We start from the raw sequence: 112,209 nt of genomic DNA on the forward strand, positions 1-112,209 counted from the left end.
GCTCGATTTCATCGCGCTGGCGCCCCAACTCGGACCGGATCGAGCCGAAAAGCTCAGGATCACGATCCGAAAGAGACTGGGTGAAAAAACCATTTGTGCGGTGGGGGGCGTTCACGTGGAAACCTCCTGAAAAGGCCTCCCGACGGGATCACCGGCGGGAGGAGGTGAGGGAAAAGGTCAGATTACGCGGTCCCGGGGCGGGCGGCCGGCAAAGAAGTCACTGAGATTGTCGAGAACCCGGAACCCCATGGCTTCACGCGCTTCGCGGGTGGCGCTGCCAAGGTGCGGCAGCATCACCAGATTGTCGCACTGCAGAAGGTCCGGGCTGATACGTGGTTCGCCGTCGAACACATCCAGCGCAGCACCGCCGATCATGTCGAACATCAGGGCCTGAATAAGCGCCCATTCGTCAATCACCTCGCCGCGCGCGGTGTTGATCAGGAAGGCGTTCTGTTTCATCAGGCTCAGCCTGCGCGAGTTGATCAGGTGGCGGTTCGCCGCGCCGCCAGGGCAGTGCAGTGAGACGAAATCGCATTGCGGCAGCAGTTCGTCCACCGTGTCCACCTGAACGGCGTTGCATTGGCCCAGAACGTCCGGCGATACCTGGCTGCGGTTCTGCACGATGATCTTCATGCCGAAGCCGTGATGGGCGCGGCGGGCCATTTCCTGACCGATGCGGCCAAAACCGATAATGCCCAGTGTCTTGCCACTGACCTTGGTGCCAACCAGATGGGTAGGGCGCCAGCCGGACCAACCTCCGGCGCGCAGTTCCCGTTCGCCTTCACCCGCACGACGGGCCACCATCAGCAGCAAGGTCATGGCCAGATCGGCGGTGCATTCGGACAGCACGTCGGGTGTGTTGGTGACAGTCATACCCAGATCGCGGGCTGCAGGTTCGCAGATGTGACTGTAGCCGACACCATAATTGGCCAAGATCCTGGTCTGCGCGGCAGGCACATCCAGCGCCTCGGCGCTGAGTGTGTCGGTCACGGTCGGCAACACCGCGTCATACCGTTTCAGCGCATCGCGTATTTCGGCCGGTGACATGGGTTTGTCGCCGGTGTTCAGCACGGTGTCATAGCTTTCGGCCAGTTGCGCCTCGACCGCGGCAGGCCAGCGGCGTGTTACAAGGACTGAAGGTTTAACCATCACGCGGCCTTTCCCATGACGCGGGCGATCGTTTCGCCGATGACTGCGGGGTTTTCTGCCACGGTCACGCCTGCGGCAGAAAGGATTTCAACCTTTTCCGAGGCACTTTCGCCAAAGGCCGAAATGATCGCACCTGCATGGCCCATGGTCCGGCCCTTGGGGGCTGTCAGACCCGCGACATAAGCCACCACGGGCTTGGTGATGTGGTCACGGATATACTCCGCCGCTTCGGCCTCTTGCGGGCCGCCGATCTCTCCGATCATGGCAATGACCTCGGTGTCTTCGTCCTGTTCGAACCGTTCAAGGATGTCACGGAAGGACGAACCGTTGATCGGGTCGCCACCGATGCCGACGCTGGTAGACACACCGATTCCGCGTTCTTTGAGCTGCGCTGCAGCCTCGTAGCCCAGCGTGCCCGAGCGCCCGATGATTCCCACGTTGCCCGGCAGGTAGATATGGCCGGGCATGATACCCAGCAGCGCCTTGCCCGGGCTGATTGTTCCGGCGCAGTTCGGCCCGGTCAGCACCATGCGCTTGTCGCGCGGGTAGCGGTACATGTAGCGTTTGACCCGGATCATGTCCTGCGCGGGGATGCCGTCTGTGATGCAGACGCAATAGCGGATGCCGGCATCCGCCGCTTCCATGATCGAATCCGCTGCAAACGGTGGCGGAACGAAGACAAGGCTGGCATCGGCACCTGTGGCCTCGACGGCCTGTTTGACGGTGTCAAAAACTGGCACACCTTCGACGGTTTCGCCACCTTTGCCGGGGACCACGCCGCCGACAACATTGGTGCCGTATTCCAACATGTCCTTGGTGTGAAAACGCGCCATGCGTCCGGTGATACCCTGAACGATAACGCGGCTGTCGCGGTCGAGAAGAATGCTCATTACACAGCCCTCATCTTGGTGTTTTGGGACAGGTCGTTGCGCCATGCGCCAACGGCGCGTTCGGCGGCTTCCATCAGGGTGGTTGCACGGATGATCGGCAAACCGGATTTGGCCAGAATCTTCTGACCCTCTTCGACATTCGTACCGGCCAGACGCACGATGACAGGAATGTCGATGTCCAGTTCGCGCAATGCCTGCACGACACCTTCTGCAACCCAGTCACAGCGGTTGATTCCAGCAAAGATGTTGACCAGAACCGCCTGAACATTGCTGTCCGACAAAACCAGGCGGAAGGCCTTGGCGACCCGCTCGGGTGAAGCACCGCCGCCGATATCGAGGAAGTTCGCAGGCTCCCCACCGGCCAGCTTAATGGTGTCCATCGTGGCCATGGCCAGACCGGCACCGTTCACGATGCAGCCGATATTGCCTTCGAGGCCGACATAGGACAGGCCACGATCAGCCGCGCGGCTTTCACGGGGGTCTTCCTGGCTTTTGTCGCGCAGTTCAGCAATCTGCGGGTGACGGAACAGGGCGTTGTCGTCAAAGCTCATCTTGGCGTCCAGCGCCAGAACGCGATCATCGCCGGTTATGACCAGAGGGTTGATCTCGACCATGGTTGCGTCCAACTCACTGAATGCGGCATAGCAGCCCTGCAGGGTGCGGACCATTTGCTGCACCAGTCGCGGCTCAAGCCCCAGTTCGAAGGCGATCTCGCGCGCCTGGAATTCCTGCAACCCCACAGCCGGTTCCACGATCGAGCGTACGATGCTGTCCGGGCGTTCGGCCGAGATCTCCTCAATCTCCATTCCGCCTTCGGACGACGCGACGATCATCACCCGTTGGCTGGAGCGATCAAGTACGAAACCCAGGTAAATCTCGCGGTCGATGGGCACGGCGGCTTCTACATACACGCGGTAGACACCTTTGCCTTCCGGGCCGGTCTGATGCGTAACCAGCTTGCGCCCGAACAGGTTGTCACAGGCCTCGTAGATCTCGCTTTCAGTGTTGCACAGCTTGACGCCGCCAGCCTTGCCGCGCCCGCCTGCATGCACCTGCGCCTTGACGATCCATTTGTCGCCGCCAAGCTCGCGAGCGCGGTAGGCGGCTTGCTCGGGGCTGTAGGCCAATGCACCCGGCGGGACATCGACCCCAAACTTCGAAAGAACCTCTTTGGCCTGGTATTCATGAATATCCATCTGCATTCCTCCCGTTCATGCAGTGCGATTACGCGGCAATCGATGTGCCGTAACGGCTTTCCAGCAGCGCCTCGATTTCTTCGAAATCGACGGTGCCTCCCAACTCATGCAGAGCTTCGGCGAACAGGCGCACGATGCGGCTGACGGCCTGATGGTTCAGCTGGTTCAGAATGCCGATGCGAACCTGCACCGGCGCGCTGAGAGTGGGCCAAATGCCAAACCCGCGCGCCCGGCAATTCTGAACAAGTTCCATTTCACGACCTGCCAGCTCTGTCGGCAGATTGAGCACGACAAGGCTGGGCATGTCCGAGGTCACTTCGCAGCCAAGCGCGGTCACAGCGTCGCGCAGAACGCATTCGTGTATGCGATATGACGCGGATCGCTTGGCCAGCCCCTCCTGAAGGGTCAGGCGCAGCGACTCGTGAAATGCGGCAACGGCGTAGCCCGAATGCGTGCGGTGATAGGTTCCCTTTTCGACATCCTGCCCGTCGACGATGCCCCAGTGGCGGGCTTCAAAAATCGGGTTGTGGACATACGTATATGCACCTGTCGCCTTCAGCGAATTGATATACGAGTCGGTGAAGCTGACCGGCGCGTAGGTCAGTGGCAGGCAGCACAAGCCTTTCTGCGGACAGGATGCCCAGCCTGCGATCCCGGGAAAATCATCAATCCGGAAATCCTCGACGCCCAAGGAAGAAACCGCGTCGATCAGGCCCATGGCCCCATGACGTTCGCAGGCATCCGAGAAACCGCGCAGATCGTTGATGCGCCCCGATCCGGTTTCCCAATGCGCCATGAAGGCCCATTTCGGTTTATGGCGCGCCAAGGCCTTTTCAACCATTTCACCCGTAACCGGTTGCCCATGAGGCACTTCGATCACGACAACGCTTGCCGCCTGCGGGTCCAGCGGGCTGGCGGCGTGTTCCTGCGGTGTCGCGGCCTTGATCCGCAGGGTCAGCGAGTCGATGCCCGAAAACGTACCGTTCGAAAAGGCGACAACCTTGTCGCCTGGCATCACGGCCGAGAACATGGTGTCCAGCGCGCTCCAACCGGTGCCGGCGACGGCGAAGGTATAGGCGTTGTCGGTACCCCAGATTTCGCGCAGCATGTATTTGCATTCGACCATTCCGCGCAAAACATCGCCTTGCATGTGGTCTGCAACGCCTGCGCTGGAAAACGCCTGCAGAACGCGGGCGTCCGTATTGCCGGGGCCGGGTCCGGCCGCCAGGGTCTCGGGGATTTCCAGCGGGGGATAAACCTGGAACGTCATTTGTGATCCTCCTCAGCTACGGGATGATTGGCAGAGCCCGTGTGTCGCGTTGGCGATCAGCAAAACTGAAACTTGCCCGAACGCGCAACGTAACTTAATACTGCTTTTGGGCATCTAATTGGGTGGGAAAAAACCTACCCATTAGTGTAAGAATACAAAGGTGTACTGAGATAGAACCTACCATAATGGGTAGATTTTGAGAATTTTGGGCGGAAAATCAAATGACTGAAAAACCCCGATACCCGATTGACGTCATGCTGGCCGACAACAATCCGCTCGTCCTGTCTGCGATGTCGGAGATTTTTGAACGTGATCCGCGATTCTCTCTGGTGGCCACGTCCGCCACAGCCGAGGGGTTTCTGGGCGCAGTGATGCGGGTGCCTGTGCAGGTCTGCGTCGTGGCGTGGAACCTGCCGATTTTGGGTGCGGCGAAACTGATCGAGGTGCTGCGTGAACAGCAAAACGCACCCCGTTTCGTTGTATATGGTGACGAGGCCGGCGACGTTCCCAGGTTGGCCATGCAGGCCGGGGCCGCAGGGTTTGCCCCACGGTCAGGTGAAGTGGAGGGTTTGCTTGAAACCTGCGCTGACGTTGCCGCCGGCAAGATGGTGTTTCCCTTCATCGATGTCCGGAAAATGCATCAGGATCCGATTCATGGCCTGTCGCGCAAAGAACGCGCGATCCTGGAGGCGTTGGCCAAGGGACTGTCAAATCGCGACCTGTCGAAAGAGCTGAAAATATCGACGAATACGGTCAAGTTTCATCTGTCCAATATTTATGAAAAACTGTCCGTCAAAAACCGTGCTCAGGCGATCGCATATTACTATTCTTCGAAGTCAGCGCCGGAATGACTGAGGCTCGTTTTGCAGCTGATCGTATGGCGTTCGCCGGACAATCCGGCGACAAAACACAGCCATTGCTGTGATGGAGTTCAGGGACCATCTGAACTTTGCAGGTTCCGCAGGAATTGCGCAGGGCGCCCAAGGGGGCGCCCCGTACAAAATTTCAGCATCGCATATTGGCGCCGTTGGGATCGTAAAGCGGGCCGCCAAGCACTTCGGCATCGTAGAACTCGCCGAGGATTTCAACCTGAAGGACCGTTCCGGGCGCTGCGTGCTCGGACGCGACATAGCCCATCGCCATGGATTTACCCATCCGGTGCGCATATCCGCCTGAGCTGACGTAACCTACCGCCGCGCCATCCTTCAGGATTGCTTCGTCGCTGGAGACATCGATCCCTTCGACGTCGATTGTCATGGTCACAAGCTTTTGTTTCACACCCTCGGCACGGAAAGCTTCGGTCGCCTGCTTGCCGACGAAATCTTTCTTCCAGTTGATGAAGACATCCATTCCGCTTTCCACTGCATTGAAATCCGGCCGGAACTCCGTGGTCCAGACACCCCAGCCTTTTTCAAGCCGCATCGACATGAGCGCACGTGCGCCATACCAGCGATAGCCCAGATCAGCCCCGGCACCCTCGATCGTTTCGGCAAGCCGCAACAGGTATTGGGGGCGGCAGTAGATTTCAAAACCCAGCTCGCCCGAAAAACTGATACGGTTCAAAATGACCGGAACCCCGCCCACGAAGGTTTGTCGCAGATCGCGGAATTTCATGGCGTCAGCGCTGACATCGGTGCGGGTGATACGCGACAACAGCTCTCGTGACTTGGGACCGGACAGCGCTATCCCGTGCCAGTCGTCTGAAACATTGGCGTAAGTGACATCATCCGGCAGATCCTTTTCGAACCAGCGGCGGTGCGCTTCCTGCATCGCGCCCGACCCAAACAGCATAAAGTGATCCTCGGCTAGGCAGGCAACGGTCAGGTCACCGTACAGCTTTCCTTTTGGGGTAAGCATCGGCGTCAGGGTCAGGCGGCCGGGTTTAGGAACATAGCCCGCCACAATGCGGTCCAGATAAGCGCGCGCGCCTTTGCCTTTGAACTCGTGCTTGGCGAAGTTGGCAATCTCGATGCCGCCAACGGCATTCTGCACGGCGTCCACCTCGCGTTTGACATAATCGAACGAGCGGTTGCGCTCGAAAGTCGGATCCTCGTGGGCGTCCTCGGGACCGTCCGCAAACCACTGGGCGTTTTCAAGTCCAAAGCCCTGATCCATCAAGGCACCCTTCGCGACCAGACGATCGTAAAGCGCGGTGGTTTTCTGCATCCGGCCCTTGGGAAGGGTCTCGTTGGGGAAGGTCATGACAAAGCGGCGTTCGTAGTTTTCAGCCGATTTGACGGTTCCCCAGTCCGGCGTCGCAAACTCGCCAAACCGCGCGACGTCCATGGCCCAGACATCGATCGAGGGTTCTCCGTCGATCATCCATTCCGCCATGGTCAGACCAACGCCGCCGCCCTGACAGAACCCCGCCATGACACCCACCGCGACCCAATAGTTCTTCATCCCCGGAACCGGGCCGATCATCGGGTTGCCGTCCGGGCCGAAAGTGAATGGCCCGTTAATCATGTCCTTGATGCCAGCCTCGCCGATTGCCGGTATCCGTTCGAACGACATTTCGAGTCGTTCGGCGATGCGGTCGAGATCGGGCTGCAGCAACTCGTGGCCGAAATCCCACGGGGTCCCGTCGACTTTCCATGGGGTCGACTTCGGCTCATAGGTGCCCAGCAACATGCCCTGCCGTTCCTGCCGGAAATAGATGTTGGCCTCATAATCGATACCCGCGGGCAGGCGACCGGCTTCGCCCATGCTTTCCATGCGCTCGGCGATCATCGGGATCTTGTCGGTGATCAGGTAGTGATGCTCCATCGGTTGTACCGGAAGGTGAATGCCGGACATCTGGCCGACTTCGCGGGCCCAGAGACCACCGCAATTGACCACCTGTTCCGCATTGATCGTGCCTTTCGGTGTCGTCAGATCCCAGCTTCCGTCCGGGCGCTGGCTCATCGCGGTCACACCGCAATGGGTAAAGTACTGCGCGCCGTGTACACGGGCCGATTTGGCAAATGCATAGGTCGCGCCCGAAGGGTCAAGATCACCGTCCTGATCGTCCCAAAGGGCTGCGTGGTAATGCTTGGGGTCGATCAGTGGATGACGCTCGGCCAGTTCCCTTGGACTTATGAATTCCTGATTGAGCCCCATGTACCGCGCCTTTGAGCGTTCGCGTTTGAGGTAATCGTACCATTCCTTGGTCGATGCCGCGTAGAAGCCCCCAGTGATATGCATGCCAACCGAGTGGCCCGATGTCGCTTCGATTTCTTTGTACAGATCAATCGTATAGCTTTGCAGGCGGCTTATGTTGGGGTCCGAACTGATCGTGTGTATCTGCCCGGCCGCGTGCCAGCTGGACCCGGATGTCAGTTCATCGCGTTCCAGCAGTACGACATCCTTCCACCCGAACTTGGCAAGGTGAAAAAGGATCGAACATCCGACGACGCCGCCGCCAATGACGACAACCTTGGCGTGGGAAGGAAGCGGTTTGCCTGTGGCTGTATCGTCTTTTTGAATTTCGGGCATTGAAGGTGTCCTTGGTTAAGCTTCTAGCGTTTCAAGAAAGGCCGGGTTGGGCCCGCAATGTTTATTGCGTTGCCCACGCGATCATTGCGGTTCCGATCACGACGTTGGCAGGGGGCGTCGCGTTGGCTGTTTTCCTAGTACCAGGCATCGGGCAATTCCTCTTTGCGTCTGGCGACAAATGCCTCCAGTTCGTCGCGCAGCGCGGCGTCGATCGGAGGTTCCTCATATTCTTTCAGCATCTGCTTCCAGCGACTGTGGGCGCGCTGGCGCATGTCTTCCGAACCGTTTTCTTCCCAGCTTTCGACATTCTCGCTGTCACTGAGCCTGGGTTCGTAGAATGCTGTCTGGTAGTGGCGCATCGTATGGCCGCATCCCAGAAAGTGCCCGCCTGGGGCGACTTCGTCGTATGCGTCCCGGGCCAATGCGTCGTCTGAAGTGTCCAGCCCCTGGCACAAGACTTTCTGATAGGATCCAAGACGGTCCGCATCCATGATCAGCTTCTCGAAACCGGTGCACAATCCGCCTTCCAGCCAGCCTGCCGAGTGCAGGACAAAATTTGCCCCTGCCAGCATAGTGGAATGCATGGAATCCGCGCTTTCGTATGCCGCCTGAGCGTCCTCGATCTTCGATGCTGTCAGGGACCCGCCGCACCGCAACGGCAACCCGGCGCGGCGTGCCAGTTGACCAATTGCGTAGTTCGACATGACAGGTTCGGGCATTCCAAAAGTGGGTGCGCCCGATTTCAACGACATCGACGACAGGAAGTTGCCCAGCACGAAAGGCGCGCCCGGGCGGATTAGCTGAATATACGCACAGACCATCATCGCTTCGGCCATGGCCTGTGCCACGGACGCCGCGGTTGAGACCGGCCCCATTGCCCCCGAAAGGATAAAGGGCACCACGACCATGCCTTGCCCGCGGGTTGAATACACCCGTGCCGCTTCGGTCACCACACGGTCCACCAAAAGTGGAGAGTTCGTGTTCACGTTCCCCATGATGACGCAGTTATCGGCCATTACGTCGGCACCGAACACGATTTCGGCCATGTCGACGCTGTCCTGCGCGCGGCTCATTTCCGTAATCGCGCCCAGATGCGGTTTGTCGCTGAGGGTCATGTGCGCGAACAGCATGTCGAGATGTCGTTTGCTGACCGGAACGTCACAAGGCTCACAGGTGACGAAGCCGCCGTGATGCAGGTTCGGGTGCAGATAAGTTAGTCGCACGAGATCCCGGAAGGCGGCCATATCGCCATATCGGCGCCCACCTTCGAGATCGCGTACAAAAGGGGCGCCGTAAATCGGCGCGAAGACCTGATGCTTGTCGCCAATAATGACTGATCGGTCCGGGTTTCGGGCCCGTTGTGTGAACTCGGCCGGAGCCTGAGAGCACAGATTGCGAATCCAATCGGCCGGCGCGCGCACGATGTCGCCGTCGACCTTTGCACCTTCGCGCTTCCAAAGCGCAAGCGCCTCGGGGTCGTCGCGAAAGGCGATGCCCACGTCTTGCAGGATCCAGTCGACCAGTTCCTCAAGCCGAACGATCTGATCCTCATCAAGCACATCGAAATGCGGGATGATGCGGCGAATATAGGGTGAGGGCGGTGCGCCAGTCTGCGCATTTCCCCTTGTTCTTGAACTGCGTGCCCGGCGCGCCATGAATGCCCTCTCTGAATCTGTCTATCCTGAAATTATCGCCTGGGTGGGTCTTTGTGACGTTTGAAAATTTCGATGAATTAGATAAACACAGCTTATGCAAAAGCTTTGGTCACATCTGTCCTCACCGCGCCACCTCGTCTTTTTCGAGGCTGCAGCAAGGACTGGATCGTTCACACGTGCGGCGCAGGAATTGAACGTTCAACAACCAGCGGTCAGTATGGCGATCAAGCAACTTGAAAGCTCGCTTGGTGTTCTTCTGTTCCAGCGTAGTCACCGTAAGATCAGCCTGACAAATGCTGGAAGCAAGCTGTTCGCCGACGTGACACGTGCGTTTGAACAGCTTGCGCAGTCCGCCGAAACCATCCGGCAGTTTGCCAGCAATGATCACGTGACACTCAGCGCGTCTTCGGCATTCAACAACTATTGGCTTCTGCCGCGCATCGGGTCCTTTCAGCGCATCCATCCGGATATCGACCTGCGCCTGCAATCCAGCGATCGAGAGCCTAATCTGAATGTTGAAACGATCAGCCTCGCCATTCGACTTGGGGCCGGAGACTGGCCGGACTGTGAATCCGCGCTGATCGCCGAGGAAGTGATCTATCCAGTCGCGTCGCCCCGGGTGATGGCGGCAGCGGTAAATCTCCGAAATGTGCCGGGGCTTCTCAGCCAGCGCTTGATCCATCTTGAGGAACCAATTCGCGAACGCCCCTCGTGGCGGCAGTGGTTCTGGGAGTTCGGAGTGACGGAAATACCGCCGCGCAGTGGTCTGCGCCTGAATGACTATGCACTGGTGCTTCAAGCCGCCATTGCGGGCGAGGGGTTCGCCTTTGGGTGGGACCACCTTGTCGCGCCTTTGGTTCAGCAGGGCCTGCTTGCCGCGCGGCCAGAGTGGACCTGGAAAACAGGGAAGGGGATCTACCTGGTCTGGTCCAAGTCCCGGGAACTGACACCCAAGGCCGAAATCGTGCGGGATTGGATATTGTCTGTGAAGCAAGGTGCCTGACGAGAGGGTCGCTGGCGGCCATCGAGAGTTTTTTCGTTTCTTGCGACGGGCCAAGTAGTGGCCGCCGTCTGAACCCTATCGCAACTGTTCCTGATCTGCGCGGCCTCAGGTGAATTGGGGTTGCCGCCCCTTCCCAAACGGCGGCAAGGTGACACAAAGCGCCTGAACAGGAGCAACGAACAACATGTCAGGTCAGTCCGGCAACGACGCCGTTTTTTTGAACGGCAGCCTGATGCGGCACGTGACGCGCATGTCCTTGACCACCAGCATTGGTCTGATGGCAATTTTCGCGGTCGACTTTGTGGACATGATATTCATCTCGATGCTGGGCAATGACGCTCTGGCTGCGGCGGTCGGCTATGCGGGGACATTGTTGTTCTTTACCAACGCCATCAATATCGGGCTGTCGATCTCCGCCGGGGCGCTCGTTGCACGTGAACTGGGCGCGGGCAGGCCAGAGCAGGCGCGCCACTATGCATCCAGCGTCGCGGTTCTGGGGCTGATTGGTGGTATCCTGATTTCGGCTTTGGTTCTGATGAACCTGACCTTTCTACTGTCGCTTCTGGGCGCCGAGGGCGAGGTGCTGCGTCTATCGGTCCGCTATGTTTCGATCATTCTGCCAACAATGTGCGTCATGTCCATTGCCATGACGGCGATGGCTGTATTGCGCGCGCATGGTGATGCGCGACGTTCGATGATGGCAACGATCTACGGCGGTTTGGTGAATGCCGTCCTTGATCCCGTGCTGATCTTCGCAGTGGGGCTTGGACTGGATGGCGCCGCAATTGCGTCGGTATTGGCAAGGCTTTGTATGCTGGCAGCCGCGATACTGCCCGCGTTGCGCGTGCACCGGGGCTTTATGCGGCCATCGCTGTCACAGGTTGCGCACGATCTGCGCCCTGTGCGAACCATCGCAATTCCAGCGGTTCTGACCAATGTCGCCACGCCGATTGGAAATGCCATCGTGGTTCGGGAAATTGCCCAATATGGAACCGACGCGGTGGCGGGGATGGCCGTGATCGGCCGCCTGATGCCGGTGGCGTTTTCTGTGGTGTTTGCTTTGTCAGGCTCAATCGGTCCGATCATCGGGCAGAACTTCGGGGCCGAACGATATGATCGTGTGCGGGGCGCCTTTTGGGCCGGTATCCGGTTTACCGGGGTATACGTCGTGGCAATGGCGGCTATCCTGTTTCTTCTGCGTGCACCAATCGCGGATTTGTTTGCAGCGCAAGGCGAAACACGGACGCTGATCTACCTGTTTTGCGGACCGCTGGCGCTGGCTTCGTTTTTTAACGGAGTGATTTTTGTCGCAAACGCCAGTTTCAACAATCTTGGGCACCCGGTTTATTCGACCTGGATCAACTGGGGGCGACATACCGTTGGAACTTGGGTCTTTGTCGTTATCGGATCCAAGCTGGCGGGCGCTTCTGGCGTGTTGCTGGGACAGGCCTTTGGTGGGGTAATCTTTGCCCTGGTGGGATGGTTTCTGGTCGAGCGCGTCGTCGCAGGGCTGGCCCATCCGCAGAAGATCGACCCGTTTACAGGACAAAACCGTATCCACTCGCTGTTCGGGCGTCGCGGCTGGTGATCTGAGGGATCAGTTACCCTGGTTACGGGCCTCCAGCCGTTCCAGATTGACAACCGTCGACAACATCAGCCGATCATGGCTCCAGTCATGTGTCTGCCGAAGCGAGGCTGATCCAAGCGCAAGCAAGGTTGCAAAAGTCAGTGTCAGACCCAAAAACAGAACCGGCAGCGGAGCCGTGGCCACCTGCGTATCGGTCAGCGCGATCACCCGCTGCTGCAATACCCGCTTGGCCTTTCCACCGGAAACCAGTGCTACATTCAGAACCTTCGGGTTCCGCATCGCGACTGTGCGGGCGCAATAATCCAGCAGGCAGGACGTATAGTCGCGCGCGTCGATCCCTTTGCGGGCAACAACCGACTGATCACAGGCCAGTTCCCGTAACCGGTCGAACTGATATTTCAGAAGCTGATAGGCCGGGTTCCAGAAAAGAACGGGGCGCAACAGTTCGAACCCAAGTTCCCATTCCACGTCGCCTGCGCGGATGTGCTGAAACTCATGGGCCAGAGCAAACCGCATTTCACGCGGCGTATTCAGCAAGTGACTGGGTAAAACCACGTGACGGCGGCGCAGACCGCGCACCGCGAAGGGCACCGTGATGCGGTCCGACAGGCGAATGTCCACTTTGCGAGAGCGGCGCCACAGAAAACTTGTCCCGATCGTGTTGCGAATGGAAATCGCATCACGCACAGCGCGGACAAGATACAGCGCCGAGATCATCGCCAGAGCTATCAGGACAATAATCAAAGCCAGAGACTCACCCGAAACGATATGATCGATCCAGCGTTCGCGGGTGTTGAGCAATGCCTCGAACTGGACCGCTGGCATCGCGATTTCGCCGCGCAGATAAGCGGCAACCGCAATGTCACCCAGCGCCACTGCGCGACCGGGCCATGCCAGCCCCGCCAATGCCGAAGCGCCAAGCGCCAGCAGAGGACTGAGTACCACGCAAACGCACAGCGTTTTGAGCGCGCGCAACTGCGCGACAAAGCTGTTTCGCATCGGAGTCTTCGCCAACGTCGCGCGGGCCAGCAGCCAGATAAGGGCGGACAGGCCAAGCACGATGTTCAATTCGAGATATGTATCGAGAACCGGTTTAACCGCTGTCATTTTGCAGTCTCCTCTCTACCAGTGCCCGAATTTCCTCCAGATCGGCTTCGCTCAGCCCCGCGTCATCGACCAGACGCGCCACCAGCGTGGCGGGTGTGTCGTCGAACAATGTGCGGGACAGGTTCTGAAGCGAACGCGCCTGATACCTGTCTTTTTCCAGAAGCGGTCTATAGATCAGCGTTTTTCCGTCCTTGCGGCTTTCGACGAAACCTTTCTCGTCGAGAATGCGCAGGATGGTCGCGCCGGACGTATAGGCCAGATTGCGTTCTGGTGGCAGACAATCAAGCACGTCACGGACCGAGCCCTGACCCAGCGCCCAGAGTTCGTTCATGAACTCGAGTTCTACTTCGGTCAGGAGGTTTGTTGTTTTTTTCTTTCGCATCGGTCTTTCGTGTCGCATTTTTTAGTATGCCTGACAGACAAGCATCCTTTCGCTGTTTCGCAAAGCTTAAACTTTCCAGAAGACGAAAATGCCCCATCCGATGGACAGGAAAAGTGGTGTCCAGACGGGCTGACCCACCAGGCCCAGCCAGGCAAGGAAGATATAGGCCGAGCCCAGCAGGGTAATAAACAGCCTGTCGCCCAGCGTGGTGGTCAGCCCCAGCACGCCGCGCCGTTCGATGCCGTCGCGGAATTTGAACCCTTCCAGCAGGCCAATCAGTGCAATGGCCGAGAAGATGCCGACGAATACGGCCAGCGTGGCTGGGGTCCAGGCCATCCAGAAGTCGGGCCATAAGGGGTCAGTCCACGAGAACCCTTTTTCATCTTGCTGGCCGACATTGCCCCAACCGGCCTTCGCCTGTGCAAGGGCCGACGACGGCAGGAAGGGAAGGGTGAGAAGGAGTTTACGCATATCGAACCTCACACACGTCCCATCGCGAAACCGCGGGCGATGTAGTTGCGGACAAACCAGATGACGATGGCACCGGGGATGATTGTAAGCGTCCCGGCTGCCGCCAGCAGGCCCAGTTCATACCCGGCACTTGAGGCGGTGCGCGTCATCACGGCGGCGATGGGTTTGGCCTCGACCGCAGTCAGGGTCTTGGCCAGCAGCATTTCAACCCATGAGAACATGAAGCAGAAGAACGCAGCAACGCCCACGCCTGCCTTGATGTTGGGCAGAAAGATCGTGACGAAAAAGCGCGGGAAGGAATAGCCGTCGACATAGGCGGTCTCATCCAGCTCTTTCGGGATGCCGCGCATGAACCCTTCCAGAATCCACACGGCCAGCGGCACGTTGAACAGCGTATGCGCCAGCGCCACGGCCAGGTGCGTATCGAACAGACCGATCGAGGAGTAGAGCTGGAAGAACGGCAGCGCAAAGACCGCAGCCGGTGCCATCCGGTTGGTCAGCAGCCAGAAAAACAACTGTTTGTCGCCCAGAAAACGATAGCGCGAAAAAGCATAAGCGGCTGGCAGGGCAACGCAGACAGAAAGTACTGTGTTCAGAGTCACATAAGTGATCGAGTTGATGTAGCCCCAGTACCATGTCGGATCGGTGAAGATGGTGATGTAGTTCTCCAGCGTAAAGGTCTGGGGAAACAGGGAAAAGCCCGACAGGATCTCGTTCGTGGTCTTGAAGGACATCGCCACCAGCCAGTAGATCGGCAGCATCAGGAACGCGATATAGAGGATCGGGATGATAGACCGCTTCTTCATTGCGCGTCATCCTTTGTCATCAGAGTGTAGAAGACCCAAGAGACCAACAGCGTGATGGCGAAATAGATCAGGCTCATCGCAGCCGCAGGGCCAAGGTCGAACTGTCCAAGCGCGATCTTCACGAGGTCGATCGACAGCAGGGTGGTTGAGTTGCCGGGGCCGCCGCCGGTCAGAACGAAGGGCTCGGTATAGATGTTGAAACTGTCCATGAAGCGCAGCAGCACGGCTATGGTCAGGACGGTTTTCATCTTGGGCAGCTGGATATAACGGAACACAGACCAGGGGCTGGCGCCGTCGATCTTCGCAGCTTGATAGTAGGCGTCCGGGATCGACACCAAACCCGCGTAGCACAGTAGAACCACCAGCGAGGTCCAGTGCCAGACATCCATGACGATGACAGTGATCCAAGCCGATAGCGGCTGTTGCGTCATGTCATAGTTGATGCCCAGAACGTCATTCAGAAAATACCCCAGCAGACCGATCTTTGGCAGGGTGAAGATGTTCCACATCGACCCGACCACATTCCACGGGATAAGCATGGGCAGGGCCATCAGCACCAGACAGACCGGCACCCAGAACCCCTTGCGCGGCATTGAAAGGGCCACGATGATGCCCAGCGGAACCTCGATCAGCAGGATCAGCGCGGTGAACAGGAATTGCCGCCCCAGTGCGGCCTGAAACCGGTCGGACCGCAGGATTTGTTCAAACCAACCAAGGCCTTCCCAGAAGAACTGGTTGTTGCCGAATGTTTCCTGCACCGAGTAGTTGACCACCGTCATCATTGGCACCAGCGCGTTGAACGCGACCAGAGCCAGCACGGGCAGGACAAAGAACCAAGCCTTTTGATTTTCCGTTCTCATTGCGCCCGCTCCTGAGTTGCGATCCAGCCGTCGCGATAGACGCGGGATTGCTCGGGTTTGAATTGCAGGAAAACATGTGACCCGGGTTCGGGCACACTGTGTTCGGTCACGGCCTTGAGGGCAGTATTGCCGACCATCGCGCTGATCACATAGTGACGGCCGATGTCGGCGACTTTGGTCACGTGCGCGGGAATTCCGGTGTCGCCAAATCCAACATACTCGGGCCGGATACCCAGATCAGTGCGGCCCCCTTCACCATGAGTTGGGCCTTCCAGCATAACCTCATGGCCTTCAAAGATAGCTCGGTCGTCTTTCGCCTCGCAGGGCAGGACATTCATGCCGGGTGAGCCAATGAAGTGGCCGACAAACGTGTGCTGAGGGCGTTCGAACAGTTCCACCGGAGTTCCGATCTGAACCACTTCGCCTTCCTGCATAACCACCACCTCGTCCGCGAAAGTCAGTGCCTCGGTCTGGTCGTGGGTCACGTAGATCATCGTCGCTTTGACCCGCTGGTGCAGTTCTTTCAGTTTCGACCGCAGCTTCCATTTCAGATGCGGGTCGATCACGGTCAAGGGTTCATCGAACATCACCGCGTTCACGTCGTCGCGCACCAACCCGCGGCCCATCGAGATCTTCTGCTTGTTGTCCGGGCTTAGCCCCGAGGCGCGGGTGCCCAGCATGTCCGTGACGTCCAGCATCTCGGCAATTTCATCGACACGGCGCTTGATCGTCGCGGCATCGACGCCCCGGTTCTTCAGCGGAAAGGCCAGGTTCTCGCCCACGGTCATAGTGTCGTAGATCACCGGGAACTGGAACACCTGCGCGATGTTGCGCTGGTCAGGGGGTAGGGCGGTTACGTCACGATCGTCAAACAGGATCTGTCCTTCGGACGGCGTCAAAAGACCCGAGATAATGTTCAGCAACGTGGACTTGCCGCACCCAGACGGTCCTAGCAGCGCATAGGCACCGCCATCGCGCCAAGTCACGTCGATTTCCTTCAGTGCATAGTCTTCCGGGCCTTTCGGCGCGGGCATATAGCTGTGTCGAAGGTTTGAAAGTTTGATCTGTGCCATGTCAGGCTACCCTTTTGCCGTCTTGGCCGAAGTACCGGCAATGGGCCGGGTTCATGTAGAAACTGTGATCCTCGCCCACCCGATAAGGGTGCACACCGGCGGCCAGCGAAACCCAAGCGTCGTTCCCATGTTGGAAATGCGCGCTGGAATCCGAGCCCGACAGCTCTGTCACGATCACGCGCCCGGTCAGTTCCACATCCGCGTCTGTGGTGCGGAACGGGGTCACACGGTGCGGGCGCACGGCGACCATGTAATCTCCGTCGGCCATGTCAGTGACCGGCCAGCCGCCGCCGCCCGCCAGATGTGCCTGGGCATCGGAAACCGTAATGCGCGCCACATTGATCGGCGGGTCCGAGAAGACACGCGCCGCCGCGATGTTTTCCGGGTTGCGATAGATGTCGGCGGTCGGCCCAAACTGGGTCACGCGACCGTCTTCCATCAGGGCGGTGTAGCCGCCCAGCAGCAACGCCTCTTCGGGTTCCGAGGTGGCATAGACCACGACCGCGCCACGCCCTGCAAACAGGTCGGGCAGTTGCTCGCGCAGTTCTTCGCGCAACTTGTAATCAAGGTTGGCCAGCGGTTCGTCGAGGAAGACGGCGCGGCTTTCTTTCGCAATGGCACGCGCCAGTGCGGTCCGTTGTTGTTGTCCACCCGACAACTCATGTGGGCGGCGATGTAGCATCGGGCGCAGTTGCAGCAGGTCGGCCGCTTCTTCGACACGGCCTTCGATTTCGCTTTTCGCCATACCCGCCACGCGCAGCGGCGAGGCGATGTTGTCGAAAACGGTCATATGCGGATAGTTCACGAAGAACTGGTGCACCAGGCTGATCTGACGCTTCTGCGTGTTCAGTCGCGTGACATCCTGCCCATCCATCAGGACCTTGCCCGAGGCGATCGGGTCCAGCCCGGCCATCATCTTGATCAGAGAGGTCTTGCCCGAGCCGGTTGCACCCAACAATACATTGAAGTGGCCTGTATGAAGGGTCAGGTTTGTGGATTTGATATGGATGACGTTGCCGACCCGTTTGGTGGCATCTTGAAGTTCGATCATCTGGGAAACTCGCGGGGTATTTTAGGGTAGGCCGGGCTTAAGCCCGGCCTACGACGTTGCTGTTACTGGGACTGCCAGCGCTTGACCAGTTCGTCATAGTTGACGGTCTGGCCCTGTGGCTTTTCGTTCTCCAGCTTGGCCTTGGGCGAACCCGCTTTTTCCAGCCAGAAGGACGCATCCTGAGGCTCGTTCAGGCGCGGGCCGCAGCCACCGTAGACACCGGCGCTTTCATCCGCGGCCTGCATACGAGCCATGGTGATGTCCATCTCTTCGGCCAGACGGTCCATCGCCTCTTGCGGGGTAAAGGCGCCCGAGTTCACGTCACCGATTTGCTGCCACCAGATCTGGGCCAGCTTCGGATAATCCGGAACGTTGATGCCGGTCGGCGACCATGCCACACGGTCAGGCGAGCGGTAGAACTCGACCAGACCACCCAGCTTGGGTGCGCGCTCGGTGAAGGACTCGTGGTTAACCGAGCTGTCGCGGATGAAAGTCAGACCCACATGGGACTTCTTCACATCGACGGTCTTGGACGTCACGAACTGGGCATAGAGCCACGCTGCCTGAGCACGATCCTCGGGGGTCGACTTCAGGAAAGTCCAGGAACCCACGTCCTGATACCCAACCTTCTGGCCGTCTTCCCAGTAGGGGCCGTGCGGGCTGGGCGCCATCCGCCACAGCGGCGTGCCTTCGTCATCCACGGTGTTGTTGCCTTCGGACTTCGGCTTCACCATGTCGGCGGTGAAGGCGGTGTACCAGAAGATCTGCTGGGCCACGTTGCCCTGGCTCAGCGCCGGCAGCGACTGGTAGAAGTCATAGGACGCCGCACCCGGAGGCGCATAGTTGCGCAGCCATTCGTCCCATTTGCGGATCGCGTAGACCGCAGCCGGACCGTTGGCAGCACCACCGCGCGACACCGAAGCGCCAACTGGGTTACAGGTGCCCGCTTCCATGCGGATGCCCCATTCGTCGACCGGAATACCGTTAGGCTCACCGACGTCACCTGCGCCCGCCATCGACAGCCAGGCGTCTGTCATACGCCAGCCCAAGTCAGGCGCGCGTTTGCCGTAGTCCATGTGGCCGTAGATCGCGACGCCATCGACTTCCTTCACGTCGTTGGTGAAAAACTCGGCGATGTCTTCGTAGGCCGACCAGTTGACCGGAACACCCAGATCATAGCCGTACTTTTCCTTGAACGCGGCCTTGTTGGCTTCATCGTCAAACCAGTCTTTGCGGAACCAATAAAGGTTCGCGAACTGCTGGTCGGGCAGCTGATACAGCTTACCATCCGGACCGGTGGTGAACTGAATGCCCATGAAGTCATCCAGATCGAGCGTCGGCGAGGTTGTCGCCGCCCAATCGCCGCCCATCATGTCGGTCAGCGGATAGGCCAGTTGCAGGCGGGAATGGGTGCCGATCAGGTCACTGTCGTTGACGTAGCCGTCATAGAGGTTCCGGCCGGTCTGCATCTGAGTCTGAACGGCCTGAACCACTTCGCCTTCACCAAGGATCTGGTGATTGACCTTGATGCCGGTGATCTCTTCGAACGCCTTGGTTAGAACCTCGGATTCATACGAGTGAGTGGGGATGCCTTCAGACAGGACGTTGATTTCCATGCCCGCGTAAGGCTGTGCAGCTTCGATGAACCACTGCATTTCAGCCATCTGTTCGTCTTTCGACAGGGTCGATGGCTGGAATTCGTCGTCGATCCAGCGTTGTGCTGCGGCTTCGTCGGCCCAAGCAGGACCGTGCCCCGCAATGACGGCAGCCGCCGCCACTGCGGAAAGTAGATGTCTCCGCATCTGTCTCCTCCCAAAAATTTATGGTTCTCCGGTGGGAACCGGATGTCAGATACCATCAGCGATTTTTCGCGCGCCTGTCAAACTAATTTTTTAGTAAATGAAAACGCCGATGCGTAACTCTTTGTTTTTATTATATTGAAAGAGGAATTCGGAAGAGACCACGGCAAGGATTGCTGACTTCGCCGGAATCGGGAAAGAGCACTCAAAGTCCGGAGAACAACTGACCTAACCTCAAGTGAACCAGCGACCAGGCGCCAGATATTTGGTTCTGAAACTTTGATTAAGGAAAGTGCAAATGGCAGCCCGTAGGGGAATCGAACCCCTCTTTCCAGGTTGAAAACCTGGCGTCCTAACCGATAGACGAACGGGCCACTTGGTCCAGTCAAGCACAAGTGGCAGCCCGTAGGGGAATCGAACCCCTCTTTCCAGGTTGAAAACCTGGCGTCCTAACCGATAGACGAACGGGCCACGCTGGCTTGTGGAGGGCCTTTTACGGTTTACCTCCCACCCCCGCAAGCCGAAAAACGCAGGGATGTGAAACTTTTTTGGCGGTGCTTTCAGGGTCAGGAAACAGCCTTCAATTTACCTCGGCAGCATCCTCAAGCCGAAGCTGAACGTTTTGACGTCCGCCCCATGTGTTGACCTCAAGTCGGCCCGCGAAATGAAAGCGGGCTCCTCCGTGATTCAACAGCTTCTCGCCCATGGGGCCGTCGAACGCACCAAATGCAATGGCGTCCAGACCGCCGTTCAGCCCATCGGACAATGAAAGCTTGAGGTGCGTCTCGCCGACGCGTTTGGCAAACCGCACCTGAAGCTCAGGCAGGGCATAACGCGGGGCAGGGGCGCTGGCGCCGAACGGGCCGGCCTTTTCGATCTGTTCGATCAGCTCGACCGAGGCCGCGCCGGGCATCAACGCACCGTCCAGCTTCAGATCCGCCGGGCCGCCCTGACCGGCCCCCTGTTTGGCCAGCAATTCACTCAGCCGTTCCATCGCCGCGTCCAGTTTATCGCGCATGACCGTCAGACCCGCCGCCATCTTGTGGCCACCGCCCTTGACCAGCAGACCCTCGGCGGCAAGCTTCTGGATCGAAGCACCCAGATCGATGCCCGATATGGATCGACCAGACCCCTTGCCCTCATCCCCGTCAAAGCCGATGACAACGGCCGGGCGGTTCGCCATTTCCTTAAGGCGAGAGGCAACGATGCCCACGACGCCGGGATGCCAGCCTTCACCCGCTGCCCAGACCAGGGGCGCATCCAGACCGCGTTGTTCCGCCTGATCAAGTGCGGCGGCGCGCACCGCGTTTTCAATATCACGCCTTTCGGTGTTCAACTCATCCAACCGTTGCGACAAGGCCTCGGCCTCTGCTGTCGATTCCGTGCTCAGCAGGCGGGCACCCAGATCGGCCTGACCAATGCGACCACCGGCGTTGACACGAGGCCCCAGCAGAAAACCAAGATGATAGGAATTGGGCGCCGCGTCCATGCGGGACACATCCGACAGTGCAACAAGCCCGGGGCGTTGACGTCTGGCCATGACCTTGAGTCCCTGACGAACAAGTGCCCGGTTGGCACCGATCAAAGGTGCTACATCCGCAACCGTCGCCAGGGCGACCAGATCCAGCATCGACATCAGGTCCGGACCTTTGATACCGGCGTCGCGCAATTGCCGCCCGGCCTCGACCAGCATCAGGAAAACGACACCCGCCGCGCAAAGATACCCCAGATCGCCACTTTCATCCTGCCGGTTCGGGTTCACGATCGCGGCGCAGTCGGGCAGGGTCTCTCCGCCAAGGTGGTGGTCCAGAACGATCACATCCGCGCCGTTGGCTGCCGCGATGGGCTCATGGCTCAGCGTTCCGCAATCGACACAAATGATCAGGTCGTGTTCAGCAGCCAGCGTCTGCATGGCAGGAACATTTGGCCCATAACCTTCGTCGATGCGGTCCGGGACATAAAGCGTGGCGCTGATCCCCATCTGTCGCAGCCAGACCAGCAACAATGCGGCCGAACTTCCTCCGTCCACATCGTAATCCGCGAACACGGCGATCCGTTGCCGCGCCCTGACGGCCTGTAGGAACCGCGTTGCTGCCTTCTCCATATCCAGCATCGAACGCGGGTCCGGCAGCAGTTCTTTCAGCTTGGGCTCAAGAAATCCTGCGGCTTCCATCGCTGGCACGCCGCGCCGTGCCAGCACCTGACAGACAGCGCGGGGCAACCCGGCCTGCTGCACCAGCATTTCTGTTGCCCGCTCGATGTCCGGCGTAGGTCCGATCCAGCGGCGTCCGGTCAATGACTGCTCGACCCCAAGAAAGCTCATCCCATGCCCCTTATGCGCCAAGGCCGGACCCTCGCGGATCCGGCCTCTTCATCTTTTTACAAATACTCCCGCCGGAGGCAGCGGCGCAAGCCGCTATGCGTCGCTATGTGGCCACATCGGTGTGCGATAGGACATACGCCGCATCGAACCGGTTTTCGACCGCATCAGCAAAGTGGTCGTTTCAACCCAGCCCGGCTCGCGTTTGATACGCGGCAGCAGCGAGCCGCCGGTTACGCCGGTCGCAGCAAAAATCACGTCCGCCGTCACCATTTCGTCCCGCGCATAGACGCGATCCAAATCGGTAATACCTGCCTTGGCGGCGCGGCCGCGCTCGTCATCGTTGCGGAACAGCAGGCGGCCAAAGATCTGCCCGCCCATGCATTTCAGCGCAGCTGCTGCCAGAACGCCCTCGGGTGCGCCGCCCTGGCCCATATACATATCGATGCCGGTTTCTTCGCTTTCTGCGCAGTGCATGACACCGGCCACATCACCGTCAGTGATCAGCCGGATCGAGGCTCCGGTGTCACGAACCTCGGCAATCATGGCCTCATGACGCGGGCGCTCCAGAATGCAGACGGTGATGTCCGCCGGATCACAGCCTTTGGCCTTTGCCAGCGCTTCGACGCGTTCCCGCGGGCTCATGTCCAGATTGACGACGCCTTCCGGGAACCCTGGGCCAATGGCCAGCTTATCCATGTATACGTCCGGGGCATGAAGCATCGACCCGCGCGGGCCCATTGCGATCACGGTCAGCGCGTTGGGCATGTCCTTGGCGGTCAGGGTCGTGCCCTCAAGCGGGTCCAGCGCAATGTCGACGCCGGGGCCGTTTCCGGTACCGACCTCTTCGCCGATAAAAAGCATCGGCGCTTCGTCACGCTCACCTTCGCCGATCACGACGACACCTGCGATGTCCAACAGATTCAACTGCTCACGCATTGCGTTGACGGCGGCCTGATCGGCGGCTTTCTCGTCGCCCCGTCCGACAAGCGAGGCGGATGCAAGCGCGGCCTGTTCAGCCACACGGGCAAGGCCCAAAGAAAGCATTCGGTCGTTGAAATCGGTCTTGGCAGCGTTCATGTGTCGGTATCCTTGGGTCAATAAAGGCGTTCTGTCCGGCATAGCCTGCGTCTGGCACAGGCCGCAAGGGTCAAACCTCTTCGATGCGCAGCGCGACAGGTTCCCCCGAAACCACATCAGTGGACCTGAACCCCTCCAGCGCCACATCAAGTGTCGCGCGCGTGGTTTTATGAGTTACAATCAGGACGGGTGCCGTGTTTTCCGAATGGGCATACTGGCGCATCCGGTCGATGGAAACTCCGGCGTCACCCAGAATGGCCGCAACTTTCGCCAGCGCACCGGGTTTGTCCAACAGGGCAAGGCGAAGGTAATAGGGCGCGGGCAATCCGGTTCGCGCAGGCGTAGCCTCTTGCAGCGTCGAGGCCGGTCGGCCGAATGTCGGAATATGCAATCCACGGGCCAGATCACAAACGTCACCCATGACAGCGCTGGCAGTTGGGCCTTCACCGGCACCGGGACCGCGCAATACGACCTGCTCGATCGAGTCTCCCTCGATCACCACCATATTGGTGCCGCCTTCCAGTTGCCCCAGAGGTGAGCCGCTTGGCACCAGGCAGGGCTGCATGCGCTGTTCCAGCCCGCGCCGGGTACGCTGTGCCACGCCCAGCAGCTTGATCCGGTATCCCATGTCGTCCGCCTGATGAATGTCATCCAGGCTGATATGCTGAATACCCTCGATCTCGATCCCGTCGAAATTCGGCTTGGTTCCAAAGGCAATCGAGGACAGAAGCGCCAGTTTATGGGCCGCGTCAATGCCACCCACATCCAGGTTCGGGTCAGCTTCCAGATACCCAAGTTGGGCGCATTCTTCGAACAGCGCATTGTATCCCAATTCCTGGGACTGCATCCGGGTCAGAATGTAATTGCAGGTTCCGTTCATCACGCCCATGACACGGGTGATGTCGTTCCCGGCAAGCCCTTCGGTCAGGGACTTGATCACAGGAATGCCACCCGCGACCGCCGCCTCGAACCGGATGACACGGCCTGAGGCTTCGGCCTGTTCCGCCAGCTTCTGACCATGGACAGCCAGCAGCGCCTTGTTGGCGGTTACCACGTCTTTACCGGTCTCCAGCGCCGCCTCGACCGAGGCCAGAGCCGGGCCGTTTTCGCCCCCCATAAGCTCGACATAAACGTCAATGTCGTCTCTGCGGGCCAGCGCGACAGGATCGCTTTCCCAGACGTAGTCGGACAGGTTGACACCGCGATCCTTGCCGGAATCCCGGGCGGAAACGGCCACGATTTCAATTGGTCTGCCGGTCCGGGCTTGCAACAGATCCGCATGTTTGCGGACGATCCGGATCACACCCACGCCGACGGTCCCCAAGCCAGCAATTCCCAGCCGCAGCGCCTGTGTCATTCGGTGGATTCCTTTCCGCTCGTATTCGCCAGTCTGGATTTTTCATCCGTCAGGCGCTGCCTTAGCGGGTTCATGGGGTCGGTGCAATGCGTCAGAGGACAGCGCGGCCAATGAAATCCGGCAATCAGTCGATTTCTGCGTTCTGTAGTGCCTGCGCTTTATTCGCCAGCGCTTCGGCACGCGCATTCAGGTCCTCTTCGACCTCGGCCGCTTCGCTTACAGGATCAACCGGTGGGCCCAACGCTTCGCTCAGCGGGATCAAGCGGGGAAACGTGGACTTGCGCACGGTTGGCGACTCGCTGCCTTCCAGTTCAGGAATGTCCGCGCAGGCGGCGCAGACAAGCATCAAAAACAGCAGGGGCAGGGGTTTCATGACAAGCCGGTTGTTGTTGCAGTCGCCATTGTGATGCACCTTTTGCCCGTTCGGTTCAAGCGGGGTTCTATTTGAACAAACGTTCAGATACTGTCTGCCTATGGCTCGTACCCAAGGTTCACACTCTGACATAACCGGCCCGCGGATCCGCAAGGCAGCGTTGGCTCTGTTCGCCCGACATGGGTATGCGGCGGTTTCAATGCGCCAGATCGCGTCCGAGGTCGGCGTACAGGCTGGTGCCTTGTATAACTACACCCCAGACAAGCAAAGCCTGCTATTCCGTTTGATGCGCGACCATATGCAGGAGCTTCTGTCGGCGTATGAGGCACAGGACAACTCCGATGATCCACGCGATGCCTTGCGCCGCTTTGTCGGATTTCACATTCGCTTTCACCTGGAACGCCCGGACGAAGTGTTCATAGCCTATATGGAGTTGCGAAACCTGACGCCCGAGAATTTCACGGAAATCGAAGATCTGCGCCGCAGGTACGAGGATTCACTGGAAGGTATTCTGCGTGACGGTCATGTCGCCGGCCTGTTCAAAGTACCCGACACCAGGATCGCAAGCTTTGCTGTGATCGCAATGCTGAATGGTGTGATGACCTGGTATCGGGCAGGCGGGAGGTTGTCACTGGATCAAGTCGAGCAGATCTATTGGGACATGGTCTGTCGCGCCGTTGCGACGTGATCTGCCCGCCCGTCCTTAGTGTGCTGGCCGGATGAAGGTTCCGTTTCGAAGCTCTTCAAAGGCTTGTTTCAGCTCGGCCCGGGTGTTCATGACGATTGGCCCATGCCAGGCGACCGGTTCGTTGATCGGCGCACCGGAGATCAGCAGGAACCGAACTCCTTGCGGCCCCGCCTGAACCGTAATTTCGTCGCCAGACCCAAAGCGGACCAGCGTCCGGTTGCCTGACATGTCGCGAATGTTGACCTCTTGCCCCGCCACCTCTTTCTCGAGCAGAACGCCGGTGGGTTGTGACGCGTCGGCAAACGCGGCCTGACCATCGAAAACATAAGCGAAGGCCCGGCGATAAGTGTCTATGGGAAAAGTTTTTTTGACGCCTGCCGGGATGCGGATATCCAGGTATTGCGGATCAGCCGCAATGCCGTCGACAGGGCCGGTTTTCCCCCAGAACGTGCCCACGATCACACGAACCGTGGTGCCGTCGTCATCCGTGATCTCGGGGATTTCCCGGCTTTGAACGTCCTGATACCGGGGTGCAGTCATCTTCTGGTCAGAGGGCAGGTTTCCCCACAACTGAAACCCATGCATCTGACCACTGGCGTTTCCATGTGGCATTTCCTGATGCAATATCCCCGAACCTGCTGTCATCCATTGCACGTCACCGGCGCCAAGCGTTCCGGTGTTGCCCAGTGAATCCGAGTGTTCAACGGTCCCGGACAGAACATAAGTAATGGTCTCAATTCCACGATGCGGATGCCACGGGAACCCTGCTTCATAGTCTTGCGGGTTCTCATTCCTGAAATCGTCGAAAAGAAGAAATGGGTCGAGTTCGGACGGGTCCTGAAACCCGAAGGCACGATGCAAATGCACACCGGCGCCTTCCCGTGTTGGAACGGATTGTCTGGTTTCCAAAGTAGGCCTGAGGGACATTTTTGCCTCCTGATTTACATGACAATCATGTAATGTGTGCGCCTGCGCGGTCAATTGGCAAAAACGCGCGCGGATTGTGCAACGCCGCGCAGGTCGGGACCCCCTGTCCATTATTTCACAAAGCGGGTAAGGGAAGTTGACGCAAACAAAGAGGGCCCCATGCAGGACGAAGTGCTGGCAACAGTTCAGGCATCATCACCCAGACGATGGGCAGGTGTAGGAATGCTGGGCACAGTGGGCGCGATGGTACTTTACGTCGCTCTGGCGGCTCCGCCTGCTTTGGGATGGCAGGTTTTCCTTTTCGTGATCGCGGGCGGGGCGTTCTGGCTGGCACATCGCATGTGGCATGCGACAACAGACCGTATCGAACTGACTCGAGCTGAGTTGCGCACCGGAGCGGGGCAGGTCATTGCCAATGTCGAAGATATTGAAACTGTTGATCGCGGCGTGTTTGCCTTCAAACCATCAAACGGGTTTCTTGTTCGCACGACCGGCAAGGGAAAAAACACCTGGGCGCCCGGCCTTTGGTGGCGATTGGGTCATCGTGTGGGGGTCGGCGGCATGACTGCCGCCGCCGAGACCAAGTTCATGTCCGAAATGTTGTCCGCACTTCTGGCTGAAATGGATTGACCTAGACCGAGGCCGCAATTTCGTTGGTAAAACGCGGGCGAGTAAAGACAAAGTTTTCGAAAGTAACTCCGGTTGCGAATTTAAATCCCGTGTAAAAAATCGGAACGTATTCATTTGACGTTTCAACCAGAATCAAAGTGTCTTGGTTGGGCATCGGCGGAAGCTGGGACCGAATTTCGTGAATGCTGTCATCTGTCCACTTGACGTCATAGCCGCGAGTCGACGACCACCGCACATAGTGGCGATCATCTTCTTCATCGAAAACAATCAGCGAAACACGCAAATTCATTTGCGAATTATTGTTGACCATCTTCTCCATCAATTCGTGCAGAGAATCTATGTAAACATCTGTAATAGTTTGAGTTTCACGAGAGATAAGATCGCTTACGGTAAATGCGGCCTTCAGATTTGACGCGCTTTGACGGAAGCCTTCGAACGCGACGAAGGTCATCGATACCGTCCAGAACAGTAGTGGAAAGACCATGATGGCCTCTACGGTAATAATACCACGTTCATCCCGCCGAAACGATTTCAGACACTTTGCCATTTTTGTCATGATCGACGTCATCTTACAAAGGTTCCTGTACGAAGGCTGTCGTAGCCGTTAGCGCATATTGACCGGTTTCATCCACGAGGGTTTTGCCGATTGTCGAGGTCGGAAACACCGGATCAATCCGCGCGCATGCCCGCAGGATCATCAATTCATTGGATTGACCATTGGTGAAGTTCAGAACAGGATCTACCTGTTCGGAGTTGTCCGTGCAGTCAGGTGTATCGGACAGCACGACCCCGGTGAAGGCACTCTGACGGATCATCTCTAGCCGAAGGTTGGAGGAGCAGTTTTTGATGAACTGAGCCCGTGAACAAATGGTGTCTTTTAGTTCGTCGTGCTGCGGATTATTCCCTGTTCCAAGTCGAATGTCGCGAACGGTCTGGTCAACAGCACGTTCCAACATACCCTGCTGTGTCGTCAATAATGTCAGTTCTGCGCCTGCTAGGATGAAAAACATGAACGCCGGAAAGATAATAGCGAATTCAATCGTGGCGTTTCCATCTTCAGACCCAAATAACCGGTGCATCAGCGGCAAAATACTCTGAGTCATTGTGTCAACCTCAGTTTGCGGATCGATGATGCGATCGAAGAAAAGGCGTCTTCAAGCGACAGTCCGCTCACGTCGTAGACATGGCTGTGCGAGCTAGCGCAGTCCCGAAGAACCCGATAGCCACTTCTTGGTGCTTCGAAGGCGATACCATATACGATAATGCCCTCGTCTTTTGCTGCGTCACAGATGTGTTTGGTGTGCTGGTTCTTGGCAGCGGTTTCTACTTTGGAGAACGCTGCAGAGTACCACTCAGCCCAGGCACTGGACTGCCAGTAGTAGTTGTAATTGGCGTTCCAAGCCAAAGACACACGGTTGAACAGTTGCGGGTATGTCAGGCGGAAAGCCGTACCCACCTCTTCGTTGTCGGCAGTTTCGGGCTCAGGGTTGCCGAACGGATGGTCTGCCCACTGGTCTTGCTGAGGCCAGAAAAAGTTCGGCTGTCCCTGCGAGTGATAAACGGTGTATTCTTCTGCTTCGGGGTTGTACCATACGTCCGACATACCTTCCCTCAGTGACGGATTCAGCATGTACTGATCGGTGTTCTTTCCATCGGTCATAACGATCACAATTTTCAGAACGTCCGAGTCATAGTTTGTCGGACGATTCGCAAACTTGGAAGGGACTATTGTCTTCGGCGCATATGCCGCATCCGTTTCAAGGGACAGATCGGAGACAATACCGCTCATGCCGGGATCAAGAAGCGCAACGCCCCATTTCATTCCAACATCAATCGACGTGTTTCCGCCGGGTGAAAGAAGTGCGATCTGGTCAAGCAATTTGCCCAGGTCATCCGTGACAGGTGTGATCGCGCTGCCGGCGCGGACAGGGCAAACAGGCAGAGTGATCGAACCCTCAGAATAAGTGAACGGGTCAAAATGCGCTGTCCGTTCCAGCCTGTCACCCCGCAGGAGATCGGAATCACTGTATTGCTCAGGGATAAAATTCACGCAGTGCGAATAGCTATGCTCCTGCGTGACATTCGTGAATTGGTCCAGCAGGGAGGCGCCCGCATTAACTTGCGTCGCATAGGGTATAAGCGAGATCGATATCTGGCTTTCACCTGGTTTGTCGAGCATCAGTTTAACGAAATCAGATGCTGCTTCTTTCAGAACATCGATTTTGCTGATCCCCGGGGTGGCCGAATTTTCGGACATTGAACCCGAAATATCGAGAACCAGCGAAATTTCAACGGCTCCGATTGATTCTTCAGCGGCGCTGGCTGCGGTCGCGGTCAAAGTTTTGATACCTGACAGGGCCATGAAATTTGTCGGTATCACTGCTTCGGCCGTCGCATAAACTCTTCGCGTACCAAAACTGTCTTGTACGTCGACGGTCTTGAGATTTTCCAAAAGCCCTGCCTTGTCGAGATAGGACTCAACAACGGTCTTCGGGCTTTCTTTCTGATCCAAATCGGCTGCGGCGAGAACGGCGCGGTCCAGAGTGGCCTGTAGTTTGGCTCTGTCGCGTTCATGGTTCATTAAATCGACGCCGACACCCGCTGCGGCCAACATTCCCAAAAAAACAAACAGCACAAAATATGAAAATGTGCCGTCTTCATTTTCGACGAACTGCCGCAACGTGGAAGATTTGCGTTTCTGCAAAATGCTACCGGCAATAAGCGAGAACTTTTTCATTTTGATGCCTCCGCTTCGCACATAACGTGTGCGACATAGGAAAATAAAATTGGGTTAAAGCTAGCTTTGAAACATGGCGTCAATTGGGCAAAAAAGGCCTGGTTTTGACCTTTTCGCCACTCAAGTGAGGATAATATGGGTATGCTAAAGGGTCTGTTTGTGTTTTGGCGACAATCTCCTGCAACTCGGCCAAACCAATCGACTCGGTAACAGTTGCGCATACGCCTTGAGGGCATTCTTATTAAAAAAGTGCAGTTGGGCGTTGCGGCTTTCCATGAAGGGTGCGACAAAAAGTCGTGACATATGTCAGTTTCCGGTACGGAGGAGTTTATGACCGGCATTATTGAACCCAGCTTTCGTAAAAGTGTTGACCTGATGTTCAACAGGGCCGCGTCCCTGATGGATCTGCCGCCGGGACTTGAAGAGAAGATCCGGGTGTGCAACGCCACATATACCGTCCGTTTCGGTGTGCGCCTGCGCGGTGATATCCATACATTTACCGGATACAGGTCGGTCCATTCCGAACACATGGAGCCGGTCAAAGGCGGTATTCGCTATGCCATGGAAGTCAATCAGGACGAGGTCGAGGCGCTGGCTGCCTTGATGACGTACAAGTGCGCGCTGGTAGAGACGCCGTTCGGGGGCTCCAAAGGCGGCTTGTGTATTGACCCGCGTCAGTATGAAGAACACGAATTGGAACAGATCACCCGACGGTTTGCTTATGAACTGGCAAAACGCGACCTGATCAACCCATCACAGAACGTGCCCGCCCCGGACATGGGGACCGGCGAGCGTGAGATGGCCTGGATGGCCGACCAATACGCGCGCATGAATACGACGGATATCAATGCGCGTGCTTGTGTGACGGGCAAGCCTCTCAACGCGGGTGGTATCGCGGGGCGCGTCGAGGCAACCGGTCGCGGAATTCAGTATGCGCTGCGTGAATTCTTCCGGCACCCGGACGACATCGAGAAGGCCGGCCTGTCCGGAAGTCTGGATGGCAAGCGCGTGATCGTTCAGGGGCTTGGAAACGTGGGCTATCACGCCGCAAAGTTCCTGAGCGAGGAAGATGGCGCGCGTGTTATCGGGATCATTGAGCGGGACGGTGCCCTGCACAATCCCGATGGCATCGACGTTGAATCGGTGCGGAACTGGATCGTGAAACATGGCGGCGTCAGCGGCTATCCGGATGCGGCACATACCGCAGAGGGCGCTGCCGTCCTTGAAGCCGAATGTGACATTCTGATCCCGGCGGCCTTGGAAGGTGTCATCAACCTTTCCAACGCAGAACGGATCAAGGCGCCGTTGATTATCGAGGCCGCGAATGGTCCGGTGACTGCCGGTGCGGACGATATCCTTCGGAAAAAGGGCGTCGTTATCATTCCGGACATGTATGCCAACGCGGGCGGTGTGACCGTTTCGTATTTCGAATGGGTCAAGAACCTGAGCCATATCCGGTTTGGACGGATGCAGCGCCGTCAGGAGGAAGCCCGCCACGAACTGATTGTCAGCGAACTTGAGCGGCTGGACAGATATCTGGGCGATGCGTGGTCAATGTCCCCGAACTTCAAGTCCAAGTACCTCAGGGGCGCGGACGAACTGGAACTGGTCCGCTCGGGTCTGGATGACACGATGCGTATCGCCTATCAGTCGATGCGCGAGGTCTGGCACAGCCGCGATGATGTCGAAGACCTGCGGACTGCGGCGTATATCGTCGCCATCGACAGAGTTTCCAAAAGCTATCGGGCCAAGGGACTTTGATGCATTGATGCGATCCGGGCGCAAGGTAACCCGGGTCGCCTCCGATCAATTCAACGAATTCGGGAAATCGGTTGTGGCGGGCGCTTTGGCGCACAGGTAAGTTGCCGCGAGTGAAACGAATCCCGGGGGACTTCCAATGTTGCGTATCGCCATCGCCGCCATTCTTTTGGCAACGCCTTTGGCCGCGGCTGAGACCAAAGAACAAAGCTGCAAGTATCAGGCCGACGTGGTGGCCGCTATTCAGAACGCCCGCCTGGACCGCGTCAAGGAACGCGATGTTGCGAAGGCGGTCGCTGACAGCGGCCCGACCTGGCCAGAAAACTACAATGCCGCGATTCCGTTGATCACCCCTTGGGTGTATGAGCAAAAGATGCGCGACGTTCGCAAAAAGGATCTGGGCGCGGCCTGGCTGGAGCTATGTCTTCAGCAATAATCCACAGCTGGCTATATTCCTTGTGGATAAGCGCGCCATCCTCTTGGCGCGCGTTTTCATTTCTGGCAGGTTCGACACATGTCATTGCCCCCCGGTTTCCTGGATGAATTGCGCACCCGGCTAAGCCTGTCTCAGGTCGTCGGCCGCAAGGTCATGTGGGATCAGCGCAAGTCCAATCAGGGCAAGGGTGACATGTGGGCACCATGCCCGTTCCATCACGAAAAGACGGCGTCGTTCCATGTCGACGACCAGAAGGGGTTTTACTACTGCTTCGGATGCCACGCCAAGGGCGACGCGATCAGCTTCGTGAAAGAGACCGAGAATGTCTCGTTCATCGAAGCAGTCGAGATTCTGGCGCGTGAGGCGGGTATGCCCATGCCGCAACGCGACCCGAAAGCACAGGAAAAACAGGATCGCTGCGCGCAACTGGCTGATGTGATGGAGCAGGCCGCCCAGTTCTTTCGCCTGCAACTCAAGACCGGGGCAGGCGGGGGCGCGCGGGATTATCTGGCGCATCGCGGATTAGACGAACAGGCGTTGGACCGGTGGGAAATCGGCTTTGCCCCGGATGGCTGGCAAGCGCTGTGGGATCATCTGCGGGGCAAGAACGTGGCCGAGGACTTGATCCTCGGGGCCGGGCTGGCCAAACCCTCGAACAAGGGCAAGAAGCCCTATGACACATTCCGCAACCGGATCATGTACCCGATCCGTGATCCGCGCGGGCGCTGCATTGCGTTTGGTGGCCGCGCCATGGACCCCAATGACAACGCGAAGTACCTGAACTCGCCCGAGACGGAGTTGTTCGACAAAGGCCGAAGCCTTTACAATCAAGGCCCCGCACGACAGGCGGCCGGGAAGGGGCAGCCCCTGATCGTGGCCGAAGGCTACATGGATGTGATCGCGCTGGCCGAGGCTGGATTTGAGGCGGCGGTTGCGCCGCTGGGAACCGCGATTACCGAACACCAGCTACAACTGCTGTGGCGCATCTCGGATGAACCGATCATTGCGCTGGATGGCGACACGGCCGGCCTGCGGGCGGCGATGCGGGCCGTCGATCTGGCTTTGCCGCTTCTGGAAGCCGGAAAATCCCTGCGCTTTGCACTGGTGCCCGAAGGCAAAGACCCCGACGATCTTTTGCGCGCCGAAGGGCCTGCGGCTGTGCAGGCCGTGTTGGAAGGTGCCATGCCCATGGTCAAGCTACTGTGGCAGCGTGAGACCGAGGGAATAGTTTTCGACAGCCCGGAGCGTAGAGCGGCTTTGGAGCGTGCTCTGAAGGACAAGACGGCGTTGATCCGAGATGCATCAATACGCTCTCATTATGAACGGGAAGTCAAAGACCTGTGCTGGCAGCTTTTCCGTCCGCAACGCCAACCGCAAAACCGCCAATGGCAGTCGGGCGGCAAATGGAAGCCACAAAAACAGCCTGCTTCGCCGGGCGCGCGCGCCTCGTTTCTGGCCTCGTCCGAGAATGCAGATATCCAGATGCGCGAAGCGGTCATTCTGGCCATCGCCATTCTGAACCCCAAGGTTGTCGTGCAGTTCGAACACCAGTTGGAGGAGATGGACTGCCACGATCCAGACCACTCGGCGCTGCGCGAGGTCATCCTGCGCCACGCAATTGATGACCCGGACAATCTGAAAGATCACATAGTGGGAACTTTGGGGGCCGAACCCCTTGAAAACCTTCTGGCCCTTCGCCATGTCGCAGTCATCCCCTGCGTGCACAAACCGGGCGACGTGGAAAAGGCCGAGATGACGCTGGCCGAGGAACTCGCAAAAATCAAAGCGCTCCGGGGGTTGGATGCTGAGATTGCCGAAGCTGCGGAGGAACTGTCCGAACTGGCAGATGAGGCGCTGACCTATCGGCTGGCGCAAGCCGCCGAAGAGCGCAACCGTACAAGCCGCAGCCAGAATGAGGACAGGGCCGTTTTTGACATCGCCGACAACGGCGCGCGGATCAACCGCGACGAGAAAGACGCGTTCGAGGCCATCATGTCCGGCATCAAATTCGAACGGAAACGCCGCTAAAGTGATGTTTTCGTAAGGCACTGGAAAAGAAAAACGGGTAAACGGGTGGCCGAATCACTTCTACGCGCTAATGATTCGGTTCAAACGAATCACCCATCCCTGCAGGAGCATTGAATGGCCGCCAAAGACACGTCCGAAGATCGCAAATCAGACGAGCAGGAACAGGAAATCTCGCTGGACATGAGCCAGGCCCAGGTCAAGAAGATGATCGCCGAGGCCCGCGAGAAGGGCTACATCACCTACGACCAGCTCAATCAGGTTCTGCCGCCTGATCAGGTCAGTTCGGAACAGATCGAAGACGTTATGTCGATGCTGTCCGAGATGGGCATCAACATCATCGAAGATGAAGAGGCCGAAGAAGAAGAGAACAAAGGCTCGACCGAACTGACCACAACGGAAAGCAACCGTGAGGTTGCGTTGTCGGGTGCCGCCACCGAGAAACTGGATCGCACCGACGACCCCGTGCGCATGTATCTGCGCGAGATGGGCAGCGTCGAGCTGCTGAGCCGGGAAGGTGAGATTGCAATCGCCAAGCGGATCGAAGCCGGCCGCAACACGATGATCGCCGGTCTGTGTGAAAGCCCGTTGACCTTCCAGGCCATCACGATCTGGCATGACGAACTTTTGTCCGAAGACATTCTGCTGCGCGACGTTATCGATCTGGAAACCACGTTCGGCAACCAGATGGACGAGGACGGCGATGTCGAGGAGCCGGTGGTGGACACTTCAGCGGTTCAGGCTGCCAAACCCGCCAAAGACACCGGGCCCGAGCTGGACGCGGATGGCAACCCAATCGCCACCGACGACGACGACGATGAAGACGAACAGGCCAACATGTCGCTGGCCGCGATGGAGACAGCGCTTAAAGAGCAGGTTCTGACCACGCTCGAGCGGATTTCGTCTGATTTCGCGATGCTATCCGAAATGCAGGACAGCCGTATTTCGGCAACGTTGAATGAAGATGGATCTTTCACCGCCAAGGATGAGGAGACCTATCAGAAACTGCGGGCCGAGATCGTAGAGCTTGTGAATGGCCTGCACCTGCACAATAACCGGATCGATGCGCTGATCGACCAGCTTTACGGCATCAACCGCCGCGTCATGTCGCTGGACAGTTCGATGGTGAAGCTGGCGGATCAGGCGCGTATCAACCGCCGTGAGTTTATTGATGAGTATCGTGGTCGCGAACTGGATCCGAACTGGCTGGCCGAGATGGCCGAAAAACCGGGCCGCGGCTGGCAGATGTTCATCGAACGCTCGACCGACAAGGTCGAGGAACTGCGCAACGATATGGCTCAGGTCGGGCAATATGTCGGTCTGGACATCAGCGAATTCCGCCGCATCGTTCAGCAGGTTCAAAAGGGCGAGAAAGAGGCACGTCAGGCCAAGAAAGAAATGGTCGAGGCCAACCTGCGCTTGGTGATCTCGATTGCCAAGAAGTACACGAACCGTGGCCTGCAATTCCTTGATCTTATTCAGGAAGGGAATATCGGCCTGATGAAGGCGGTCGACAAGTTCGAATACCGTCGCGGCTACAAGTTCTCGACCTATGCGACCTGGTGGATCCGTCAGGCGATCACGCGCTCGATCGCGGATCAGGCCCGCACCATCCGTATTCCGGTCCACATGATCGAAACGATCAACAAACTGGTTCGGACCGGTCGTCAGATGCTGCACGAAATCGGACGCGAGCCGACGCCGGAAGAATTGGCCGAAAAGCTGCAGATGCCGCTGGAAAAGGTTCGCAAGGTGATGAAGATCGCCAAGGAACCGATCAGCCTCGAGACGCCGATCGGCGACGAGGAAGACAGCCAGTTGGGCGATTTCATCGAGGACAAGAATGCCGTGTTGCCGCTGGACAGCGCCATTCAGGAAAACCTCAAGGAAACAACTACCCGGGTTCTGGCTTCGCTTACCCCGCGTGAGGAACGCGTTCTGCGGATGCGCTTTGGCATCGGTATGAACACAGACCACACGCTGGAGGAGGTTGGCCAGCAGTTCAGCGTGACGCGCGAACGGATCCGACAGATCGAGGCGAAAGCGCTGCGCAAACTGAAGCATCCCAGCCGGTCAAGAAAACTGCGGTCCTTCCTGGATCAGTAGCTACAAAGGCGCCCTGATCGAGGCGCCTTTTTCTTTTCCCGGACCGTTCACATCTTGTTGTCCTGTCTGAAAGTCAAATTGGCGAGAACTCACAAGAAGAGGGACAGCGGGATTTCTATATCCGTCTGGTCCACTCATGGGACGGGCCGGGGCGAGATGGTCTCATCGATGACCCCCGGCTACGCTCAAACGCGGTTCAGCGGGCGATCGACGCGGCCGCGAAATGTGGTCGGAGGCTGGCCGGTCCATCGTTTGAACGCCGTCGAAAACGCGGCCTGATCGGCATACCCCAGAGAATAAGAAATCTCGGACAAGATCATCCCGTTTCGCAGAAAGGTCTGCGCAAGATCACATCGCAGGTCTTCAACGATGTTGCGATAGCTGGTCCCTTCGTCAGCCAGCCTGCGGGCCAGTGTGCGAGGGCTAAGACCCAAATCGGCAGCTGCCTGATCTGCCTGGATAATGTTTCCGGGCAGGGATCGGGTGATCAGCCCTTCGACCCTTGCGCGTGTTTTTTGCCTTGGCGATTGCCGGTCGGCCAGCAAACGCTCGGCATAATCAAGCAGATGGGCGCGCAGCGTAGGGTCGTAAGTTGGAATTGGAAGATCAAGCGAGGACAGCGACAGGACGATGCACATCCGTTCGGCGCCGAAAACTACTGGAAACCCTCCTATTTTCTCATATTCCGACGCGCGTTGACCGATTTCGTGCTGAAAGCGCATCTCGACGGGGTGAAAATCTGACTGGGTCAGGGCGCGCAGTCGGGCTATGGCCGCAAATAGCAGGAACTCGGTGCGTCTGTGATAGCGGGAATAACTGGCGTCCTTCCAGTCGATTTCAAACACTGCCGAGTCGTCTGAAAGGCGCAGATTGAAAATCAGCGCAGGATCAATCATCCAGTGAAAGTAACACGTGTTCTCAATGGCTTGGCGCAAATTCCTGGAGTATTTACTGATATAGGCCGTAAGAGTGGATGACTCATCGAATCGGATGCCTGCCCGGGCGGCAAAAGTAATGTCATTGACCGCATCGCAGGCATATCGGACAAACTGGGCTTCTTTTTTGGCATGGTAAGTGGTTGCCGGCGGGGAAATTCCAGCCCGATTGAGCCCGCTTTGCCGCAGGACGTGATCCGTAAGCGCAGTTTGTCCGGTTTCTTCGTCCAGCGTCTTTGCCAATCGCTGAATGCGGCAAATATCAACTTCCATGGCTCAGCGTAATCCGTTCTCAAATCTGAAGTTGATCTTAATGCCAAAGATCCGGCGCGCACCAACTTTTGTGGCGGAAGCCGAGTTCTGAGGGGCGGCTTTCGGTGCGATTGGCAAATTCACACAAGGATTTGACTGGTGTGCACATGACCGGGTTTTGACAATTCTTATGTACATATTGCTGTCGGGTCCGCGCCTTTTGGGGAAGAGGCCAGAGCCCAGAGAGCCGGACTACCACCCCGGTTCAAAGGGTTCCCCGACACGCTGCACCCACAAGATCGTTTTCTTTTTATTGAGTTTTTTGGCTTGGCCGGAATATGCTTGGGCAGGTCCGGGGGCACCGGTTCACAGATTTTGGCTGCGCATCTGAATAGATCGTGAGGACCACTGTTCCGCCGATGCTGGCATACTAGCCTATGCGGCAGTCAGAAACAGGAAAGGTCGAAAATGATGAAACGGGTCATGACTTCAATGGTTCTTGCCACTGTGGCGATTTCCGCTCCGATGACAGCGGGGGCCGCGCCCAACGGGTTTCAGACGGTTGCCGTCAACAATTCGGTTTTTGAGGTGATCCCAAGAGCACGCCAGGATGTAGACGGTTATTGGTGCGCTGCGGCCGATTTCGCGCGTCGGACGCTCGGGGCCGGTTGGCAGCAACGGGTGTATGTTGTCCGGGGTTATGGCCCAAGCGAGGCGACAGGTCGCCGAACGGCTGTTCAGTTTTCCCTGACACCACCGAAAAACGCACCTCAGCAAAGCAGTGTGTCACTTGGCTTTCAGGTTGGTGAAAGCATGTCGGTACAGGGCGCAAATGGACGGTGCAACCGCCGGCAGTTCATAAACTAGGTAATGGTAACCAGAGCTTTGCAGATCGAATTCACCATCTCAACACGCGGCGCCGGTCTCTATGAATTTACAGGCGACGTTTGTCGATGGATGAGTTCGGTTGCGGGCGACGGCTTGCTTACGTTGTTCGTCAGGCATACATCCTGCTCTCTACTTATTCAGGAAAACGCGGATCCCGAGGTTCAGACTGATCTGCATGAGTTCTTTGAACGGCTCGTGCCTCCGTCAGATCATCCTTCGATGGCGTATTTGAGGCACACTTACGAAGGCCCTGACGACATGCCCGCACATATCAAAGCGGCCCTTATGCCGGTTTCACTTTCCATACCTGTTGCGGCGGGGCGGCCCGTGCTTGGGACGTGGCAGGGGATCTATCTGTTCGAACACCGCACTGCACCGCATGTACGTCGGGTCGCTGCACATTTTGCATGACCCCTTTATATTGCGGTGAAAAATTCCGACTACCCAAATCCTAGCGGCTGCCCTATAGTTGTGGATAAGTAAGCCGCAGCGCTTACAAAAAGAGGCGGAACAAGGGACGAGGAGACGGCGGATGCGCTGCCCGTTTTGCGGAAATATCGATACTCAGGTCAAGGATTCACGCCCGGCAGAGGATCACGTCGCGATCCGCAGGCGGCGGTTCTGTCCGGCCTGTGGCGGACGCTTTACCACCTATGAACGGGTGCAGTTGCGCGATCTTGTGGTGATCAAGACCAACGGCAAGCGAGAGGATTTTGACCGGGATAAACTGGAGCGTTCGATCCGGATCTCGATGCAGAAACGCCCCATCGATCCGGACCGGATCGATCAGATGATCTCGGGTATCGTGCGGCGCCTGGAAAGCATGGGCGACACGGATATCCCGTCCAACAAAATCGGTGAAATCGTCATGGAAGCGCTGGCCCGGATTGATACGGTGGCGTATGTTCGCTTTGCGAGCGTTTACAAGAATTTCCAGGCGGCCGATGATTTCGAGGAGTTTGTCCACGAACTGCGCCCGCCGCAGCCTTCGACGGACGAGTGAGCGAAACAGATAAGCGATATATGGCGCTGGCTTTATCCTTGGGTCAGCGCGGGCAAGGCACGTGTTGGCCCAACCCTTCCGTAGGGTGTGTCATCGTGCGTGATGGCCGGATCGTCGGTCGCGGGTGGACGCAGCCGGGCGGGCGCCCTCATGCCGAGACCGAAGCCCTGAAACAGGCCGGAGATGCCGCGCAGGGCGCAACGGCCTATGTTTCGCTGGAACCTTGTGCCCATCATGGCAAAACACCCCCTTGCGCGCAGGCCCTGATTGATGCCGATGTGGCGCGGGTCGTTTCAGCCATCGAAGACAGCGACCCGCGTGTAGCCGGGCAGGGCCTGGCCATGCTGCGTGAGGCCGGTATCAAAGTGACTACCGGTGTGCTGGATGAACAGGCTGCCAAGGCCCATGCGGGTTTTTTTCTGAAGACCGAACAGGGTCGCCCATTTGTAACTTTGAAACTGGCCAGCAGTTTTGACGGGCGGATTGCAACGTCCAGCGGTCACAGTCAGTGGATTACCGGACCCGAAGCTCGACGTCTGGTCCACGCCATGCGGGCGCAGCACGACGCGGTACTGATCGGCGCAGGCACTGCGCGTGCGGATGACCCATCCCTGACAGTGCGTGATCTGGGCATTGCGTCACAGCCGGTTCGGGTTGTTGTTTCGCGCCATCTGGACTTGCCGCTGATGGGGCAGTTTGCGCGCACGGCCTCTGACGTTCCTGTCTGGATATGTCACGGCCCGCATCCGGACCCGGATCGTGCCGATGCCTGGCAGGGCATGCGCGCGCGCCTGATCCCGTGTGCATTGCAGGAACACCACATTGATCCGGCGGATCTGTTGCAGCAGCTTGGACATGCCGGCCTGACACGTATCTTTTGCGAAGGCGGTTCCGCTCTGGCCGCGTCGTTACTGGCGGCGGATCTGGTCGATGAACTGGTCGGGTTCAGTGCCGGGCTGACCATCGGTGCGGAAGGCCTGTCCGCGATTGGGGCGCTGGGTCTTGATAAACTGAACGAAGCGCCTCGGTTCGACCTGATCGAAACACGCGCTGTTGGCGGCGATATTTTGCATCGCTGGTCGCGGGCCTTGCGCTAGCGCCCGCGCCACAGGTGAGCATGGGTTGCGAATGCACCCTGAAGCTTTGACAGCAGACGATTCAATGACCCGTGTGGAGCATCATACCCCTCGGCCAGTCGTTGCAGTACTACCTCAACCGGGCAGGGCAGGCCCGTTACCGGGTCCAGATAGCGGGGGTAGTCGATAAGGACCGCATGAACCAGGCCCGACAGACTGGGTCGCGCGCCTCGCCGGGCGGGAACTGTGCCCAGATCCTGCGTCAAACCCCATCCAGCATAGAATGGCGCGCCGAGCGTTGTCACCGGGACACCACGCAAAAGGGCCTCGAACCCCATGAGTGACGTCATGGTCCAGACCTCATGCACCTGTGGCAACAGAATGCCCGGGTTTGTGTGTGGAACAATGATATCTGCCAGCCCCTTGGCTTCGATTGCGCCTTCCCGAAGACCCGCCTCGACATCTGGATGAGGTTTGTAAATCAGGATCGCGTCCGGGTTTGCTTCACGCGCAGCCCTTAGCAGGTCCAAATTCGAGCGCACGGTTCCACAACCCAGCAGGATGGAGGCGTCGTCCTCGACCTGACCCGGGATCAGGATGCGGTGCCCGCTCGGCAAATCGGTCGGGTGGGTGCCGGTATTGTATTTGCTCAGACTGTTCGAGATGATTTGGGTAACCAGCCGCTCGGCCCGTAGCGCCTGATCGGGTCGCAGGTTTTCCCGGGCCGTGATCAGGTTTTCCAGTTGGCTGGCGCGCGTCGGGTCATAGTAAATTCCCAGATCGTCCGTCACCAGCGACAGCGGAGGCACAAGATTGGCGCCCAGCCCCCGTGATCGCAAAAACCCGTCTTCAACCCTGGTAACGCCGTCCAGATCCCGCGCCTGATTGGCCCACACCATATGAGGCCGTTGCGAAGCGCCAGGAGGATCGCCAGTGAAACGGATTTTGTGTTGTCGGCCGAACATGCGCTGCAGGTGCGGTCGTTTCCACAGCCGCATGCCCGATGCGGTCCAGCCCGCATGATCCTGCCGCCAGGCGCGAGACTGCGCCTCGAGCGTGTTTAACAGGGTCTCAAGCTCGCACAACTGGTCGCGGTACGGATCGTACCATGTTGGATAAAGCAGCATCGCAGCGGCGAACAATTGCGCGCGGGTCAGGTTTCTCTGGCGTCTTGAAAGAGGTGCTTCATCCTGAGTGAGCCCCCATCCGGCGTAGAAGGGCTGCCCGAACACCCGGGGCTTGTGGCCGGCGAGAATGGCTTCGAACCCCAATTGTGAAGACAGCGTGTAGACCCCAATCGCGCCTTCCAGCAGGGTCCATGGGCTGACCGGATCATTGAAAAACCGCACCCTGTCAGACAGGTCCTGATCGGTAAAGTGGCCGGGCCGGTGCCCTGATTGCGTTTCCGGATGTGTCTTTATCAGGATTTCGGCGCCCGGGTTTTCCTCTTGCGCGATGACCAGCATTTCGCGGAAGCGGGCCATGTCCCCCTTGCTGGCAGTGACGGCGGCGTCGCCCATGGTCTGGTCGACAACCAGAACATAGCCGGGATCCGGGGCTTGGATGTTTGGATCAAAGGCTGAATACTTGCTCAGGTGCAGTTCCTGTATTCGCGCCATCGCGCCGCGCGCACGGTCCAGCAGGGCCGTGTCGTCCAGCGGATGTTTGGCCAGCAGGGTTTCCAGATTCGACGGTTGATCAGGGTCGAAGTGCACACCTGACCGGTCCAGCAGCAAACCCAGCGGCGGTTCGCCTGAGCGCCCCGGGTGCAAGGACCGAAGAAAGGCATCCTCGACCCGCAATACCGGTGTCTGGTGCTTCGACGCGATCTTCAGCCCGCGATGCGCGGTTGGGCTGTTGCCCCAGACACCAACCAGATTACCGGGCTTCGGCAGGCCCAGACGATTATCAAACCCGGCCAGAGACAGTATCCGCCTGATGCGCCGTGATGTGAGAAACCCGCCGTTGTAGACAAACAGCCGGGTGCGTTCAGCCCCGGCTGCGGTGTTCTCTTGCGGCAACATACATCAGTAGCCGGTCAGTGTTGCGACATTGGCGATCGGGGTCAGACCACCCGCAATCAACGAAATAGACTTACTCCATTGCGCATAGGGCGCTTCGGTCACGTAAATCGTGTCATCGTCGCGGATCACGAAGTCCCGCGCAATGAACAGGCCATTCGGAGCCGTCAGGTTAAGCAGATAGATCAACCTTTGATCCCCTTGCAGATCTGCCCGGCCCATCACATTGCGCGCCACATCCTGACGTTCTTTGCGAAGAACGAAGATGCCGGTCGGGTCTGACGACAGCGACTGAAGACCGCCAACTTGCGCCAGGGCTTCCAGCGCGGACAGGTCCTGACTGTCAAATGCAACGCGGGATTGTCCTCCGGTTGCGCCCAGCGCGACATAGGAGCGGCTGTCTTCTTCAACCAGAATGCGGTCGCCACCGCGCAGGGCGACGTCCAGCTTGGGGTTGCGGAACAGATCATCGTACCAGATGGTCCCGCGCTGATCGCCACGGATCAACGTGACCAGCGCAATGTCGGACGAGACGGTGACGCCTCCGGCCTGCGCCAGCATCCCGGATAATGAGCGGGTCGGGCGCTGGATCGCGTAGATCCCCGGTGCGCCAATGGTTCCGGTCAGGGACACGGTCGAGCCGTCACCGGCAGCACGACGAACTTCGACCTGCGGATCCGGGGTCTGGTCCTGCAGTTTGCTGGTGATCAGGGAGCGCAGCTCTTCCGGTGTGTTGCCGACAGCCCGCAAACGACCGGCGTAGGGAACAAAGATGAAGCCTTCGCTGTCGACCTGAACTTCGTCGAGTGTCGTGGCCGGGCCCGTCTCGCTGGCCAACAAGCCGTCATCCACGTTTTCCCAGATTGTCAGCCCCAGAACATCGCCGGGGCGAACGGTGTCTGCGGTCAGGTTCGGGGCAGTGCTGAAGGCGGCCGAGAAGCCGTATTGGGGCACGGCAGATGTTGCCTTGGCAACGCGGTCATCCACTTCCACGACAAATGCATTCCCGCCATTCTGCACAGAACCTGCAAGGATTTCAGATTTGTTCGGGCCGGATTTGGGAAGCTGGCACGCAACCAGAAAGCCGCAAGCCGCCACGAGAGTTACCCCCCGTATCCACCGGATTGGAAAGCGCTTCACTGCCGATATACCTCAATTATCTTTCTTTCTGAGCAGGCTACCCGCAATGTGGTGTGACTTCCAGAAACAACCGTCCAGATTCACTGAACGATTCTCAACTGTGGCGTCAGCGCCGCTTTGCCTGACAGAACTGTTTGATAAGGATCTTGCGGCCGCAACATCATGTCGACAGCCCGTCGCAACAATTGCCGCCGCCCCCGGCGTGAATAGAACCCGCCGGGCACCTGGCTGGTTTCCAGAAGAAACCGGCGATAGATCCGATAGGCGCCGCTGTCAGGGGCGACCGGGTTCGCGAAGAAAGCTGTCAGGGCCTGCCCGGACACGAATTCGGGTTTGTTATAGACGGACTTGCCGAAAATTCGCAGGGGAATGCCGCGCCATAATACCTGCTGGCCGGCGGTCGAATTTATCGTGACCGCAGAATTCGCGTCATCCAGAAGCCCGGCAAGCTTGCCACCAGGAACATAGTAGACGCGATCGTCAATCCCGTACCGGGCCGACAGTTCACGCACGCGTCGTCGCAATGGTTCGCGATGATTTTCCAGCGGATGTTCCTTGATCACCAGCCGATGATGCCTTGGCGCGCCCTTTGCGAAACCTTCGAGAATTTGATCCAGAAAATCGCTCATGCAGGAATACCCGGAATGCGCCTGTACCGAGCTGTCATGACCCAGTTGCAGCAGCACCATGTGATAGGGGTGACCGCCCAGCCGAACGCGGGTCGTTGCCCAGATCCGCTGTAGCCGGTGAAATGGCATCAGGGACAAACGTTTGAAGTACAACCGAAATTCCTTCGATACCGGCAGGTCCCGATGAGGTCTGAAATTGCGATAGCGGCGGTTCAGGAACAGTACAAACCAGTGATACAGGGCACCGTAAAAGATATGTTGCCTCATATCGCCCCAATGGGACGGTGGTGGTGATTGCGTGTCCGACTGGGCCAGGGCCTGCTGCATCTGGTCAACGTTCAGGTCCATCAGCCGGGAATTTCCGTTCGAGCCCGTGCGTTCATATGTGACCCACCAGGGGCGCAGATAGCCTTCTTCGAACACGTGGACGGTGATGCCCCTTTTCCTTGCGATTTCGACCGCCTGAGCATGGATCGGACGCGTGTCGCCATACAGCACAATGTCTGTGACATCCCGGTCGTTGATCAGCCCGGTCAGGGTTTCCGGCCACTGCTCTGGCTTGTCCAGGAACGGAATGTAGGTTGTGCGATCGAACCAGAACGCGTGGTCGCCGGCATTGAAGCCGACACGCCAGACCTGGGCGCCGGATGCGCGCAACATGCGCCCAAGGGCGTTGAAAAACGGGCCATGAGGTCCCTGCAGAAACAGGAACACACGGCGATCCGGGGCATGGGGCAGGTGGGTCATCGGGACTGCTGTATTCGTATTAATTGTCAAAACTATGCCCGTTTGGCGATTTCCCGGCAAGCCGGGGCTTGCCCGGGAAGCCGCTTGGGCTTACCTCGGCTGTGGAAGCGAGACACAGGTTAGGAACTGAGGGTTAACAGAATGTTCACAGGGATCGTCACCGATGTTGGCACTGTCACCGAATTGGAACAGCAAGGCGATCTGCGGGCCCGGATCAGCACCGGCTATGATACTGCGAGCATCGATCTTGGCGCCTCGATTGCCAGCGACGGGGTCTGCCTGACCGTTATCGCGCTGGGCGACGACTGGTACGATGTCCAGATCAGTGCTGAAACCGTGTCAAAAACCAACCTCGACGCCTGGCAAGTTGGCAAGCGTGTCAACCTTGAACGCGCCTTGAAGGTCGGAGACGAACTGGGCGGGCATATCGTCTCGGGCCACGTGGACGGGGTCGCTGAGGTGGTTGGCATTGAAGACGAGGGCGACAGCACCCGTGTCACACTGCGCGCACCCGAGCATTTGGCCAAGTTCATTGCGCCCAAGGGATCGGTTGCTCTGAACGGCACCTCGCTGACTGTCAACGCGGTGGAAGGTTGCGACTTTGGGATCAACTTCATCCCGCACACCAAGGAGGTCACGACCTGGGGTGATGTTCAAATGGGCGACCGCGTCAATCTTGAGATCGACACGTTGGCCAGATATGTTGCGCGGCTGGCGGAAATGTCCTGAACTTTAAGGCCGAACAACGCCGCGTTCTGGTCCGCTGACTCCGCATGTGGTCTGGCCTTTGGGCGAATGGTGGTCTATCCAGCCGCTCATACGTGCTCTTGCGAAAGGCTGCCCCATGAGCTTTGAAACCCCCGGTCCGGTCGAGGCCCAGTTGCGTGACGCGATAAGTCCGATCGAAGAAATCATCGATGAGGCGCGCAAAGGCCGGATGTATATCCTGGTCGACCACGAAGATCGCGAGAACGAGGGCGATCTGGTCATCGCCGCCGAATTCGCGGATGCCGAGGCAATCAATTTCATGGCCACCCACGGGCGCGGCCTGATCTGCCTGCCGATGACCGCCGAACGGGTCGACGCGCTGGGCCTGCCGATGATGGCGGTGAACAACTCGTCCCGGCATGAAACCGCCTTCACCGTGTCGATCGAGGCGCGTGAAGGTGTATCAACCGGTATTTCCGCAGCTGACCGCGCACTAACTGTGTCGACCGCAATCAATGAGCAGAAGACGATGGCGCAAATCGCCACCCCAGGTCACATCTTCCCGCTGCGGGCCAAGCGGGGCGGGGTGCTGGTGCGTGCCGGTCATACCGAGGCCGCCGTGGACATTTCGCGTCTGGCGGGGCTGAACCCCTCGGGCGTGATCTGCGAGATCATGAAACAGGACGGCACCATGGCGCGCCTGCCCGATCTGGTCGCATTTTCCAAAGAGCACAACATGAAGATCGGCACGATCAGCGATCTGATCGCGTACCGGTCACGCAATGACAACCTGGTGGTCGAAACCTCACGCGAAATGGTGATGTCGGAATATGGCGGCGAGTGGGAGATGCGCCTGTTCACGGACCAGACCCACGGTATTGAACATGTGGTCATGACCAAGGGCGACATTACCACGCCCGAGCCTGTCCTGACCCGAACCCACGCCCTGCACGAAGCGCCGGACATCCTGGGCCTAGGTCCGAAATCGTCGCGGGAACTGCCCCGCGCGATGGAAAAAATCGCCGAGGAAGGGCGTGGGGTCGTGTGCCTGTTCCGCCAGCCGCGCAACTCGCTGTATGCGGCCGAGGACGAAGGCCCGCGCACCATCAAGCAAACCGGTCTGGGCGCTCAGATTCTGTCCAAAATGGGCGTTCAGCAACTGGTGTTGCTGACGGACTCGCCGGAAACCGTTTATCTGGGGCTCGATGCGTTTGGCCTGTCCATCGTCGGCACCCGCTCCATACTCAAGGATGACTGATCGTGGCTGAACAAGACAAACATGGCGTTCTGCCGACGCCGACATTCGATGAACCGGTGAAACTGCTGATCGTGGCCGCACCTTTCTATCGCGCGATTGCCGACAACCTGATCGCCGGAGCCAAGGCCGAGATCAAAGCGGCAGGTGGCACTTGCGAGGTTGTCGAGGTGCCCGGTGCGCTGGAAGTCCCAACCGCCATCGCAATGGCCGACCGTCAGTGCAACTTTGACGGCTATGTCGCGCTGGGCTGCGTTATCCGCGGTGAGACCACGCATTACGAAACGGTATGCAACGATTCCAGCCGGGCCATTCAGCTCATGGGCTTGCAGGGCCTGTGCATCGGTAACGGTATCCTGACTGTCGAGAATGACGATCAGGCAGAAGTCCGCGCAAACCCTGAAAAGATGAATAAAGGTGGCGGAGCGGCCGCTGCGGCCTTGCATCTGATCGCGCTCAGCCGTAAGTGGGGCTCTTCCAAAAAGGGCGTCGGCTTCAAGCCTCCGTCCGAGTCCATCCTTGTGGCGGGCGACAGCAACGGACCCACGACAGCATGACCCAGACAGACGCGCCGAAACCGGCCAACCAGAAACGCCTGATGAAATCCGCAGCCCGGCTTTATGCCGTGCAGGCGTTGTTCCAGATGGAGCAGTCGGGACAAACGACCGAACAGGTTGTTAATGAGTTTCTGGATCACCGGTTTGGCGCAGTTTACGAGGGCGAAGAAATGCTGGATGGCGACATCAGCGTTTTTCGAAAGCTCGTGGATGATGCCGTGAACTATCAGGCGCCGATCGACCAGATGACCGATCGCGCATTGGTCGCGAAATGGCCCATCGCGCGCATCGACCCAACTTTGCGTGCAACCTTCCGTGCTGCAGGTGCCGAACTGACCCAAAGCGATACGCCGCCCAAAGTGGTCATCACCGAATTCGTCGATGTCGCACGGGCCTTTTTCCCGGAAGGCAAGGAGCCGAAATTCGTCAACGCCGTTCTGGATCACATGGCGCGCGAGGCCAGGCCCGAGGCGTTCTGACGCCTTTACCGGCGACCGACAAGCGCTAGACTGAATGTCAGAGCGCAAGGAGGCCCGCCATGCCCAAACTGATACGGTTGTACATCACTCAGGTTGCCTGGGGATTTGTCATCTCGGCTGCTTTCGTTGCGGTGCTTTTGGTTTTCAACGTCGCCAATCTGCGCAGTCTGATCACCGGGTCGGAACTTGGCCTGATTGCGTTGCTGATGATCTGGTTCATGAATGGAATCGTTTTTGCCGGGGTGCAATTTGCCTATGCCGTCATGAGCATGGCGGAAAAGCCGCAGGGGCCACGCCGGGGAACCCCGGTTGTCCACAAATTTGAACCCGCCTTGGTGAAGCAGGAAACTGGCGCAGAGCGCTGATTTTTTAGCGGAAAATGTGGCGGGACCACCAGTCAACCGTGCGGTGTGATTCCCGAGGACCTGTATGTACAGGTGGGCGCCGGGTAATCAGGCCAGGACCTGAACAGAGCCAGCCCCCTCGGAATTGCTTAAGGCCACCAGAATGCTACCAGTCACAAGAAGGGCAGAACCCGCCACGCGCCTAAGTAGGGGTTGCAGCGGGTTTGCACAAGGGGTCAGGCATCAACAGTTTCGTGCAATGCGGTGCGCATCTTGCCGAAATGTTCATCCCAACCGTTATCCAGCGCCAAGATCAGGCCAAAGGCCTCGGCGCCCTGTGGCAGGCCTTCGTGCAGCAGGCCAAGCTTCGTGCCCCCGGCAACGGGTTCCAGGGTCCATTTTACTATACTGACGGCTTCTCCCATCGGCTTCACGGTGAACGTGTATTCAAGGTATTCGAAAGGGCGTGCCTTTTTGACTTCACCCCAGATCAGCAGATCGCCGCTGGTGGTTCCAAACATCTCCAGCTTGCCCCCCTCGGTCAGGGGGTGTTTGGGTTTGTGAAACCACTCTGCCAAGCGGTCAGGGTCGGTCAGATAGGCCCAAACCGTTTCAGGTTCGGCACGCAGGAAGATTGTCTTTTGCAAAATAGCATTGGTCATTTCTTTTTCCTTTCAATAGCTTCCTTCAGATTGTTCAGGCGCTCATCCCAGAACTGATCAAAATAGCTGAACCAGTCCAGAACGGGTGCCATGCCTTGGGGTTCCAGGCGGTTGATGCGCTCTCGCCCGCGCGCCTCGACCGTAATCAGACCGCCATCGGACAGAACGGTCAGGTGTTTCTTGACGGCAGCTCGGGTCATGTCGAACCGGTCCGTCAACTGGCCTATCGTCAGATCCTCCGATGCCAGCATTCTTACAATGTCCCTGCGGGTGGGGTCGGCCAGCGCCCGGAATGCAAATTGTGTTTGTGTGTTCATTGGTCACCTCAATGAGATACCTTTTGGTATTACGTTTTTATGATACTGAATGGTATCATGTCAACATGTTTGAGGGGCTTGATATTTGTTCATGAATTGTTCACATATTTTGAATGACACTGGAAATGCAGCCCGGCCAGAAACTGGCCCGCGGGGTTTCACGCCACCTTCTGACCCACGGGTATGTTTCAATTGAAGAATTTGTTCCCGCGCGTGGATTGCGGGTGGACGTGATGGGGCTTGGCCCCAAGGGCGAGCTTTGGGTTGTGGAATGCAAATCCAGTTGGGTGGACTATCAGTCAGATTCCAAGTGGCACGGCTACCTGGAGTGGTGCGACCGGTTCTTTTGGGCCGTCGATACCGAATTCCCGACCGAGATGCTGCCGCCGGAAACCGGCCTGATCATTGCCGATGCCTATGATGCAGAAATCGTCCGAATGGCGCCAGAGGACAAGGTTGCCCCGGCGCGGAGAAAAAAGATGATCCAGAAATTTGCCATGGACAGCGCCCGCAGGCTGCACGCTTTTCGCGACCCCAGGCTGTAAAGGCTCAGCCCTGAACCGCGCGGGCAGCCTGTGCTGCGGCCAGAATTTCTTCCGCGATTTCTTCAGCTTCTTCCGGGTCAAAATCCATCGGAATCTCGACGCCATCGGCCTCGATGAACAGGCGGACCATGCCGTGATCGGTCGGACCGATCTGCAGGTTAGCCTGAATGTCGCGTTCGGTATTGATGCCCATAAGTGCCTCCGGGACTGAGCATTCGTGCTAGCGCGCAAAGGGTTGAGAATCAAGTCGCCTTTGCGGTCAGATGGCTTATGGAAGATGCGCTTATCAGACCGTTTCGTTCCGACGATGCATCGTGGCTGGTTGACCAGCACGACCGTCTCTACACGCGCGACGAAGGCTTTGACCACACATTTGCGCCGCTTGTTGCCAGTATTCTGGACGCATTTACCGCATCGCATGATCCGGCCAGGGAACGCGGCTGGATTGTTGAACAGGCGGGCGAAAGGCTGGGCAGTATTTTCTGCGTCTCGCTGGACCGCGACACGGCAAAGCTGCGGCTGTTTCTGCTTGTGCCGCAAGCAAGAGGGAAGGGGCTGGGCAAATGGCTACTGGACACCTGTATGAGCTTTGCGCGCACTGCCGGTTACACGGAAATGGTCTTATGGACGCATGAAAGCCACAAGGCCGCGTGCGCGCTCTACAAGGCGAACGGTTGGCAGTTGACGGGCAGCAAACCGGTGCACTCATTCGGCCTCGATCTGGTTGAACAAAGCTGGAGAATTCAGCTTTAATCCTCTTGCAATCCCGCTGCGCGTTCGGTACATCGCCCCTCACGAGTGCCGCCTTAGCTCAGTTGGTTAGAGCGCTGGATTGTGGATCCAGAGGTCCCCTGTTCAAGCCAGGGAGGCGGTACCACTTCTCCCTATCATCTTAGGTACGGATTTTCGCAACCTAACCCGCATTGGGCTAGGGCAAAAAGACGTTCGGGCCTGGTTGTCCAGACCCGGTCATTGATTCAAAAGCGTTTGTTAACGCGCCAGATTCAGGCGAAGCCGCATTTTGGACCGTTTGGCCTGCGGCAGGTGCCGGTTCAGGTGCTTGTTCACCCTGCCGAACCCCCAGACGATCACCAGTGTTAGCAGGATGAAATAGAAGGCCAGAATCGGATAGGGAACAAACGGGTTGAACGTTTTGTCCGCAAAATAGCTGGCGTAGTACAACGCGTCTCCGCGTTGTTGCCAGGCCGGAAAGGCCGAGAAAAACACCAGCGTGGTTGCGTGAAACAAAAAGATCGCCTCGTTTGTGTAGGCAGGCCATGCTAGGCGCAGCATCGTAGGCCAGACAACGCGGCGGAAACGGGACCACCCGGTCAGACCGTAGGCGTCGGCCGCCTCGATATCGCCCTTTGGGATCGAGCGCAGGGCGCCATAGAAGATTTCGCCCGTATAGGCGGCCGTGTTCAGGAACAGAACGATCAGCGCCCCAAGCCATGCCGAGGTCAAGGCGTCGAACATGGGGTAGGATTTCTTCAGCGACAGGAAGAAGAAATAGGCAAAGAAGAACTGGATGAACAGCGGCGATCCCCGGAAGATGAAGATGAACCATTCAGACGGTTTGCGCAGCCATTTGTTGGCGGACGACTTGCCGACGGCCAGTGCGGTGGCCAGAAAGAACCCGGTCGCCAGCGCCATCAGGCCGAAATAGACATTCCAGATCATCCCCGATCCGATCAGGGTGAACTGTTCGCACAAGGTAAAATCGTTGCGCGGCAGCAGGCGCTCGCCGAGGCCGATGGAGCGCAGGGCATAGTCCTGGATTGTTTGCAGGCAGCTCATGCGGTGGTCTCCTTGCGCAGCAATTCTCCGCCGGATGTCGCCTGACCGTGCGACAGTCGCCGCATCAGACGTTCAAGCCCGATTTCGGATACTCGGGTCATGCCCAGATAGAAAAGCAGGAGGAACAGGAAATACCACATGCGCCAGTCACCATGCGGGTATTGGGTGAATTTCGACGTCTTGGTGCCACCCAGTTCGCGCGCCCAGTAGACGATATCCTCAATCCCCAGCAGGAACAGCAGGGGTGTGGCCTTGATCAGCACCATCCAAAGGTTCGACAAGCCGGGCAGGGCATAGACCCACATTTGCGGAACAAGGACGCGCCAGAAGGTCTGACGGCGGGTCATGCCATAGGCCTCGGCGGTCTCAAGCTGGGCGTGCGGCACGGCGCGCATCCCCCCAAACAGAACGTTGGCGGCGAATGCACCGAATACGATCGAGAATGTGATGATGGCCAGAAAGAACCCATAGGTTTCATGCACCCATTCCGGCGAAGTGCCCAACGGCAGCTTGGCGGCCTGACAGACGATGAAATCATTGCCCTGTCGAATCGGATCGGTCCAGTCGGGGCAGAGGACCTTGTGGCGGGTCCATTCGAACGCCTGATCCAGTGCAATCACGAAGAACAGGAAAAACGCGATGTCGGGTACGCCTCGAACGATGGCGATATACCCCTTGCCCAGCCAGCTGAGCGGTGGGAAATGTGACCGGGCGGCCATGGCTCCTGCGAAACCAAAGCTCAGCGCGACAGGGGCGGTGACAGCCAGAAGGGCCAGTACCTTGACGAACGAAAGATAAAACGACCAATGCACGCCATTGGTCAGATAGCAGGAAAACCAGCGGAAAGTGCCGAGCGTGTCGGGGTCGGTACAGTAGGAGAACATAAGGCGTCTTTCGAACGTCGGATCCGGCGCGGGGCCAAGACAGGTTCGGCGCCAAGAGGCGCCGAACCATCAGACAGAGTTTTTAGTTGGTAACGACTGAGCCGTCAGCGTTGTATGTCGGAACGCCTTCGCCGAACCACTTGATGATCAACTCGTTCAGGCTGCCATCCGCCTTCATCGAAGTAATGGCTTCGTCGAACTTGCCGCGCAGCTCGCCGTCGGATTCACGGATACCCAGACCGATGCCGCCGCCAAGCGGAACATCGTCGCCGACAAATACCAGTTCACCGCTGGATTCTTCGACGATCGGCACCAGGAAGTCCTTGTCTGCAAATACCGCATCAGCCTCGCCGTTGCGAACCGCAGCGATGGTTTCTTCAGGGGTTGCAAACTCGACGAGGGTTGCGCCGGACTCGGCCACGTGGCCGGCCTGGATCGTTGCGGTTTGCGCCGCGACGATGCCGCTGCTTACGTCAACACCTTCGGATGCCCCGACATAAGCCGATGCCGCCGGAGGGAAGTAGTTCTGGGTGAAGTCGATAACCTCATCACGCTCATCAGTGATCGACATGCCCGCGATGATGGTGTCGTAGTTGCCCGAAACCAGGTTCGGAATGATCGAATCCCAGTCGTTTTTGACCCATTCGCATTCCAGACCGGCGCGCTTGCACAGCTCGTCGCCGACTTCGCGCTCGAACCCGTCGATCTCGCCGGAGTCATTGATGAAGTTATACGGAGGGTAGGCGCCCTCGGTCCCCATACGGACGGTGTCGGCCATTGCCATGCCAGCGGTCAGCGCCAGTGCTGCAGTGGTCAGAATCAGGTTTTTCATTGGTTACTCCCCATTAGTGATTCTGTGGATCAGTTAAGCCGCCTTGGTGGCGGAGAGAAAGCCCCGAAGCCGTTCGGATTCCGGGGTGGTAAAGATATCTTCGGGCAGGCCTTCTTCTTCGATAAGGCCCTGATGAAGAAAGACAACGTGGCTGGAGATGTCAGCAGCCATCTTCATGTCGTGGGTTACGATGATCATGGTGCGGCCCTCGGCGGCCAGATCCTTGATCACCTTGATGACTTCCTGCTCCAACTCAGGGTCCAGTGCCGAAGTGGGTTCGTCAAACAGCAGCGCCTCGGGTTCCATGCACAGTCCGCGCGCGATAGCTGCGCGCTGTTGCTGACCGCCCGACAGTTGCGCCGGATAGACGTCACATTTGTCGCCGATACCCACTTTTTCCAGGTATTTGCGCGCGCTGTCTTCAACCTCGGCCTTGTCGCGGCCCAGAACGGTTACGGGTGCTTCCATCACGTTTTGCAGAATGGTCATGTGGGACCAAAGGTTGAACTGCTGGAATACCATCGACAGGTTGGTCCGGATGCGCAGGACCTGTTTGGGGTCTGCAGGCCGGCGATGATGGCTGTCACCACTCCAGCGAACCGGCTCACCCTTGAACAGGATTTCGCCCTCCTGACTGTCTTCCAGAAGGTTGCAGCACCGCAGCAGGGTCGACTTTCCGGAACCGGAGGATCCGATGAGCGAAACAACATCCCCGCGCCTGGCTGTAATATCCACCCCCTTCAGCACCTCCAGATGCCCGAAGCTTTTGTGAAGGTTCTTGATCTCGATAACGGGAGTGGAATCTGTCACGGGTCGTCCAGTTGTTGTGAGTGTTAGTGCGGTAATAGGGCGCAAAATGTTGGGCAATGCAATGCGCAAATAACATGTTCCCATCGGGAAACGACCAAATTGAACAATTCAGCTGTTCAATTTGTTCAGTCGTGCGACCCGAACGCTTGCGGGGCCGGGGGCGTGGAAACCTCCAGGTAGCGCTCGGCCGGGATGTCGATCAAACCGTTGATGTGCAGTGCCTGGCGGTCGGCATCCGACAAACGGTTAATGGCCCTTCTGACGGCCCCGGCGATGCGGCCGGCGTCTTGCCCAAGGGCGGTTATGTAGGGCAGCGTCGGTGTCGGTTCCGTTCTTGCGACTTCGCGCAGTTGCGACCCCAGTTCTGTGTGTTCCCTGAGCAGCGTCCAGGTCAGCAGGTCGAGAGAGGCATAGTCGGCCCGACCGTCCGCGACCGCGTTTGCGGAGCGCGCGTGGCCGCCGGTTTCAAGCAACTTAACCGGGCACAGGCCCAAAGCGGATAGATGAGTAACAGGTGCGGACCACCCAGATTGGGACAACGCCTCGTTATAGGCGAAGATGCCGGTCGCCAATTCGGACAAGGGGCGTGTGTCATCGGTGCGGGCCACAAACACGGAGCAGTAATAGCCTGTTGGGCAGTCGGGCAGGCCATAATCGGGCGTGCCGACCAGTTGCACTTTTCCGTGCAGGCTTGTGCGGTAGGGCATTCCGCAGGTTTGCGACAAAACCAGATCGGGGTCTTGCCAGACCTCCCAGAAATCCTGGTCTCGGGTCAGGTGCGTCGGGCCGAACCCAAGTTCCGCACGAATCAAGCTCCAGAACCGGTCATTGGCCGCGTGAAGCGCGGGCATGTCGTACATGCCCAGCATCGCCGTCACGATTTGGCAGCCTTTTGTCTGGCTAGCGCGGAGTCCACGTCGCTGACACCCAGAAGACTGACCACAAGTCGCAGAAGCGAATCCTCTTCTCCCGAGCGCTGCCCATCGGCAAGAGCCACGGACCACATTGCCTGAACGACGGCCAGCCGGTCGTCATAGGCGACGGCTTCCTTGATGGCGCGGGTAAAGCGCACGGTGTCGGGTGCCTCGCTTTCAAGGTCTTCCGCGCGGGCACGAAGACCGGCGGCCTCGAAAGGGGACAGGCCGTAGCGTTCCGCCGAAATCCGGTCGATCCGCGCCATTTCAGAGTCTGCATAGTCATTGTCGGACCGCGCGATACGAACCATCAAGGCGGTCAGCGCCAATCGGGCATCGTCTTCGGCAAGCGGGTCGGGCTGAGGCTGGGAAAGCCGTGACAGAAAATCCTTGAACATGAGAGAGATATAGATCCGGTTTATTCAGCTTCCAAGCGTGACAGCACCCGTTCGCGGGCAATCTGGCTGTCCTTGAAGCTAAGGCCCATGGCAATCCGGGCCTCTTCCACGATTTTCATTTCACCTTCGTCAGAGTTGCCATCGGCCAGCACGATCTCCCACAAGGCATCCAAAGCCGCCAACCGTTCTTTCAGGTCTGTTGTTTCGCGGATCAGCTTGCCGAATGTGTCGGTGTCGGGGGCTGCGGCATGCAGCTTTTCGCAAGTTGCCCGCACTTTTGCAGCCTCGATCGCGTTGTGCTGGTAGAGGCGGGCCAATATCCTGTCGATCAGGCTGATTTCTTCAAGCTTATAATCCCGATCCGCCTGTGCCACACGAACCATCAGGGCCCCAAGAGCCAGTTCGGCATCCGGGTCGGGCAGGGTCGTCTGCTGGGGTGGGCGAAAGGCCTGAAAAAGCTTTTTTAGCATGAGCGCAGCTTATCCCATATTTTGTAGGTCGCCAAGCGTGGACTACCCGTCATAGCCCTGAACAATCACCAGATCGCTGGTCGCGACCGGGTCACGCAAAGCCTTGGCACGTTGATAGGCGTCGCTATCATAACAGGCCAGCGCGTCCTCATAACTTGGAAATTCAATCACGACCGTACGCGACCGCGAGGTGCCTTCCTTGATTTCGTATTCACCACCGCGGACCATGAACTTTGCCCCATAGGCGTGAAAAGGTTCGGCGTTTGCCGCAATGTAGTTTTTGTAGGTTTCAATGTCGTCCACATCGACGTGAGCGATCCAGTATCCTTTGGTCATAACTTGCCCTCTGATTCACGCTAAACGTGGCCTGATTGTGTGGCACATGGCAATCCCGCAAATGACGAAAACCACCCTTCGGAGTATATTTGCCGGATTTGCCCGATTTGCGGAAATCGTGTATGCATAATGATGCATTAGACAAAGCAATTTTCGCCTCACGTATTCAGCGGAGCGTTGCTACGATTAAGTCTCTTTTTGAGAAACTGGCGCGGGCCGGACACGCTTTGATGTTGTGAGATGCGGTATTACAGGAGGTCAGAAATGGTTAAGCCCAAGAAAGTTGTCGACATACCGAAAAAGATCAACAAAGGGCTAAGCTCTGCCAAGCGGTCCACAATGTTGGCTATCCTTGGCATGCCGCGGCCTGTGCTGGACAACAAGTGCCGAGGGATTGCAGGAAACGACAAGCTCAAATCGCTGATGGTCACAGACGACGTGGGGCCGTTCAAAGCGACCGGCCTGAAACCCGCTATTGCTTCGCTGCGCGGCGTTATGGCGGATGTGAAAGATGCTCATCCAGAAGTGTTCAAAACCCTCGGAAGTTCGGGGATGCTGTGTGTCCGAAAAATCAAAAACAGCAACAATCCGTCCAATCATTCATGGGGTTGCGCAATCGACATCAATATCGAAGGTGCATTGGATGGTATCGGTGTCAAAGGGGGAACCGCTGGTAAGGACGGCAAGACACTGGCGGGCCTTGCCGCGATGGCACCGTTTTTCAACGCGGCTGGCTGGTTCTGGGGCGTGGGTTTCAGCAGTTTCGAAGATGGAATGCACTTCGAGATTGCGGACGAGACCATACGCAAGTGGCACAAGGACGGAGTTTTGGGAGAGGCGATTTCAAACCGGACCGTCCCCAACGCAAACCTTTCCATTGGCGATATCGGGGCCGAAGTTCAGGAACTGCAAAAGCGGCTGGCTGAGTTGGGTTACGACATTATTGCGGATGGTGAATTCGGCCAGATCACGCATGCAATTGTGATTGATTTCCAGGCAGAAAACGGTCTGGAACCGGACGGGATCGTCGGGCCCAAGACTCGCAAAGCACTGAAGCTCTGAATGGTGCAGTAGCCGGGCGCTGTTCAGCGCCCGGTCAGTCTGTTGTGTCAGACCAGGCGCGACGTTTCCTTGGCCGCGCGCACGAAATCGCGGAACAGCGGATGCGGGTCAAACGGCTTAGATTTGAGTTCTGGGTGGTATTGCACCCCGATGAACCACGGGTGATCCGACCATTCGACAATTTCCGGAAGACGGCCGTCAGGTGACATGCCCGAGAAGTTCAGGCCCGCCTTTTCAAGCTTGTCCCGGTACTTGATGTCCACTTCATAGCGGTGACGGTGGCGTTCCTCGATATTGGTGTTGCCGTAGACCTCGGCCACTTTCGATCCTTCGGCCAGCACTGCGTTGTATGCGCCCAGACGCATGGTGCCGCCTTTGTCGTCACCGACTTTGCGTTCGATCTTGTGGTTGCCCTGCACCCACTCTTTCAGATGGTAAACCACGGGTTCAAAACGTTTCTTCCCGGCCTCGTGGTCGAACTCCTCAGAGCCCGCCTCGGTGATGCCGGCGGCGTTCCGCGCCGCTTCGATGACGGCCATCTGCATGCCCAGACAAATACCCAGATAGGGCACCTTGTGCTCGCGGGCATATTGCGCGGCCTTGATCTTGCCTTCTGTCCCGCGCTCTCCAAATCCGCCGGGGACAAGGATGGCATGGTAGCCTTCCAGATAGGGCGCGGCATCCTCGGTGTCGAAGATTTCCGCATCAACCCATTCAATCTTCACCTTCACCCGGTTCGCCATTCCGCCATGGGTTAATGCTTCGGCGATGGACTTATAGGCATCTTCCAACTGAGTGTACTTGCCGACGATGGCAACCTTCACTTCGCCTTCGGCGTTGTGGATGCGATCGCTGACATCTTCCCATTTCGCGAGATCCGGTTTGGGGGCCGGGCTGATCTGGAACGCATCCAAAACGGCCTGATCCAGCCCTTCATGGTGATAGGCCAATGGCGCGTCGTAGATCGTGGACAGGTCTTGCGCCGCGATCACGCTGTCCGGGCGCACGTTGCAGAACAGGGCCAGCTTCTCGCGCTCTTTTTGGGGGATCGGACCTTCGGAGCGGCAGACCAGAATGTCGGGGGCCAGCCCGATGGAACGCAGTTCCTTCACCGAGTGCTGGGTTGGCTTTGTTTTCAGCTCACCTGAGGCCTTTATATAGGGCAGCAGCGTCAGGTGCATAAAAATGCACTGGCCGCGTGGTTTGTCCTGGCTAAACTGGCGGATGGCTTCGAAAAAGGGCAGGCCTTCGATATCACCAACGGTACCACCGATCTCGCACAGCATGAAATCGACCTCATCCTCGCCGATGGCGATGAAATCCTTGATTTCGTTGGTAACGTGCGGGATCACCTGAATGGTCTTGCCAAGGTAGTCGCCACGGCGCTCTCTCTCGAGCACGTTGGAATAAATTCGCCCCGAACTGACCGAGTCGGTTTTTCGGGCGGCAACACCGGTGAAACGCTCATAGTGACCAAGATCCAGATCGGTTTCGGCCCCGTCATCGGTGACGAAAACTTCGCCATGTTCAAACGGTGACATCGTACCGGGATCGACGTTCAGATAGGGATCCAGCTTGCGCAGACGCACCGAATATCCCCGGGCCTGCAACAGCGCGCCCAAGGCCGCCGAAGCCAGTCCTTTGCCCAAGGACGAAACCACACCACCAGTGATGAAAATAAATCGCGCCATGTTTTTTCGGCTGCTCCCGTGAGACGTCAAAATCAGCTGCCCGGCGGTTCCGAAAAACCGCTGCATCACGGGACTTCACGTATAAAGGATTCGCGCCAATAGCGCAAGAGAACCGCAAGATGCTGTTGCAGTTCTCTTTCAGGTTTCTAGGTCTAGTGAATCAGTCGGCTTGCGGAATCAGCGGCGCGTTGTCGCCCTGCGCCGGTGGCAGAAGATCATCCGCCGACGGAACCGGTGGTGTGCTGTCTTCTGTTGCGGCCGGTGCCGGAACGCCAAGACGATCGATCACCGAACTGCCCGAGGATTTCTGAGCCGCCAGAATGGTCAGCGTGATCGAGGTTACGATAAAGCACGCCGCCAGGATCCATGTCAGTTTGCCCAGCGCCGTTGCAGCCGCACGACCGGTCATGGCGCCACCGCCACCCCCGCCCATGCCAAGGCCGCCGCCTTCGGACCGCTGCATCAGGACGACGGCGATCAGGCCCAGAGCCAAAAGAAGATGGATGATGAGAACGACGTTTTCCATGGTGGTCCTGTACAGCGTGGCGTGTATCGCGTGGTATCTATGCAAGTTTGATGCTGGGGGCAAGGGAGGAGTTGGCATCAAGAACCCTGATGCCTCAGATCACGTCAAAGGGACTGGACAGCATGGCTTTTCCTCGCGCAGGCTGCGGCCATGCCACATGATGATCACGATCACCCGCACGCCCTTTTGCCGCCTGAACCCGCGCTTCGCGTTAAGGCACTTGAGACGATTCTGACACGCAAGGGTTTGATTGATCCAGCCGCGCTGGATGAGATCATAGATACGTATCAGAACAGGATCGGCCCTCAGAATGGTGCCCGCGTTGTCGCCAAGGCCTGGAGCGATCCGGCTTTCAAGGCCGCGTTGCTGGAAGATGCCACGCCGGTTGTGGCCGAACTGGGATACTACGGACGGCAGGGTGAACATATGGTGGTGGTGGAAAACACGCCCGATCAGCACAATATGGTCGTCTGTACATTGTGCAGCTGTTACCCTTGGCCGCTGCTTGGAATACCGCCGGGCTGGTACAAGTCGGATGCCTACCGGGCGCGTGCAGTGCGAGAACCTCGCAAGGTACTGGCAGATTTTGGCGTGACGCTGCCCGAAAACACATCGGTCCGGGTTTGGGATTCCACGGCCGAGGTTCGATACCTTGTACTGCCGATGCGTCCGCAGGGAACGGAGGGGTTAGGCGAAGACGAACTCGCCACGCTTGTCACGCGGGACAGTATGATCGGGACCGGATTGCCGAAGGTGCCGGCATGACTCGCGTGCACGACATGGGTGGACGTTTCGGTGACGGACCGGTTCGACCCGAGCCCGAGGACGGCCCTGTATTTCCCGAAGACTGGCACGCCCGGGCGCTGGCGCTGACACTGGCAGCCGGATCACTGGGACAGTGGAACATCGATATTTCCCGCCACGCACGGGAACGCCTGTCGCCCAAGGATTACTCCCGGTTCTCGTACTATGAAAAGTGGATCTCCGCACTTGCCGATTTGTTGGTGGAACGCGGCGTCCTGACGCCGGATGACCTGAAGGGGAACCCGTCTGAAAGCCCACATCCGTTGGCAGGCAAGGCCATGAAGGCCGAAGCAGTGGCCCGTGTACTATCCAGTGGTGGTCCCGCCGATCGTCCGTCGGATATTCCGGCCAGGTTCGTGGCAGGCCAGGACGTCGTTACCTCGCATCTGGCGGCCAACCGTCTTGTGGACGGCGGTCACACGCGTCTGCCCATCTATGCCGCCGGTGCAAAGGGGCGCATTCTGAGACTGCACGGAACGCATGTTTTTCCCGATTCAAACGCACACGGTCTGGGAGAAGCCCCTGAACCGCTTTACGCAGTGGTCTTCCCCGCATCTGAGCTCTGGGCCAACCCGGAACACCCGAGGGATGAGGTGGTTTTGGACGTCTGGCAGAGCCATCTGGAGCCCGCATGAGCACCTGTCTGACACATTCGGCACCTCAGCCCGTTTTTGAACAGCCATGGCACGCACAGGTCTTTGCGATAACCATGGCGCTGAACGAAGCCGGTCGGTTCGGTTGGCCAGATTGGGTCGCCAGGTTTTCGGCGACCTTAAGAAAACATGGGCTGAGCAAAGAGTTGGATGGCGGAGATGATTATTTTCACGCCTGGCTCGAAACGCTGGAGGCGCTGTTGGCAGAGCATGGTGATGCTGCCCCGGATGAGCTCTTGTTTTTGCGAGACGCTTGGGAAGACGCCTATCTGACGACGCCTCATGGTGAGCCCGTTTGCCTCAGGTAAGAGTGAGGGGGCGCTGCCCCCGCCGCCCTATGGGCGACTCCCCCGGGATATTTTTGAGCCAGATGAATGAAGGATCCCCAGTTCATCTGGCCCCAAATATCCCGGAGCGCGAGGCAGAGCCTCGCCTAAAACCGGTTCAGCGTGTCAGGGCGTCAAGAATACGGGCCCATGAGCGGATGCCTTTGTGAAAGCTTTTCACGTCGTATTTTTCATTCGGTGAGTGAATAGCATCATCGTCATTGGCATACCCGACCAGCATCGAATCCAATCCCAGAACCGTATTGAAATAGCCGACCACGGGAATTGATCCGCCCATGCCGGTGAAGACCGCTTCGCGATCCCATTCATCCGAAAGCGCGCCGCGCGCCGCTTCGAATTCAGGGCGGTCAAGGTTCATGACCGAAGCAGGGGATCCTTCCAGATCGTTGTCCCAGATAACTTTGGCATCGGGTGACAGGCGGTCTTCGACATGTTTGCGGATTTTGTTGCGCAACGCGTCAGGGTCCATGTCGCCCACCAGACGGCAGGTGATTTTGCAATGTGCCTCGGACGGGATAACGGTTTTCGATCCCGCACCGTTGTAGCCCCCCCACAACCCGTTCACCTCAAGCGTGGGGCGCGCCCATTGCTGTTCCAGCGTGGAATAACCCTTTTCACCGTGCGGCTGTGTGTACCCGACCGAGTTCAGGTACTCGGCTTCGTCAAATCCGCAGCCCTCCCACTGGCGTAACTGTTCGGCGGGAACTTTGTGGACGCCCTCATAGAAACCATCAACCGCAACGCGTCCGGTTTCATCGTCATAGAAAGAGGCGACGATTTTTGACAACTCCCGCAAAGGATTCAGGCCCGGGCCGCCATAGTGGCCCGAGTGCAGATCGATGCGGGGGCCGACGACGGTGAATTCATCTTTCAGCATTCCGCGCAGCTGCGATGCAATCGAGGGCACACCGCGCGATACCATGGAAGTGTCGCAAACCAGGGCCAGGTCAGCCTGCAATTCCTTTTTGTTGGCCTCAAGGAACGGCACCAGCGATGGCGATCCAGACTCCTCTTCACCCTCGAAAAAGAATGTTATGCGGCAGGGCAGTTTCCCGTGAACCGCTTTCCAGGCGCGGCAAGCTTCGACAAAGGTCATCAACTGGCCCTTGTCGTCCGAAGAGCCGCGCCCGCGAATGACCTGACCATGTTCGGTGTCTTCCAGCGCCGGGTCGAAGGGATCGCGGTTCCAGAGGTTCAGCGGGTCGACCGGCTGCACATCATAGTGACCATAGAAAAGAACATGCGGGGCGTCATTGTCGTCACCAACATGACCGACAACCATGGGGTGACCAGGTGTCACGCGTTTTTCGGCGTCGATACCGATACTTTGCAGGTCGGATACCAGCCAGTCTGCCGCCTGATCGACCTTTTCCTTGAAGGCCGGGTCTGTCGAGATCGAGGGGATGCGAAGAAACTCCATCAGACGGTCGATAGAAGTGGTCAGATCGTCGTCGATCCTGCTCAGAACAGCGTCAAGCGACATTGCTTTCTCCTGAATGGTTGTGAATTTGCGCGGAGCCTACCAGTGCTGGCCGCGCCGTCCAGTGTGTATCGACGGGAATTTGGTCTATACTGATGAAATCGAAGCGCCAAACACGGCGGCCTGCGTCGTTTCCTCGCGTCTGATGGCCGTAACTTTACTTGTCTGCTGTTGTGATAGGGGATAGTTGATGCAAATCAAAGTGGCCCGCCCCGCAACACGGATAGGCAGACGGGGTAGGGAACCTAGCCGCTATGGCCTGAAAAGGTGCCAGTTGATAAAGTAAGTTACCCGGTTGTGGACGACCAGATCGGGGTGCAAGGAGAGACCGGTGGATTATACAGCTCAGCTCGATTCAGCGATTGCCAGGCTACATGAAGAAGGGCGCTACCGGACCTTTATCGACATCGAGCGTCGTAAGGGCCATTTTCCACATGCTGTACGCACTTGCCCGGATGGCTCGCAGCAAAACATCACTGTTTGGTGCGGCAACGATTATCTGGGGATGGGTCAGCACCCGGTTGTTCTGGACGCCATGCACGAGGCGGTGGATGCCGCCGGAGCAGGCTCGGGCGGAACGCGCAACATTTCAGGCACGACGGTCTACCACAAACGGCTGGAAGCTGAACTGGCTGACCTGCACGGCAAGGAAGCTGCGCTGCTGTTTACCAGTGCTTATATCGCCAACGATGCGACGCTCAGCACGCTGCCGAAACTGTTCCCCGGTCTGATCATCTATTCCGATGCGCTGAACCATGCCTCGATGATCGAAGGCGTGCGCCGCAACGGCGGGGCCAAGCGGATCTTCCGTCACAACGACGTCGCACATCTGCGTGAGCTGCTGGAGGCTGACGACCCGGCCGCGCCCAAGCTGATTGCGTTCGAATCCGTTTATTCAATGGACGGCGATTTTGGCCCCATCGAAGAAATCTGCGATCTGGCCGATGAATTCGGCGCGCTGACCTACATCGACGAAGTGCATGCGGTTGGCATGTACGGCCCGCGCGGCGGTGGCGTGACCGAGCGTGATCGCCTGGCGCATCGCATCGACATTATCAATGGAACGCTCGCCAAGGCTTATGGTGTGATGGGTGGATATATCACCGCCAGTGCAAAAATGTGCGATGCCGTGCGTTCTTATGCGCCGGGCTTCATCTTCACCACCTCTCTGCCGCCTGCGGTTGCAGCCGGGGCGGCGGCTTCGGTCGCTTATCTCAAGCGGGCGCCCGAACTGCGCGAGCAGCATCAGACGCAGGCAAGCATCCTCAAGCTGCGGCTTAAGGGGCTTGGTCTGCCATTGATCGATCACGGCAGTCACATTGTTCCGGTGATTGTCGGAAATCCGGTACACACGAAAAAGCTGAGCGATATGCTGTTGGACGATTACGGCATTTATGTGCAGCCAATCAATTTCCCAACTGTCCCCCGTGGAACCGAGCGTCTTCGGTTTACCCCTTCTCCAGTCCATGGTCCGAACGAAATGGACCGCCTTGTACACGCTATGGACGAACTTTGGTCACATTGTGCGCTAAATCGCGCCGAACTTGCGGGTTAATCTAACACCAAAGTGTGCAACGTGTTTGACGCGTGTTAAGCTAACGGCAACAAAAGCATCGGACGAATCGTTTTGGGGATGATTCGCCGTTAGCGTGAAACACACGCGAAGGCAGAATGGGGCAGCAGGAATGATTGGGCGCAGATCTCAGCGCGATTCCGAACAGGATACCGACGTCAGACCGAAGGGTTTTGACGATTACGAGGTTCGGCTGGGTGATGTGATGCGTGGCGAACGCGCCACAATGGGCAAGTCGCTTCTGGATGTTCAGCGCGAGTTGCGGATCAAAGCCAACTACATCGCCGCGATAGAAAACGCCGACCCTGACGCCTTCGACACGCCCGGCTTTATCGCCGGGTATGTGCGTTCTTACGCGCGTTATCTGGGTATGAACCCGGATGATACCTTCGCCGCGTTCTGCCAGGAAAGCGGGTTCGAGGTTGCGCACGGCATGTCGGCCGAAGCTTCGGTCATCCGCAAGGGTACAGGCAATCTGCCATCCCGGGGACCGATGGGCCGTGACCCGTTTATTTCTCCGAACACACCGTATCTGCCCGGCAGGGAATCGTTCGTAAGTCAGATCGAGCCGCGCGCCATAGGATCTTCACTGGTTCTTATGGCTGTCATCTGCGGCATTGGATATGGCGGCTGGTCGGTTCTGAATAGGATTCAGCAGGTTCAGGTCAGCCCGGTCGAACAGGCACCGGTGGTTCTGTCCGACCTTGATCCCTTGGATGCCGCGCGTTCGAAAGAAGATGTTCAGGAAGTGGCGGCACTGGAGACACCCAGCGCCGAGGCACTGGACCGCCTTTATCGCCCGCAGGCTTTGGACGTTCCGGTTCTGGTCGCGCGTGACGCACCGATTTCGACCCTTGATCCGCGGGAAGTGGGCGCCTTCCGGCCGCCGGAGCTGCCCGAAATTCAGCTGGCCGAAGTTCACACTGTCGAACGCCCCTCGCTGCCGCAGGTGGTCGAACAGATCGACACTACCCTCAAGATCGTAGCTGTAAACCCATCCTGGATGCGGATCACGGCTGCGGATGGCAGCATTCTGTTCGAAGGGACGCTGGGCACGGTCGAAAAAGGCAGTACATTCGAAGTGCCGCTGACCGAAGAACCGCCTCAATTGCGGGCAGGGGCATCGGGCGCGGTTTACTTCTCGATGAACGGTGAACACTTTGGTCCTGTTGGGGCACCCGGTACAGTCACCAAGGGTGTCGTGCTGTCGAAAGACGCGGTGGCCGAGCGGTTCCAGGTTGCCGACCTTGAGGCAGAACAAAACAGTGCGCTCAAGCAACTGGTCGCCGAGTTGCAGACGCAGGCGGCAGAAACTCCGTCCGAGTGATCTTGCCATTGCGATAGCGCCGTTGCCGGACTATCTAAAGTCGCAACTCTGGCTGTTCTGGACCCGTCCTCATGTCGCTCAATCACGTTCGTCCGTGGCGTAACATCTACCGCCGCAAATCCCGTCAGATCATGGTCGGAGATGTCGCCGTAGGTGGTGATGCACCCATCGCGGTTCAGACGATGACGAACACCCTGACAACGGATGTGGCGGCCACTGTGGCACAGGTGCAAGCCGCAGCCGAGGCCGGCGCGGACATCGTGCGGGTGTCGGTCCCGGATGAGGCGTCTTCGAAAGCGCTGAAAGAGATCGTGCGCGAAAGCCCGGTACCGATTGTGGCCGATATCCACTTTCATTACCGCCGCGGCATCGAAGCCGCCGAAGCCGGCGCTGCCTGCCTGCGGATCAACCCCGGCAATATCGGCGACGAGAAACGGGTGAAAGAGGTTATCAAGGCAGCCCGCGACCACAATTGTTCGATCCGGATCGGCGTGAACGCAGGTAGCCTGGAAAAGCACCTGCTTGAAAAATACGGCGAGCCGTGCCCCGAGGCGATGGTCGAAAGCGGGCTGGAGCATATCCGCATCCTGCAGGACAATGATTTCCACGATTTCAAGATCAGCGTAAAGGCCAGCGACGTGTTCCTGTCCGCAGCGGCCTATCAAGGCATTGCCGAAGCAACGGATGCCCCGATCCATCTGGGGATCACCGAAGCTGGCGGACTTGTCTCGGGTACAATCAAATCCGCAATCGGTCTGGGCAACTTGCTGTGGATGGGCATTGGTGACACGATCCGCGTCAGCCTGTCCGCCGACCCAGTCGAAGAGGTGAAGGTCGGATACGAAATCCTGAAATCGCTGGGCCTGCGCCATCGTGGGGTGAACATCATCTCATGCCCCTCCTGCGCGCGCCAGGGGTTCGACGTGATCAAGACAGTCGAAGCGCTGGAACAGCGTCTTGAACATATCAAGACCCCGATGAGCCTTTCCATCATCGGCTGTGTCGTGAACGGCCCCGGAGAGGCGCTAATGACAGATGTCGGCTTTACCGGCGGCGGGGCAGGCTCGGGCATGGTCTATCTGGCCGGCAAGGCCAGCCACAAGATGTCGAACGATCAGATGATCGACCATATTGTTGAACAGGTCGAGAAGAAGGCGGCTGAGTTGGATGCCGCACAGGAGGCCGCCGAGTAAACCAGAGGTCAGCGATGTATGAAAAGGCAATTGAACAAGGCGGAGTCGCCGTTGTCACAGGGGCGGCCAGCGGTGTAGGGCGCGTTGCGGCACTTAGGTTTGCGCAAAGCGGGCTTAGCGTCATTCTGGCGGATTTGCCGGGGGACAAGCTGAACGAGGCCGTGGCCGAGGTCAGTGCCAGCGCTGCTGAAGGTGCGCAGGTCTTTGGTGTTGCCACCGATGTCTCCAAACAGGAAGACATCGACGCACTGGCCGAAAAGGCCTTTGCAACCGGTCCGGTTGCAGTTCTCATGAACAATGCCGGGGTCGGTCTGCCGACCAAAGCGTGGTCGGAGATGGAGAACTGGCTGAAACTGCTGGAAATCAACTTTCTGGGCGTGTTGCGCGGCGTTCAGGCCTTTCTGCCCCGCATGATCGAGGCGGACCGGCCGGCAGTCGTGATCAATACCGGATCAAAGCAGGGTATCACGACTCCGCCCGGCAATCCCGGCTACAATGTGAGCAAGGCCGCCGTGAAAGTGCTGAGCGAGCAATTGGCGTATGAGTTGCGCGAGGCGCGCGCGCCGATATCGGTGCATCTGTTCGTTCCGGGCTTTACCTACACCGGGATGATCGCCGCCTTTCTGCCTGAAAAGCCTGCCGGGGCCTGGACAAGCGAGCAAACGGTAGATCATTTCATCCATCGTATGGCGGACGGGGATTTCTACATCATTTGCCCGGACAATGACGTGGACCAAACCCGCGACGCGCGCCGGATCGCCTGGAATGTCGAGGATATCACCCAGAACCGTCCGCCCTTGTCCCGATGGCACCCCGACTTCGCCCAAGGCTTTGCAAACTTCGAAAACACCGGGAAAAAGTAAATAAGGCCGCGCGGAGCCATCCCTTTGCGATTGATGATGCAGCGTCGGGCCGAACGCATTGTAGGCGCGACGCCATGTCGAAAAAGCAGCGCCCGAAGATATCTTCGGCCGCTGTCTGCGACGGATGTCAGCTATACGTAAAAGGCCGCCATTCAGTTTTTGGGTGGTTCGTAGGGGTCCGGCGCTCCTGGGGGGATCAGAGGAAATTCCTCGAATGTAGCAAGGTGTTCCTGTAGCTGTGGCAACGCCTTTTCGACTGCCCAAGTGTGCGGGAAGAGCACGCTTTCGCGTTCATGCGGATCATTCAGAAGGTTGTAGACCCTTGGTGTGTCGAAGGACTCTGTCGCTCCAAAAGCCGTAGTGTTCTCTTTGAACAGAACTTTCCAGTCCTTCCATTTTACACCGAATATCTGTTCGCCCATGTAAACGATCACGCCTTCTCGGTTCGATCTCGACTGGACGCCCAGAAAGAACTCGGACTGGTCGATGCCATCAAATGCCCGGTCCTCTGGCACTTTGCCGCCTGCGAATGCCGCCAGTGTTGGATAAAGGTCCATCGAGTGGACAACGTCATTGCTTTCTGAACCAGCGGGAATCTTCCCCGGCCACTTGATTGCGAAGGGCACGCGCATGCTTCCTTCGAGGCTGGTGAACAGAGTGCCCCGCCAAGGCCCCGCAGTACCATGTACCGCAGGAACCGGCGAAACATTGGCGTTTCCAATCGGAAGAGCTTCAGGGCCGTTGTCAGCAGTAAATATCACCACGGTGTCGTCGGAAACACCTGCCGCCTCGATCGCATCAACGATGCGCCCTATATAGGTATCTGTTTGAAGTAGAATGTCGGCCCAGACACCGTTTCCAGTGGTCCCTTCAAATTCTTCGGACACGATGTTTGGATAATGGGTCTGCGTGTAAGCAAGATAGATGAAGAAGGGTGCATCTTCCGCACTCTTGGCTTTGATGAAATCGATGGCCTTGATTGTCAGGTCGCCATCTATCTCGCCGCGATAGTCCAAGTCATAGTCCCGTGCAACGGTCGCCGGTTTGCCCGCAATTCCCTGCATGACAACAGGCTCTTCCATGTTGGCTTCGGCAAAGCCCGCAAGCGAACGCCAGACCGTGACGTCCGTGGTTTCAACACCATAAAACTCGTCGAAGCCTTGGCTCGTCGGAAAGCGGCCTTCGGTCCAGCCTAGGTGCCACTTGCCGTACATGGCCGTGTTATACCCTGCTTCCTTAAGCATCTCGGCCATTGTGATTTCCCACTGGGTCAGACCGTAAACGCCACCTCCTAGTGGGACTGTATGGTTGCCACTCCGAATGCCGTAACGACCGGTCATAGTCGCTGCACGGGAAGGAGTGCACTGACTTTCCACGTTGAAGTTCGTAAGCCTTAAGCCCTCAGCGGCCAGAGCGTCCATTTCCGGAGTGGCGGTGCCACGAATTATCCCGCCGCCGTTGAACCCTGGCTCACCCCATCCAAAGTTATCGAGAAATATAAAGACAATATTGGGCTTGTCCTGAGCCGAGACGACAGTGCCCATTAGAAGAGATAGCAACAGTAGAAATGTTCGCGAAAACCGCTTCATGACGACGCTCCAAACAAATATCATTCGTTCGAGACTGGCGAAAAAGGGTGCCTGCGGTCAAGAATGACCGTCAGTTTCGGGCTCGAAGCGGCAATTGCGCTTCGAGCCCTCAAGGTTCTTACATGCACCATTTACCGCAAAGGTCTGGCGCGCGAAGCGGCCTAAACTTCAAGGAACATCAAAGGGTGATCCCGGAATCGTTACCCTTGTTCGGCCCGAACACCGTCCGCTATCTGTTGCATCTGGTCGGCAGGCAGGTAGCCGCGCAGAAGTTCAGTACCCAGCACGAACGATGGGGTGCCGGAAATCCGCATGCGTTGCGCCAGTTCTCGGGTTTGGGCGATCTCTTTGGAAACCGCGTCACTGTCCATGGCGGCGATGATGTCGTCGGTTTCAAGACCCAGACCATCCGAGAGACGACGTAGGGTGACTTCGTTGGGTTCGCCTGTGAATTCAAGCAGCGCATCGTGCACCTGCTTGTAGGCATCTGCACCTGCTACATGTTTGGTCGCCACGGCAAAGCGCGAAGATATCATCGAAGCTTCGCCAAGGATTGGGAACTCCTTGATGATCAGCCGGATGTTCCCGTCTTCCGCCAGCAGAGCATCCACTTCAGGGACCGCACGGCGGCAATATCCGCAGCGATAGTCCATGAACTCGACCAGAGTGATGTCGCCATCGGGGTTTCCGCCCACCCAGCTATAGCCGTCATTGAACAGGTCATCGGCATTCGCTGCGACCAGTTCCTGGTCAGCCACGGCCTCGGCGGCGGCGTTGCGCTGCTCCAGAATGTTGATCGCCTCGAGGATCACCTCGGGGTTTTGCAGCAGGTATTCGCGAACCTGTGTACCGAACTCGGCCTTTTCGGCGTCGCTCATGTCGTTCAGGTCCAGCGCCTGCACCGGTCCGGTGATCAGGGAAAGCCCGACAAGGGCCATGGCTGCATGTCTGAGGATCATCTGCGTTTCCTTTTCTTTTCTACCTGTTCCGAGGCTATCAGCACATCCTGCGCCCTTTGCCACCCCGGAGACCCTTCGGGCAATTGCCTTATGGCCCGTTTTGCGTGGATGCCTGCATCGGCCATGCGACCTTGCAGGGCGTATCGTTCCGCTGTCACAACCGCGGCCATTCCGTTGTTGCCGACCTGAGAATAGGCAACCCCCAGATCCTGCATCAGCCGACCGTTTCGATAATCGCGCGCGCGGGCTTTTTCAAGCGCTTGCAGGGCGTTCTCGGTTTGCCCTTGCGCCAGCAGCGCACGCCCGTACCCGGCGAGGATAAGCGAGTCGTTCGGGGCCATTTCAACAGCACGGCCGTAGGCGGCAACAGCCTGATCCATCTGCCTGTTTTCCAGCAATATCTGCCCCTTGAGTTCGTAGTAGTACGGATCGTCCGGGCGAATGGCCAGTGCCCCGTCAATCGCCGCGCGGGCGGCCGCAAGATCTCGGTTCTGGTGGTGCGCTGCTGCCTGGCGCATCAGGCGAATATCCTCCGCGCTTTCCTCGCGCGCGCGTCGCATTGTCCAGGCAGGCGTTCGCAGAAACGCAGACAGCTTGCCCTTGACCCGGGCAAACCAGTAGTCGGCATTGGCGTTGTGGGTCGAGTTGTCTCCGAACTCGTCAAGAAACGCCTCGGCCGCGCGCAGGCGTTCCCGGCTGGTGGGGTGCGACCGTGTATAGGGATCCTGATTTGCCTCGCTCAGCAGTTCCTGGCCTGCAAACTTGCGATGCAGGGCCACCATGCCTTTTGGTGAAATGCCCGCCCATCGCAGATAACCTGCCGCACTGCGATCTGCCGATGCCTCTTCGGCGCGTGTATGCCCCAGAAAGCTGCGCAGGGCTGATCCGGATGTCCCGGCAGCGATGCCGCCGGCTGCTTCGCCACCGCCCGCCGCGGCGACAATCAGCGCCAAAGCGGTTCCCAGAGAAGCATTGCGCTTTGCGGCGCGCAGGTTTTCCACACGTCTGGCCAGATGGCCATTTGCGATATGTGCGGCCTCATGCGCGATGACAGCCTGCAGCATCTCGGGGCTGTCGACAGTCAGGATCAGCCCGTAGTTCACGTAGATGGCGTTGTAATCGATGACGAAGGCGTTGAACGTCTTGTCGTGGACGACCAGAATCCGCACCCTGTTCGTGTTCAGTCCAGCAGCCCGCAGCACCGGAAAAGCCAGTTCCCGCAATCCGTGTTCGATGTCAGGATCGCGGATCAGGCCCTGCGACTTGGCAGGAACAGCGCCCGTTAACCATGTCACCGCGATCAGTAACATGGCCGGGATTGACGCCAGCCTGGATACGCGTTCAAAAGCCATGGCCGCAACATGGGAGATGGCCATGAGAAACTCAACCCGATCCGGGGTCGATCCCTTCATCGTGATGGATGTGATGGAAGCCGCGCGCCGCGCCGAAGAAGCAGGACGCCATATCATCCACATGGAAGTCGGGCAGCCTGGGACCGGTGCCCCCAAAGGCGCAGTCGAGGCTTTGGCGTCGGCCATGGGTCAGTCGCCGCTGGGCTATACCGTTTCGCTGGGCCTGCCGGCGCTGCGGCAACGGATCGCACAAATGTATGGCGAGTGGTACAATGTCGATCTGAACCCGGACCGGGTGGTGATTACGCCCGGATCTTCCGGTGGGTTTCTGCTGGCGTTCACCGCGCTTTTCGACAGCGGCGATCGTGTCGGTATCGGCGCGCCAGGCTATCCTTCTTACCGGCAGATCCTCAGGGCGCTTGGGCTGGTTCCGGTCGATCTGCCGACCGCGCCGGAAAACCGCCTGCAACCCGTCCCGGCGGATTTCGCGGGGCTTGATCTGCAAGGTTTGATGGTGGCGTCCCCGGCAAACCCGACCGGTACCATGCTGGATCGACCGGCTATGGCCGCGCTGATTGATGCGGCCCGTGGACAGAACGCGTCATTCATCAGCGACGAAATCTACCACGGCCTGGAATACGAGGCCAAAGCCGTCACCGCGCTGGAACTGACGGACGAATGCTACGTCATCAACTCGTTCTCCAAGTATTTCTCGATGACCGGCTGGCGCGTCGGATGGATGGTGGTGCCCGAGGACCAGGTGCGCGTGGTCGAGCGGATTGCTCAGAACATGTTCATCTGCGCCCCACACGCCAGCCAGGTCGCGGCGCTGGCCGCGATGGATTGCGAGGACGAACTGCAAGCCAATCTGGACGTCTACCGGCAAAACCGAGCCCTCATGCTGGATGGGCTGCCCAAAGCCGGATTTACCAATATCGCACCGCCGGACGGCGCTTTCTACGTTTATGCCGATGTATCGGACCTGACGCAGGACAGCCGCGCCTTTGCGGCTGAGATTTTGGAACAGGCCGGTGTGGCGGTGACGCCAGGGCTGGATTTCGATCCCGAACGCGGCCACAAGACCCTTCGATTTTCCTATGCCCGCTCGACGGCGGACATACAGGAAGGGTTGCAGCGGCTGCGCAGCTTCATGGCTGCACGAGGGGCCATCCCGCAGGCAGTGTAACCCGTTCACAAACCGGCGCTGGTACAGTAGGGTCTGCGCAACACGATCTCGGGAAAACTTGAGGCCATGAGCAGACTTTTCTATGCCTTCGCGCTGATCTGGGCGCTGACGGGCGCTGTCGCAGCGCAGGATTTCAGCGCCCTTGCGCGCGTGCAGCCGGACCAAAGCCGTATCACGGATGTCGGCCGAACCGGCGTGAAGGTGGATATCGGGCTGAGCCAGGGCGTGCCTTACCGCGTTTTCACTTTGCGGGATCCGTATCGCATGGTGCTTGACTTCCGCGAGGTCGACTGGACAGGTCTGATCAGCAGTGAATTCCTGCAATCCGAACGGATCAGTGGGGTGCAGTTCGGCACTTACGTCCCCGGCTGGTCCCGTCTGGTTCTGGAACTTGGTGCGCCGATGGGTGTCGATACGGCGCAGTTGAAGCTGGATCAGATAACAGGCACTGCGGTGTTGTCCCTTATGCTCAAGGGGGTCGAGTTCGACTTGTTCAATGCCAGCGCCGGTGCTCCTCAGGTTCCCGGTTGGGATTTGCCTGAAGCGACCGCCCCACTTCCGGCGGCGCCGCGTGATCCCGACGGACCCATTCGCGTCATGCTGGACCCTGGGCATGGCGGCATCGACCCGGGGGCCGAGGTTGGCGGCACCGATGAAAAAACCCTGATGCTGACCTTTGCGCGCGAACTGAAAGAGCTATTGCTGCGTTCAGGCGGGTATGAAGTGGTTTTGACCCGCGTCGAGGACCAGTTTGTTTCGCTGGAGCGGCGAATTGCGCTGGCGCATCGGGCCGGTGCCGATGCGTTCATCTCGCTGCACGCGGATTCCCTGTCGGACGGGCAGGCGCATGGTGCGGCCGTGTATACCCTGTCAACTGACGCATCGGATGTTGCCAGCCAGAAACTTGCGGAACGTCACGACCGGGGCGACCTGCTCTCGGGGGTGGATCTGAACGGGGCCGACGATCAGGTGGCGGACGTTTTGCTGGACATGGCCCGTCAGGAAACCAGACCGCGCACCAACGCATTGGCGCGGGCTTTGGCCAATGGCATGGCGCAGCAAGGTGGTCCGATGAACCGGCGGCCCGTCCGTACGGCCTCTTTCTCGGTTCTCAAGGCGGCGGACATTCCCTCGGTGCTGGTCGAACTGGGTTTTCTTTCCAGCCCCAGAGACCTGAAAAACCTGCAAAATTCCGAATGGCGCGCGCAAATGGCGCGTGGGATTTACAACGGTCTGGAAAACTGGCGACAGCAGGATGTGATCAGACGCTCATTGATTGGCCAGTGACCCCGCGTCGCAAACAGGCTAGAATACGCCATGGTGTTTTGACCTGGCGTGGGGCCGACACTATATAGGCCGCACCGCGAGTAAAAGGCAGTACAGTGATCCGGTTCATTCTTTCGTTTTTCGGGGCGATCTTCAGCCTCGTGACCCTGGGTATCTTCATGGCGGCACTGGTCATCGGTGCGGTCTTCTGGATGTATGGGCGCGACCTGCCCAGTCATGAATCGCTGGCCCAGTACAAGCCGCCCACGATCAGCAGGATTTATTCCGGCAAAGGGCAGCTGATCGACGAATTCGCCCAGGAGCGCCGCCTGTTCACGCCGTCCGAGGAAATCCCGGATCTGGTGAAGCAGGCCTTTATTTCGGCGGAAGATAAGAATTTCTACACCCATCAGGGCTATGACCCGCGCGGGATAATTGCTGCGGGTGTCGAAGCGGTGAAATCCAAAGGTGAAAACGTGCGCGGCGCGTCCACCATCACGCAACAGGTCATGAAGAACTTTCTGTTGTCCGGCGACCGGCAGGCCGAACGCAAGATCAAGGAAATCATCCTTGCGACCCGGTTGGAAGACACTCTGGACAAGGAACAGATCCTCGAACTTTACATGAACGAGATCTTTTTGGGCCAGAACTCTTACGGTGTGACGGCAGCAGCACAGACGTATTTCAACAAGACGCTGCAGGAACTGGCCCCGCATGAGGCCGCCATGTTGGCCGCCATGCCGAAGGCGCCGTCAAACTACCATCCGGTTTTGCAAAAGGAACGCTTGCTGGCGCGTCGCGACTACGTGCTGCGGGAAATGAACCAGAACGGCTACATTGATCGGGCCACCTATGAGGCCGAGGTCAACATGCCTTTGCGCTCGGTACAGAACGGTGACTTTGAAAGCTTCCGCACCGCATTGCCGCCCCGTGACTATTTCACCGACGAAATCCGCCGCCAGCTGAGCGAAGATTTCGGCGAGGGTGAATTCTTTACCGGCGGCTTCACGGTGCGTGCGTCGGTGGACGAGGAAATGCAGGTCGAAGCTGCCAAGGCCCTGCGCACGGCCCTGCAGAAATACGACCGCTCGCGCGGGAAATGGCGCGGTACGGGTGAGGTGATCCCGGAAGAAAAACTGGCCGAGGAAGCCCAGTGGCGCGAGGCGCTGGCCATCATGGAAATTCCGCGCGATGTCGAATTGCCGACCCAATGGTATCCGGCTGTCGTGATGAATGTGGCCGATCAATCGCTGACCGTGGGTATCGAAAACGGTCCGGCAGACGGAACCATTCCACGCGAAGACATCAAATGGATGCAGGGCAGTTTCAAGGACAACTTCAAGCGCGGCGATGTCATTCTGGTGATGGCCGGGGAAGAAGGGCAGTGGTCTGCCCGCCAAGTGCCTGAGGTGCAGGGTGGCTTCGTCGCGATGGATGTGAACTCGGGCCGTGTTCTGGCGATGCAGGGGGGGTTCTCGTATCAGGATTCGGTGTTTAACCGTGCCACGCAAGCTCAGCGTCAGCCGGGTTCCAGCTTTAAGCCTTTCGTCTATGCCGCCGCGCTGGACAGTGGTTACAGTCCAGCCACCATCGTTGTGGACGCCCCGATCGAGGTGAACACGCCGCAGGGTCTCTGGCGGCCCAAGAACTCGTCGAACAAATTCTACGGGCCGACACCGCTGCGCACCGGGATCGAGCAATCGCGGAACCTCATGACCATCCGTCTGGCCCAGGAGGTGACGATGCCGGTGGTTGCGGGATATGCCGAACGGTTTGGTGTTTATGACCGAATGGGCGCGTTCCTTGCGAACTCGCTGGGATCGGAAGAAACGACGCTGTACAAGATGGTCGCCGCCTATGCGATGTTCGCCAACGGCGGCGAGCGGGTCGAACCCACTCTGGTCGACCGTATCCAGGACCGGTTCGGAAAGACGATCTACCGGCATGATGACCGGCAGTGTCTGGACTGCAACTCGACCTGGCTGGAACCGGATGAGTCGCCGCAGATCGTGACCGATCGCGAACAGGTTATGGATGCCATCACCGCCTATCAGTTGACGTCTATGATGAAAGGCGTGGTTGATCGCGGCACCGCGTCGCGTGTTGTCAACCTGCCGGTGCCGACTGCCGGCAAGACCGGCACCACCAACGAATCCAAAGACGCCTGGTTTATCGGCTTCACTTCGAACATCGTGGCCGGCTGCTATATTGGCTACGACCGGCCGCGTCCGATGGGCAGTGGCGCCTATGGCGGTACGATGTGTGGGCCGGTCTTCCAAAGTTTCATGGAAAAGGCGGTCGAGAAATATGGCGGCGGTCCGTTCGAAGTTCCGCCAGGCGGGCACTTCATCAAGATTGACCGTTTCAGCGGGGCGCGCCTGCCAGAGGATTCGGTCGGGGAATATGTGGTTGCCGAGTATTTCCGCGACGGTGTCGATGGCTTCATAGACCGGATTTTCGATGGCGGCTTTGCCATGGGATCCGATTTGCCACTGTTCGAAGAAGTAAGCGGATCGGGTCGGCAGGTGACAACTTCCACCGGAAGCACGGTTACGGTCGGACCCAACGCGAGCCAGGGCGATCTGCAGGGGGGCGGACTGTACTAGTCCGCAACTTGCAGGAATAGGTCTAACAGATCGGATTCGCTGTCATCGGTAATCTGTCCACAAGACAGCCAGCAGATCGATAGCGCACATTTGGCGGCAGTCCATTTGGCAAGCCGTTTGCATGGTACCCCCAATGCGTCCGAATAGAGCGACAGGCAGCGGCAAATAAGCGAAGGCTCGCGTACAAGTTCCGGCATGCCTTTTGGATGTCGCAAAGCGTTTGCCAGTTCGAAAGCGGCATCCCCCAGATATCCCTTGGCATCTATTACCCGAGGACCGGCATCCGATAGTAGCACGTTGTCGGTATGCAGATCGCCGTGAAGCGGGTCGTGCGTGTGCTGACTGCTTAACAGATCTTGGGCCAGCCCCGTGTCCGCAAGCAACGCGACGCGTGTCAGGCCCCAACTGTCAAAAACTCGCCCGACGCATCCTTCATTCGCATCTCACTTGTCTTGTGGTGGCTCTCGCCTCTTGCTATCACGCAGGCCTGATTGAGCAAGTTGGGACAAAACCATGCGCGCCGAAACCCAGAATATTGTGGCGGAAATAGAAAAGTCGCTGGAGCTGCTGGCGAAGCGCATGGATTACGAAACGGCGCCGCACCGGCTTGAGGAATTCAACGCACGCGTCGAAGACCCGAACCTGTGGGACAACCCGGAGAACGCTCAGAAGCTGATGCGCGAGCGCCAGATGCTGGTCGATGCCATCGAAACCTACGAGTCGATCAAGACCGACCTGAGTGACAATGTCGAACTGATCGAACTGGGCGAAATGGAAGAGGACGAAGAGGTCGTTGCCGACGCCGAGGACGCTATCAGGAAACTGAAGGCCAAGGCCGCCAAGAAAGAGCTTGAGGCCCTGCTGGATGGCGAGGCAGACGGCAATGACACGTTCCTTGAGATCAACTCAGGCGCGGGGGGCACCGAAAGTTGTGACTGGGCCTCGATGCTGGCGCGGATGTATGTGCGCTGGGCCGAGAAAAAGGGCTATACGGTCGAATTGCAGTCCGAGACCGCGGGTGAAGAGGCGGGGATCAAGTCTGCCGCTTACAAGATATCTGGCCACAACGCCTATGGCTGGCTGAAATCGGAAAGCGGGGTGCACCGGCTAGTGCGCATCTCGCCCTATGACTCGGCGGCCAAGCGGCACACGTCGTTCAGCTCGGTCTGGGTCTATCCGGTGGTTGACGACAATATCGAGATCGAGGTGAACCCGTCGGACATCCGCATCGATACTTACCGCTCTTCGGGTGCCGGTGGTCAGCACGTGAACACCACGGACTCGGCGGTTCGGATCACGCACATCCCCACGGGCATCGTAGTGACCTCGTCCGAGAAGTCGCAGCATCAGAACCGTGACATCGCCATGAAGGCGCTGAAATCGCGCCTGTACCAGCAGGAACTGGACCGTCGCAACGCCGATATCAACGCGGCGCACGAAGCCAAGGGCGATGCCGGGTGGGGCAATCAGATCCGGTCTTACGTGTTGCAGCCTTATCAGATGGTCAAGGACTTGCGGACCAATCACGAAACCTCGGACACCAAAGGGGTTCTGGATGGTGATCTGGATGGGTTTATGGCAGCAACGCTGGCCCAGAACGTTGCCGGTAAAAGCCGGTCCGAAGCGCAGGGCGACAGCTGATCACAAGGGGGCTCTGCCCGTCGCGGTGGGCCGCGACTCCCCCGGGATACTTTTGGCCAGATGAAGCGGATCCTCCGGGGTGCCTGGGGGTCCCGAAAAGATACATGTAAACAGTGGGTTTAATTGGCAGGTTGCCCCGGCTAGGCTGGTGGCGACCACGTTGTATCTGAGCTGATGAACTCCCATGGATCTGAGCCAAACTTCCGCCGTTGCATTGCTGTCTGCGCTGTCCTCGGGGCAATTGACGGCTGCTGAGTTGATGCGCGAAACCTTGCATCGGATTGCCAGCGTTAATGGAGAGGTCAACGCCATCGTCGCCCTGCGTGATGAGGATGAGTTGATGTCCGAGGCCGAGGCGCTGGATACCGGTCCCTGGCGCGGCCCGCTGCATGGACTGCCCATGGCGGTCAAGGATCTGGTCAATGTGGCCGGGATTGTGTCGTCGCATGGATCGCCAATTTACCGAAACAACGTGCCCGAGCGGGACGATCTGATCGCAGAAAGATTGCGGGCCGCCGGTGCCATTCTGATCGGCAAAACAAATACACCCGAGTTCGGGCTGGGATCGCATACGTTCAATCCGGTGTATGGCGCCACGCGCAACCCGTACGACCCCGCCCGAACCTGCGGCGGTTCGTCCGGTGGCGCGGCGGTGGCGTTGGCCACGGGTATGGTGGCCTTGGCGGATGGCTCGGACATGATGGGCAGCCTTCGTAACCCGGCGGCTTGGAACAATGTATACGGGTTCCGGCCAAGCTGGGGCCGGGTTCCGAGTGAACCGATCGGAGACGGTTTTCTGCATCAGCTTTCGACATTGGGCCCCATGGCCCGCAGCCCGCAAGATTTGGGTATTTTGCTGGACGTCATGGCAGGTCCGGATGCACGTCAGCCAATGTCTGTTGATGGCGGCGCTGTGTCACCTGTGCAGCCGGCTGATCTCACGGGTTTGCGTGTTGGCTGGCTGGGTGACTGGGGCGGTGCCTTTCCGTTCGAAACCGGAATCGTCGATCTGTGCCGGTCTGCGCTGACCGTGTTTTCGGATTTGGGGGCCGACGTCGAAGAAACAAAACCGCCTTTTGACGCAAGCCAGATCTGGGACAGCTGGATTACACTGCGATCCTGGAGCGTTGCGGCTGGTCTTTTGGAACTGTCCGAGCATCGGGACGTGCTGAAGAATACCGCACAATGGGAGCTGGATCGGGGACTGGCGCTGAGTGCGATGGACGTGCATCACGCCAGCGTTCTGCGATCCGAGTGGTATCGATGTGCCGCCCGTTTGTTTGAGACGTATGATGCGCTGGTGCTGCCAACGGCCCAAGTGTGGCCTTTTGCCGTCGAAACTGCGTATCCGACCGAAATAGTCGGGCAGGCGATGGACACCTATCACCGCTGGATGCAGGTCGTCACACCGGTCAGCCTGATCGGGTTGCCCTGCCTGTCGGTTCCTGTGGGTTTTGGAGAGAACGGTCTGCCAATGGGAATGCAGATTTTCGGGCCGCGCGGCGCGGATGCAAAGCTTTTGTCCATCGGGGCAAGCTATCACGATGCAACCGGCTGGCCCCAAAAACGACCGGCCCTGCAATAGGGTCGCTGGGGAGGAGAGACAGACATGGAAAAACCCTTTGGTGTTCCGGTAATGCAGCAGGCCGATACGGCGATGCTGCGGCAGGCTATTCATCAGGCATGGGCCGATTATCGTCGGGCGCCGGTGTTCGGGATTCTGTTCGCGGGATTCTACGTGTTGGCCGGGTGGGCAATGGCATGGGTCACCCTGAAAACTGGAACCACCTACTGGCTTGTTCTGGCCGCGATCGGTTTCCCGCTGCTTGGGCCATTTGCGGCGGTTGGACTGTACGAAGTATCCCATCGGCTTGAGCAGGGAGAACCGCTGGATTTCGGGTCGATTTTTGGCGTGGTGCTGCAGCAGGGCCGCCGTCAGTTGCCCTCAATCTGTGCGATCATCGTGGTGATGTTTCTGTTCTGGTTCTTTCTGGGGCACATGATTTTCGCTTTGTTCATGGGGCTTTCCACCATGACGAATGTCTCTTCCTCGATTGAGGTGTTTTTGACTGCGAACGGACTGGCGATGCTGGCCATCGGCTCAATCATTGGCGCAATATTCGCGACCGTGCTGTATATGATCACCGTGCTTTCGATTCCGATGCTGCTGGATCGCGAACTGGATTTCGTAACCGCCATGATCGCCAGCTTCAGCTATGTTCGTGACAATTTCCCGGTCATGGTCGGATGGGGCATGTTTATTGCGGTTCTGACCTTTGTGGCGATGTTGCCTTGGTTTCTTGGACTGTTTCTTGTGTTGCCGTTACTGGGGCACGCCAGTTGGCATCTGTACCGGCTGATCACGCAGGAACAGAATGCTGTTTCAGAGTAAGGCAGGTGGGGGCTTGATGCGAAGACAGGATCAAAGCCAGGCGCGCGCGGCCCTTGCCGCGCCGAAGACAGCGGACCGATCCGATCCCAGATGCCGCAACATGATCCGCTGTGTCCCGCTGGGGTCCGTGGATGTGTCCGACAACCTGATTGCCACGCCCCGCAGTTGACCGGCCTGATCTCCGTAATGATGAGAGATCAGGAACATCCGGCTGTTTTGCGCGTCGCGCTGCGACATCAGGATGTAGATCTGACGACCAGCGCAGGCGGCAATGCCCTGAACCTCACGCTCTTTGGGCGGGGCCTCGGGCATGGTGGGACGAGGCTCGTAGCTGCGCACAAGCGTACATTGCGGCAGTCTGCGGGCGTAGAACAACCGATGCCGCAGCGCGGTGTGGCTGTCCAGCGCCGTTTCCGTCGCATAGTAGAATCCGGCAGGAAACAGGGTCTCGGGCAAGGTATTCGGGCCAGAACCCAGGAACTCGGTCAGGGCCGAGGCAGCCGGGTGGCGGAAAGGCTGGGCGATCTCGTCCAGTGGTTTCAGCAGGATACGGGCGTCGACTTTGAAAAAGCGGCAAATGCGGTCCAGTACGTCGGGCCTGGGAAAGCTCTCGCCGCCAAGATATCTGTTGTACTGCGTCCGGTTGATACCAAGCTGGCGGCAAAGCTCTGAGACTGAAGGGTACTGGTGAGACAGCAATCTCAGATTTGCGCCGAACATTCTGCGCAATTCAGCAGGGCTGCGGAAGTCATTCGTCATTCTCGTCCCGGAACTCACATATTCTTTTTGGAAACAAGGACACGTGCGGCTCATATGGCGCGCTGCCTCTGAAATCGTGACTAAACACCTGACGGACGTGTGGTCACGTCTCGTTGCGTGTAGAGGCTAACGCCCAAAGGAATAAACGCAATAGGCTAAATCGCCAATTGAGTGGTCTTATTCTTGATTTCCGAGGCGTATGACAATTGCACCGCACCCGCACCGACGTGCGCGTCTCAGTCAATCCAGTGCTAACCAAGGCCGGCTGGCCCGCCCCGGAGGCAATGATCTTGAGTCCGGAGCGGAGTTTTCAGGTCAGTCGCCGCGCAGCAGGGCGGCAACGCCAGTACGGGCGATCTCCAAAAGGCCCAGAGGACGCATCAGATCGGCGAAGGCGTCGATCTTGTCCGGGGCGCCGGTGATCTCGAATATGAAGGAATTCAGCGTGCTGTCGACCACGTTGGCACGGAAGATGTCCGCCAGACGCAGCGCTTCGACCCGCTTGTCGCCTTCGCCCACAACCTTGATGATCGCCAGTTCACGCTCGACCGAGGGACCTTCGACGGTCAGGTCATGCACGTCATGGACGGTAACGATCCGGCCAAGCTGCGCCTTGATCTGCTCGATCACCTGCGGCGTGCCGGTGGTGACGATGGTGATACGGCTGAGATGGCCGGTATGATCCACCTCGGCCACTGTCAGGCTTTCGATGTTGTAACCGCGGCCCGAGAACAGTCCGATCACGCGGGCCAGAACACCCGGTTCGTTCTCGACCAGAACGGCGATCGTATGCTGTTCCTGCACGTCCGAGAAAGTCGGGCGTAGGTTATAGGCCGAATGGCGGTTCGCGCCTTTTTTGATATGTAGGGCAGACATTTATGTCCCTTTCGTCATCACATAGTGCCGGGCACAAGAGGCGCCCGACAAAATTTGTCGATTTTTGTCAGACCAGAACCGAGCCTTTGGAGTCGATGACGCCCTGCGTTTCGGCCTCGCCCAGCAGCATCTCATTGTGCGCCTTGCCCGACGGGATCATGGGGAAGCAGTTCTCGTGCTTTTCAACCAGACAGTCGAAGATTACCGGCCCGTCATAGTTGATCATCTCCATGATCGCATCATCCAGATCGGCCGGGTCAGTGCACAGGATGCCCTTGGCTCCGAACGCTTCGGCGAGTTTGACGAAATCGGGCAGCGCTTCGGACCACGAATGGGAATAGCGTTCGCCATGCAGCAATTCCTGCCACTGACGCACCATGCCAAGACGTTCGTTGTTCAGGATGAACTGTTTCACCGGCAGACGATACTGCGCTGCGGTGCCCATTTCCTGCATGTTCATCAACCACGAGGCCTCTCCGGCAACGTTGATGACCAACGCGTCAGGATGTGCCATCTGTACGCCGATCGAGGCCGGGAAACCGTAGCCCATCGTACCCAGACCGCCAGACGTCATCCAGCGGTTCGGATCCTCGAACCCAAGATACTGCGCAGCCCACATCTGATGCTGGCCCACTTCGGTTGTGATGTAACGGTCGTGGTCCTTCGTCAGTTCTTCCAGCCGTTGCAGCGCATATTGCGGCTTGATGGTCTTTTCGCTGTTGGTATAGGCGAGGCAGTTGACCTTGCGCCACTCATCGACCTGAGCCTGCCATTTCTTGACCGCAGCCGCGTTTGTTTTGCGCCCGCGGGCTTTCCAGACTTTCAGAATATCCTCGAGAACATGGGCGACGTCGCCAACAATCGGTATGTCCACACGGATCACCTTGTTGATCGACGAAGGATCAATGTCGATATGGGCTTTCTTCGACTTCGGCGAGAACGCATCGATCCGACCAGTGATACGGTCGTCGAACCGCGCGCCGATATTGATCATCAGATCGCAATCGTGCATCGCCAGATTGGCTTCATAAAGTCCATGCATGCCCAGCATACCCAGCCAGTTCTTACCTGACGCCGGATAAGCACCCAGCCCCATCAGGGTCGAGGTGATCGGAAAGCCCGTCGCGTCTACCAGTTCGCGCAGCAATTGGCTGGCGGCAGGGCCCGAGTTAATCACGCCGCCGCCGGTATAGAACACGGGCTTTTTCGCGGTTTCCATTGCCGCGACAAGTTCGGTGATCTCTTCCAGATCACCTTTCAGCACCGGTTGGTAATGCGAAGTCGAGGGCTTGGGCGGGCTGTATTCGCCCGAGGCGAACTGCACATCCTTCGGGATGTCGATCAGCACCGGACCGGGGCGGCCCGACTTGGCGACGTGAAAGGCCTCGTGCATGGTCGCGGCTAGAGAATCCGTATCCTTGACCAGCCAGTTGTGCTTGGTGCAGGGGCGGGTGATGCCAACGGTGTCGGCCTCCTGAAAGGCGTCCGAGCCGATCATGAATGTGGGAACCTGACCGGTCAGAACGACGATCGGGATCGAATCCAGCAATGCGTCCGTCAGGCCGGTCACCGCGTTGGTGGCACCGGGGCCGGACGTCACCAGCGCAACGCCGGGTTTCCCGGTCGAGCGGGCATAGCCTTCGGCTGCATGAACCGCGCCCTGTTCGTGACGTACCAGGATGTGGCGAATGTCGTTTTGCAGAAAGATCTCATCATAGATCGGTAGCACGGCGCCGCCGGGGTATCCGAATACTGTGTCCACGCCCTGATCCTTGAGGGCCTGAACCACCATCTTTGCGCCGGTCATCTCACGTGTCATCTGCTTTGCTCCGTTCGCGACATGTGTCTTGCGTTTGACAAAAAAAAGCCCCCGAGAGTGTCGGAGGCGCATGGGTTCGATTATGGTTTACCGTTACCGGCCCATGCGCGTGGTTCCTACGATTACGACTAGCGTTTTCATCGCCAGAGGCTCCTTCTTTGCGTGGGGGGACATTATGAGCGGCGGGAAGGGGCGTCAACAGGCAATTGTGCCAATTTTCTATCTCAGGGCGCGGTTTTTGCGACATTTTGTTGCGCAGATTGCCGCATGCCCGGAATTTCCGTGAAATTGGGCCGGTTGGGGTCAATCCTTGCCATGTCAGCAGTGGTCTAATTGCGTCAGCCCCATGTCTGAAATTGACATGAGAGGTGCAATTGTCTGGGTCACGCTGAACCCAGGTCAACAGTTTCAGGAGGCGAACCATGCTACAGGATTTGGTGGATCTGGGACGGTATCCGATCGACCGGCCGGACTCGCGCGCCTATGATCAGATGATCGCCGATCTGCGGCGGGATCTGGACAGGGACGGATGCGCGGTTTTGCCCGGGTTTGTGCATCAGGCGGGGCTGGACCTGCTGGTGCGCGAAGCCGATGCGGTCGCCCCCCAGGCTCATCGCTCGTTCAACCGGACAAACGCCTATTTCACCAAGGACGATCCCCGGTTCGGGATCGGCCATCCGATACGACGTTTCTATGACCGATCAAACGCGTTTGTTCCGGCGGACAATTTCCCGGATTCCGGCCCCTTGCGCCGGATTTACGAATATGAAGGCTTCATGCCGTTCGTGCGGGATGCGCTTGACGAGTCCGAGGACCGGTTTTTCCGTTACGACGATCCCCTGGCGGACGTGATTATCAACGTGGTCGAGGAGGGGCAGGGCTTTCCTTGGCACTTCGATACCAACAATTTCACCGTTACGCTTGCCATCCAGAACGGTGAAACCGGCGGAACATTTGAATATGTGCCCAATTTGCGCACGGCAGAAGACGAGAATTTCAGCCAAGTGGCCTCGATACTGGATGGGAACCGGGCGCAGGTACGTGAACTGGAACTTCAGCCGGGGGATCTGCAGATATTCAAGGGGCGGTATGCGCTGCATCGGGTTGCTCCGGTCAAGGGCCCGCGCAACCGCTACGTCGGGATATTCTCGTTTGTCGAGACGGCAGGAATGTGCGGCGGGGTCGAAAGGACCCGGCAACTTTACGGTCGCGTATTACCACATCACTATGAACGAGAAGGGAATCGGCGAGATCAGTTGCTGGATTGACCCCACATCGGGATGTGAGAACCCGTGATCTATCGGCCGAAGGGAGCCTCATGCCGCGTATTTTGCAACTGACACCGTTTGTTTTGTGTTCTTCGTTAGATGCCCAGATCCGCTTCTACACTGAACGGCTTGGGTTTACCTGCAACTTCAGGCAGGACAATTATGCCTTCCTGCGGCACGGAGCCGTTGCGATCCGCCTTTTGCAATGCCCGCCACGCGATGATGGCCGCCCATTGGGCGATGATCAGTCCTTTTACATCGATGTCGAAGGCATCGACGATCTGTTCGAAAGCCTGCGTGCGGGATTGGTTGACTTGCCAGCGGGCCGCGTGCGCCCACCGTTTGATCAACCCTATGAGCAGCGCGAATTCCACGTGGCAGATGAAGACGGGACGCTGGTTTTCTTTGGTGAGGACATCAGAGAGAGACCGCAGGGATAAACCCTCCCGCCCATCGTAAATACGCCTTTGGCGTATCTCCTCTGGTTGGGCCGGGCAGCGCTGCGCGCTGCAAGCGCGTATCAAAACCCGGGGCTTGTCCCCTGCAACATGCCATGTTCCAGCGCATAACGGGTCAGACCGGCAGTTGATGAGATGCCGAGTTTGCGCTTGATGTTCTTGCGGTGCGTTTCGACGGTGCGCACGGAAATATCCAGCGCATGCGCGACGTCCTTGTTCGATTTACCTTGCGCAAGCTCCAGCAGGATCGTCTGTTCCCGCCCGGTCAGCGCTTCGCGTGCGTTGTCGCCTTTTGGTTTCAGCGACCCGCTGGCCCCGGTGCACAGATATTGTTCGCCTTTCATCACCGCGTCGATGGCATGTTTTATCTCATCGGTCGGGACGTCTTTCAGGATGTATCCCTTCGCGCCATGGCTCAGAGCGGTCGAAATGTACTCGGGGCTGTCATGCATGGACAGGATCAGGATACGAATGTCGGGCAGGCGTTCCAGAATGATTTCTGTGGCGCTGAGCCCGCCCATGCCCGGCATGTTGAGATCCATCAGAACAACGTCCGGGTTCAACCTCGCCGCCTGATCCACTGCGTCCTGCCCGCTGCCGAGGGTTCCGACGACTTCGATCCCGTCATAGCTTTCGAGGATGGACTGGATGCCTTCGGCGACCATGGGATGGTCATCAACGATAAGGACTCGGATTGTTTGCTCGGTCATGTCCCGGCCTTTCGGTTCGGTGTCGCGTCGTCCTGAGGGGACAAGAGGTGGCTGAGGGGCAGGTCGACGTCTATTACGGTTCCGCTTTGCGCGCCGCGTGATGACAGAATGCGCAGCGATCCGTCAAGCTGTTCGATACGCTCCTGCATGTTGCGCAATCCAATCCCGGCGCTGGACTGGTCCGGCCCGGTGCGCAAGCCGCAGCCATTGTCGGTGATGCGCATGGTCGCACCCTTCTTGTGCCCGCGCAGGTCGATTGTAACACGGGTCGCCCCGGAATGACGTTCGATGTTGGTCAGTGCCTCCTGTGCGATACGGTAGAGCGCGATCTTGCTGTCCTGATCCAGTCGATTCCGGAAAACGACTGTGGTGAATTCGGTTTCAATCCCGGTGCGCTCGGCAAAATCGTCGGTCAGCGCTTTGAGGGCAGGGCCAAGGCCCAGATCGTCCAGTACTCCGGGACGCAGGTCCCGGCTGATGCGGCGGACTTCGGTGATGGCAGAGCCCAGGTTGTCGATCCCCTTGTCGAGCGGGTCCCGGGCACCGTCATCATCACCGCGCAGCAGACGTCGGCGCGCGTTGTCCAGCGCGTATCGCACCCCGACCAGAATCTGGCTGATCCCGTCATGCAACTCGCGCGCCACGCGGCCCCGTTCTTCCTCTTGCGCGTCGAAAACGCGTTGGGTCAGCTCTTTCAGCTTGGCGTCCGCCAGCCGCCGCTCGCGGAAATTTAGCAACATGCCCGATGCGAACACGATCAGTACCGCCGCCAGAACAATACCGCCGATATACATGAATGTGCGCCGCACCCTCGCTTCGACCTCGGCCCTTGCGTTGGCGACCGTGGCGACGATGTCATCGATAAAAACGCCGGTGCCGACAACCCAGCGCCAGTCCTGCAATCCGACCACATAGGCTATCATCTGCGCCTCTTCCCCGGTCGAGGGTTTTTGCCACATGAAACTGTGCCAGCCTGCGCCCTGACGGGCCATGCGGATGAACTCATCCACGACAGGGGTGCCGTCACTGTCGGTCAGGCCAACCCAGTTGCGGTTGATGAACTCGGTCTGGCGCGGACTGACCAGATTGTTGCCGTCATAGTCATAAACAAAGAAGAACCCGTCCTTGCCATAGATCATGGCTGCCAGGATTTGCGTCACAAGACTTTTGGCCGTGTCATCATCAGGCTCGGCGCGACCATAGATGTAGGCAAATCCGTTGCGGGCCTGTGTGACGTAGTTGCGCAGTTCTTCCTTTTTGGCCTCGATCAGGCGCCGCTCAAGCGCCTGTATCTCGCTTTCGGCAGTTGCGCGCGATTCATAAGCAACGACCAAAGCAATCGCGGCCACTGCCAAAACCAAAGGTATTGCCGCAACAAGCGACAGCTTTTGCGCATAGGTGAGTGAGACCAGATGTCGAAGCCCTGCCATGTTCGAATCGATACGCAAGCCCGGCCGGAAAAGCAAAAGGATTGCGGGGACGGAAAAACGATTTGGCGGAAATTCAGCGGAACGGGCCTGAAAACACAGTATTTGCATCTGGCGAGATGAAAAAAACCTGATCGTCTACGTAGTACTTGGTATTCACATTCCCGCGACGACATTTAGGCTGACGCGCACCGAAAACGACTGACCCGGCTGTCGCCGGGTTTTTGAATATGTAGGGGAGGAACACTCATATGGATCGTCGTTCATTTCTGAAAACATCTGCTCTGGGCGGCTCGGCAGCTGCAGCCACCACGCTGGCGGCACCGGCTTACGCGCAGGGCAAGCGCACGCTGACCATGGTGACTTCGTGGGGTCGTGGTCTGGCTGGTGTTTTCGACAGCGCCCAGCGTTGCGCCGACAGCATCACGGCCATGTCGGATGGCAATCTGACCGTTGACATCAAAGCTGCAGGCGAACTGGTTGGCGCGTTCGAGGTGTTTGACGCGGTATCGTCAGGTCAGGCCGACATGTACCACGCCGCTGACTACTATTTCGTTGGTCAGCACCCGGGTTATGCCTTCTTTACCGCTGTTCCGTTCGGCATGACCGCGCAGGAAATGGTGAACTGGTACTACCAGGATGGCGGCATGGAGCTGCATGACGAACTGGGTCAGATCTTTGGTCTGAAGTCGTTCCTGGCCGGTAACACCGGTGCACAGGCGGGCGGCTGGTTCTCGAAAGAGATCAACAGCCCCGAAGATTTCAACGGTCTGAAGTTCCGCATGCCGGGTCTGGGCGGTAAAGCACTGGGTAAACTGGGCGCTTCGGTTCAGAACATTCCGGGTTCGGAAGTGTATCAGGCGCTGTCCTCGGGCGCGATTGACGGAACCGAGTGGATCGGTCCGTGGGCCGACGAAAAGGCCGGTTTCCAGGAAATCACCAAGGTTTACTACACCGCCGGCTTCCACGAACCGAATGCAGGCCTGTCGCTGGCAACCAACCGCGACGTGTTCGAAAGCCTGACACCCGCCCAGCAGAAGATCATCGAGATCGCCGCTGGCGAATGTCACCAGTGGAACCTGTCGCAGTTCCTGGCCAACAACGGTGCAGCACTGCAGCGTCTGCAGTCGGGTGGCGTCAAGGTCATGGAATTCCCTGACAGCGTCTGGGATGCATTTGGCCAAGCCAGCCAGGAAGTGCTGGACGAGAACATGAGCGATGAGCTGTTCAAGAAGATCCACGACAGCGCCGTTGCTTCGTCGACCGCGTCTTCGGCATGGCTCAACCTGTCGTCGGGCGTCTACACCTCGCAGCGCGACCGCGTCCGCGGCTAACATCCGGCTCACACTCACATGGTTCCCCCGCACACGCGGGGGAACCTTTCCTGTTGCACATGCACGGTGATTTCAAACCGGCTATAATAACAAGTGCAACTGACGCGACCTGGGGACAACATGCAGGACGAAAACGGTATCTCGTTCTTCGGCGCCCTGTGGAATGGACTGGTGTGGTTCATTCAGAACATTGCCGAAGCCTTCTATAATTTCGGATACGCCATCACGCATCCGCAGCTCTGGCTGAACTGGTCGGACAAAGAGGCGATCATGCGCTTTGTCTACTACGGCGGGTCGGTCGAGTTCTTCTTTGTGGTTTTCACCATCTTTCTGGTTCTGACGGCCGTTGGGCTGTATTTCAGGAACTTTATGTGGGGGATGGTGCGCGGTCTCGAAGGGTTCGCCAACACCACTGGCCGGTTCTTTGCCTGGGCCGGTCTGCTGATGGTCATCCAGCAAATCGTCATCGTTTTCATGCAGCGCGTGTTCGCGCGTCCGGACATGGCATTTGGTTTCGGTATTCCGATCCAGATGGACATCAGTTGGTATGCTGAAGAGCTTAAACTATACAACGCCATGGTCGTGTGCCTGTGCTGCACCTACACATTTGTGCAGGGCGGTCACGTGCGCGTCGACCTGATCTATGCCGGGATCAGTTACAGGGCCAAGCGTGTGGTCGATATGCTGGGGTCGGTCCTGTTCATGATGCCGATGGCGGTACTGACCTGGATGTACGGCTGGTACTTCATGTGGCGGCACCTGATCGTGCCGAAGCCATCAGCCAGCGACACGCTGGACAGGTTGGTCATGAAATCCCGCGCGATGCGCTGGAACGTCGAAACCATCGGTTTCAGCCCCAATGGTTTCAATGGCTACTTCCTGTTCAAAATTCTGCTGATTGCCTTTGCAGCAATGGTGTTCCTGCACGCGATTGCATTCCTTTACCGGTCTTACCTGGAATTTGTGGAAGGGCCGGAGAGCGAAGGAAAATACCTCGACAAGGACAGCCTTGGTGAGGGTGAAGAAGCCTACGAAGGCGCACATTAAGGACGGAGACCAAGACAATGCTATTCGGACTTGATGGCGTCGAGATAGGCCTCATTATCGTATTCTTCTGCCTTTTCGGAGGCATTCTGAGCGGCTTTCCGGTGGCCTTCGCCATTGGTGGGGCCGGGGTGATCTCGTTCGGGATCATAGCGGCTCTGGACAGCGCCGGGTTGCTGATCCATCAGGCAATCGACACCGGGTCACAAGCCTATCGGGACGTCGTGAACTCGGGTGTCAAACCTGATGTGATCTCGGTGTTTCGATATCCGGACTTGCCCACGATTGCGGAACCGGTCTTTACCGCAGGCTGGGAAACAGCGCTGGACCGGAACGTATCCTTCATCGTGAACCGCATGAACGAGCGTGTTCTGGCGGGGCAGTCGATTGAAACCCTTCTGGCCGTTTTGATGTTCGTGCTGATGGGCATCACTCTGGAACGCTCGAAAATCGCGAATGACCTGCTGACCACCATGGCTCGTGTCTTTGGCCCGCTGCCCGGTGGTCTGGCCGTTTCGATCGTGGTCGTGGGCGCGTTTCTGGCTGCCTCGACCGGTATCGTGGGCGCGACCGTTGTGACCATGGGTCTGCTGGCGCTGCCCACCATGCTGCGCAACAACTACTCGCCGGAACTGGCGACCGGTGTGATCGCTGCCTCGGGCACGCTGGGGCAGATCATTCCGCCCTCCATCGTGATCGTTCTGCTGGGAACATTGGCGGGTGATTTGTATTCCACCGCACAGGAAACCCGGGCGGTTGAGGCTGGATGTACCGACGCGCTGACCTATCTGGGTGAGCCTGCTGTGGTTTCGGTGGGGACACTGTTTCAGGCGGCATTGCTGCCGGGGATCATGCTCGCGTTGCTCTACGCGCTTTATGCCTTTGGCTACGCTCTGCTCAACCCGGAAAAGGCGCCCGCGGTCGAGATGTCCGGCGGTGGCGGTGAACCAATCACGCGCGCCGAAGGTCTGACATGGCTGTTGGGTGCTCCGGTGGCATTGATCGCCGGTGCCTTCCTGCTGAGCAGTGTTGGCGTGATCGGAAGCCAGAATATCACTGTCTCCGGGTTTTCCGATATCGGGCAGGGCGCTTCGCTGCGGACCAGCGTGTCGGCAGAATGTCAGGCGTCGATGATCGATTTGCATGGCCAGGAAGCATGGGATCAGGCCGTCGCCGAGCAAGAGGCGATTGACGCTGCCGGTGGCGTGTCCGAGGCGCAGCGGCTGAGCGAAGAAGAGCTGGCCGCCGCGCAGGAAGCCAAGATTGCTGCCGCAGCGCCGATCGGAACCGGCGTTGCGATTGTCGTGGTACTGTTGGGCCTGACGCTGGTGCTGGGCCGCGGCATCGCGCCATCCCGTCCCGTGCAGCCCTTGATCGTAGGTGGGATTGGCTTGTTGCTGATGCTGCTGGTCGATGTGCTGCTGGTTGCGCCAACGACCACGTCAGGGGCCACGTTCGTGCTGTTGGCGTTGCCATTTGCGCTGGCCATCTATGGCTGCAAGGAGGCCGCCGCGCGCTGCGCGACCAACGACCTGATCCGCGTGGTGTTCCCGCCGCTGGTTCTGATCATCGCTGTATTGGGCTCGATCCTTGGTGGTGTGACCAACCCAACACCGGCAGCCGCGCTGGGGGCTGGTGGTGCGATCATGCTGGCTGCATACCGCAAGCTGAAGGATCAGGAACGGTCGGGCAATATCATCATCTGGTCGACCTTTGCCGTGATCATCTGCTTGCTGCTTGGGGTGAATTTCGACCTTAGGATCAATCAGGGCGGTGTCACCGCTGAGACCTGGGTAGCCTTCTTCCTGGCCTACGGTACCTATCTTTTCGCCTTGTTCGGCTTGCTGTTCGGATGCTGGGTGTTGTTCTCCAGCGGCGTTCTGACACCTGTGGTGCGAGAAACCGCAAAAGTGACCTCGATGGTGTTCACGATCCTGATCGGCTCGCAATTGCTGAACTTGGTGGTAATCTCGTTCGGGGGCGAGCACTATATCCAGCAATTCCTCAAGAGTTTCGACAACGAGTTCACGGTCTTCCTGATCGTGATGCTGGTGCTGTTCATCCTTGGGTTCGTGCTGGATTTCCTGGAAATCATCTACATCGTGATCCCGATCGTGGGCCCGGTGATCTATGGCGGGTCGTTCGATCCAAAATGGGTGACGATCATGGTGGCGGTGAACCTGCAGACCTCGTTCCTGACACCGCCATTTGGGTTTGCGCTGTTCTACCTGAGGGGCGTTGCGCCTAAAGAGGTGACAACAGGTCATATCTATCGTGGGATCGTTCCGTTTGTCCTGATTCAGGTCGTGGGCATCGGAATCCTGTGGTTCTTCCCATCGATTGTAACCATTGTGCCGGATCTGATCCCGAATTGATCGAAGACTGACAAATCGAATAGGGGGCCTTCGGGCCCCCTTTGCTTTGAACTTGGTAGGAAGGGGCCAGCCCCTTCCTGGCCGTTGGCCAGTTCATCTCCGGGATATTTTCAGCCAGATGAAGATACGGATCAGGTAAACTGGATCAGGTCCCAGCGATTGCCGAACGGATCGCACCAGACGGCGACGGTGCCATAGGGTTCGTGGCGGGGGTCCTCTTCGAAATGGACACCGTTTTCACGCATTGCGGTGTGGTCGCGTTGGAAGTTGTCAGTTTCCAGAAAAAAGCCGACACGGCCGCCTGTTTGATTGCCGATGGCGGCCTTTTGGTCGGGACCGTCAGCCTGTGCGAGCAAAAGCGATGCGCCTCCGGAACCCGGTGGCGCAACACGAACCCATCGCTTGCCTTCGCCAAGCGCAATATCCTGCAACAGCGCAAAATTCAGTGTTTCGGTATAGAATGCAATCGCCTCGTCATAATCCGGAATCACCAGCGTGACGGCGTGCAGGTTTTGGCGCATGGATGCTGTTCAGCCTTTAGTCGGGTGGCGGTCAGGCAGCTGGATATTGGCGACTTGTTCCGCAATCGGAGCTGTAGACAATGGATGATGCTGCGCATCAGGCATGCCATCAGGATCCCGGATAGGTTTCCATTCGTTCTGAATATATGCTTCCAGACCCGAGAACCGGGCCTTGTATCCCATTTTGGGACTGCCCGGAACCCAGTAGCCCAGGTACACGTAAGGCAGGCCAGCCTCGCGCGCGATATCGATATGATCGAGGATCATGTAGGTGCCAAGCGAGTTGGACGGTTGGGCGGGGTCGTAAAAGGAATAAACCATGCTCAGCCCGTCATCGAGCACATCTGTCAGGCTGACAGCGATCAGATCGCCGGTTTTGGGGTCAGCATATTCAACCACGCGACTGCGGATCGGCGTTTCCTCGATCATCGCGGCGAACTCGAAAACGTCCATGTCCGCCATACCGCCATCGGCGTGGCGGGTATCGAGATAGCGGCGAAACAGCTCGTACTGTTCGTCCGTCGCCCAGGGGGAATTGGCGCGGCGCTCCAGACCCTCATTGCGTTTTGCGGCGCGTCTCTGGCTTTTGTTGGGTTGAAAAGCCGACACGTCGATCCGGGCGGACAGGCAGGCGGCGCAGTCCGTGCAGGACGGGCGGTAGAGTACATTCTGAGAGCGGCGAAAACCCTGTTGGGACAACGAGTTATTCAACTGATCCGCGCCATCACCCTGAAGGGCGGTGAACAATTTACGCTCCATCCTGCCCTCAAGATAAGGACAGGGCTGTGGTGCCGTCACATAGAATTGTGGCGCTATTGGCAGCGTGTGTCGCATGAAAGTCCCGTGTTTCCCGCAACGCGATGATAGCAACGCTTCCGCGAGCCGCCAAGTGATTCAAGGCGTCGGTTCTTTTACGCCCGCTGGTTGATCATGACGGTTCCAAGGAACGCGTCGGTCAGCCCCTGGCAGCGGGAACTGGTCAGCATCATGATGACAGAGATGATCTGGATTACGAAGAATGCCATGCTGACAAAATAGCCGGCGGTATGGGCCAATGCTTTGCCGGTATCCATCCGCGCACCGAAGGCATCGCGCAATTCAATGTTCATGAAGCGCATTCCCAGCGTCGCGGATCCGTTCGAGATGGTGACAACCCGGTACACAAAGCTGATAACCCCGTAGATCAGGGGCAGGAAGAAAACGCCCATTCCAAATGTCAGGAAGACCGGGACGATGCAAAGAAGCGAGATGAAAGCGATGTCGAAAAGCCATGCGACAAAGCGTTTGATCGCCACGGACTGATAGAATTCAGGCTGGCGGTCGGGATCGGGCAGGTGGGTCATTAAAGGAATTCCGGGAGGTTATGCAGGTGTACCCTGTCCCGAATGACGGGACAGGGCAAGGCTGGATCAGGCGCGCTCGCCGTTTTCCGGCTCATCATGGTTTTCGCGGGCGCGTTCATCCATGAACTGGTCGAATTCGGCCTTGTCCTTGGCTTCGCGCAGGCGATGCAGAAATGCTTCGAAATCTGCCTGTTCACGCTCCAGTCGGGCCAGCGTGTCGGCCTTGTAGGCGTCAAATGCGCTGTTGCCCGAAGGTTTCATGGCGCTCATGTGGCTGTGCCAGGTTTTGCGGCGGCTGCAGGATTTGCTGAACATTCGTTTGCTCCAGATCATGTAGGCCAGAAGGGCCAGGCCAATAGGCCAGAAGATAATGAAACCAAGCACCATGACGGCAATCCAGGCGCCTTTGCCTTTGTCGTCAAGCCAGGCCTCGGAACGGTGCAGCCATCCCGGGTTTTGGGGAGTGGCGTGGTCGGACAATGCGGTCATTTCAGGTCTCCGGGGTTGATGTAAATCGTATTCACATCACCAAGATGGGAGCGGTAAAACCGGGTTGCAAGGGGTAATGTGAAAAAGATTTACATTTTGGCAATTTCCTCAACTTCGGTTGACGCAGGGGCGTCACGCGCGCAGGTTCCGGCTATGGATGACCGCGAATACAAATCCGCCCCGACATTGGAAGAAATCCTTTCGCTTGAACGCCAGGTCTGGACGGCGCTGGTCGAGGGGGATGCGACGGCTGACCGGGCCTTGCTGAGCCCGGATTTCTTAGGCGTGTACCCAACGGGCTTTGCGAACCGTGACGCTCATGTCGGGCAGTTCGCGGATGCGCCGACGATGGCCAGTTTTGAACTCGGCGATGCGAGGCTCCGGGTTTTGACGGCGGACATCGTATTGCTGAGTTATCGCGCTGACTACACGCGCCCGAGTTCGAAGATGAAAGAGGCGATGTTGATTTCATCTCTTTGGGAAAGGCGGCACGGCGTTTGGGTGAACAGTTTCAGTCAGGACACGCCTTTGACCGGAGAGTGACCGGATTGTCTCATTGACGTTGCTCAACGGTGATGCGCAACCTGCGCGCATGACAAATGCACTTGCCATTATTCGCGCACCGCGCGCCTATGATCCCGTTTTGGGGGCCGAGACGCGGGCGTTGGTGCCCGATCTGACCAGCGAACAAGGTGATCTGATCGCCGGAACAGCCGGTTCCAGTCCTTATCTGAAAAGCCTTGTTGAACGAGAGGCCGAATGGCTGTCGGGCGCATTGCACCACCCTGATCAGGCGCTGGCAGATGTGATGGATGCCGCCCGTGCATTGCCGCCGGATCAGTTGAAACCGGGGTTGCGGCAGGCCAAGCGGCGCGTGGCCTTGCTGACCGCGCTTGCCGATCTGTCCGGGGCCTGGCCTCTGGAAAAAGTAACCGCAGCGCTGACCGATTTTGGTGCGCTGGCAGCGGATGTCGCCGCCAAGGCGGAAATCGCGGCTCTGATCAGACGCGGCAAACTGCCGGGGATGACCGAGGAAGATGTTGTAAACGCTGCGGGAATGGTCATCCTGGCTATGGGAAAGATGGGTGCGCACGAACTGAATTACAGTTCGGACATCGATCTGATCGTCTTGTTTGACGAGACACGTTTCGAACCGGATGATTTCTATGACGCGCGGCAAAGCATGGTGCGCGCGACCCGGAACTTCTGCGCCACGCTGAGCGAGAAAACCGCTGATGGCTATGTATTCCGCACCGATCTGCGCCTGCGTCCCGACCCGGCCGTAACACCGGTCTGCATGGCGATGGAAGCGGCTGAACGGTACTATGAAAGCCTGGGTCGCACATGGGAACGCGCCGCCTATATCAAGGCGCGCCCCTGCGCGGGCGATATTTCCGCCGGGGACAGGTTTCTTGACGCGCTGCGCCCCTTTGTCTGGCGGCGCCATCTGGACTTTGCCGCGATTCAGGACGCCCACGACATGCGCTTGCGCATTCGGGAAAACAAGGGGACCGGCGGCACGCTGACCATCCCGGGCCATGACATGAAACTGGGGCAAGGTGGCATTCGGGAAATCGAGTTCTTCACCCAGACACGCCAGTTGATTGCGGGTGGCCGCGACCCGGATCTGCGGCTGCGCGCAACGGTTCCGGGGTTGGCGGCGCTGGCGAACAAGGGGTGGGTGCCGCAGGACGTTTCAGAAAAGCTCAGCGATCACTACCGCGCCCATCGCGAGGTTGAGCACCGCATCCAGATGGTTCACGACGCCCAGACCCACAAGGTTCCGAAATCCGAAGACGGAATTGAACGCGTCGCCTGCCTGATGGGGATCAGCAGCGCCGCGTTGCAATCGGACCTGACCCGCAGGCTGACCGAAGTACATGAACTGACCGAAGGGTTTTTCGCCCCGGGGCATGGCCCACGGCCGACCTCGGTAGAAAGCGTAGAATTTGACAAGAACGTTTTGGCCCGCTGGCCGACTTACCCCGCTTTGCGCTCGCAGCGCGGCGCACGGATATTCGAACGCCTGAAGCCCGAATTGCTCTCGCGTCTGGCCAAGACAGCCCAGCCCGACGAGGCGTTGCAGGCGCTTGATGGGTTTCTGGCCGGATTGCCCGCCGGGGTCCAGTTGTTTTCCCTGTTCGAAGCCAACCCGCAACTGATCGACCTGCTGATCGATATTGTTGGCACTTCACATGCGCTGGCCACGCATTTATCGCGCAACGCTTCGGTTTTTGATGCCGTTATTGGCGGCAGTTTCTTTGCCGATTGGCCCGGGCAGGCCGCGCTTGAGGCTGAGTTGACGCAGGCGTTGTCTGGTGAGGACGATTATGAATCCCGGCTGGATCTGGCGCGGCGCTGGTGCAAGGAATGGCATTTCCGCATCGGTGTACATCACCTGCGCGGATTGATCGACGGAGTTGAGGCCGGGCGGCAATACGCCGAACTGGCTCATGCCGTGATCGCCGCAATCCTGCCCTGCGTGGCCGAGCAGTTTGCCCGCAAACATGGTCCGGCGCCGGGGCGCGGGGCCGTGGTTCTGGGCATGGGCTCGCTGGGGGCGGGGCAGATCAACTCGCAATCCGATCTGGACATGATTGTCATCTATGATCCGCTGGACCAGGATATGTCGGACGGGCCGCGTCCGTTGGGCACGCGTCCGTATTTTGCCCGATTTACACAGGCCCTGATCACCGCCTTGTCTGCGCCGATGTCGCAAGGACGGCTTTATGAGGTCGACATGCGCCTGCGCCCCTCAGGCAATCAGGGTCCGGTGGCAACAAGCTGGGCCAGCTTTACCAATTACCAGAAGAATGAGGCCTGGGTGTGGGAACATCTGGCGCTGACCCGTGCCCGCGTTGTGGGCGGTGACCCGGACCTTGGCGATGCGATCGAAACCTTCCGCGCAGATTTCATGGCGCAGCCGCGCGACCGGGACAAGATCTTGCGGGAGGTCGCCGAAATGCGGGAACGGCTTGCCGCCGCAAAATCGCCGGCTGGTATCTGGGATGCCAAGAACGGCCCGGGGCGGATGATGGATATCGAACTGATGGCCGAAACCGGAGCGTTGCTGGCAGGCATTCCCCATCGCGACGTGCATTCCGGGCTGGATGGTGCGGTCGCTGCCGGGTTGCTGGATGTCGCGCAGGCACAATCTCTGAAAGACTGTTACGACCTATGCTGGTCAGTACAATGCGCTGCGCGACTGCTGTCGGGTAAAGTTATCGAGGCTGATCAGATCGGCGAAGGCGGCACCGCCTTCCTTTGCCGGGCCACCGGATTTGATCAGGTCAGCCAGTTGCAGAACGCGCTGCAGGAAAGCTACGATACGGCCGCCCGGCTGATCGGGATGGTGATGCAAGGGGAAGACGATGGGCCGAAACTCTGATCCAAACGATCACAAGGGTCTGATACTCGAAGCCTATCGCATAGACGGCATCACTTTGCCCGAATGCCGCAGTATCTTTCTGGACTGGGCGCTCAGCCTGCCTGCGGATCGTGATCAGACGCAGGCCCTGACCGAGTTGCACGCGGCTTACGCAACTGAAAATGCTGAACATCCTATGACGCAGGTGCTGAGTGAGGGGCTGCAAACCGCTCAGGCTCCGAAGCGGCGCGGCGGCTGGCGCGGGCGCGACAGGTAAACAAGGGGTTTCGCAGACCTGCGTTCGCCACTAAGAGGGCGCCATGACCCAGCCTGCTGAAACAGATCGCCCTTCCATCCGTCTGAAACCCAAAGCCAACGCGCGCGGTCTGCGCCATGGTTTTCCCTGGGTTTATGCCAACGACATCGTCACCGACCGCCGCACGCGCAAGATCGCAGCAGGCGCGCTTGCCGTTCTGGAAGACGACAAACGGGCGCCGATCGCACTAGTGGCGGTCAACCCGGATTCAAAAATCATGTGCCGCGTTCTCGATCGCGATCTGAACGCGCAGCTTGATGCAGCGTGGTTTGAAACCCGCCTGACACGGGCGCTGGAGATGCGCGAGCGTTTGTTCGACGCACCCTATTATCGCCTCGTGCATGCCGAGGCCGACGGATTCCCGGGCGTCATCATCGATCGTTTTGGTGACGCCTGCGTGATCCAGCCTAACGCAGCTTGGGCCGAAGCCCATCTGGACAGGCTGACGGATGCGCTGGTCAAGGTGACCGGGGTTTCCACGGTGCTCAAGAATGCCTCTGGTCGTATGCGCGGGCTGGAAGGGCTGGATGATGTGAACATGACCCTGCGCGGTACGGCCCCGGATGCTCCGTTGCACGTTCCGATGAATGGCGCGACCTACATGGCCGATCTGACGGGCGGCCAGAAAACCGGTCTGTTCTACGATCAACGCCCAAATCACGCCTTTGCCGCCAGACTGGTGCATCCCGGTGCTCAGGTACTGGACGTGTTCAGCCATGTGGGCGGCTTCGGTCTGGCGATGTTGGCGGGCGGCGCTGCTGGTGCGCTATCCGTGGATGGATCTGCAGCAGCGCTGGATCTGGCGACCAAGGGGGCCGCGGCCTCCGGCTTTTTGGACCGCTTCAGCACCCGGCAGGGTGATGCGTTCGATGTTTTGACCCAGTTGGGCGAAGAAGGGGCCCGCTTTGACGTCGTGGTCTGCGACCCCCCGGCATTTGCACCTTCGAAACAAGCGCTTGATGCCGGTTTGCGGGCTTATGAACGTATTGCGCGTCTGGCCGCCCCGCTGGTCAAACCTGGCGGGTATCTGGGCTTGTGCTCTTGTTCCCACGCGGCTGATCTGGGCCGCTTCAGGGACGCGTCGGCCCGCGGGATCGGGCGGGCCGGGCGGCAGGCGCAACTGATCCACACAGGTTTCGCCGGTTCGGACCACCCACAGCTGCCGCAACTGGCCGAAAGCGGCTACCTCAAAGCGGTCTTCTTCCGGTTGTGAAGGCGGTTCTGGACACCTGCGTCATCTACCCCACGGTGATGCGAGAGATGCTGCTGGGCGCGGCCCGTCTGGGCCATTTCACGCCTGTCTGGTCGGACCGTATCCTCGAGGAATGGGCCCGTGCCGCGCGCAAGCTGGGCCCTGACGGTGAAACGCAGGCCCGCGCCGAAATCGCTCTGACACAGACGCAATGGCCGGGCGCAGCAAAGTCAGCGGCTCCGGGTATCGAAAACCGACTGTGGCTGCCTGATGTTGCGGACATCCACGTGCTGGCAACAGCAATCGCCAGTTCCGCTGATGTTATTGTCACGGTAAACGCCAAGGATTTTCCCAGAAACCTTCTGGCCGAAGAGGGCCTTGAACGGATCGACCCCGATACCTTTTTGCATGGTTTCTGGACCGCTGACCCCGAAGGAATAACCCAAAGCGCCGCGCGCGTTCTGGCCGAGGCCAACCGTCTGTCCGGCGATCAATGGTCCATGCGCGCGCTCATGAAAAAAGCCCGCCTGCCGCGTCTGGGCAAAGCGCTGCATACGACTTCTGTTTGAAAGTCCCTCGGAGAGCGAAAGGGGCGCCGACCCCAAGTTCCGGCCCTAACCGTTTGATCCCCAACGCTGTTCAAGGACTTCCAGCGCCGCAATCCGCTCATCCGTCTTCGGATGGCTCATCAACCAGGCCGGAACAACACCGGCGCGCTGCTGGGTCAGGCCTTCCAGCTTGTGAAACAGTGATTTCTGCGGGCCAATTCCGATCCCTGCCTTGGTCAGAAGCGCAGCGGCATACTCATCCGCTTCATACTCATCGCCACGCGACAGTCGCGATGCCAGCAGATGCGTCAGTATATTGGCAATCCAGGCACCGATGAAGGGAATGAACCGGTTCAGCAGCATCATCAGCGCTGCGCGCAAAGCGTTCTGCCCGGAAAAGTCGATCATCCGCCGCCGTGCATGTCCAAGCGCAACATGGCCCAGCTCATGAGCGATGACACTGGCCATTTCTTCGGCGGAAACCTCTCCGTTTGCGAATTTCCGGTAAAAGCCGCGTGTGATGAAGATGCGGCCATCCGGCGAGGCCAGCCCGTTAACAGGATCAATCTCGTAAATATAGACCGGCACCCGATCCACATTCAATGCGGCGGCCAGCCGGTCGGTCATCCGCTTCAGTGCAGGGTCTGCCAGTTCGGTCGATTTGGCATCCAGATCCCGATGCGTGCGCCAGACCGAGATGCGATACATCACAACGGCATAGGCTATGGCCAGCAGGATCGGGGTCAGACGAAGCATAGTTCAGATATGGGCGTGCAGGCCGCTCAGGGCAACCTGAATTCTCGGATTGAACGCAGGTTGTGATCTGGGCGTTGGAATTCAGGATTCGACCAGATTGTAATGCTTTATCAATCTGCTTTCGACCAGTTCAGCCTCGGCGGGGTCGATATGCGGGCTGGCGTAATCTTCCCCGACAAAGGCTTTCAGGGCGTCCAAACTCTCCCAAACCATGACAAAACTGAATTCTCTGGGGGTCTCTTTCCGCGGCGCACCGGGAAGCACATTTACGATTCCCTTGGTGCTTTTCATAAGCGGAATTGCGGTTTCATGGAAAAACCTGCCAAACTCTTCCTCTTTGCCAGGGCGTGTTACAACCTGAAAGATGCGAATGATCATTTTCGTGTACCTCTCCGACATGGTGAGAATGGTACATCATAACATGGTGCGCCTTGTGCCCGGCTCCCCTGACGTTACCGCGTCAGTTCGCGCATCCCTTGCTCCAGTCCAGCCAGTGTCATCGGCACCATGCGATCCTCGAAAATCTCGCGGATCATTCCGATCGAGTGAGTGTATTCCCAGTATTTCTCGGGGACCGGATTGATCCACAGGTTCGATGTCCACTGCTCGCGCGCGCGTTGCAGCCAGACCTGACCAGCCTCTTTGTTCCAATGCTCGTTCGCGCCACCGGGATAGGCGATCTCGTAAGGGCTCATCGAAGCGTCGCCGACAAAGATACACTTGTAGTCCGGACCATAGGTGCGCAGCACTTCGTGGGTCGGTGTCTGTTGACCCCAACGGCGGCGATTGTCGCGCCAGACGCCTTCATAGAGGCAATTGTGGAAATAGTAGTATTCAAGATGCTTGAACTCGGTCCGGGCGGCCGAGAACAGCTCCTCGACCACCTTGATATGCGGGTCCATCGAACCGCCCACGTCCAGAAACAGCAGCACTTTTACGGCGTTGTGACGTTCAGGCCGGGTTTTGACATCCAGATAGCCGTGTTCGGCCGTGGCCCGGATTGTTCCGTCCATATCCAGTTCTTCGGCAGCCCCTTCACGGGCCCAGCGACGCAGGCGTTTCAGTGCCAATTTGATGTTGCGGGTGCCCAGTTCAACTGTGTCGTCTAAGTTCCTGAATTCACGCTTATCCCAGACCTTGACCGCGCGCTGATGGCGGCTTTCCTTTTGACCGATCCGTACGCCTTCGGGGTTGTAGCCATAGGCGCCGAACGGCGAGGTTCCGGCGGTGCCGATCCACTTGTTGCCGCCTTGGTGGCGGCCTTGCTGCTCTTTCAGACGCTCGCGCAGCGTCTCCATCAGCTTGTCAAATCCGCCCAGAGCCTCGATTTCGGCCTTTTCCTCGTCGCTAAGGTGCTTTTCAGCCATCCTGGCAAGCCAGTCGGCGGGGATATCGACCGCCTCCAGCACCTGATCGAAACTGATCTCGTTCAGTCCTTCGAAGCTGGCGGCAAAGGCCCGGTCGAATTTGTCGATGTTACGTTCGTCCTTCACCATCGACACACGGGCGAGGTAATAGAAGGCCTCAACATCATAGGTGGCCAGCCCTTTTTTCATCCCTTCCAGAAACGTCAGATACTCGCGCAGAGACACCGGAATGCCAGCTTTGCGAAGGTTTTCGAAGAAGGGCAGAAACATCGGATCAGGCTACCAGACGAACCAGGATCAGGGACATCACCAAACCTGCCAATGCGAACGCGATGCCGTATCCGGCGGCGTATTGTGCAATGTCCGCCCCGGACCCATTGCGTTTTCGCGCGGTCAGCGCCCCCAAAATTGCGCCCAGAACCGCCATGCCCAGAACCACTACCATTCGCCTGTCATCCGTTGTTTTCAGTGTTGGCGTTCGTCGCAGCGACTTCCTGAGTCACGGAACGCATTACCAGATCCGAGCCGAAGCCGTATCTTGCCCACCCAAGACTGTCCAGCCTGACGGCGCGTGCCTGTTCCGGGCGACCGGCCTGATTGAGAGCTTCGGATTTCAACAGCAGCAGCGTGGCCAGGATCGAGGCGTTTTCGGCTTTTGTCATGACATCAATCGCGTTGTCCAGTTGAGGCAGAACTTCCGGCCCTCTTCCTTGCGCCAGCGAATAGGCTGCGGTCTGTGTCGTGACATGCGCCCTATGAACTTCGGTGCCGGGGGTCTGCATCAGATATTGCATGGCAATGTCGTACTGACGTTTCGCTTCCAGCGGGTCATCGAACTGGGCCATGCGGCCCAACAGATAGTGTGGGTAAGCGCGGCGATGATCTGTCCAGCCGCGCGCTTTTCCGATCCGCGCTGCGTTCTCGGCTGCCCGGACCTGTCTGGACGAGCCCTGACCCGGCCCAAGCGCCTTCTGTATCGCAACAATCCACTCGCGCGGCGTTTCCGAAACGGGTTGCTTCGGCAATCTGTCACCGCGTGGGTTCAGGCGGCTCAGAACTCCGGGCAGGGCGGCCGCGACCTGTTCAGGGGTCATGCCGTTGCGCAGTTCGGGCGCGTAGGCGGTGCGCAGGATCAGCATGTCAAAGCCGGTCAGGACGGTGTGGATATTGTCGTCGTTGAAAACCGAATCCGGCAGGTGATACAGGTCATTCAGCGGCCCCAGCGCTTGCGCCAGTTCCTCGTGAAGGCAGTCGCGCATTTCCTGTGGGCTTACGTCGTATGGGATGAAAATCCCAAGACGTTCGCGCTTGCGCAATTCGGTCCAGTTGCTTTTGCGTTTACGCCGGTCGCGGCGGTATTCTTCAAAACTGGATGCGTTTGGCACCACAAAACAGGCGGCATTGGGCAGGATGCTGTGGATTTGTTTCTGACCGACCGCCTCGATGGTAATGTTGGCCTGACCGTCCCTGATCTGACGGATGTCGATCCCGGCTTCACGTTGCAGGCGGGTCAGCAACCTGGTCAGATCGCGTTGCATGCTGGCGGTCGGCGTGCCGGTCAACCGGACAGTGACCGGACCTTCAAAGCGCGTGAACACGGGCAGAACCGCGCCGGATTCCAGTGCGAAATGCAGCGACATAAAATCAGCAGCGATGTTTCCGTTCGAGCGCGCGGGCGGCATCGGATAAGATCTTGTGAACATCTTTGCCGGGGGCAGCACGGTTTCCACCGCTTGCACCCGGGTCGGGGGTTCCGTCGTTTTGACAGACGCACAGCCCACCAATGCCGCCGCCAGACAAAGAGCAACCCATCGCATCATGGGCGCTGATACCTGATAAACGGAGTCTGTTTTCCAATGCGGTCGTAGAGTTTTCGGGCAGTATGATTGAAATCCTGGGTCAACCAGTAGACAGACGGCGCACCGTGGCGATCCGCCTCGTCATAGACCGCCTGGATTAGTGCCCGCCCAACACCTGTGCCGCGGGCTTCGGGGCGTGTGAACAGATCCTGAAGATAGCAAACCTGTTCAACCTTCCAGGCGTGGCGGTGAAACAGGAAATGAGTCAGCCCGATCAGTTGCCCGTCCAGTTCGGCAACGAAACAGGAAAAATCACTTGGGTCATCTCCCAGAAGACGGGAAAAGGTCGTGTCATAGACGTCGTCCGGAACCGATGTTTCGTAGAACGCCAGGTAGTCGCGCCACATGTCGGACCACTGATCCCGGTCCTCGTTACGCAAGGGGCGAACTGTTGGGGCGTCGGGCATCTGTTGCAGATCCTGTCAATTCATGTCGGTCTCGGGGCGCGATGCGCCGGGGCTGGCCGGAGTTATGCTGACATCCGGTCGGACCCAAGGCAACCCGCGATCACCCGATGTTCAGCCAGATCGGCGGAATTACCGCTTGCTGCGCGCCATGAAAGCAAGGCGTTCGAACAAATGAACGTCCTGCTCGTTCTTAAGAAGTGCACCGTGCAGCTTGGGCAGAGCGTTGACTCCATCGCGCTTCAGGTCTTCGGCTGTCAGATCCTCGGCCAGAAGCAGCTTGAGCCAGTCCAGCACTTCCGAGGTCGAAGGTTTTTTCTTCAACCCCTGAGTTTCGCGGATTTCGTAGAACTGGGTCAGGGCCGTGGTCAGCAGCGCGTCCTTGATGCCTGGGTGGTGCACGTCCACGATCCGGCGCATCGTGGCCTCATCCGGGAAGCGGATGTAGTGGAAGAAGCAGCGGCGCAGGAACGCGTCGGGCAGTTCTTTTTCGTTGTTCGAGGTAATGATTACGATCGGCCGGTTTTTGGCGCGGATGGTCTCTCCGGTCTCGTAGACATGGAACTCCATCTTGTCGAGCTCCTGCAGCAGGTCGTTTGGAAACTCGATATCGGCCTTGTCGATCTCATCGATCAGCAGAACGACCTTTTCGTCCGTCTCGAATGCCTGCCACAGCTTGCCCTTGCGGATGTAGTTCGACACGTCGTGCACGCGCTCTTCGCCCAGCTGGCTGTCACGCAGGCGGCTGACAGCATCGTATTCATACAGACCCTGTTGCGCGCGCGTGGTCGACTTTATGTTCCATTCGATCATTCTCAGACCCAGCGCACCGGCCACCTGCTTGGCCAGTTCGGTCTTGCCAGTACCGGGTTCACCTTTGACCAGCAACGGGCGTTCAAGGGTCACAGCGGCATTGACGGCGATATTCAGGTCGTCTGTGGCAACATATTCGGCTGTACCTTGGAAACGTGTGGTCATTGGGCCCCCGTGTCGTGTCGTGCCCGTCATGGGCGGAATTTGCGCCCCTTGGGGTACAGAGGGCGGGCGGGTTTGACAACCCGCGCCGCTGCGTCCGTGCAGGCAAAATTGCAGCCCGGGAAAGCCTGGGAAATGATTCGCCCTCATCCTAAAGTTGCGCTGTTAACAAACTGCCCGGAAAAGGCCCGGAAAACTCCACAGAAAAACAAGGTTTTCCCTTGCAAAGTATCATTATTAGATACTGACATGATGACGGCGCAGCAGTCCGGGTTTTGTGTAGTGACATTCCCTGCGCCGTCGGATAAATGCTGCGCAGAGGGGGTGCCAAATGTCAGGTGAAACGACCGCGACCGACGTTTCTGGCCGTACCGAGGGAGCACAAATGAAACAGGAAGTTTTTCTGCCGGAAGATTATCGACCGGCCGAAGATGAACCGTTCATGAACGACCGCCAGCTTGAATATTTTCGACGCAAGCTGACCGATTGGAAGAATGAACTTTTAGCAGGCAGCCGCGATACCATCGAAGGGTTGCAGGGCAACACGCGTAACATCCCTGATGTCGCCGACCGCGCAAGCGAGGAAACCGACCGCGCGCTGGAACTGCGTACCCGCGATCGTCAGCGCAAGCTGGTGGCTAAGATCGAATCGGCGCTGCGCCGGATTGACGAAGGCGAGTACGGGTATTGCGAGATGACAGGCGATCCGATCTCGCTCAAGCGACTGGATGCGCGTCCGATTGCGACCATGACGCTTGAGGCGCAAGAGCGTCACGAGCGCCGTGAAAAAGTCCACCGCGACGATTAACCGCCGGAATATCGCAATTCAAAAACGCCGGGGCCATTGGCTCCGGCGTTTTTTGTGCGGTAAGTCTGATTCATGATTACTCAGGGTTTCAAATTCGCGGTTGTGGGTGCGGGAATCGGCGGCCTTGCCGCTGCCACCGCATTGCGTCAGGCCGGGGCTGATGTGGTGGTCCTTGAACAGGCCAGCGACATCAGCGAGGTCGGGGCCGGCTTGCAGATCAGTGCAAACGGCGTGGTGGTGCTGAAAGCACTGGGTGCGGTGAGTGACGCCATCGAAGCTGGCCAGCGGTCCTATGGAACGGTTTTGCGGGATTACAAAACCGGCCGCTTCATCAGCCGAATACGGGAACCTTCGGCAGGTCCCACTTATTACTATCACCGGGCGGACCTGATTGAATTGCTGCTGAACTCCGCGCAGGCGGCTGGCGTGGAAATCCGTTTGAACAGCCAAGTTCAGGACATCCGGGAAGACGACGACAATGTCGAGATCCGGATGGCAAACGGTGATCTGCTGACGGTCGATTGTCTGATCGCGGCAGATGGCGGCCGCAGCGCCATTCGTCCCTATCTGAACGGAGAAGAGATACCAGGTTTTTCCCATCAGGTTGCCTGGCGCGCGACAATCCCCTGGAGTGTCGAGCTGAGCGCACCCAAGGCGCATTTGACGATGGGGCCGGGGCAGCATGTCGTGACTTATCCCCTGCGGGATCAGAGCCTTATGAACATTGTCGCGATCGAGGAACGATCAGACTGGCAACAGGAAGACTGGCGCCTTGCGGGTGATCCGGAGGAATTGCGCCAACGGTTCTCGGATTTTGGCGGAAAAGTGCGTGAGATTCTGGGCGAAGTGCAAGAGACTTTTGTCTGGGCGCTTCACCTTCGGCCGGTTGCACGGAAATGGCAGAATGGACGCATTGCCTTGCTGGGGGATGCCGCCCATCCGACGCTTCCGTTCATGGCGCAGGGCGCCTGTCTCGCACTGGAAGATGCACTGATACTGGCGCGTTCGTTTCAGGCCGACAGTCTGGCGGATGCGCTTGGCAATTATGAAACCGCGCGCGCTGCGCGCGCCAGACAGGTAGTCGAAACGGCAACGGCCAATGCGCGCAACTTTCATCTGCGCGGGCCGATGCGCGTAGCAGCACAGATGGCACTGACCGCGATGGGGCCGCGACTGGGGCGGCGGTATGAGTGGATCTACAGCTACGACGCCACGGCGTGACGACTTACAGATCGAAATCGACCCAGACCGGAACGTGGTCGGATGGTTTTTCCTGTCCGCGAACCTCGGCATCGATCCGGCAATCCCGCATCAGGTCGGCCGCCTGAGGGGTCAGCAGAAAATGGTCAATGCGAATACCGTCATTCTTGTTCCAGGCCCCGGCCTGATAGTCCCAGAATGAATAGTGGCCCGGCCCCTGCGTGCGTGCCCGAAAGGCCTCGGTAAACCCAAGGTTCAGGATTTTGCGAAACGCCGCACGGCTGTCCGGGCGAAACAGGGCGTCGTCGCGCCAGGCGTCCGGACGTTTGGCATCTTCGGCCTGAGGGATGATGTTGTAGTCACCGGCCATCAAGGCGGGCTCTTCACTGGCCAGCAGATCTTTGGCCCGCTCATAAAGCCGGTCCATCCACGCCAGTTTGTAATCGTATTTCGGTCCCGGAGCGGGATTGCCGTTCGGCAGATACAAACCGCAAATGCGCAGGGCCTTTTTGCCGACGACGGTCGCCTCGATCCAGCGTGCCTGTTCATCCGCATCATCGCCCGGCAATCCGCGGGTCACGTCCTCGAGCGGCAACTTGGACAGGATGGCCACGCCGTTGAAACTTTTCTGGCCGTGGGTCTCGACGTTGTATCCCCGCTCTTCGAACATTTCCCGTGGGAAATTCTCATCAACCGATTTGATTTCCTGAAGAAGCACCACATCCGGTCGCGCATCGTCCAGCCAGCGGGGCAGCGCCTCGGCCCGCGCCTTGATGCCATTGATGTTGAATGTGGCGATTTTCATGCGCGGTCCTCCGTGGCGTTGGGCAACCTATCGCCCAGAAAAGGCCCTGCGGCAAGATCATGGGCGGATTTGCGAGGCTCGGCCTCGCCGTTCGAGGTTCTTAAGACAGAAGCAGAGCAGGGACCATGCTTCTTTTGTCTGTAAACGCCTTGGGGGAGTCGGGTCTTTCCCGGGGTGGGGTAGAGCCCCCATTTGAGTCGCTACATTGAGAAAGATGTGCCGCAGCCACAGGAGGACGTGGCATTGGGATTATCAATCACAAACCGCGCCCCGATCAGTTCCTGCGAGAAATCGATCACCGCATTTTCAAGAAACGGCAAAGAGACCGAGTCCACAATGACCTTCTGGCCTTTTCCTTCCAGAACAAGGTCATCCTCTTTCGGGATATCCAGCGCGATTTCGTATTGAAAACCGGAACATCCGCCGCCTTCCACTGCAACGCGCAGGGCCTGACCCTGATCTGCCGCGCCGATTTCAGCCAGTCGATCAAAAGCGCGTTCTGTAACTGTCGGAGGCAGATTCATGCCGGGCTCCAAAGGTTTATTTCCGCATTACCTTACAATATAGAAATTGCAAGGACAGGCGACAAGGACAAGACTATTGGAGCGAGCGTGTTTTGCCTCGAATCCCGGCCGCGCAAGGGGGCGGCTTGTTCCCGAGGAGGAAAGCAGTTTCCGGTCATGCTTTCAGCGCGACCGGGACAGGATCATTCATGCCAGCGCGTTTCGACGCCTCAAACACAAGACGCAGGTGTTTGTCGAGCATGAGGGTGACAGCTATCGCACGCGCTTGACCCATTCCATCGAAGTCGCTCAGGTCGCGCGCACGATTGCTGGCGCGTTGCGGCTGAACCCCGAACTGACCGAGGCCGTCGCGCTGGCTCATGATCTGGGGCATACACCTTTCGGGCACACCGGCGAGGACGCATTGCACGCTTTGATGAAACCCTATGGCGGCTTTGATCATAACGCCCAAGCCATTCGGATCGTCACGAGGCTGGAGCGCCATTATGCCGAGTTTGATGGTTGCAACCTGACCTGGGAATGTCTGGAAGGCATCGCAAAGCACAACGGCCCGGTTGTCGGTGACCTGCCGTGGGCACTGGCGGAATGCAATCAGGGTTTCGACCTTGAACTGCACACCCATGCAAGTGCCGAGGCTCAGGTGGCTGCGCTGTCGGATGACATTGCCTATAACAACCACGACCTGCTGGATGGCTTGCGCGCAGGTTTGTTTTCGGACGATGAGATCCTGCAACTTCCTATCGTCGGCGATTGCTACTCGGAAGTGGATCAAAAATACCCGGGTCTGGACCCGTACCGCCGTCGGCATGAAGCGCTTCGGCGGGTCTTTGGTGTTATGGTCGCTGATGTCATCGACACATCAACCAAACTGATTGCAGCTTCCGGCGCGCAATCGGTCGAGGATATTCGCAACCTTGGCTATCCGGTTGTGCGGTTCTCGGACGACTTGTGGGCGCGGCTCCGGGAAATTCGGGCCTTCTTGTTTTCGCGCATGTATCGCGCGCCCAGCGTCATGAAAGTGCGGGCCGAGGTCGGAAAAGTTGTTGAGGACCTTTTCCCCATCTACCTGAGCGACCCGAAACAGATGCCGGCGCGCTGGCACGAGGACATCGAAGCCGCCCAAGGTGAAACCGCGTTGGCGCGCATAGTCTCGGACTATATCGCCGGTATGACGGACCGGTTCGCCTTGCAGGATCACGCAAGGCTGACTGGTGTTTCAGCTACGAAGGACTGACTACTCAACCCCGATATAGGCCAGCGCCCAGACCTGTTGCCCGGATTGTGTCTGTGCCAGGTCGGCGTCATCGGTGGGCGGAAAAACGATCATGGTGGGGCCATATCCGCCGATCCCCATTGGTGCGCCATCTGCGTGGGTTGCAACAATGGGCTTGTGGGCGGCGATGCTGTCCCACGCAATTTCCGCTTGATAGCCGTCCATGGCCATGGGCCTTGCTGTTTTGCCTTCCGCACCCGCCATCTTCATCACGTCCGACAGAAGCGGCCCTGAAAAGGCAATCTCTCGCTTGTTTCCTTCGCGGCCATAGGTGATTGAAATCTCGGTCTGTTCCAGCGCATCCAGCATTGCGGCATCAAAGCCTGCGCCGCCATCGTGCTGGACCTCGAGGTATCCCAGCAATCCGCCGTCATTTTCGCTGCGCGCGGGCAGGTTTGTCTGGGATACCGCACCGCCCAGGGTCAGCAACACGTGGCCTTGGGGCGAAGGCATATCCGCCCAAACCGGCAGGGATGTTGTCAGCAGCAGGGCAAGGGGCAGGGCAAGACGCATAATTGGTACTCCTGTTGGTGGTTTTTGCCGACATTAGCCCGGTTCACGTCTAAACCAAGCCTAAACTGATCGCTTCCATTGACCTTGCCGCTTTGCGTGGTAAACCGCCGGGCAAGCAAAAGGACATCCGTAATGAACCTGTTTTCCGAGATCCGCGGCCTAGTATTGGACGCGCTGGCGCAGATGCAGTCCGAAGGCGCTTTGCCCGAAGGGCTGAGCTTTGACAACGTGGCCGTCGAGCCGCCGCGTGACGCCGCGCATGGCGACATGGCGACCAACGCGGCGATGGTGCTGGCGAATCCAGCAAAGATGAAGCCGCGCGACATTGCCGATGTTCTGGCCGGGAAACTGGCGGCGGATGACCGGATCACCAGTGCCGAGGTCGCCGGGCCGGGCTTTTTGAACCTGCGTCTGGCACCCGCTGTATGGCAGGGTGTTCTGGCTGCCGTGCTGGAAAAGGGCACAGACTATGGCCGTTCGACCATGGGTCACGGGCAGAAAGTGAACGTGGAATACGTGTCCGCAAACCCCACCGGTCCGCTGCACGTGGGCCATACGCGGGGGGCGGTATTCGGTGACGCTCTGGCAAGCCTGCTGGCCTACTCGGGCCACGATGTGACGCGTGAATATTACATCAACGACGGCGGCGCGCAGGTCGATGTGCTGGCGCGGTCTGCCTATGAACGCTATCGCGAAGCCAACGGACTGAGTCCCGAGATCGCCGAAGGGCTGTATCCCGGGGATTACCTGATCCCGATCGGTGAAGCGCTGAAAGAGAAATACGGCGACAGCCTGATCGACAAGCCGGAAAGCGAATGGCTGGAAGAGCTGCGCGACTTTGCCACCGATGCGATGATGGATCTGATCCGGGCCGATCTGAAGGCGCTGGGCGTCGAAATGGACGTGTTCTTCTCCGAAAAGTCGCTCTACGGCACGGGCCGGATCGAGGCGGCGCTGCAATCGCTGACCGACAAGGGCCTGATTTACGAAGGCGTACTTGAGCCGCCGAAGGGCAAAAAGCCCGAGGATTGGGAACCGCGCGAGCAGACCCTGTTCAAGTCGACCGAGCATGGCGACGATGTCGACCGTCCGGTCAAGAAGTCGGACGGCAGTTGGACTTATTTCGCCCCGGACATCGCCTATCACTATGACAAGGTTA

The 112,209-nt window shown here is 58.4% G+C and carries 111 protein-coding genes and 3 tRNA genes (1 of these 114 only partly in view); 49 read left to right on the forward strand and 65 right to left on the reverse strand.

Annotated features, from left to right (window positions below; genetic code table 11):
• Positions 1–177: 177 nt before the first annotated feature.
• The 4 genes from ACR0JW_RS00005 to ACR0JW_RS00020 are packed head-to-tail and all read right to left on the reverse strand — an operon-like array spanning position 178 to position 4,505.
• The gene (locus ACR0JW_RS00005; RefSeq protein ID WP_170677654.1) at positions 178–1,149 is read right to left on the reverse strand and encodes a 2-hydroxyacid dehydrogenase; all 972 of its coding nucleotides are present in this window, start codon (positions 1,147–1,149) and stop codon (positions 178–180) included.
• Positions 1,149–2,039 (reverse strand): succinate--CoA ligase subunit alpha, encoded by an 891-nt coding sequence (gene sucD / locus ACR0JW_RS00010; protein WP_170616669.1) that lies wholly within the window; start codon positions 2,037–2,039, stop codon positions 1,149–1,151. Before sucD ends, ACR0JW_RS00005 begins: the two co-directional genes overlap by 1 nt.
• Positions 2,039–3,235, reverse strand: coding sequence for a malate--CoA ligase subunit beta (locus ACR0JW_RS00015; protein ID WP_170677652.1), 1,197 nt, complete (start codon positions 3,233–3,235; stop codon positions 2,039–2,041). The genes sucD and ACR0JW_RS00015 overlap by 1 nt, the downstream gene beginning before the upstream one ends.
• 28 nt (positions 3,236–3,263) lie before the next feature.
• Positions 3,264–4,505 (reverse strand): pyridoxal-phosphate-dependent aminotransferase family protein, encoded by a 1,242-nt coding sequence (locus tag ACR0JW_RS00020; RefSeq protein ID WP_170677650.1) that lies wholly within the window; start codon positions 4,503–4,505, stop codon positions 3,264–3,266.
• Positions 4,506–4,726: 221 nt separating this feature from the next.
• Between ACR0JW_RS00020 and ACR0JW_RS00025 the strand changes: the two genes are divergently transcribed.
• Positions 4,727–5,356 carry a response regulator transcription factor gene (locus ACR0JW_RS00025; RefSeq protein WP_480713461.1) on the forward strand — a complete coding sequence of 210 codons (630 nt, stop codon included), beginning with the start codon at positions 4,727–4,729 and terminating at the stop codon, positions 5,354–5,356.
• A 154-nt stretch (positions 5,357–5,510) separates the two neighbouring features.
• Here the strand turns inward: ACR0JW_RS00025 and ACR0JW_RS00030 are convergent, their stop codons facing one another.
• Positions 5,511–7,979 carry an FAD-dependent oxidoreductase gene (locus ACR0JW_RS00030; RefSeq protein ID WP_170677648.1) on the reverse strand — a complete coding sequence of 823 codons (2,469 nt, stop codon included), beginning with the start codon at positions 7,977–7,979 and terminating at the stop codon, positions 5,511–5,513.
• Positions 7,980–8,113: 134 nt separating this feature from the next.
• On the reverse strand, positions 8,114–9,634 hold the full coding sequence (locus tag ACR0JW_RS00035; protein ID WP_170677646.1) for a trimethylamine methyltransferase family protein: 1,521 nt from the start codon (positions 9,632–9,634) through the stop codon (positions 8,114–8,116).
• Between the two features lie 94 nt (positions 9,635–9,728).
• Here ACR0JW_RS00035 and ACR0JW_RS00040 point away from each other — a divergent pair, with 94 nt between their 5' ends.
• Complete coding sequence (locus ACR0JW_RS00040; protein ID WP_480713462.1) at positions 9,729–10,637, forward strand: LysR substrate-binding domain-containing protein; 909 nt, start codon at positions 9,729–9,731, stop codon at positions 10,635–10,637.
• Positions 10,638–10,821: 184 nt separating this feature from the next.
• The gene (locus ACR0JW_RS00045) at positions 10,822–12,225 is read left to right on the forward strand and encodes an MATE family efflux transporter (protein WP_480713463.1); all 1,404 of its coding nucleotides are present in this window, start codon (positions 10,822–10,824) and stop codon (positions 12,223–12,225) included.
• Positions 12,226–12,234: 9 nt separating this feature from the next.
• On the opposite strand, the gene ACR0JW_RS00050 is transcribed toward ACR0JW_RS00045, so the two are convergent.
• The 14 genes from ACR0JW_RS00050 to ACR0JW_RS00115 all read right to left on the reverse strand — a co-directional run bounded on the left by ACR0JW_RS00050 (position 12,235) and on the right by ACR0JW_RS00115 (position 24,904).
• Entirely contained in the window at positions 12,235–13,332 is a 1,098-nt protein-coding gene (locus ACR0JW_RS00050; protein ID WP_170616656.1) for a M56 family metallopeptidase, read from the reverse strand.
• Complete coding sequence (locus ACR0JW_RS00055) at positions 13,319–13,714, reverse strand: BlaI/MecI/CopY family transcriptional regulator (RefSeq protein ID WP_170616654.1); 396 nt, start codon at positions 13,712–13,714, stop codon at positions 13,319–13,321. The genes ACR0JW_RS00050 and ACR0JW_RS00055 overlap by 14 nt, the downstream gene beginning before the upstream one ends.
• Before the next feature lie 66 nt (positions 13,715–13,780).
• Positions 13,781–14,050 carry a DUF2160 domain-containing protein gene (locus ACR0JW_RS00060; RefSeq protein ID WP_480713629.1) on the reverse strand — a complete coding sequence of 90 codons (270 nt, stop codon included), beginning with the start codon at positions 14,048–14,050 and terminating at the stop codon, positions 13,781–13,783.
• Positions 14,051–14,193: 143 nt separating this feature from the next.
• Entirely contained in the window at positions 14,194–14,991 is a 798-nt protein-coding gene (locus tag ACR0JW_RS00065) for a carbohydrate ABC transporter permease (RefSeq protein WP_170616650.1), read from the reverse strand.
• On the reverse strand, positions 14,988–15,851 hold the full coding sequence (locus ACR0JW_RS00070) for a carbohydrate ABC transporter permease (protein ID WP_170677640.1): 864 nt from the start codon (positions 15,849–15,851) through the stop codon (positions 14,988–14,990). Before ACR0JW_RS00070 ends, ACR0JW_RS00065 begins: the two co-directional genes overlap by 4 nt.
• A complete protein-coding gene (locus ACR0JW_RS00075) occupies positions 15,848–16,924 on the reverse strand; it encodes an ABC transporter ATP-binding protein (RefSeq protein ID WP_170677638.1) in 1,077 nt (358 codons plus the stop codon). The genes ACR0JW_RS00070 and ACR0JW_RS00075 overlap by 4 nt, the downstream gene beginning before the upstream one ends.
• A gap of 1 nt (position 16,925) precedes the next feature.
• Entirely contained in the window at positions 16,926–17,975 is a 1,050-nt protein-coding gene (locus tag ACR0JW_RS00080) for an ABC transporter ATP-binding protein (protein ID WP_170677636.1), read from the reverse strand.
• A gap of 62 nt (positions 17,976–18,037) precedes the next feature.
• Positions 18,038–19,777 carry an ABC transporter substrate-binding protein gene (locus tag ACR0JW_RS00085; RefSeq protein ID WP_170677634.1) on the reverse strand — a complete coding sequence of 580 codons (1,740 nt, stop codon included), beginning with the start codon at positions 19,775–19,777 and terminating at the stop codon, positions 18,038–18,040.
• Positions 19,778–20,073: 296 nt separating this feature from the next.
• A tRNA-Glu gene (locus tag ACR0JW_RS00090) sits at positions 20,074–20,148 on the reverse strand.
• A gap of 22 nt (positions 20,149–20,170) precedes the next feature.
• Positions 20,171–20,245 (reverse strand) — tRNA-Glu (locus ACR0JW_RS00095).
• Positions 20,246–20,354: 109 nt separating this feature from the next.
• Positions 20,355–22,097 carry a single-stranded-DNA-specific exonuclease RecJ gene (gene recJ / locus ACR0JW_RS00100; protein ID WP_170677632.1) on the reverse strand — a complete coding sequence of 581 codons (1,743 nt, stop codon included), beginning with the start codon at positions 22,095–22,097 and terminating at the stop codon, positions 20,355–20,357.
• 93 nt (positions 22,098–22,190) lie between these two features.
• Positions 22,191–23,174, reverse strand: coding sequence for a class II fructose-bisphosphatase (glpX, locus tag ACR0JW_RS00105; protein ID WP_480713464.1), 984 nt, complete (start codon positions 23,172–23,174; stop codon positions 22,191–22,193).
• A 70-nt stretch (positions 23,175–23,244) separates the two neighbouring features.
• Positions 23,245–24,531 carry a homoserine dehydrogenase gene (locus ACR0JW_RS00110; protein ID WP_170677630.1) on the reverse strand — a complete coding sequence of 429 codons (1,287 nt, stop codon included), beginning with the start codon at positions 24,529–24,531 and terminating at the stop codon, positions 23,245–23,247.
• Between the two features lie 124 nt (positions 24,532–24,655).
• Entirely contained in the window at positions 24,656–24,904 is a 249-nt protein-coding gene (locus tag ACR0JW_RS00115; protein WP_170677628.1) for a hypothetical protein, read from the reverse strand.
• Positions 24,905–25,004: 100 nt separating this feature from the next.
• Between ACR0JW_RS00115 and ACR0JW_RS00120 the strand changes: the two genes are divergently transcribed.
• Positions 25,005–25,592: a TetR/AcrR family transcriptional regulator gene (locus ACR0JW_RS00120; protein ID WP_170677626.1), complete on the forward strand. Its 588-nt coding sequence runs from the start codon at positions 25,005–25,007 to the stop codon at positions 25,590–25,592.
• Positions 25,593–25,607: 15 nt separating this feature from the next.
• Here ACR0JW_RS00120 and ACR0JW_RS00125 read toward each other — a convergent pair whose 3' ends face one another.
• Positions 25,608–26,519, reverse strand: coding sequence for a pirin family protein (locus tag ACR0JW_RS00125; protein WP_170677624.1), 912 nt, complete (start codon positions 26,517–26,519; stop codon positions 25,608–25,610).
• A gap of 159 nt (positions 26,520–26,678) precedes the next feature.
• Here ACR0JW_RS00125 and ACR0JW_RS00130 point away from each other — a divergent pair, with 159 nt between their 5' ends.
• Positions 26,679–27,149 carry a hypothetical protein gene (locus ACR0JW_RS00130; protein ID WP_170677622.1) on the forward strand — a complete coding sequence of 157 codons (471 nt, stop codon included), beginning with the start codon at positions 26,679–26,681 and terminating at the stop codon, positions 27,147–27,149.
• Between the two features lies 1 nt (position 27,150).
• Here ACR0JW_RS00130 and ACR0JW_RS00135 read toward each other — a convergent pair whose 3' ends face one another.
• From ACR0JW_RS00135 to ACR0JW_RS00145, 3 genes are read right to left on the reverse strand one after another with little or no spacing between them, the layout of a single operon-like run.
• On the reverse strand, positions 27,151–27,717 hold the full coding sequence (locus tag ACR0JW_RS00135) for a pilus assembly protein (RefSeq protein WP_170677620.1): 567 nt from the start codon (positions 27,715–27,717) through the stop codon (positions 27,151–27,153).
• A gap of 1 nt (position 27,718) precedes the next feature.
• Positions 27,719–28,252, reverse strand: coding sequence for a TadE family protein (locus ACR0JW_RS00140; protein ID WP_170616624.1), 534 nt, complete (start codon positions 28,250–28,252; stop codon positions 27,719–27,721).
• The gene (locus tag ACR0JW_RS00145; protein WP_170616622.1) at positions 28,249–29,886 is read right to left on the reverse strand and encodes a Tad domain-containing protein; all 1,638 of its coding nucleotides are present in this window, start codon (positions 29,884–29,886) and stop codon (positions 28,249–28,251) included. The genes ACR0JW_RS00140 and ACR0JW_RS00145 overlap by 4 nt, the downstream gene beginning before the upstream one ends.
• 330 nt (positions 29,887–30,216) lie before the next feature.
• Between ACR0JW_RS00145 and ACR0JW_RS00150 the strand changes: the two genes are divergently transcribed.
• From ACR0JW_RS00150 to rpoD, 4 genes are all read left to right on the forward strand, one after another.
• On the forward strand, positions 30,217–31,647 hold the full coding sequence (locus ACR0JW_RS00150) for a Glu/Leu/Phe/Val family dehydrogenase (protein ID WP_170677617.1): 1,431 nt from the start codon (positions 30,217–30,219) through the stop codon (positions 31,645–31,647).
• A gap of 136 nt (positions 31,648–31,783) precedes the next feature.
• The gene (locus tag ACR0JW_RS00155) at positions 31,784–32,080 is read left to right on the forward strand and encodes a hypothetical protein (protein ID WP_170616618.1); all 297 of its coding nucleotides are present in this window, start codon (positions 31,784–31,786) and stop codon (positions 32,078–32,080) included.
• Positions 32,081–32,158: 78 nt separating this feature from the next.
• Positions 32,159–34,108: a DNA primase gene (gene dnaG, locus ACR0JW_RS00160; RefSeq protein ID WP_170677615.1), complete on the forward strand. Its 1,950-nt coding sequence runs from the start codon at positions 32,159–32,161 to the stop codon at positions 34,106–34,108.
• Between the two features lie 114 nt (positions 34,109–34,222).
• Positions 34,223–36,211, forward strand: coding sequence for an RNA polymerase sigma factor RpoD (rpoD, locus tag ACR0JW_RS00165; protein ID WP_170677613.1), 1,989 nt, complete (start codon positions 34,223–34,225; stop codon positions 36,209–36,211).
• 185 nt (positions 36,212–36,396) lie between these two features.
• On the opposite strand, the gene ACR0JW_RS00170 is transcribed toward rpoD, so the two are convergent.
• Entirely contained in the window at positions 36,397–37,419 is a 1,023-nt protein-coding gene (locus ACR0JW_RS00170; RefSeq protein WP_480713465.1) for a helix-turn-helix domain-containing protein, read from the reverse strand.
• Positions 37,420–37,866: 447 nt separating this feature from the next.
• Here ACR0JW_RS00170 and ACR0JW_RS00175 point away from each other — a divergent pair, with 447 nt between their 5' ends.
• The 4 genes from ACR0JW_RS00175 (at position 37,867) to ribD (ending at position 40,386) form a co-directional block, all read left to right on the forward strand.
• Positions 37,867–38,265: a hypothetical protein gene (locus tag ACR0JW_RS00175; protein ID WP_480441964.1), complete on the forward strand. Its 399-nt coding sequence runs from the start codon at positions 37,867–37,869 to the stop codon at positions 38,263–38,265.
• 18 nt (positions 38,266–38,283) lie between these two features.
• Positions 38,284–38,697, forward strand: a complete 414-nt coding sequence (locus ACR0JW_RS00180; RefSeq protein ID WP_170824672.1) for a secondary thiamine-phosphate synthase enzyme YjbQ — start codon at positions 38,284–38,286, stop codon at positions 38,695–38,697.
• Between the two features lie 121 nt (positions 38,698–38,818).
• Positions 38,819–39,289 (forward strand): transcriptional regulator NrdR, encoded by a 471-nt coding sequence (nrdR, locus tag ACR0JW_RS00185; protein ID WP_039525240.1) that lies wholly within the window; start codon positions 38,819–38,821, stop codon positions 39,287–39,289.
• On the forward strand, positions 39,286–40,386 hold the full coding sequence (gene ribD, locus ACR0JW_RS00190) for a bifunctional diaminohydroxyphosphoribosylaminopyrimidine deaminase/5-amino-6-(5-phosphoribosylamino)uracil reductase RibD (protein WP_170677609.1): 1,101 nt from the start codon (positions 39,286–39,288) through the stop codon (positions 40,384–40,386). Before nrdR ends, ribD begins: the two co-directional genes overlap by 4 nt.
• Here ribD and ACR0JW_RS00195 read toward each other — a convergent pair.
• The 3 genes from ACR0JW_RS00195 to ACR0JW_RS00205 all read right to left on the reverse strand — a co-directional run bounded on the left by ACR0JW_RS00195 (position 40,383) and on the right by ACR0JW_RS00205 (position 44,902).
• A complete protein-coding gene (locus ACR0JW_RS00195) occupies positions 40,383–42,389 on the reverse strand; it encodes a capsular polysaccharide biosynthesis protein (RefSeq protein WP_480713466.1) in 2,007 nt (668 codons plus the stop codon). The two genes, ribD and ACR0JW_RS00195, sit on opposite strands and share 4 nt — an antisense overlap.
• Before the next feature lie 3 nt (positions 42,390–42,392).
• Positions 42,393–43,526, reverse strand: coding sequence for a polysaccharide biosynthesis/export family protein (locus tag ACR0JW_RS00200; RefSeq protein WP_170677605.1), 1,134 nt, complete (start codon positions 43,524–43,526; stop codon positions 42,393–42,395).
• An 80-nt stretch (positions 43,527–43,606) separates the two neighbouring features.
• Positions 43,607–44,902, reverse strand: coding sequence for a capsule biosynthesis protein (locus ACR0JW_RS00205; protein ID WP_480713467.1), 1,296 nt, complete (start codon positions 44,900–44,902; stop codon positions 43,607–43,609).
• Between the two features lie 141 nt (positions 44,903–45,043).
• On the opposite strand from ACR0JW_RS00205, the gene ACR0JW_RS00210 reads away from it, so the two are divergent.
• The 5 genes from ACR0JW_RS00210 to ACR0JW_RS00230 all read left to right on the forward strand — a co-directional run bounded on the left by ACR0JW_RS00210 (position 45,044) and on the right by ACR0JW_RS00230 (position 48,266).
• Complete coding sequence (locus tag ACR0JW_RS00210; RefSeq protein WP_170677601.1) at positions 45,044–45,631, forward strand: riboflavin synthase; 588 nt, start codon at positions 45,044–45,046, stop codon at positions 45,629–45,631.
• A gap of 115 nt (positions 45,632–45,746) precedes the next feature.
• Positions 45,747–46,868: a 3,4-dihydroxy-2-butanone-4-phosphate synthase gene (gene ribB / locus ACR0JW_RS00215; RefSeq protein ID WP_480713468.1), complete on the forward strand. Its 1,122-nt coding sequence runs from the start codon at positions 45,747–45,749 to the stop codon at positions 46,866–46,868.
• Between the two features lie 2 nt (positions 46,869–46,870).
• Positions 46,871–47,422, forward strand: a complete 552-nt coding sequence (locus ACR0JW_RS00220; protein WP_170677599.1) for a 6,7-dimethyl-8-ribityllumazine synthase — start codon at positions 46,871–46,873, stop codon at positions 47,420–47,422.
• Positions 47,419–47,901: a transcription antitermination factor NusB gene (gene nusB / locus ACR0JW_RS00225; protein ID WP_170677597.1), complete on the forward strand. Its 483-nt coding sequence runs from the start codon at positions 47,419–47,421 to the stop codon at positions 47,899–47,901. The genes ACR0JW_RS00220 and nusB overlap by 4 nt, the downstream gene beginning before the upstream one ends.
• A 59-nt stretch (positions 47,902–47,960) precedes the next feature.
• Positions 47,961–48,266: a hypothetical protein gene (locus ACR0JW_RS00230; protein WP_170677595.1), complete on the forward strand. Its 306-nt coding sequence runs from the start codon at positions 47,961–47,963 to the stop codon at positions 48,264–48,266.
• Between the two features lie 215 nt (positions 48,267–48,481).
• Here ACR0JW_RS00230 and ACR0JW_RS00235 read toward each other — a convergent pair whose 3' ends face one another.
• Complete coding sequence (locus tag ACR0JW_RS00235) at positions 48,482–48,907, reverse strand: SRPBCC family protein (protein WP_480713469.1); 426 nt, start codon at positions 48,905–48,907, stop codon at positions 48,482–48,484.
• The gene (locus ACR0JW_RS00240) at positions 48,904–49,224 is read right to left on the reverse strand and encodes a metalloregulator ArsR/SmtB family transcription factor (RefSeq protein WP_170677591.1); all 321 of its coding nucleotides are present in this window, start codon (positions 49,222–49,224) and stop codon (positions 48,904–48,906) included. The genes ACR0JW_RS00235 and ACR0JW_RS00240 overlap by 4 nt, the downstream gene beginning before the upstream one ends.
• Before the next feature lie 113 nt (positions 49,225–49,337).
• On the opposite strand from ACR0JW_RS00240, the gene ACR0JW_RS00245 reads away from it, so the two are divergent.
• Positions 49,338–49,769 (forward strand): MmcB family DNA repair protein, encoded by a 432-nt coding sequence (locus ACR0JW_RS00245; protein WP_170619748.1) that lies wholly within the window; start codon positions 49,338–49,340, stop codon positions 49,767–49,769.
• Between the two features lie 4 nt (positions 49,770–49,773).
• Here ACR0JW_RS00245 and ACR0JW_RS00250 read toward each other — a convergent pair whose 3' ends face one another.
• Positions 49,774–49,962 carry a DUF6324 family protein gene (locus ACR0JW_RS00250; protein ID WP_170616580.1) on the reverse strand — a complete coding sequence of 63 codons (189 nt, stop codon included), beginning with the start codon at positions 49,960–49,962 and terminating at the stop codon, positions 49,774–49,776.
• 77 nt (positions 49,963–50,039) lie between these two features.
• Here ACR0JW_RS00250 and ACR0JW_RS00255 point away from each other — a divergent pair, with 77 nt between their 5' ends.
• Positions 50,040–50,522 carry an N-acetyltransferase family protein gene (locus ACR0JW_RS00255; protein ID WP_480713470.1) on the forward strand — a complete coding sequence of 161 codons (483 nt, stop codon included), beginning with the start codon at positions 50,040–50,042 and terminating at the stop codon, positions 50,520–50,522.
• A gap of 47 nt (positions 50,523–50,569) precedes the next feature.
• Positions 50,570–50,646, forward strand: a tRNA-His gene (locus ACR0JW_RS00260).
• 113 nt (positions 50,647–50,759) lie between these two features.
• Here the strand turns inward: ACR0JW_RS00260 and ACR0JW_RS00265 are convergent.
• From ACR0JW_RS00265 to ACR0JW_RS00300, 8 genes are all read right to left on the reverse strand, one after another.
• Positions 50,760–51,566, reverse strand: coding sequence for an ABC transporter permease (locus ACR0JW_RS00265; protein WP_170677588.1), 807 nt, complete (start codon positions 51,564–51,566; stop codon positions 50,760–50,762).
• The gene (locus ACR0JW_RS00270; protein ID WP_170677586.1) at positions 51,563–52,450 is read right to left on the reverse strand and encodes an ABC transporter permease; all 888 of its coding nucleotides are present in this window, start codon (positions 52,448–52,450) and stop codon (positions 51,563–51,565) included. Before ACR0JW_RS00270 ends, ACR0JW_RS00265 begins: the two co-directional genes overlap by 4 nt.
• Before the next feature lie 82 nt (positions 52,451–52,532).
• Positions 52,533–53,282, reverse strand: a complete 750-nt coding sequence (locus tag ACR0JW_RS00275; RefSeq protein ID WP_170616571.1) for a transporter substrate-binding domain-containing protein — start codon at positions 53,280–53,282, stop codon at positions 52,533–52,535.
• Between the two features lie 33 nt (positions 53,283–53,315).
• The gene (locus ACR0JW_RS00280) at positions 53,316–54,092 is read right to left on the reverse strand and encodes an ABC transporter ATP-binding protein (RefSeq protein WP_170677584.1); all 777 of its coding nucleotides are present in this window, start codon (positions 54,090–54,092) and stop codon (positions 53,316–53,318) included.
• Positions 54,093–54,217: 125 nt separating this feature from the next.
• On the reverse strand, positions 54,218–54,970 hold the full coding sequence (locus tag ACR0JW_RS00285; protein WP_170677582.1) for a PhnD/SsuA/transferrin family substrate-binding protein: 753 nt from the start codon (positions 54,968–54,970) through the stop codon (positions 54,218–54,220).
• Positions 54,967–55,404, reverse strand: coding sequence for a tellurite resistance TerB family protein (locus tag ACR0JW_RS00290; RefSeq protein WP_170677580.1), 438 nt, complete (start codon positions 55,402–55,404; stop codon positions 54,967–54,969). The genes ACR0JW_RS00285 and ACR0JW_RS00290 overlap by 4 nt, the downstream gene beginning before the upstream one ends.
• Before the next feature lie 20 nt (positions 55,405–55,424).
• Complete coding sequence (locus ACR0JW_RS00295; protein ID WP_170616560.1) at positions 55,425–55,874, reverse strand: tellurite resistance TerB family protein; 450 nt, start codon at positions 55,872–55,874, stop codon at positions 55,425–55,427.
• Between the two features lie 42 nt (positions 55,875–55,916).
• Positions 55,917–56,210, reverse strand: a complete 294-nt coding sequence (locus ACR0JW_RS00300) for a DUF1330 domain-containing protein (RefSeq protein ID WP_170677578.1) — start codon at positions 56,208–56,210, stop codon at positions 55,917–55,919.
• A 264-nt stretch (positions 56,211–56,474) separates the two neighbouring features.
• On the opposite strand from ACR0JW_RS00300, the gene ACR0JW_RS00305 reads away from it, so the two are divergent.
• Positions 56,475–57,272 (forward strand): peptidoglycan-binding protein, encoded by a 798-nt coding sequence (locus ACR0JW_RS00305; protein ID WP_170616555.1) that lies wholly within the window; start codon positions 56,475–56,477, stop codon positions 57,270–57,272.
• 47 nt (positions 57,273–57,319) lie between these two features.
• On the opposite strand, the gene ACR0JW_RS00310 is transcribed toward ACR0JW_RS00305, so the two are convergent.
• Complete coding sequence (locus ACR0JW_RS00310) at positions 57,320–58,963, reverse strand: CTP synthase (RefSeq protein ID WP_170616552.1); 1,644 nt, start codon at positions 58,961–58,963, stop codon at positions 57,320–57,322.
• Positions 58,964–59,123: 160 nt separating this feature from the next.
• On the reverse strand, positions 59,124–59,489 hold the full coding sequence (secG, locus tag ACR0JW_RS00315; protein ID WP_170677576.1) for a preprotein translocase subunit SecG: 366 nt from the start codon (positions 59,487–59,489) through the stop codon (positions 59,124–59,126).
• A gap of 150 nt (positions 59,490–59,639) precedes the next feature.
• On the opposite strand from secG, the gene nthA reads away from it, so the two are divergent.
• From nthA to ACR0JW_RS00330, 3 genes are read left to right on the forward strand one after another with little or no spacing between them, the layout of a single operon-like run.
• Entirely contained in the window at positions 59,640–60,254 is a 615-nt protein-coding gene (gene nthA / locus ACR0JW_RS00320) for a nitrile hydratase subunit alpha (protein ID WP_170677574.1), read from the forward strand.
• Positions 60,251–60,928, forward strand: a complete 678-nt coding sequence (nthB, locus tag ACR0JW_RS00325; RefSeq protein WP_170677572.1) for a nitrile hydratase subunit beta — start codon at positions 60,251–60,253, stop codon at positions 60,926–60,928. Before nthA ends, nthB begins: the two co-directional genes overlap by 4 nt.
• Positions 60,925–61,254, forward strand: a complete 330-nt coding sequence (locus tag ACR0JW_RS00330) for a nitrile hydratase accessory protein (RefSeq protein WP_170677570.1) — start codon at positions 60,925–60,927, stop codon at positions 61,252–61,254. Before nthB ends, ACR0JW_RS00330 begins: the two co-directional genes overlap by 4 nt.
• A 136-nt stretch (positions 61,255–61,390) precedes the next feature.
• Here the strand turns inward: ACR0JW_RS00330 and ACR0JW_RS00335 are convergent, their stop codons facing one another.
• Complete coding sequence (locus ACR0JW_RS00335) at positions 61,391–62,776, reverse strand: dipeptidase (protein WP_170677568.1); 1,386 nt, start codon at positions 62,774–62,776, stop codon at positions 61,391–61,393.
• Between the two features lie 328 nt (positions 62,777–63,104).
• Here ACR0JW_RS00335 and hemA point away from each other — a divergent pair, with 328 nt between their 5' ends.
• From hemA to ACR0JW_RS00355, 4 genes are all read left to right on the forward strand, one after another.
• Complete coding sequence (gene hemA, locus ACR0JW_RS00340) at positions 63,105–64,328, forward strand: 5-aminolevulinate synthase (protein ID WP_170677566.1); 1,224 nt, start codon at positions 63,105–63,107, stop codon at positions 64,326–64,328.
• Between the two features lie 130 nt (positions 64,329–64,458).
• Positions 64,459–65,673: a helix-turn-helix domain-containing protein gene (locus ACR0JW_RS00345; RefSeq protein WP_480713471.1), complete on the forward strand. Its 1,215-nt coding sequence runs from the start codon at positions 64,459–64,461 to the stop codon at positions 65,671–65,673.
• A gap of 71 nt (positions 65,674–65,744) precedes the next feature.
• On the forward strand, positions 65,745–66,866 hold the full coding sequence (gene ispG / locus ACR0JW_RS00350) for a flavodoxin-dependent (E)-4-hydroxy-3-methylbut-2-enyl-diphosphate synthase (protein ID WP_170677562.1): 1,122 nt from the start codon (positions 65,745–65,747) through the stop codon (positions 66,864–66,866).
• A gap of 14 nt (positions 66,867–66,880) precedes the next feature.
• Positions 66,881–67,729 carry an SDR family NAD(P)-dependent oxidoreductase gene (locus tag ACR0JW_RS00355; protein WP_170677560.1) on the forward strand — a complete coding sequence of 283 codons (849 nt, stop codon included), beginning with the start codon at positions 66,881–66,883 and terminating at the stop codon, positions 67,727–67,729.
• A 152-nt stretch (positions 67,730–67,881) separates the two neighbouring features.
• Here ACR0JW_RS00355 and ACR0JW_RS00360 read toward each other — a convergent pair whose 3' ends face one another.
• The 3 genes from ACR0JW_RS00360 to ACR0JW_RS00370 all read right to left on the reverse strand — a co-directional run bounded on the left by ACR0JW_RS00360 (position 67,882) and on the right by ACR0JW_RS00370 (position 71,653).
• A complete protein-coding gene (locus ACR0JW_RS00360) occupies positions 67,882–69,273 on the reverse strand; it encodes an arylsulfatase (RefSeq protein ID WP_480713472.1) in 1,392 nt (463 codons plus the stop codon).
• Between the two features lie 245 nt (positions 69,274–69,518).
• The gene (locus ACR0JW_RS00365; RefSeq protein ID WP_170677556.1) at positions 69,519–70,277 is read right to left on the reverse strand and encodes a DsbA family protein; all 759 of its coding nucleotides are present in this window, start codon (positions 70,275–70,277) and stop codon (positions 69,519–69,521) included.
• On the reverse strand, positions 70,274–71,653 hold the full coding sequence (locus ACR0JW_RS00370; RefSeq protein WP_170610357.1) for a M48 family metalloprotease: 1,380 nt from the start codon (positions 71,651–71,653) through the stop codon (positions 70,274–70,276). Before ACR0JW_RS00370 ends, ACR0JW_RS00365 begins: the two co-directional genes overlap by 4 nt.
• Between ACR0JW_RS00370 and ACR0JW_RS00375 the strand changes: the two genes are divergently transcribed.
• From ACR0JW_RS00375 to ACR0JW_RS00385, 3 genes are all read left to right on the forward strand, one after another.
• On the forward strand, positions 71,652–72,815 hold the full coding sequence (locus ACR0JW_RS00375; protein ID WP_170824475.1) for an aminotransferase class I/II-fold pyridoxal phosphate-dependent enzyme: 1,164 nt from the start codon (positions 71,652–71,654) through the stop codon (positions 72,813–72,815). The genes ACR0JW_RS00370 and ACR0JW_RS00375 overlap by 2 nt on opposite strands.
• A gap of 66 nt (positions 72,816–72,881) precedes the next feature.
• The gene (locus ACR0JW_RS00380; RefSeq protein ID WP_480713473.1) at positions 72,882–74,102 is read left to right on the forward strand and encodes an N-acetylmuramoyl-L-alanine amidase; all 1,221 of its coding nucleotides are present in this window, start codon (positions 72,882–72,884) and stop codon (positions 74,100–74,102) included.
• 95 nt (positions 74,103–74,197) lie between these two features.
• A complete protein-coding gene (locus ACR0JW_RS00385; RefSeq protein WP_170677549.1) occupies positions 74,198–76,687 on the forward strand; it encodes a PBP1A family penicillin-binding protein in 2,490 nt (829 codons plus the stop codon).
• Here ACR0JW_RS00385 and ACR0JW_RS00390 read toward each other — a convergent pair.
• Complete coding sequence (locus ACR0JW_RS00390; protein WP_480713474.1) at positions 76,684–77,070, reverse strand: aminoglycoside phosphotransferase family protein; 387 nt, start codon at positions 77,068–77,070, stop codon at positions 76,684–76,686. The two genes, ACR0JW_RS00385 and ACR0JW_RS00390, sit on opposite strands and share 4 nt — an antisense overlap.
• 130 nt (positions 77,071–77,200) lie before the next feature.
• On the opposite strand from ACR0JW_RS00390, the gene prfB reads away from it, so the two are divergent.
• The 3 genes from prfB (at position 77,201) to ACR0JW_RS00405 (ending at position 80,720) form a co-directional block, all read left to right on the forward strand.
• The gene (prfB, locus tag ACR0JW_RS00395; RefSeq protein WP_170677545.1) at positions 77,201–78,328 is read left to right on the forward strand and encodes a peptide chain release factor 2; all 1,128 of its coding nucleotides are present in this window, start codon (positions 77,201–77,203) and stop codon (positions 78,326–78,328) included.
• A 184-nt stretch (positions 78,329–78,512) separates the two neighbouring features.
• Positions 78,513–79,913, forward strand: coding sequence for an amidase (locus tag ACR0JW_RS00400; protein WP_170677543.1), 1,401 nt, complete (start codon positions 78,513–78,515; stop codon positions 79,911–79,913).
• Between the two features lie 24 nt (positions 79,914–79,937).
• The gene (locus ACR0JW_RS00405; protein ID WP_170677541.1) at positions 79,938–80,720 is read left to right on the forward strand and encodes a DUF2189 domain-containing protein; all 783 of its coding nucleotides are present in this window, start codon (positions 79,938–79,940) and stop codon (positions 80,718–80,720) included.
• Between the two features lie 30 nt (positions 80,721–80,750).
• Here ACR0JW_RS00405 and ACR0JW_RS00410 read toward each other — a convergent pair whose 3' ends face one another.
• The 3 genes from ACR0JW_RS00410 to ACR0JW_RS00420 all read right to left on the reverse strand — a co-directional run bounded on the left by ACR0JW_RS00410 (position 80,751) and on the right by ACR0JW_RS00420 (position 84,174).
• Positions 80,751–81,479 (reverse strand): helix-turn-helix domain-containing protein, encoded by a 729-nt coding sequence (locus ACR0JW_RS00410; protein ID WP_480713475.1) that lies wholly within the window; start codon positions 81,477–81,479, stop codon positions 80,751–80,753.
• Between the two features lie 315 nt (positions 81,480–81,794).
• The gene (ilvN, locus tag ACR0JW_RS00415; protein WP_170610415.1) at positions 81,795–82,355 is read right to left on the reverse strand and encodes an acetolactate synthase small subunit; all 561 of its coding nucleotides are present in this window, start codon (positions 82,353–82,355) and stop codon (positions 81,795–81,797) included.
• Between the two features lie 67 nt (positions 82,356–82,422).
• Positions 82,423–84,174, reverse strand: a complete 1,752-nt coding sequence (locus ACR0JW_RS00420) for an acetolactate synthase 3 large subunit (RefSeq protein WP_170610417.1) — start codon at positions 84,172–84,174, stop codon at positions 82,423–82,425.
• 422 nt (positions 84,175–84,596) lie between these two features.
• Between ACR0JW_RS00420 and ACR0JW_RS00425 the strand changes: the two genes are divergently transcribed.
• Both ACR0JW_RS00425 and ACR0JW_RS00430 read left to right on the forward strand, forming a co-directional pair.
• Positions 84,597–85,442: a HalD/BesD family halogenase gene (locus tag ACR0JW_RS00425; RefSeq protein WP_170610419.1), complete on the forward strand. Its 846-nt coding sequence runs from the start codon at positions 84,597–84,599 to the stop codon at positions 85,440–85,442.
• A 50-nt stretch (positions 85,443–85,492) separates the two neighbouring features.
• Entirely contained in the window at positions 85,493–85,882 is a 390-nt protein-coding gene (locus ACR0JW_RS00430) for a bleomycin resistance protein (RefSeq protein ID WP_170677537.1), read from the forward strand.
• 80 nt (positions 85,883–85,962) lie between these two features.
• Here ACR0JW_RS00430 and ACR0JW_RS00435 read toward each other — a convergent pair whose 3' ends face one another.
• Together ACR0JW_RS00435 and ACR0JW_RS00440 are read right to left on the reverse strand one after the other, a co-directional pair.
• A complete protein-coding gene (locus tag ACR0JW_RS00435; RefSeq protein ID WP_170610423.1) occupies positions 85,963–86,610 on the reverse strand; it encodes a response regulator transcription factor in 648 nt (215 codons plus the stop codon).
• Positions 86,607–88,040, reverse strand: coding sequence for a cache domain-containing protein (locus tag ACR0JW_RS00440; RefSeq protein ID WP_170805522.1), 1,434 nt, complete (start codon positions 88,038–88,040; stop codon positions 86,607–86,609). The genes ACR0JW_RS00435 and ACR0JW_RS00440 overlap by 4 nt, the downstream gene beginning before the upstream one ends.
• Before the next feature lie 248 nt (positions 88,041–88,288).
• On the opposite strand from ACR0JW_RS00440, the gene ACR0JW_RS00445 reads away from it, so the two are divergent.
• The 3 genes from ACR0JW_RS00445 to ACR0JW_RS00455 all read left to right on the forward strand — a co-directional run bounded on the left by ACR0JW_RS00445 (position 88,289) and on the right by ACR0JW_RS00455 (position 92,790).
• Positions 88,289–89,371 (forward strand): TRAP transporter substrate-binding protein, encoded by a 1,083-nt coding sequence (locus ACR0JW_RS00445; protein ID WP_170610429.1) that lies wholly within the window; start codon positions 88,289–88,291, stop codon positions 89,369–89,371.
• Between the two features lie 120 nt (positions 89,372–89,491).
• On the forward strand, positions 89,492–90,418 hold the full coding sequence (locus ACR0JW_RS00450; protein ID WP_170610432.1) for a TRAP transporter small permease subunit: 927 nt from the start codon (positions 89,492–89,494) through the stop codon (positions 90,416–90,418).
• A gap of 17 nt (positions 90,419–90,435) precedes the next feature.
• Positions 90,436–92,790, forward strand: a complete 2,355-nt coding sequence (locus ACR0JW_RS00455) for a TRAP transporter large permease subunit (RefSeq protein WP_480713476.1) — start codon at positions 90,436–90,438, stop codon at positions 92,788–92,790.
• A 131-nt stretch (positions 92,791–92,921) separates the two neighbouring features.
• On the opposite strand, the gene ACR0JW_RS00460 is transcribed toward ACR0JW_RS00455, so the two are convergent.
• From ACR0JW_RS00460 to ACR0JW_RS00475, 4 genes are all read right to left on the reverse strand, one after another.
• Positions 92,922–93,311, reverse strand: coding sequence for a VOC family protein (locus ACR0JW_RS00460; protein ID WP_170677531.1), 390 nt, complete (start codon positions 93,309–93,311; stop codon positions 92,922–92,924).
• A gap of 9 nt (positions 93,312–93,320) precedes the next feature.
• Positions 93,321–94,145, reverse strand: coding sequence for an arginyltransferase (locus tag ACR0JW_RS00465; protein WP_170677529.1), 825 nt, complete (start codon positions 94,143–94,145; stop codon positions 93,321–93,323).
• 77 nt (positions 94,146–94,222) lie between these two features.
• Complete coding sequence (locus ACR0JW_RS00470; RefSeq protein WP_170677527.1) at positions 94,223–94,654, reverse strand: RDD family protein; 432 nt, start codon at positions 94,652–94,654, stop codon at positions 94,223–94,225.
• 66 nt (positions 94,655–94,720) lie between these two features.
• The gene (locus ACR0JW_RS00475) at positions 94,721–95,143 is read right to left on the reverse strand and encodes a DUF2852 domain-containing protein (protein WP_170619150.1); all 423 of its coding nucleotides are present in this window, start codon (positions 95,141–95,143) and stop codon (positions 94,721–94,723) included.
• Positions 95,144–95,221: 78 nt separating this feature from the next.
• On the opposite strand from ACR0JW_RS00475, the gene ACR0JW_RS00480 reads away from it, so the two are divergent.
• The 5 genes from ACR0JW_RS00480 to ACR0JW_RS00500 are packed head-to-tail and all read left to right on the forward strand — an operon-like array spanning position 95,222 to position 100,587.
• The gene (locus ACR0JW_RS00480; RefSeq protein ID WP_480713477.1) at positions 95,222–95,686 is read left to right on the forward strand and encodes a DUF4440 domain-containing protein; all 465 of its coding nucleotides are present in this window, start codon (positions 95,222–95,224) and stop codon (positions 95,684–95,686) included.
• A 49-nt stretch (positions 95,687–95,735) separates the two neighbouring features.
• The gene (locus ACR0JW_RS00485) at positions 95,736–98,531 is read left to right on the forward strand and encodes a [protein-PII] uridylyltransferase family protein (protein WP_480713478.1); all 2,796 of its coding nucleotides are present in this window, start codon (positions 95,736–95,738) and stop codon (positions 98,529–98,531) included.
• Entirely contained in the window at positions 98,515–98,787 is a 273-nt protein-coding gene (locus ACR0JW_RS00490) for a hypothetical protein (protein ID WP_170805528.1), read from the forward strand. The genes ACR0JW_RS00485 and ACR0JW_RS00490 overlap by 17 nt, the downstream gene beginning before the upstream one ends.
• Before the next feature lie 43 nt (positions 98,788–98,830).
• Entirely contained in the window at positions 98,831–100,039 is a 1,209-nt protein-coding gene (locus ACR0JW_RS00495; protein ID WP_170677519.1) for an RSP_2647 family RNA methyltransferase, read from the forward strand.
• The gene (locus tag ACR0JW_RS00500; RefSeq protein WP_170677517.1) at positions 100,036–100,587 is read left to right on the forward strand and encodes an RSP_2648 family PIN domain-containing protein; all 552 of its coding nucleotides are present in this window, start codon (positions 100,036–100,038) and stop codon (positions 100,585–100,587) included. The genes ACR0JW_RS00495 and ACR0JW_RS00500 overlap by 4 nt, the downstream gene beginning before the upstream one ends.
• A 45-nt stretch (positions 100,588–100,632) precedes the next feature.
• Here ACR0JW_RS00500 and ACR0JW_RS00505 read toward each other — a convergent pair whose 3' ends face one another.
• From ACR0JW_RS00505 to ACR0JW_RS00535, 7 genes are all read right to left on the reverse strand, one after another.
• Positions 100,633–101,322 (reverse strand): M48 family metallopeptidase, encoded by a 690-nt coding sequence (locus ACR0JW_RS00505; RefSeq protein WP_170677515.1) that lies wholly within the window; start codon positions 101,320–101,322, stop codon positions 100,633–100,635.
• A gap of 81 nt (positions 101,323–101,403) precedes the next feature.
• Positions 101,404–101,700, reverse strand: coding sequence for an antibiotic biosynthesis monooxygenase (locus tag ACR0JW_RS00510; protein WP_170677513.1), 297 nt, complete (start codon positions 101,698–101,700; stop codon positions 101,404–101,406).
• 74 nt (positions 101,701–101,774) lie between these two features.
• Complete coding sequence (locus tag ACR0JW_RS00515) at positions 101,775–102,959, reverse strand: vWA domain-containing protein (RefSeq protein ID WP_170677511.1); 1,185 nt, start codon at positions 102,957–102,959, stop codon at positions 101,775–101,777.
• A 4-nt stretch (positions 102,960–102,963) separates the two neighbouring features.
• Complete coding sequence (locus tag ACR0JW_RS00520; protein ID WP_170610462.1) at positions 102,964–103,134, reverse strand: hypothetical protein; 171 nt, start codon at positions 103,132–103,134, stop codon at positions 102,964–102,966.
• Positions 103,135–103,141: 7 nt separating this feature from the next.
• Positions 103,142–104,509, reverse strand: a complete 1,368-nt coding sequence (locus ACR0JW_RS00525) for a DUF2927 domain-containing protein (RefSeq protein WP_480713479.1) — start codon at positions 104,507–104,509, stop codon at positions 103,142–103,144.
• The gene (locus ACR0JW_RS00530) at positions 104,506–104,955 is read right to left on the reverse strand and encodes a GNAT family N-acetyltransferase (protein ID WP_170677509.1); all 450 of its coding nucleotides are present in this window, start codon (positions 104,953–104,955) and stop codon (positions 104,506–104,508) included. The genes ACR0JW_RS00525 and ACR0JW_RS00530 overlap by 4 nt, the downstream gene beginning before the upstream one ends.
• Before the next feature lie 129 nt (positions 104,956–105,084).
• The gene (locus tag ACR0JW_RS00535; RefSeq protein ID WP_170610468.1) at positions 105,085–105,930 is read right to left on the reverse strand and encodes an AAA family ATPase; all 846 of its coding nucleotides are present in this window, start codon (positions 105,928–105,930) and stop codon (positions 105,085–105,087) included.
• A 382-nt stretch (positions 105,931–106,312) separates the two neighbouring features.
• Between ACR0JW_RS00535 and dksA the strand changes: the two genes are divergently transcribed.
• Complete coding sequence (gene dksA, locus ACR0JW_RS00540) at positions 106,313–106,735, forward strand: RNA polymerase-binding protein DksA (protein WP_480713480.1); 423 nt, start codon at positions 106,313–106,315, stop codon at positions 106,733–106,735.
• 72 nt (positions 106,736–106,807) lie between these two features.
• Positions 106,808–107,956, forward strand: coding sequence for an FAD-dependent monooxygenase (locus ACR0JW_RS00545; RefSeq protein WP_170677507.1), 1,149 nt, complete (start codon positions 106,808–106,810; stop codon positions 107,954–107,956).
• Between the two features lie 4 nt (positions 107,957–107,960).
• On the opposite strand, the gene xth is transcribed toward ACR0JW_RS00545, so the two are convergent.
• Together xth and ACR0JW_RS00555 are read right to left on the reverse strand one after the other, a co-directional pair.
• Positions 107,961–108,740, reverse strand: coding sequence for an exodeoxyribonuclease III (xth, locus tag ACR0JW_RS00550; RefSeq protein WP_170677505.1), 780 nt, complete (start codon positions 108,738–108,740; stop codon positions 107,961–107,963).
• Between the two features lie 200 nt (positions 108,741–108,940).
• Positions 108,941–109,264 carry a HesB/IscA family protein gene (locus tag ACR0JW_RS00555; protein WP_170677503.1) on the reverse strand — a complete coding sequence of 108 codons (324 nt, stop codon included), beginning with the start codon at positions 109,262–109,264 and terminating at the stop codon, positions 108,941–108,943.
• Positions 109,265–109,340: 76 nt separating this feature from the next.
• Between ACR0JW_RS00555 and ACR0JW_RS00560 the strand changes: the two genes are divergently transcribed.
• Complete coding sequence (locus tag ACR0JW_RS00560) at positions 109,341–110,498, forward strand: deoxyguanosinetriphosphate triphosphohydrolase (RefSeq protein WP_170677501.1); 1,158 nt, start codon at positions 109,341–109,343, stop codon at positions 110,496–110,498.
• Here the strand turns inward: ACR0JW_RS00560 and ACR0JW_RS00565 are convergent, their stop codons facing one another.
• Positions 110,499–111,050 carry a putative pterin-binding protein gene (locus tag ACR0JW_RS00565; RefSeq protein ID WP_480713481.1) on the reverse strand — a complete coding sequence of 184 codons (552 nt, stop codon included), beginning with the start codon at positions 111,048–111,050 and terminating at the stop codon, positions 110,499–110,501. It lies immediately after the preceding gene.
• A 132-nt stretch (positions 111,051–111,182) separates the two neighbouring features.
• On the opposite strand from ACR0JW_RS00565, the gene argS reads away from it, so the two are divergent.
• A protein-coding gene (gene argS / locus ACR0JW_RS00570; protein WP_170677497.1) for an arginine--tRNA ligase crosses the window boundary here: on the forward strand, positions 111,183–112,209 show its 5' portion. It continues 719 nt past the right edge of the window; the window shows 1,027 of its 1,746 coding nt (coding positions 1–1,027); it begins with the start codon at positions 111,183–111,185; its stop codon lies beyond the right edge, outside the window.

Source organism: Ruegeria sp. BG6 (genome assembly GCF_056538465.1).

Excerpts from the sequence above, each read along its gene's own strand:
- ACR0JW_RS00170 (WP_480713465.1), bottom strand. The coding sequence starts at position 37,419 with ATGGAAGTTGATATTTGCCGCATTCAGCGATTGGCAAAGACGCTGGAC.
- ACR0JW_RS00430 (WP_170677537.1), top strand. The coding sequence starts at position 85,493 with ATGCCGCGTATTTTGCAACTGACACCGTTTGTTTTGTGTTCTTCGTTA.
- ACR0JW_RS00405 (WP_170677541.1), top strand. The coding sequence starts at position 79,938 with ATGGAAAAACCCTTTGGTGTTCCGGTAATGCAGCAGGCCGATACGGCG.
- ACR0JW_RS00370 (WP_170610357.1), bottom strand. The coding sequence starts at position 71,653 with ATGGCCATCTCCCATGTTGCGGCCATGGCTTTTGAACGCGTATCCAGG.
- ACR0JW_RS00510 (WP_170677513.1), bottom strand. The coding sequence starts at position 101,700 with ATGATCATTCGCATCTTTCAGGTTGTAACACGCCCTGGCAAAGAGGAA.
- prfB (WP_170677545.1), top strand. The coding sequence starts at position 77,201 with ATGCGCGCCGAAACCCAGAATATTGTGGCGGAAATAGAAAAGTCGCTG.
- ispG (WP_170677562.1), top strand. The coding sequence starts at position 65,745 with ATGTCGCTCAATCACGTTCGTCCGTGGCGTAACATCTACCGCCGCAAA.
- ACR0JW_RS00525 (WP_480713479.1), bottom strand. The coding sequence starts at position 104,509 with ATGATGCGATGGGTTGCTCTTTGTCTGGCGGCGGCATTGGTGGGCTGT.
- ACR0JW_RS00420 (WP_170610417.1), bottom strand. The coding sequence starts at position 84,174 with ATGACACGTGAGATGACCGGCGCAAAGATGGTGGTTCAGGCCCTCAAG.
- ACR0JW_RS00110 (WP_170677630.1), bottom strand. The coding sequence starts at position 24,531 with ATGACACAGGCGCTGCGGCTGGGAATTGCTGGCTTGGGGACCGTCGGC.
- ACR0JW_RS00335 (WP_170677568.1), bottom strand. The coding sequence starts at position 62,776 with ATGTCGCTTGACGCTGTTCTGAGCAGGATCGACGACGATCTGACCACT.
- ACR0JW_RS00305 (WP_170616555.1), top strand. The coding sequence starts at position 56,475 with ATGGTTAAGCCCAAGAAAGTTGTCGACATACCGAAAAAGATCAACAAA.
- ACR0JW_RS00530 (WP_170677509.1), bottom strand. The coding sequence starts at position 104,955 with ATGCCCGACGCCCCAACAGTTCGCCCCTTGCGTAACGAGGACCGGGAT.
- ACR0JW_RS00030 (WP_170677648.1), bottom strand. The coding sequence starts at position 7,979 with ATGCCCGAAATTCAAAAAGACGATACAGCCACAGGCAAACCGCTTCCT.
- ACR0JW_RS00435 (WP_170610423.1), bottom strand. The coding sequence starts at position 86,610 with ATGACCGAGCAAACAATCCGAGTCCTTATCGTTGATGACCATCCCATG.
- ACR0JW_RS00125 (WP_170677624.1), bottom strand. The coding sequence starts at position 26,519 with ATGTCCCTCAGGCCTACTTTGGAAACCAGACAATCCGTTCCAACACGG.
- ACR0JW_RS00210 (WP_170677601.1), top strand. The coding sequence starts at position 45,044 with ATGTTCACAGGGATCGTCACCGATGTTGGCACTGTCACCGAATTGGAA.
- ACR0JW_RS00175 (WP_480441964.1), top strand. The coding sequence starts at position 37,867 with ATGATGAAACGGGTCATGACTTCAATGGTTCTTGCCACTGTGGCGATT.
- ACR0JW_RS00450 (WP_170610432.1), top strand. The coding sequence starts at position 89,492 with ATGCAGGACGAAAACGGTATCTCGTTCTTCGGCGCCCTGTGGAATGGA.
- ACR0JW_RS00485 (WP_480713478.1), top strand. The coding sequence starts at position 95,736 with ATGACAAATGCACTTGCCATTATTCGCGCACCGCGCGCCTATGATCCC.
- ilvN (WP_170610415.1), bottom strand. The coding sequence starts at position 82,355 with ATGTCTGCCCTACATATCAAAAAAGGCGCGAACCGCCATTCGGCCTAT.
- ACR0JW_RS00035 (WP_170677646.1), bottom strand. The coding sequence starts at position 9,634 with ATGGCGCGCCGGGCACGCAGTTCAAGAACAAGGGGAAATGCGCAGACT.
- nthB (WP_170677572.1), top strand. The coding sequence starts at position 60,251 with ATGACTCGCGTGCACGACATGGGTGGACGTTTCGGTGACGGACCGGTT.
- recJ (WP_170677632.1), bottom strand. The coding sequence starts at position 22,097 with ATGAGCTTTCTTGGGGTCGAGCAGTCATTGACCGGACGCCGCTGGATC.
- ACR0JW_RS00255 (WP_480713470.1), top strand. The coding sequence starts at position 50,040 with ATGGAAGATGCGCTTATCAGACCGTTTCGTTCCGACGATGCATCGTGG.
- ACR0JW_RS00355 (WP_170677560.1), top strand. The coding sequence starts at position 66,881 with ATGTATGAAAAGGCAATTGAACAAGGCGGAGTCGCCGTTGTCACAGGG.
- ACR0JW_RS00380 (WP_480713473.1), top strand. The coding sequence starts at position 72,882 with ATGAGCAGACTTTTCTATGCCTTCGCGCTGATCTGGGCGCTGACGGGC.
- ACR0JW_RS00270 (WP_170677586.1), bottom strand. The coding sequence starts at position 52,450 with ATGTTCTCCTACTGTACCGACCCCGACACGCTCGGCACTTTCCGCTGG.
- ACR0JW_RS00400 (WP_170677543.1), top strand. The coding sequence starts at position 78,513 with ATGGATCTGAGCCAAACTTCCGCCGTTGCATTGCTGTCTGCGCTGTCC.
- nusB (WP_170677597.1), top strand. The coding sequence starts at position 47,419 with ATGACCCAGACAGACGCGCCGAAACCGGCCAACCAGAAACGCCTGATG.
- ACR0JW_RS00205 (WP_480713467.1), bottom strand. The coding sequence starts at position 44,902 with ATGACCCACCTGCCCCATGCCCCGGATCGCCGTGTGTTCCTGTTTCTG.
- ACR0JW_RS00425 (WP_170610419.1), top strand. The coding sequence starts at position 84,597 with ATGCTACAGGATTTGGTGGATCTGGGACGGTATCCGATCGACCGGCCG.
- ACR0JW_RS00060 (WP_480713629.1), bottom strand. The coding sequence starts at position 14,050 with ATGGCCTGGACCCCAGCCACGCTGGCCGTATTCGTCGGCATCTTCTCG.
- ACR0JW_RS00360 (WP_480713472.1), bottom strand. The coding sequence starts at position 69,273 with ATGGGCACTGTCGTCTCGGCTCAGGACAAGCCCAATATTGTCTTTATA.
- ACR0JW_RS00275 (WP_170616571.1), bottom strand. The coding sequence starts at position 53,282 with ATGAAAAACCTGATTCTGACCACTGCAGCACTGGCGCTGACCGCTGGC.
- glpX (WP_480713464.1), bottom strand. The coding sequence starts at position 23,174 with ATGAACGCTGCCAAGACCGATTTCAACGACCGAATGCTTTCTTTGGGC.
- ACR0JW_RS00535 (WP_170610468.1), bottom strand. The coding sequence starts at position 105,930 with ATGACCACACGTTTCCAAGGTACAGCCGAATATGTTGCCACAGACGAC.
- ACR0JW_RS00440 (WP_170805522.1), bottom strand. The coding sequence starts at position 88,040 with ATGGCAGGGCTTCGACATCTGGTCTCACTCACCTATGCGCAAAAGCTG.
- ACR0JW_RS00195 (WP_480713466.1), bottom strand. The coding sequence starts at position 42,389 with ATGTTGCCGCAAGAGAACACCGCAGCCGGGGCTGAACGCACCCGGCTG.
- ACR0JW_RS00050 (WP_170616656.1), bottom strand. The coding sequence starts at position 13,332 with ATGACAGCGGTTAAACCGGTTCTCGATACATATCTCGAATTGAACATC.
- ACR0JW_RS00020 (WP_170677650.1), bottom strand. The coding sequence starts at position 4,505 with ATGACGTTCCAGGTTTATCCCCCGCTGGAAATCCCCGAGACCCTGGCG.
- xth (WP_170677505.1), bottom strand. The coding sequence starts at position 108,740 with ATGAAAATCGCCACATTCAACATCAATGGCATCAAGGCGCGGGCCGAG.
- ACR0JW_RS00310 (WP_170616552.1), bottom strand. The coding sequence starts at position 58,963 with ATGGCGCGATTTATTTTCATCACTGGTGGTGTGGTTTCGTCCTTGGGC.
- ACR0JW_RS00250 (WP_170616580.1), bottom strand. The coding sequence starts at position 49,962 with ATGGGCATCAATACCGAACGCGACATTCAGGCTAACCTGCAGATCGGT.
- ACR0JW_RS00240 (WP_170677591.1), bottom strand. The coding sequence starts at position 49,224 with ATGAACACACAAACACAATTTGCATTCCGGGCGCTGGCCGACCCCACC.
- ACR0JW_RS00460 (WP_170677531.1), bottom strand. The coding sequence starts at position 93,311 with ATGCGCCAAAACCTGCACGCCGTCACGCTGGTGATTCCGGATTATGAC.
- ACR0JW_RS00130 (WP_170677622.1), top strand. The coding sequence starts at position 26,679 with ATGCAGGACGAAGTGCTGGCAACAGTTCAGGCATCATCACCCAGACGA.
- rpoD (WP_170677613.1), top strand. The coding sequence starts at position 34,223 with ATGGCCGCCAAAGACACGTCCGAAGATCGCAAATCAGACGAGCAGGAA.
- dnaG (WP_170677615.1), top strand. The coding sequence starts at position 32,159 with ATGTCATTGCCCCCCGGTTTCCTGGATGAATTGCGCACCCGGCTAAGC.
- ACR0JW_RS00015 (WP_170677652.1), bottom strand. The coding sequence starts at position 3,235 with ATGGATATTCATGAATACCAGGCCAAAGAGGTTCTTTCGAAGTTTGGG.
- ribB (WP_480713468.1), top strand. The coding sequence starts at position 45,747 with ATGAGCTTTGAAACCCCCGGTCCGGTCGAGGCCCAGTTGCGTGACGCG.
- ACR0JW_RS00080 (WP_170677636.1), bottom strand. The coding sequence starts at position 17,975 with ATGATCGAACTTCAAGATGCCACCAAACGGGTCGGCAACGTCATCCAT.
- ACR0JW_RS00150 (WP_170677617.1), top strand. The coding sequence starts at position 30,217 with ATGACCGGCATTATTGAACCCAGCTTTCGTAAAAGTGTTGACCTGATG.
- ACR0JW_RS00025 (WP_480713461.1), top strand. The coding sequence starts at position 4,727 with ATGACTGAAAAACCCCGATACCCGATTGACGTCATGCTGGCCGACAAC.
- ACR0JW_RS00085 (WP_170677634.1), bottom strand. The coding sequence starts at position 19,777 with ATGCGGAGACATCTACTTTCCGCAGTGGCGGCGGCTGCCGTCATTGCG.
- ACR0JW_RS00040 (WP_480713462.1), top strand. The coding sequence starts at position 9,729 with ATGCAAAAGCTTTGGTCACATCTGTCCTCACCGCGCCACCTCGTCTTT.
- ACR0JW_RS00295 (WP_170616560.1), bottom strand. The coding sequence starts at position 55,874 with ATGCTAAAAAAGCTTTTTCAGGCCTTTCGCCCACCCCAGCAGACGACC.
- ACR0JW_RS00300 (WP_170677578.1), bottom strand. The coding sequence starts at position 56,210 with ATGACCAAAGGATACTGGATCGCTCACGTCGATGTGGACGACATTGAA.
- ACR0JW_RS00465 (WP_170677529.1), bottom strand. The coding sequence starts at position 94,145 with ATGCGACACACGCTGCCAATAGCGCCACAATTCTATGTGACGGCACCA.
- ACR0JW_RS00155 (WP_170616618.1), top strand. The coding sequence starts at position 31,784 with ATGTTGCGTATCGCCATCGCCGCCATTCTTTTGGCAACGCCTTTGGCC.
- ACR0JW_RS00140 (WP_170616624.1), bottom strand. The coding sequence starts at position 28,252 with ATGACTCAGAGTATTTTGCCGCTGATGCACCGGTTATTTGGGTCTGAA.
- secG (WP_170677576.1), bottom strand. The coding sequence starts at position 59,489 with ATGGAAAACGTCGTTCTCATCATCCATCTTCTTTTGGCTCTGGGCCTG.
- ACR0JW_RS00070 (WP_170677640.1), bottom strand. The coding sequence starts at position 15,851 with ATGAGAACGGAAAATCAAAAGGCTTGGTTCTTTGTCCTGCCCGTGCTG.
- ACR0JW_RS00475 (WP_170619150.1), bottom strand. The coding sequence starts at position 95,143 with ATGACCGCATTGTCCGACCACGCCACTCCCCAAAACCCGGGATGGCTG.
- ACR0JW_RS00135 (WP_170677620.1), bottom strand. The coding sequence starts at position 27,717 with ATGACGTCGATCATGACAAAAATGGCAAAGTGTCTGAAATCGTTTCGG.
- ACR0JW_RS00505 (WP_170677515.1), bottom strand. The coding sequence starts at position 101,322 with ATGCTTCGTCTGACCCCGATCCTGCTGGCCATAGCCTATGCCGTTGTG.
- ACR0JW_RS00410 (WP_480713475.1), bottom strand. The coding sequence starts at position 81,479 with ATGACGAATGACTTCCGCAGCCCTGCTGAATTGCGCAGAATGTTCGGC.
- ACR0JW_RS00470 (WP_170677527.1), bottom strand. The coding sequence starts at position 94,654 with ATGACCCACCTGCCCGATCCCGACCGCCAGCCTGAATTCTATCAGTCC.
- ACR0JW_RS00490 (WP_170805528.1), top strand. The coding sequence starts at position 98,515 with ATGGGCCGAAACTCTGATCCAAACGATCACAAGGGTCTGATACTCGAA.
- ACR0JW_RS00330 (WP_170677570.1), top strand. The coding sequence starts at position 60,925 with ATGAGCACCTGTCTGACACATTCGGCACCTCAGCCCGTTTTTGAACAG.
- ACR0JW_RS00145 (WP_170616622.1), bottom strand. The coding sequence starts at position 29,886 with ATGAAAAAGTTCTCGCTTATTGCCGGTAGCATTTTGCAGAAACGCAAA.
- ACR0JW_RS00345 (WP_480713471.1), top strand. The coding sequence starts at position 64,459 with ATGATTGGGCGCAGATCTCAGCGCGATTCCGAACAGGATACCGACGTC.
- ACR0JW_RS00065 (WP_170616650.1), bottom strand. The coding sequence starts at position 14,991 with ATGAAGAAGCGGTCTATCATCCCGATCCTCTATATCGCGTTCCTGATG.
- ACR0JW_RS00265 (WP_170677588.1), bottom strand. The coding sequence starts at position 51,566 with ATGAGCTGCCTGCAAACAATCCAGGACTATGCCCTGCGCTCCATCGGC.
- ACR0JW_RS00495 (WP_170677519.1), top strand. The coding sequence starts at position 98,831 with ATGACCCAGCCTGCTGAAACAGATCGCCCTTCCATCCGTCTGAAACCC.
- ACR0JW_RS00005 (WP_170677654.1), bottom strand. The coding sequence starts at position 1,149 with ATGGTTAAACCTTCAGTCCTTGTAACACGCCGCTGGCCTGCCGCGGTC.
- ACR0JW_RS00075 (WP_170677638.1), bottom strand. The coding sequence starts at position 16,924 with ATGGCACAGATCAAACTTTCAAACCTTCGACACAGCTATATGCCCGCG.
- nrdR (WP_039525240.1), top strand. The coding sequence starts at position 38,819 with ATGCGCTGCCCGTTTTGCGGAAATATCGATACTCAGGTCAAGGATTCA.
- ACR0JW_RS00120 (WP_170677626.1), top strand. The coding sequence starts at position 25,005 with ATGGCTCGTACCCAAGGTTCACACTCTGACATAACCGGCCCGCGGATC.
- ACR0JW_RS00235 (WP_480713469.1), bottom strand. The coding sequence starts at position 48,907 with ATGACCAATGCTATTTTGCAAAAGACAATCTTCCTGCGTGCCGAACCT.
- ACR0JW_RS00565 (WP_480713481.1), bottom strand. The coding sequence starts at position 111,050 with ATGCGTCTTGCCCTGCCCCTTGCCCTGCTGCTGACAACATCCCTGCCG.
- ACR0JW_RS00245 (WP_170619748.1), top strand. The coding sequence starts at position 49,338 with ATGACACTGGAAATGCAGCCCGGCCAGAAACTGGCCCGCGGGGTTTCA.
- ACR0JW_RS00055 (WP_170616654.1), bottom strand. The coding sequence starts at position 13,714 with ATGCGAAAGAAAAAAACAACAAACCTCCTGACCGAAGTAGAACTCGAG.
- ACR0JW_RS00445 (WP_170610429.1), top strand. The coding sequence starts at position 88,289 with ATGGATCGTCGTTCATTTCTGAAAACATCTGCTCTGGGCGGCTCGGCA.
- ACR0JW_RS00520 (WP_170610462.1), bottom strand. The coding sequence starts at position 103,134 with ATGGTAGTGGTTCTGGGCATGGCGGTTCTGGGCGCAATTTTGGGGGCG.
- ACR0JW_RS00455 (WP_480713476.1), top strand. The coding sequence starts at position 90,436 with ATGCTATTCGGACTTGATGGCGTCGAGATAGGCCTCATTATCGTATTC.
- ACR0JW_RS00545 (WP_170677507.1), top strand. The coding sequence starts at position 106,808 with ATGATTACTCAGGGTTTCAAATTCGCGGTTGTGGGTGCGGGAATCGGC.
- ACR0JW_RS00515 (WP_170677511.1), bottom strand. The coding sequence starts at position 102,959 with ATGTTTCTGCCCTTCTTCGAAAACCTTCGCAAAGCTGGCATTCCGGTG.
- ACR0JW_RS00045 (WP_480713463.1), top strand. The coding sequence starts at position 10,822 with ATGTCAGGTCAGTCCGGCAACGACGCCGTTTTTTTGAACGGCAGCCTG.
- sucD (WP_170616669.1), bottom strand. The coding sequence starts at position 2,039 with ATGAGCATTCTTCTCGACCGCGACAGCCGCGTTATCGTTCAGGGTATC.
- ACR0JW_RS00290 (WP_170677580.1), bottom strand. The coding sequence starts at position 55,404 with ATGTTCAAGGATTTTCTGTCACGGCTTTCCCAGCCTCAGCCCGACCCG.
- ACR0JW_RS00555 (WP_170677503.1), bottom strand. The coding sequence starts at position 109,264 with ATGAATCTGCCTCCGACAGTTACAGAACGCGCTTTTGATCGACTGGCT.
- nthA (WP_170677574.1), top strand. The coding sequence starts at position 59,640 with ATGCCACATGATGATCACGATCACCCGCACGCCCTTTTGCCGCCTGAA.
- ACR0JW_RS00375 (WP_170824475.1), top strand. The coding sequence starts at position 71,652 with ATGAGAAACTCAACCCGATCCGGGGTCGATCCCTTCATCGTGATGGAT.
- dksA (WP_480713480.1), top strand. The coding sequence starts at position 106,313 with ATGAAACAGGAAGTTTTTCTGCCGGAAGATTATCGACCGGCCGAAGAT.
- ACR0JW_RS00115 (WP_170677628.1), bottom strand. The coding sequence starts at position 24,904 with ATGAAACCCCTGCCCCTGCTGTTTTTGATGCTTGTCTGCGCCGCCTGC.
- ACR0JW_RS00230 (WP_170677595.1), top strand. The coding sequence starts at position 47,961 with ATGCCCAAACTGATACGGTTGTACATCACTCAGGTTGCCTGGGGATTT.
- ACR0JW_RS00365 (WP_170677556.1), bottom strand. The coding sequence starts at position 70,277 with ATGATCCTCAGACATGCAGCCATGGCCCTTGTCGGGCTTTCCCTGATC.